The 115,343-nt window shown below is 72.4% G+C and carries 104 protein-coding genes (2 of these 104 only partly in view); 30 read left to right on the top strand and 74 right to left on the bottom strand.

The genetic code is table 11. The annotated features are described in order from the left end of the window. The 4 genes from RY076_RS07925 to RY076_RS07910 all read left to right on the top strand — a co-directional run. On the top strand, positions 1-1,049 hold the 3' portion of the coding sequence (locus RY076_RS07925) for an FG-GAP-like repeat-containing protein (protein ID WP_323097203.1). Its footprint begins 610 nt before the window's first position; 1,049 of the gene's 1,659 nt are visible here — the last part of the coding sequence; its start codon lies beyond the left edge, outside the window; the stop codon is at positions 1,047-1,049. A 65-nt stretch (positions 1,050-1,114) separates the two neighbouring features. Further along, positions 1,115-2,062 carry a polysaccharide deacetylase family protein gene (locus RY076_RS07920; protein ID WP_323097063.1) on the top strand — a complete coding sequence of 316 codons (948 nt, stop codon included), beginning with the start codon at positions 1,115-1,117 and terminating at the stop codon, positions 2,060-2,062. Next, positions 2,059-3,360 carry a YncE family protein gene (locus RY076_RS07915; protein ID WP_323097062.1) on the top strand — a complete coding sequence of 434 codons (1,302 nt, stop codon included), beginning with the start codon at positions 2,059-2,061 and terminating at the stop codon, positions 3,358-3,360. The genes RY076_RS07920 and RY076_RS07915 overlap by 4 nt, the downstream gene beginning before the upstream one ends. 37 nt (positions 3,361-3,397) lie before the next feature. After that, on the top strand, positions 3,398-4,477 hold the full coding sequence (locus RY076_RS07910; protein WP_323097061.1) for a cytochrome c oxidase assembly protein: 1,080 nt from the start codon (positions 3,398-3,400) through the stop codon (positions 4,475-4,477). A gap of 33 nt (positions 4,478-4,510) precedes the next feature. Here the strand turns inward: RY076_RS07910 and RY076_RS07905 are convergent, their stop codons facing one another. Both RY076_RS07905 and rpsO read right to left on the bottom strand, forming a co-directional pair. Further along, a complete protein-coding gene (locus RY076_RS07905; protein WP_323097060.1) occupies positions 4,511-6,760 on the bottom strand; it encodes a polyribonucleotide nucleotidyltransferase in 2,250 nt (749 codons plus the stop codon). 186 nt (positions 6,761-6,946) lie between these two features. Continuing rightward, positions 6,947-7,216: a 30S ribosomal protein S15 gene (gene rpsO, locus RY076_RS07900; protein ID WP_323097059.1), complete on the bottom strand. Its 270-nt coding sequence runs from the start codon at positions 7,214-7,216 to the stop codon at positions 6,947-6,949. Between the two features lie 252 nt (positions 7,217-7,468). Between rpsO and RY076_RS07895 the strand changes: the two genes are divergently transcribed. After that, entirely contained in the window at positions 7,469-7,627 is a 159-nt protein-coding gene (locus RY076_RS07895) for a DUF6131 family protein (protein ID WP_323097058.1), read from the top strand. Positions 7,628-7,935: 308 nt separating this feature from the next. On the opposite strand, the gene lpdA is transcribed toward RY076_RS07895, so the two are convergent. Then, positions 7,936-9,333, bottom strand: coding sequence for a dihydrolipoyl dehydrogenase (gene lpdA, locus RY076_RS07890; protein WP_323097057.1), 1,398 nt, complete (start codon positions 9,331-9,333; stop codon positions 7,936-7,938). A 185-nt stretch (positions 9,334-9,518) separates the two neighbouring features. On the opposite strand from lpdA, the gene RY076_RS07885 reads away from it, so the two are divergent. Together RY076_RS07885 and mctP are read left to right on the top strand one after the other, a co-directional pair. Continuing rightward, positions 9,519-9,845, top strand: coding sequence for a DUF3311 domain-containing protein (locus RY076_RS07885; protein ID WP_323097056.1), 327 nt, complete (start codon positions 9,519-9,521; stop codon positions 9,843-9,845). Beyond that, positions 9,842-11,491 (top strand): monocarboxylate uptake permease MctP, encoded by a 1,650-nt coding sequence (gene mctP, locus RY076_RS07880; protein ID WP_323097055.1) that lies wholly within the window; start codon positions 9,842-9,844, stop codon positions 11,489-11,491. Before RY076_RS07885 ends, mctP begins: the two co-directional genes overlap by 4 nt. A 98-nt stretch (positions 11,492-11,589) precedes the next feature. Here mctP and RY076_RS07875 read toward each other — a convergent pair whose 3' ends face one another. The 11 genes from RY076_RS07875 to ileS all read right to left on the bottom strand — a co-directional run bounded on the left by RY076_RS07875 (position 11,590) and on the right by ileS (position 23,980). Then, entirely contained in the window at positions 11,590-12,726 is a 1,137-nt protein-coding gene (locus RY076_RS07875) for an FUSC family protein (RefSeq protein WP_323097054.1), read from the bottom strand. Positions 12,727-12,748: 22 nt separating this feature from the next. Further along, the gene (gene mrdA / locus RY076_RS07870; RefSeq protein ID WP_323097053.1) at positions 12,749-14,818 is read right to left on the bottom strand and encodes a penicillin-binding protein 2; all 2,070 of its coding nucleotides are present in this window, start codon (positions 14,816-14,818) and stop codon (positions 12,749-12,751) included. After that, complete coding sequence (locus tag RY076_RS07865) at positions 14,815-15,315, bottom strand: rod shape-determining protein MreD (RefSeq protein ID WP_323097052.1); 501 nt, start codon at positions 15,313-15,315, stop codon at positions 14,815-14,817. Before RY076_RS07865 ends, mrdA begins: the two co-directional genes overlap by 4 nt. After that, the gene (mreC, locus tag RY076_RS07860; protein ID WP_323097051.1) at positions 15,312-16,160 is read right to left on the bottom strand and encodes a rod shape-determining protein MreC; all 849 of its coding nucleotides are present in this window, start codon (positions 16,158-16,160) and stop codon (positions 15,312-15,314) included. The genes RY076_RS07865 and mreC overlap by 4 nt, the downstream gene beginning before the upstream one ends. A gap of 2 nt (positions 16,161-16,162) precedes the next feature. Continuing rightward, positions 16,163-17,188 (bottom strand): rod shape-determining protein, encoded by a 1,026-nt coding sequence (gene mreB / locus RY076_RS07855; protein WP_323097050.1) that lies wholly within the window; start codon positions 17,186-17,188, stop codon positions 16,163-16,165. 134 nt (positions 17,189-17,322) lie between these two features. After that, positions 17,323-17,745, bottom strand: coding sequence for a nucleoside-diphosphate kinase (gene ndk, locus RY076_RS07850; RefSeq protein ID WP_323097049.1), 423 nt, complete (start codon positions 17,743-17,745; stop codon positions 17,323-17,325). Then, positions 17,742-18,194 carry a DUF4233 domain-containing protein gene (locus RY076_RS07845; protein ID WP_323097048.1) on the bottom strand — a complete coding sequence of 151 codons (453 nt, stop codon included), beginning with the start codon at positions 18,192-18,194 and terminating at the stop codon, positions 17,742-17,744. Before RY076_RS07845 ends, ndk begins: the two co-directional genes overlap by 4 nt. Before the next feature lie 91 nt (positions 18,195-18,285). After that, positions 18,286-18,732 (bottom strand): hypothetical protein, encoded by a 447-nt coding sequence (locus RY076_RS07840; RefSeq protein ID WP_323097047.1) that lies wholly within the window; start codon positions 18,730-18,732, stop codon positions 18,286-18,288. 33 nt (positions 18,733-18,765) lie between these two features. Then, a complete protein-coding gene (locus tag RY076_RS07835) occupies positions 18,766-20,103 on the bottom strand; it encodes a bifunctional folylpolyglutamate synthase/dihydrofolate synthase (protein WP_323097202.1) in 1,338 nt (445 codons plus the stop codon). A gap of 53 nt (positions 20,104-20,156) precedes the next feature. Next, positions 20,157-20,711 carry a GNAT family N-acetyltransferase gene (locus tag RY076_RS07830; RefSeq protein WP_323097046.1) on the bottom strand — a complete coding sequence of 185 codons (555 nt, stop codon included), beginning with the start codon at positions 20,709-20,711 and terminating at the stop codon, positions 20,157-20,159. After that, on the bottom strand, positions 20,708-23,980 hold the full coding sequence (gene ileS, locus RY076_RS07825; RefSeq protein ID WP_323097045.1) for an isoleucine--tRNA ligase: 3,273 nt from the start codon (positions 23,978-23,980) through the stop codon (positions 20,708-20,710). Before ileS ends, RY076_RS07830 begins: the two co-directional genes overlap by 4 nt. 352 nt (positions 23,981-24,332) lie before the next feature. Between ileS and RY076_RS07820 the strand changes: the two genes are divergently transcribed. Both RY076_RS07820 and RY076_RS07815 read left to right on the top strand, forming a co-directional pair. Then, positions 24,333-24,866: an NUDIX hydrolase family protein gene (locus RY076_RS07820; protein ID WP_323097044.1), complete on the top strand. Its 534-nt coding sequence runs from the start codon at positions 24,333-24,335 to the stop codon at positions 24,864-24,866. A gap of 358 nt (positions 24,867-25,224) precedes the next feature. Further along, positions 25,225-27,501 carry a hemagglutinin gene (locus RY076_RS07815; protein WP_323097043.1) on the top strand — a complete coding sequence of 759 codons (2,277 nt, stop codon included), beginning with the start codon at positions 25,225-25,227 and terminating at the stop codon, positions 27,499-27,501. Positions 27,502-27,573: 72 nt separating this feature from the next. Here the strand turns inward: RY076_RS07815 and RY076_RS07810 are convergent, their stop codons facing one another. Beyond that, complete coding sequence (locus RY076_RS07810; protein WP_323097042.1) at positions 27,574-29,565, bottom strand: TIGR03960 family B12-binding radical SAM protein; 1,992 nt, start codon at positions 29,563-29,565, stop codon at positions 27,574-27,576. A 136-nt stretch (positions 29,566-29,701) separates the two neighbouring features. Here RY076_RS07810 and RY076_RS07805 point away from each other — a divergent pair, with 136 nt between their 5' ends. After that, a complete protein-coding gene (locus RY076_RS07805) occupies positions 29,702-30,841 on the top strand; it encodes a ComEC/Rec2 family competence protein (RefSeq protein WP_323097041.1) in 1,140 nt (379 codons plus the stop codon). On the opposite strand, the gene RY076_RS07800 is transcribed toward RY076_RS07805, so the two are convergent. From RY076_RS07800 to RY076_RS07745, 12 genes are all read right to left on the bottom strand, one after another. Next, positions 30,842-32,701 (bottom strand): AMP-dependent synthetase/ligase, encoded by a 1,860-nt coding sequence (locus tag RY076_RS07800; RefSeq protein ID WP_323097040.1) that lies wholly within the window; start codon positions 32,699-32,701, stop codon positions 30,842-30,844. A gap of 162 nt (positions 32,702-32,863) precedes the next feature. Then, positions 32,864-34,111, bottom strand: coding sequence for a rod shape-determining protein RodA (rodA, locus tag RY076_RS07795; protein ID WP_323097039.1), 1,248 nt, complete (start codon positions 34,109-34,111; stop codon positions 32,864-32,866). Next, the gene (locus RY076_RS07790) at positions 34,015-35,079 is read right to left on the bottom strand and encodes a bifunctional riboflavin kinase/FAD synthetase (protein ID WP_323097038.1); all 1,065 of its coding nucleotides are present in this window, start codon (positions 35,077-35,079) and stop codon (positions 34,015-34,017) included. Before RY076_RS07790 ends, rodA begins: the two co-directional genes overlap by 97 nt. A gap of 56 nt (positions 35,080-35,135) precedes the next feature. Beyond that, positions 35,136-36,152 (bottom strand): tRNA pseudouridine(55) synthase TruB, encoded by a 1,017-nt coding sequence (gene truB / locus RY076_RS07785; protein ID WP_323097037.1) that lies wholly within the window; start codon positions 36,150-36,152, stop codon positions 35,136-35,138. Next, entirely contained in the window at positions 36,149-36,649 is a 501-nt protein-coding gene (gene rbfA, locus RY076_RS07780; protein ID WP_323097036.1) for a 30S ribosome-binding factor RbfA, read from the bottom strand. Before rbfA ends, truB begins: the two co-directional genes overlap by 4 nt. Positions 36,650-36,909: 260 nt before the next feature. Then, on the bottom strand, positions 36,910-39,804 hold the full coding sequence (infB, locus tag RY076_RS07775; protein ID WP_323097035.1) for a translation initiation factor IF-2: 2,895 nt from the start codon (positions 39,802-39,804) through the stop codon (positions 36,910-36,912). Between the two features lie 172 nt (positions 39,805-39,976). After that, a complete protein-coding gene (locus RY076_RS07770; RefSeq protein WP_323097201.1) occupies positions 39,977-40,234 on the bottom strand; it encodes a YlxR family protein in 258 nt (85 codons plus the stop codon). Positions 40,235-40,586: 352 nt separating this feature from the next. After that, on the bottom strand, positions 40,587-40,832 hold the full coding sequence (locus RY076_RS07765; RefSeq protein WP_323097034.1) for a ferredoxin: 246 nt from the start codon (positions 40,830-40,832) through the stop codon (positions 40,587-40,589). Continuing rightward, complete coding sequence (locus RY076_RS07760) at positions 40,829-42,172, bottom strand: NADH-ubiquinone oxidoreductase-F iron-sulfur binding region domain-containing protein (protein WP_323097033.1); 1,344 nt, start codon at positions 42,170-42,172, stop codon at positions 40,829-40,831. The genes RY076_RS07765 and RY076_RS07760 overlap by 4 nt, the downstream gene beginning before the upstream one ends. Beyond that, positions 42,169-42,723 carry a ferric reductase-like transmembrane domain-containing protein gene (locus RY076_RS07755; RefSeq protein WP_323097032.1) on the bottom strand — a complete coding sequence of 185 codons (555 nt, stop codon included), beginning with the start codon at positions 42,721-42,723 and terminating at the stop codon, positions 42,169-42,171. The genes RY076_RS07760 and RY076_RS07755 overlap by 4 nt, the downstream gene beginning before the upstream one ends. Further along, on the bottom strand, positions 42,720-43,718 hold the full coding sequence (locus RY076_RS07750) for an FAD:protein FMN transferase (RefSeq protein ID WP_323097031.1): 999 nt from the start codon (positions 43,716-43,718) through the stop codon (positions 42,720-42,722). The genes RY076_RS07755 and RY076_RS07750 overlap by 4 nt, the downstream gene beginning before the upstream one ends. Before the next feature lie 30 nt (positions 43,719-43,748). Beyond that, complete coding sequence (locus RY076_RS07745; protein ID WP_323097030.1) at positions 43,749-44,222, bottom strand: hypothetical protein; 474 nt, start codon at positions 44,220-44,222, stop codon at positions 43,749-43,751. 254 nt (positions 44,223-44,476) lie between these two features. Here RY076_RS07745 and RY076_RS07740 point away from each other — a divergent pair, with 254 nt between their 5' ends. Then, a complete protein-coding gene (locus tag RY076_RS07740) occupies positions 44,477-45,013 on the top strand; it encodes a hypothetical protein (RefSeq protein ID WP_323097029.1) in 537 nt (178 codons plus the stop codon). A 76-nt stretch (positions 45,014-45,089) separates the two neighbouring features. Here RY076_RS07740 and RY076_RS07735 read toward each other — a convergent pair whose 3' ends face one another. Both RY076_RS07735 and RY076_RS07730 read right to left on the bottom strand, forming a co-directional pair. Beyond that, positions 45,090-46,376, bottom strand: a complete 1,287-nt coding sequence (locus RY076_RS07735; RefSeq protein ID WP_323097028.1) for a sensor histidine kinase — start codon at positions 46,374-46,376, stop codon at positions 45,090-45,092. Further along, positions 46,376-47,167, bottom strand: a complete 792-nt coding sequence (locus RY076_RS07730; RefSeq protein WP_323097027.1) for a response regulator transcription factor — start codon at positions 47,165-47,167, stop codon at positions 46,376-46,378. The genes RY076_RS07735 and RY076_RS07730 overlap by 1 nt, the downstream gene beginning before the upstream one ends. Before the next feature lie 89 nt (positions 47,168-47,256). On the opposite strand from RY076_RS07730, the gene RY076_RS07725 reads away from it, so the two are divergent. Further along, positions 47,257-47,922 (top strand): hypothetical protein, encoded by a 666-nt coding sequence (locus tag RY076_RS07725; protein WP_323097025.1) that lies wholly within the window; start codon positions 47,257-47,259, stop codon positions 47,920-47,922. Positions 47,923-47,984: 62 nt separating this feature from the next. Here the strand turns inward: RY076_RS07725 and nusA are convergent, their stop codons facing one another. Together nusA and RY076_RS07715 are read right to left on the bottom strand one after the other, a co-directional pair. Continuing rightward, positions 47,985-49,016, bottom strand: a complete 1,032-nt coding sequence (gene nusA / locus RY076_RS07720) for a transcription termination factor NusA (RefSeq protein ID WP_323097024.1) — start codon at positions 49,014-49,016, stop codon at positions 47,985-47,987. Beyond that, a complete protein-coding gene (locus tag RY076_RS07715; RefSeq protein ID WP_323097023.1) occupies positions 49,016-49,603 on the bottom strand; it encodes a ribosome maturation factor RimP in 588 nt (195 codons plus the stop codon). The genes nusA and RY076_RS07715 overlap by 1 nt, the downstream gene beginning before the upstream one ends. A 195-nt stretch (positions 49,604-49,798) precedes the next feature. On the opposite strand from RY076_RS07715, the gene RY076_RS07710 reads away from it, so the two are divergent. From RY076_RS07710 to RY076_RS07700, 3 genes are all read left to right on the top strand, one after another. Further along, positions 49,799-50,752: a hypothetical protein gene (locus RY076_RS07710; RefSeq protein ID WP_323097021.1), complete on the top strand. Its 954-nt coding sequence runs from the start codon at positions 49,799-49,801 to the stop codon at positions 50,750-50,752. 2 nt (positions 50,753-50,754) lie between these two features. After that, positions 50,755-51,702, top strand: coding sequence for an aminoglycoside phosphotransferase family protein (locus tag RY076_RS07705; RefSeq protein WP_323097200.1), 948 nt, complete (start codon positions 50,755-50,757; stop codon positions 51,700-51,702). A gap of 199 nt (positions 51,703-51,901) precedes the next feature. Continuing rightward, entirely contained in the window at positions 51,902-53,329 is a 1,428-nt protein-coding gene (locus tag RY076_RS07700) for an MATE family efflux transporter (protein ID WP_323097020.1), read from the top strand. 17 nt (positions 53,330-53,346) lie between these two features. Here the strand turns inward: RY076_RS07700 and RY076_RS07695 are convergent, their stop codons facing one another. After that, positions 53,347-53,589 (bottom strand): BldC family transcriptional regulator, encoded by a 243-nt coding sequence (locus RY076_RS07695; protein WP_323097019.1) that lies wholly within the window; start codon positions 53,587-53,589, stop codon positions 53,347-53,349. A gap of 253 nt (positions 53,590-53,842) precedes the next feature. After that, on the bottom strand, positions 53,843-54,940 hold the full coding sequence (locus RY076_RS07690; protein ID WP_323097017.1) for an Lrp/AsnC family transcriptional regulator: 1,098 nt from the start codon (positions 54,938-54,940) through the stop codon (positions 53,843-53,845). Between the two features lie 121 nt (positions 54,941-55,061). Between RY076_RS07690 and argE the strand changes: the two genes are divergently transcribed. From argE to RY076_RS07670, 4 genes are all read left to right on the top strand, one after another. Beyond that, complete coding sequence (argE, locus tag RY076_RS07685; protein ID WP_323097016.1) at positions 55,062-56,288, top strand: acetylornithine deacetylase; 1,227 nt, start codon at positions 55,062-55,064, stop codon at positions 56,286-56,288. A gap of 26 nt (positions 56,289-56,314) precedes the next feature. Beyond that, positions 56,315-57,601 carry an MFS transporter gene (locus RY076_RS07680; RefSeq protein WP_323097015.1) on the top strand — a complete coding sequence of 429 codons (1,287 nt, stop codon included), beginning with the start codon at positions 56,315-56,317 and terminating at the stop codon, positions 57,599-57,601. A gap of 106 nt (positions 57,602-57,707) precedes the next feature. Next, positions 57,708-59,678, top strand: coding sequence for a thioredoxin domain-containing protein (locus tag RY076_RS07675; protein WP_323097014.1), 1,971 nt, complete (start codon positions 57,708-57,710; stop codon positions 59,676-59,678). Between the two features lie 349 nt (positions 59,679-60,027). Next, on the top strand, positions 60,028-60,918 hold the full coding sequence (locus RY076_RS07670; RefSeq protein ID WP_323097013.1) for a response regulator transcription factor: 891 nt from the start codon (positions 60,028-60,030) through the stop codon (positions 60,916-60,918). 73 nt (positions 60,919-60,991) lie between these two features. Here the strand turns inward: RY076_RS07670 and RY076_RS07665 are convergent, their stop codons facing one another. The 7 genes from RY076_RS07665 to RY076_RS07635 all read right to left on the bottom strand — a co-directional run bounded on the left by RY076_RS07665 (position 60,992) and on the right by RY076_RS07635 (position 69,016). Beyond that, on the bottom strand, positions 60,992-61,384 hold the full coding sequence (locus RY076_RS07665; protein WP_323097012.1) for a hypothetical protein: 393 nt from the start codon (positions 61,382-61,384) through the stop codon (positions 60,992-60,994). Positions 61,385-62,007: 623 nt separating this feature from the next. Next, entirely contained in the window at positions 62,008-62,775 is a 768-nt protein-coding gene (locus RY076_RS07660) for an FAD:protein FMN transferase (RefSeq protein WP_323097011.1), read from the bottom strand. Between the two features lie 46 nt (positions 62,776-62,821). After that, a complete protein-coding gene (locus RY076_RS07655; RefSeq protein WP_323097010.1) occupies positions 62,822-63,415 on the bottom strand; it encodes an FMN-binding protein in 594 nt (197 codons plus the stop codon). Between the two features lie 64 nt (positions 63,416-63,479). Then, positions 63,480-64,925 carry a ferredoxin reductase family protein gene (locus RY076_RS07650; RefSeq protein WP_323097009.1) on the bottom strand — a complete coding sequence of 482 codons (1,446 nt, stop codon included), beginning with the start codon at positions 64,923-64,925 and terminating at the stop codon, positions 63,480-63,482. A gap of 757 nt (positions 64,926-65,682) precedes the next feature. Further along, entirely contained in the window at positions 65,683-66,465 is a 783-nt protein-coding gene (locus RY076_RS07645; RefSeq protein WP_323097008.1) for a TSUP family transporter, read from the bottom strand. Further along, complete coding sequence (locus RY076_RS07640; RefSeq protein WP_323097007.1) at positions 66,462-67,241, bottom strand: HAD family hydrolase; 780 nt, start codon at positions 67,239-67,241, stop codon at positions 66,462-66,464. The genes RY076_RS07645 and RY076_RS07640 overlap by 4 nt, the downstream gene beginning before the upstream one ends. After that, on the bottom strand, positions 67,238-69,016 hold the full coding sequence (locus RY076_RS07635; protein ID WP_323097006.1) for a proline--tRNA ligase: 1,779 nt from the start codon (positions 69,014-69,016) through the stop codon (positions 67,238-67,240). Before RY076_RS07635 ends, RY076_RS07640 begins: the two co-directional genes overlap by 4 nt. 159 nt (positions 69,017-69,175) lie before the next feature. Between RY076_RS07635 and RY076_RS07630 the strand changes: the two genes are divergently transcribed. Further along, positions 69,176-69,988, top strand: a complete 813-nt coding sequence (locus tag RY076_RS07630; RefSeq protein WP_323097005.1) for a methyltransferase domain-containing protein — start codon at positions 69,176-69,178, stop codon at positions 69,986-69,988. 71 nt (positions 69,989-70,059) lie between these two features. Continuing rightward, positions 70,060-70,908, top strand: a complete 849-nt coding sequence (locus RY076_RS07625) for a GNAT family N-acetyltransferase (RefSeq protein WP_323097004.1) — start codon at positions 70,060-70,062, stop codon at positions 70,906-70,908. A gap of 69 nt (positions 70,909-70,977) precedes the next feature. Here RY076_RS07625 and RY076_RS07620 read toward each other — a convergent pair whose 3' ends face one another. The 8 genes from RY076_RS07620 to RY076_RS07585 form a co-directional block, all read right to left on the bottom strand. Then, positions 70,978-72,657 (bottom strand): OmpL47-type beta-barrel domain-containing protein, encoded by a 1,680-nt coding sequence (locus RY076_RS07620; RefSeq protein WP_323097003.1) that lies wholly within the window; start codon positions 72,655-72,657, stop codon positions 70,978-70,980. A 1-nt stretch (position 72,658) separates the two neighbouring features. Beyond that, positions 72,659-73,786, bottom strand: coding sequence for a hypothetical protein (locus tag RY076_RS07615; protein WP_323097002.1), 1,128 nt, complete (start codon positions 73,784-73,786; stop codon positions 72,659-72,661). Positions 73,787-73,888: 102 nt separating this feature from the next. Then, on the bottom strand, positions 73,889-74,347 hold the full coding sequence (locus tag RY076_RS07610; RefSeq protein WP_323097001.1) for a hypothetical protein: 459 nt from the start codon (positions 74,345-74,347) through the stop codon (positions 73,889-73,891). A gap of 278 nt (positions 74,348-74,625) precedes the next feature. Continuing rightward, the gene (locus tag RY076_RS07605) at positions 74,626-75,042 is read right to left on the bottom strand and encodes a DoxX family protein (RefSeq protein WP_323097000.1); all 417 of its coding nucleotides are present in this window, start codon (positions 75,040-75,042) and stop codon (positions 74,626-74,628) included. Positions 75,043-75,074: 32 nt separating this feature from the next. Further along, entirely contained in the window at positions 75,075-75,920 is an 846-nt protein-coding gene (locus RY076_RS07600; RefSeq protein ID WP_323096999.1) for a GNAT family N-acetyltransferase, read from the bottom strand. A 146-nt stretch (positions 75,921-76,066) separates the two neighbouring features. Continuing rightward, positions 76,067-76,738, bottom strand: coding sequence for a nucleoside/nucleotide kinase family protein (locus RY076_RS07595; RefSeq protein WP_323096998.1), 672 nt, complete (start codon positions 76,736-76,738; stop codon positions 76,067-76,069). Positions 76,739-76,740: 2 nt separating this feature from the next. Further along, positions 76,741-77,901, bottom strand: coding sequence for a flavodoxin-dependent (E)-4-hydroxy-3-methylbut-2-enyl-diphosphate synthase (ispG, locus tag RY076_RS07590; protein WP_323096997.1), 1,161 nt, complete (start codon positions 77,899-77,901; stop codon positions 76,741-76,743). A gap of 61 nt (positions 77,902-77,962) precedes the next feature. Continuing rightward, complete coding sequence (locus tag RY076_RS07585) at positions 77,963-79,309, bottom strand: M50 family metallopeptidase (RefSeq protein WP_323096995.1); 1,347 nt, start codon at positions 79,307-79,309, stop codon at positions 77,963-77,965. A gap of 98 nt (positions 79,310-79,407) precedes the next feature. On the opposite strand from RY076_RS07585, the gene RY076_RS07580 reads away from it, so the two are divergent. Further along, on the top strand, positions 79,408-80,115 hold the full coding sequence (locus RY076_RS07580) for a hypothetical protein (protein ID WP_323096994.1): 708 nt from the start codon (positions 79,408-79,410) through the stop codon (positions 80,113-80,115). Positions 80,116-80,143: 28 nt separating this feature from the next. Here RY076_RS07580 and dxr read toward each other — a convergent pair whose 3' ends face one another. The 11 genes from dxr to RY076_RS07525 all read right to left on the bottom strand — a co-directional run bounded on the left by dxr (position 80,144) and on the right by RY076_RS07525 (position 92,977). Then, positions 80,144-81,352, bottom strand: coding sequence for a 1-deoxy-D-xylulose-5-phosphate reductoisomerase (gene dxr, locus RY076_RS07575; protein ID WP_323096992.1), 1,209 nt, complete (start codon positions 81,350-81,352; stop codon positions 80,144-80,146). A 111-nt stretch (positions 81,353-81,463) separates the two neighbouring features. After that, positions 81,464-81,985: a pyridoxamine 5'-phosphate oxidase family protein gene (locus tag RY076_RS07570; protein ID WP_323096991.1), complete on the bottom strand. Its 522-nt coding sequence runs from the start codon at positions 81,983-81,985 to the stop codon at positions 81,464-81,466. 52 nt (positions 81,986-82,037) lie between these two features. Further along, positions 82,038-83,294, bottom strand: coding sequence for a hypothetical protein (locus tag RY076_RS07565; RefSeq protein WP_323096990.1), 1,257 nt, complete (start codon positions 83,292-83,294; stop codon positions 82,038-82,040). A gap of 46 nt (positions 83,295-83,340) precedes the next feature. Further along, positions 83,341-84,366 carry a DnaB-like helicase C-terminal domain-containing protein gene (locus tag RY076_RS07560; protein WP_323096989.1) on the bottom strand — a complete coding sequence of 342 codons (1,026 nt, stop codon included), beginning with the start codon at positions 84,364-84,366 and terminating at the stop codon, positions 83,341-83,343. Positions 84,367-84,480: 114 nt separating this feature from the next. Continuing rightward, complete coding sequence (locus tag RY076_RS07555) at positions 84,481-85,965, bottom strand: NAD-dependent succinate-semialdehyde dehydrogenase (RefSeq protein WP_323096988.1); 1,485 nt, start codon at positions 85,963-85,965, stop codon at positions 84,481-84,483. An 80-nt stretch (positions 85,966-86,045) separates the two neighbouring features. After that, positions 86,046-87,293, bottom strand: a complete 1,248-nt coding sequence (locus RY076_RS07550) for a saccharopine dehydrogenase family protein (protein ID WP_323096986.1) — start codon at positions 87,291-87,293, stop codon at positions 86,046-86,048. Between the two features lie 19 nt (positions 87,294-87,312). After that, complete coding sequence (locus tag RY076_RS07545) at positions 87,313-88,089, bottom strand: ABC transporter permease (protein ID WP_323097199.1); 777 nt, start codon at positions 88,087-88,089, stop codon at positions 87,313-87,315. Between the two features lie 35 nt (positions 88,090-88,124). After that, positions 88,125-89,045 carry an ABC transporter permease gene (locus tag RY076_RS07540; RefSeq protein WP_323096985.1) on the bottom strand — a complete coding sequence of 307 codons (921 nt, stop codon included), beginning with the start codon at positions 89,043-89,045 and terminating at the stop codon, positions 88,125-88,127. Next, positions 89,042-90,178: an ABC transporter ATP-binding protein gene (locus RY076_RS07535; protein ID WP_323096983.1), complete on the bottom strand. Its 1,137-nt coding sequence runs from the start codon at positions 90,176-90,178 to the stop codon at positions 89,042-89,044. Before RY076_RS07535 ends, RY076_RS07540 begins: the two co-directional genes overlap by 4 nt. After that, entirely contained in the window at positions 90,178-91,419 is a 1,242-nt protein-coding gene (locus RY076_RS07530) for a polyamine ABC transporter substrate-binding protein (protein WP_323096982.1), read from the bottom strand. Before RY076_RS07530 ends, RY076_RS07535 begins: the two co-directional genes overlap by 1 nt. Positions 91,420-91,528: 109 nt before the next feature. Further along, positions 91,529-92,977 carry a gamma-aminobutyraldehyde dehydrogenase gene (locus tag RY076_RS07525; RefSeq protein ID WP_323096981.1) on the bottom strand — a complete coding sequence of 483 codons (1,449 nt, stop codon included), beginning with the start codon at positions 92,975-92,977 and terminating at the stop codon, positions 91,529-91,531. Between the two features lie 114 nt (positions 92,978-93,091). On the opposite strand from RY076_RS07525, the gene RY076_RS07520 reads away from it, so the two are divergent. From RY076_RS07520 to RY076_RS07510, 3 genes are all read left to right on the top strand, one after another. Next, a complete protein-coding gene (locus RY076_RS07520; RefSeq protein WP_323096980.1) occupies positions 93,092-93,610 on the top strand; it encodes an Lrp/AsnC family transcriptional regulator in 519 nt (172 codons plus the stop codon). Beyond that, complete coding sequence (locus RY076_RS07515; protein WP_323096978.1) at positions 93,607-95,046, top strand: aspartate aminotransferase family protein; 1,440 nt, start codon at positions 93,607-93,609, stop codon at positions 95,044-95,046. The genes RY076_RS07520 and RY076_RS07515 overlap by 4 nt, the downstream gene beginning before the upstream one ends. Before the next feature lie 176 nt (positions 95,047-95,222). Then, on the top strand, positions 95,223-96,014 hold the full coding sequence (locus tag RY076_RS07510) for a hypothetical protein (protein ID WP_323096977.1): 792 nt from the start codon (positions 95,223-95,225) through the stop codon (positions 96,012-96,014). 50 nt (positions 96,015-96,064) lie between these two features. On the opposite strand, the gene RY076_RS07505 is transcribed toward RY076_RS07510, so the two are convergent. Next, positions 96,065-97,003, bottom strand: coding sequence for an AEC family transporter (locus RY076_RS07505; protein ID WP_323096976.1), 939 nt, complete (start codon positions 97,001-97,003; stop codon positions 96,065-96,067). 106 nt (positions 97,004-97,109) lie between these two features. Here RY076_RS07505 and RY076_RS07500 point away from each other — a divergent pair, with 106 nt between their 5' ends. Then, positions 97,110-98,222, top strand: a complete 1,113-nt coding sequence (locus tag RY076_RS07500; protein ID WP_323096975.1) for an LOG family protein — start codon at positions 97,110-97,112, stop codon at positions 98,220-98,222. Here RY076_RS07500 and RY076_RS07495 read toward each other — a convergent pair. Then, on the bottom strand, positions 98,206-100,143 hold the full coding sequence (locus tag RY076_RS07495; RefSeq protein ID WP_323096974.1) for a propionyl-CoA synthetase: 1,938 nt from the start codon (positions 100,141-100,143) through the stop codon (positions 98,206-98,208). The two genes, RY076_RS07500 and RY076_RS07495, sit on opposite strands and share 17 nt — an antisense overlap. Positions 100,144-100,147: 4 nt before the next feature. Beyond that, a complete protein-coding gene (locus RY076_RS07490; RefSeq protein WP_323096973.1) occupies positions 100,148-101,494 on the bottom strand; it encodes an MFS transporter in 1,347 nt (448 codons plus the stop codon). 71 nt (positions 101,495-101,565) lie between these two features. Here RY076_RS07490 and RY076_RS07485 point away from each other — a divergent pair, with 71 nt between their 5' ends. Further along, positions 101,566-102,576: a GlxA family transcriptional regulator gene (locus RY076_RS07485; RefSeq protein ID WP_323096972.1), complete on the top strand. Its 1,011-nt coding sequence runs from the start codon at positions 101,566-101,568 to the stop codon at positions 102,574-102,576. Positions 102,577-102,610: 34 nt separating this feature from the next. Here RY076_RS07485 and RY076_RS07480 read toward each other — a convergent pair whose 3' ends face one another. Continuing rightward, entirely contained in the window at positions 102,611-103,081 is a 471-nt protein-coding gene (locus RY076_RS07480) for a hypothetical protein (RefSeq protein ID WP_323096971.1), read from the bottom strand. Positions 103,082-103,230: 149 nt separating this feature from the next. Here RY076_RS07480 and RY076_RS07475 point away from each other — a divergent pair, with 149 nt between their 5' ends. From RY076_RS07475 to RY076_RS07465, 3 genes are read left to right on the top strand one after another with little or no spacing between them, the layout of a single operon-like run. After that, positions 103,231-103,461 carry a hypothetical protein gene (locus RY076_RS07475; protein ID WP_323096970.1) on the top strand — a complete coding sequence of 77 codons (231 nt, stop codon included), beginning with the start codon at positions 103,231-103,233 and terminating at the stop codon, positions 103,459-103,461. Beyond that, a complete protein-coding gene (locus RY076_RS07470) occupies positions 103,458-104,168 on the top strand; it encodes a sigma-70 family RNA polymerase sigma factor (protein ID WP_323096969.1) in 711 nt (236 codons plus the stop codon). The genes RY076_RS07475 and RY076_RS07470 overlap by 4 nt, the downstream gene beginning before the upstream one ends. Continuing rightward, complete coding sequence (locus RY076_RS07465) at positions 104,165-104,437, top strand: hypothetical protein (protein WP_323096968.1); 273 nt, start codon at positions 104,165-104,167, stop codon at positions 104,435-104,437. The genes RY076_RS07470 and RY076_RS07465 overlap by 4 nt, the downstream gene beginning before the upstream one ends. Before the next feature lie 29 nt (positions 104,438-104,466). On the opposite strand, the gene rlmN is transcribed toward RY076_RS07465, so the two are convergent. The 11 genes from rlmN to RY076_RS07410 form a co-directional block, all read right to left on the bottom strand. Continuing rightward, complete coding sequence (gene rlmN / locus RY076_RS07460) at positions 104,467-105,654, bottom strand: dual-specificity RNA methyltransferase RlmN (RefSeq protein WP_323096967.1); 1,188 nt, start codon at positions 105,652-105,654, stop codon at positions 104,467-104,469. Positions 105,655-105,712: 58 nt separating this feature from the next. Continuing rightward, entirely contained in the window at positions 105,713-106,678 is a 966-nt protein-coding gene (locus RY076_RS07455; protein ID WP_323096966.1) for a phosphatidate cytidylyltransferase, read from the bottom strand. A gap of 16 nt (positions 106,679-106,694) precedes the next feature. Continuing rightward, positions 106,695-107,252, bottom strand: coding sequence for a ribosome recycling factor (gene frr, locus RY076_RS07450; protein WP_323096965.1), 558 nt, complete (start codon positions 107,250-107,252; stop codon positions 106,695-106,697). Between the two features lie 99 nt (positions 107,253-107,351). Continuing rightward, positions 107,352-108,080 (bottom strand): UMP kinase, encoded by a 729-nt coding sequence (gene pyrH / locus RY076_RS07445; protein ID WP_076259775.1) that lies wholly within the window; start codon positions 108,078-108,080, stop codon positions 107,352-107,354. Between the two features lie 102 nt (positions 108,081-108,182). Further along, a complete protein-coding gene (locus tag RY076_RS07440) occupies positions 108,183-109,310 on the bottom strand; it encodes an aminotransferase class V-fold PLP-dependent enzyme (RefSeq protein ID WP_323096964.1) in 1,128 nt (375 codons plus the stop codon). 14 nt (positions 109,311-109,324) lie between these two features. Further along, on the bottom strand, positions 109,325-112,141 hold the full coding sequence (locus RY076_RS07435; RefSeq protein WP_323096963.1) for a DUF4153 domain-containing protein: 2,817 nt from the start codon (positions 112,139-112,141) through the stop codon (positions 109,325-109,327). Further along, positions 112,138-112,854, bottom strand: a complete 717-nt coding sequence (locus RY076_RS07430) for a response regulator transcription factor (RefSeq protein WP_323096962.1) — start codon at positions 112,852-112,854, stop codon at positions 112,138-112,140. The genes RY076_RS07435 and RY076_RS07430 overlap by 4 nt, the downstream gene beginning before the upstream one ends. Before the next feature lie 115 nt (positions 112,855-112,969). Then, complete coding sequence (locus RY076_RS07425; RefSeq protein WP_323096961.1) at positions 112,970-113,497, bottom strand: DsrE/DsrF/DrsH-like family protein; 528 nt, start codon at positions 113,495-113,497, stop codon at positions 112,970-112,972. Then, positions 113,497-113,811 (bottom strand): TusE/DsrC/DsvC family sulfur relay protein, encoded by a 315-nt coding sequence (locus RY076_RS07420; protein ID WP_323096960.1) that lies wholly within the window; start codon positions 113,809-113,811, stop codon positions 113,497-113,499. The genes RY076_RS07425 and RY076_RS07420 overlap by 1 nt, the downstream gene beginning before the upstream one ends. 13 nt (positions 113,812-113,824) lie before the next feature. Continuing rightward, positions 113,825-115,081, bottom strand: a complete 1,257-nt coding sequence (gene sqr, locus RY076_RS07415; RefSeq protein ID WP_323096959.1) for a type III sulfide quinone reductase, selenoprotein subtype — start codon at positions 115,079-115,081, stop codon at positions 113,825-113,827. A 121-nt stretch (positions 115,082-115,202) separates the two neighbouring features. Next, positions 115,203-115,343 carry the 3' portion of an antibiotic biosynthesis monooxygenase gene (locus tag RY076_RS07410; protein ID WP_323096958.1) on the bottom strand. 462 nt of this gene lie beyond the right edge of the window, so 141 of the gene's 603 nt are visible here — the last part of the coding sequence; its start codon lies beyond the right edge, outside the window — the gene reads right to left on this strand; its stop codon occupies positions 115,203-115,205.

Below are 115,343 nucleotides of genomic sequence, written 5' to 3'. Positions count from 1 at the left end.
TCATGCGTGGCCTGCGCGACCGCGGTTACGCCTACGGCCTCTACTCGAACTCGTCCGGCTGGCAAGCGATCAGCGGCTCCTGGCTGCTGCCCGGTGTGCCGGTGTGGGCCACCGCGGGCACGCTCGACTACCCGAACGAGGCACTCGACCGGTGCACGCAGCCGAGCTTCTCGGGCGGGCGCGTGTACCTGTCGCAGTGGTGGAACACGACGACCGACTTCGACCGCACATGCGAGCCGTACGCCTTCACCGCCCTGCCGGTCGCGGCCTCCAGCCTGACCGCTTCGACCTCGGACTTCGACGGCGACTGGCGCACCGACCTCCTCGCCCGGTGGACGACCGGCGTGCTGAAGCTGTACTCCGGGACCGGCACGGGCAGCCTGGCGCTCGGCCGGCAGGTCGGGACGGGCTGGAGCGCCTTCGACTCCCTCGACACCGCCGGCGACCTCGACGGCACGGGCACCCTCGACGTCCTGGCGCGCGAGCGGGCCACCGGCGACCTGTGGCTCTACCGGGGCGACGGCCGCGGGGGCTGGACCCTCCCCCGCATCCGCGTCGGCACCGGCTGGGGCGGCATGAGCGCGATCCTGGGTCCCGGTGACCTCACCGGCGACGGGCGACCCGACCTGCTGGCCCGCCGCGCCTCCGACGGCACCGCGTGGGTCTACCCGGGAACCGGGCACGCCACGTGGCAGCCGCGCGTCCAGGTCGCCTCGGGCTGGAACCGCTACGACCGGATCGTCCCTGTCGGCGACGTCACCGGCGACGGACGCCCCGACGTCATGGCCCGGGAGCCCTCGACCGGACGCCTGTGGCTGCTGGCCGGCACCGGGGCGGGCGGCTTCGCCGCACCGGTCGTCGTCGGCACCGGCTGGAACGGCATGACCGCCCTCGCCTCGGCGGGTGACCTCAACGGCGACCGCATCGGTGACGTGCTCGCCCGCGACCGCGCCGGCGTGCTCTGGCTCTACCCGCGCACGGCGTCGGGCAGCTGGTCACCTCGGCGCCAGGTGAGCACCGGATGGAACGTCGCGAACGCGATCTTCTGAGCGCGTCGACGGCCCGGTCAGGCACCTGTCAGGCAAAACCCAGCGGCGGGCGCGAGCATCCGCGCGTGACCACGGACCCCGAGGGCGACCCCAGACCCGACGCCCCTCACGCCTCGGACACCTCGGACGCCTCGGACGCCGACCGGCCCGCCACCGCGCGCGGTCCCCGGGTCGACCGACGCGTCTTCCTCGCCGGCGTCACCGTCTCGCTGGCGCTCGGAGCCGCGGCCTGCTCCTCACCGGGCGCCACCGACGCCACCTCCGACGCCACGGCCACCTCCGAGGGCCCGCCCGCCGCCCGACCGGGCTCGTCCAGCGCGAGCGCCTCAACCCCGAGCTCCTCCTCGTCGGCGACGGGCAGCTCCCCGACCACTCCGCCGTCCGGACGCGTCACGCCGGCCGTGCTGCAGACGGACGGGACCGACGTCGTCCACGGGCCGTCGTCGGCGCCGCAGGTCGCGCTGACGTTCCACGGTGCCGGCGACCCGAGCCTGACGCGTCGTGCTCTCGCGCTCCTCGCCCGCCACGACGCCCGCGTCACCGTCTTCGCCGTCGGCACCTGGCTGTCGGCCAACCCCGACCTCGGCCGCGCGGTCGTCGACGCCGGCCACGACCTCGGCAACCACACGTGGTCGCACCGCACGATGCCGCGGCTCGACGCTGCCACGGCGCGCACCGAGGTCGCCCGCGGCGCCGAGGCGGTGGCTGCTGTCGCGGGCTCCTCCCCCCTGCTGTTCCGCCCCTCCGGCACCCCGACGTCGACCGCCACGATCCGTGCGGCGGCCCGCGCGGCCGGCTACCACCGATGCGTGTCGTACTCCGTCGACCCCCGCGACTACGCCGACCCCGGCGCCGCTGCCGTCACGGCGCGGACGCTGTCCGCGGTCCGCCCCGGCAGCATCGTGTCGCTGCACCTCGGCCACCCGGGCACCGTCGCGGCGCTCCCCTCCGTGCTGTCCGGCCTCGCCTCGCGCGGCCTGCACGCCGTCACGCTGACCGAGCTGCTCGCATGAGGCGCCGCGCCTCCACCGTCCCGACGCGCGTGGCCGTGCTGACCGCGCTGGTGCTGCTCACGGCCGCCTGTTCGACCCCGTCGGCGTCGCCGGGCAGCGACCCGGCCACGACGGCCCCGGTCGACGCGGTGGCGTCGGCACCGGGAGCGGGCGCAGGCACGCCGACCACGACCACCACGCCGCCCGGCCACCAGGACGACGCGTCGGCCACGGGGATGGGACTCACGCCGCCCTACGCGCGCACCGGCGCCGGCGACCTCACGGCGACGGCGCGCGCCGCCCGCCCGCTCGTCTACGTGCCGGACCAGGTGGCCGGCCTGCTGCAGGTCATCGACCCGCGCACCTCGCGCGTCGTGTCGACCCGGCGCGTGCCGGCCTCCCCCGAGCACGTCGTGCCGTCGTGGGACCTGACGCGACTGTGGGTCAACTCCGACAAGGGCAACGCCCTGACGCCGATCGACCCGCGCACCGGCGCCGTCGGCCGGCCGGTCACGGTGAGAGACCCGTACAACCTCTACTTCACCCCGGACGGCCGCCACGCCCTCGTCATGGCCTCACGCTTCCGCGCCATCGACGTGCGCGACGCGCACACGATGAGGCTGCTGCGCTCGCTGCCCGTGCCGGCCTGCGCCGGGGTCAACCACGCCGACTTCACCGCCGACCTGCACACCTTCGTCGCGAGCTGCGAGTTCAGCGGCCGGCTGCTCGTCGTCGACGCCGCGGCGACGCGGGTCGAGAAGGTCATCGACCTCAACCACGTGCACACACCGGGAGCCACCCCGGCGATGGGCCCCGGCAGCATGGCCGGACCGCGGATCGGCCTGCAGCAGGGCGCGACCGCGATGCCGCAGGACGTGCGACTCACCCCGGACGGTCGGTGGTTCATGGTCGCCGACATGCTCCGCAACGGCGTGTGGTTCGTCGACGCCCACACCTTCCGCCTCGACCACTTCGTCCACACCGGGCTCGGCGCGCACGGCATCTACCCCTCGCGCGACGCGTCGAGGGTCTTCGTCTCCAACCGTGACGCGGGCTCGATCGCCGTCTTCGACGCAGCCACCGACAGCCTGATGGCGACGTGGAAACTGCCCGGTCACGCGACCCCGGACATGGGCGGGGTCAGCGCCGACGGGAGCCGGCTGTGGCTGAGCGGGCGGTACAGCGCCGAGGTGTACGTCATCGACACGGCGACTGGACGCCTGCTGCACCGGATCCGCGTCGGCGCCGGGCCGCACGGCCTCCTCGTGTGGCCGCAGCCCGGACGGTTCTCGCTCGGGCACACGGGGAACATGCGATGACGTCCGACGCGGGCAGGCCCCAGGACCGGCGACGCCGGTGAGCACCTTCACGCCCAGCGACCTGCTCACGGCGTGGACCGCCGACCCCGTCGGCCTCGCACTCGTCGTGCTCGCGGCCGTGCCGTACCTCCTGCTCGTGCGCCGGGCGGCGCGCGCGGGACTGCGCCCGTCGGCGTGGCGAGTGACCTTCTACGCCCTCGTCGGGGTCGGCTCGCTGGCCTACGCCGGGTGTGGCGCGCTCGAGGTGTACCGCGCCGACGTCTTCTGGGTCGGGGCGCTGCGCGTCGGCGTCCTCGCGGCGGTGACGCCCGTCGGGCTCGCGCTCGGGGACCCGGTCGGTCTGCTGCGGCACCTCCATCCCGACGGCGCGCACCCGCTGCTCCGGTTCCTGCACGGGCGCGTCTCCCGGGCCGTCACCTTCCCCGCCGTCAGCACCCTGCTCGCCACCGGCACCCTGCTCGTCGTGTTCGTGACGCCGGTCTTCACGTGGTCGGTCACCTCGCGCGTGGCCGGGGTCGGCCTCGACCTCGCGCTGCTCGGCACCGGGCTGCTCTTCGTCGTACCGCTGCTCACGGACGACCTGCTGCCCCGGTGGGCGACACCGCCGGTGCGCACCTTCCTCGCCTTCGTCGACGGCCTGCTCGACGCCGTGCCCGGCATCGTCGTCATGACGGCGACGACGATCCTGTCGCCGGGCTACCCCGGCTTCACGAGCGGTGTCAGCGGCCTGGACCCGCTGCAGGACCAGCGGCTGGGCGGCGGAGCGCTCCTCGCGGTGGCCGAGTCCGTCGGGTTGCCGATCATCGCGGCGGTCTTCCTCGACTGGATCCGCAGCGACGAGGCCGACGCCCGTGCCGCCGACGCGGAGGCGGACGCGGCACAGGCGAGCCGGGCGAGCCTGGCCACTCGGCCCACCGGGAGCGGGTCCGAGGTCGGCGCCGGCACGGGCGCGGGCGAAGCCGACGGACCGGCGACGGCCCCGCAGGCCGACGCGTCCGGCCTGTGGTGGGAGCAGGACCCGCGCTTCGCCAGCCGCTACCGGCGAACGGCACCGGACGCTGACGAGGACGCCCGCTCCCCCGAGGACGCGAGCGGCCCGCCACCCCGGAAGGGGTGACGGGCCGCTCGTGATCCGTGCGGACGGGTGAGGTCAGACCTCGGCCGTCTCGGTCGACTCGGTCGACTCGGTGTCGGCCGCAGCCTCGCCCTTGGCCTCGTCCTCGGAGAGGACAGCCGCCAGGGAGAGCTTGCCGCGCGGGTCGATCTCCTTGAGCTCGACCTGGATCTTCTGACCGATCTTGACGACGTCGTCGACGCTGTCGATCCGCTTGCCACCGACGAGCTTGCGCACCTCGGAGATGTGCAGCAGGCCGTCCTTGCCGGGCAGCAGCGAGACGAACGCCCCGAAGGTCGTCGTCTTGACCACCGTGCCGAGGAAGCGCTCGCCGACCTCGGGCATCGTCGGGTTCGCGATGGCGTTGATCGCCGCGCGAGCCGCCTCGGCCGAGGGGCCGTCGACCGCACCGATGAACACCGTGCCGTCGTCCTCGATCGAGATGTCGGCGCCCGTGTCGTCCTGGATCTGGTTGATCATCTTGCCCTTCGGGCCGATGACCTCACCGATCTTGTCGACGGGGACCTTCACCGTGATGATGCGCGGGGCGTACGGGCTCATCTCGTCGGGCACGTCGATGGCCTCGGCCATGACGTCGAGGATGTGCAGACGCGCGTCGCGGGCCTGGGTCAGCGCGCCGGCGAGGACCGAGGCGGGGATGCCGTCGAGCTTCGTGTCGAGCTGGATGGCCGTGACGAACTCCTTGGTGCCGGCGACCTTGAAGTCCATGTCGCCGAAGGCGTCCTCGGCACCGAGGATGTCGGTGAGGGCGGCGTAGCGCGTCTCACCGTCGACCTGGTCGGAGACCAGACCCATCGCGATGCCGGCGACCGGGGCGCGCAGGGGCACACCGGCGTTGAGCAGCGACAGCGTCGAGGCACAGACCGAACCCATCGACGTCGAGCCGTTGGAGCTGAGCGCCTCGGACACCTGACGGATCGCGTAGGGGAACTCCTCGCGCGTCGGCAGGACCGGCATGAGCGCACGCTCGGCCAGGGCGCCGTGACCGATCTCGCGGCGCTTCGGCGAACCGACGCGGCCGGTCTCACCGGTGCTGTAGGGCGGGAAGTTGTAGTTGTGCATGTAGCGCTTGCGCGTGACGGGGCTCAGCGTGTCGAGCATCTGCTCCATCTTGAGCATGTTGAGCGTCGTGACACCCATGATCTGGGTCTCGCCACGCTCGAAGATCGCCGAGCCGTGCACGCGCGGCAGCACCTCGACCTCGGCGCCCAGGGCGCGGATGTCCTTGAGGCCACGGCCGTCGATGCGCACCTCGTCGCGCAGGACGCGCTGGCGGACCAGCTGCTTCTGCAGCGAACGGAACGCGGCGGAGATCTCCTTCTCGCGACCCTCGAACTGCGAGGCGAGCTGCTCCTTGACGGACGCCTTGATCTCGTCGAGGCGCTCCTCGCGCTCCTGCTTGCCGGCGATGGTCAGGGCCTGCGCGGCGTCGGCCGACACGGCGGCCTCGACGGCGGCGTAGGCGTCGTCCTCGTAGTCGAGGAAGACCGGGAACTCCTCGACCGGCTTGGCGGCCTTGGAGGCGAGCTCGGCCTGGGCCTCGCACAGCTGCTTGATGAACTTCTTGGAGGCCTCGAGGCCCTCGGCCACGACCTCCTCGGTCGGAGCCTGCTTGCCCTCGTTCTTGACGAGGTCCCACGTCGACTCGGTGGCCTCGGCCTCGACCATCATGATCGCGACGTCGTCACCGACGACGCGACCGGCGACGACCATGTCGAAGGTCGAGCGCTCGATGTCGGAGAAGTTCGGGAAGGCGACCCACTGGCCGTCGATGAGCGAGACGCGCACGCCACCGATGGGGCCGGAGAACGGCAGGCCGGAGATCTGCGTCGAGGCGCTCGCGGCGTTGATGGCGAGCACGTCGTACTGGTGGTCCGGGTTCAGCGAGAACACCGAGATGATGACCTGGACCTCGTTGCGCAGACCCTTCTTGAAGGTCGGGCGCAGCGGGCGGTCGATGAGGCGGCAGGTGAGGATGGCCTCGGTGGACGGACGACCCTCGCGGCGGAAGAAGCTGCCGGGGATCTTGCCGATGGCGTACATCCGCTCCTCGACGTCGACCGTCAGGGGGAAGAAGTCGAACTGGTCCTTCGGCTGCTTGCCGGCCGACGTCGTCGACAGGAGCATCGTGTCGTCGTCGAGGTAGGCCGTGACGGCGCCGCCGGCCTGCTTGGCCAGGCGCCCGGTCTCGAACCGGACGGTGCGGGTGCCGAAGCTGCCGTTGTCGATGACGGCCTCGGCGAAGGTGATGTCTGGACCCTCCATGTGGGCCCTCGCTTTCTTTTTCTCATGTAGCCGGTGCACATCGTCGTTGTGTGCCCGGTTTGCCTTCTGTGTACTGCCACGGGCCCGGTGGCCCGCGGGTGCGCTCGGCGTCGGAGCCCGACCCGGCCGCACCTACGACGAAAGGCGGTCACCGCGCACGCGCGGTGACCGCCTTTCGTCACATCGTCATCGACGCAGGCCGAGTCGCTTGATCAGCGAACGGTAACGCTCGATGTCGGTGGTCTCGAGGTAGCGCAGCATCCGCTTGCGCTGGCCCACGAGCAGGAGCAGACCACGACGGCTGTGGTGGTCGTGCTTGTGAGCGCGGGAGTGCTCGGTGAGGTCCTTGATGCGCTGGGTGAGCAGTGCGACCTGCACCTCGGGGGAGCCGGTGTCGCCCTCCTTGGTGGCGTACTCGGCCATGATGTTCTTCTTGACGTCAGCGTCCAGGGGCATGGAAGACCGACTCCTTCTCTACTCGTTGCGCGGTGCGCCAGGGCATGTCCACCTGGGCTCTCTCTTTCCGCGGCCGGAATACGGCGTCCCCAAGCGTAACAGCGCAGGCCAGCACGTACTAATCGGCGCCGGGCCCCGGGGCCCGGTCGGGGTGCGTCACCGTTTCGTGACCCGGCCGGTGTTGATGCCGCGACGCCCCGGGGTACGACAGAGCTGTCTCGGGAACCCACTCCAAAGGAGCGAAGCGACACCATGATCATCCTCGGACTGATCCTGCTGATCATCGGGCTGCTGGTTAAGTCCCTCAGCATCCTGGTCACGATCGGCATCATCCTGCTCGTCGTCGGCGCCGTCCTGTACGTGCTCGGCGCGACCGGTCGCGCCGTCGGCGGACGCAAGCACTGGTACTGATCGACAGGTCGCATCAGACGTCGAAGGGCGCCCCACGGCTCGTGCCGTGGGGCGCCCTTCGCGCGTCCGGGTTCGGGTGTGACGCGTGGGGTTGCCTGCTCACTCGACGACAGAGGGGGCTTCTCCCCCTGGCTCATCGAGTGAGCCCTCCGTCCCACCCGTCACCCCAGCCCCAACAAACCTGTGACGCGTGAGGTTGGGTGCTCACTCGATGGCCGGAGGGGCGCGGCGGGAGGCGGGGGAACGCGAAGGGCGCCCCAACGGCTCGTGCCGTGGGGCGCCCTTCGCGCGTCCGGTGCTCCGACGCGTCAGAAGTTGATCATGTGGCCGGCGATGCCGTGCACGGCCTCCTTGACGGCCTCGCCCAGCGTCGGGTGGGCGAAGACGGTGCGCGACACCTCGTCGGCGGTGAGGTCCCACGTCTGCGCGAGGTTGAGGACCGGGAGCAGCTCGGTGACGTCGGGGCCGATGAGGGCGGCACCGAGGATCTCGTTGTGCTCGGCGTCGGCGATGACCTTGACGAAGCCGACCGGCTCGCCCAGGCCCATGGCCTTGCCGTTGGCCGAGAACGGGAAGGTCGCGGTCTTGACGTCGTGACCGGCCTCCTTGGCCTGCGCCTCGGACAGGCCCATCGAGCCGATCTGCGGCTGGCAGTAGGTCGCCCGCGGGATGAAGCGGTAGTCGATGGCCATCGTCTCGACGCCGGCGAGGGTCTCGGCGGCGACGATGCCCATGGCCTCGGCGACGTGGGCGAGCATGAGCTTGGCGGTGACGTCACCGATGGCGTACACGTTCGGCACGTTGGTGCGGCAGAACTCGTCGACGGCGATGGCGCCGCGGTCGGTGAGGGCGACGCCGGCCGCCTCGAGGCCGAAGCCCTCGGTGCGCGGCGCGAAGCCGATGGCCGACAGGAGGCGGTCGGCCTCGAGCACCTGCTGGTCGCCGCCGGCGGCAGGGCTGACGGTCACCCGGACCCCCGACCCGGTGTCCTCGACGGACTCGACCTTGGTGCCGAGCATGACCTTCACGCCGAGCTTCTTGTAGTGCTTGAGCAGCTCCTTGGACACGTCGGCGTCCTCGGTCGGCACCATGCGGTCGAGGAACTCGACGATCGTGACGTCGACGCCGAAGTTCTTCATGACGTAGGCGAACTCGACGCCGATGGCACCCGAGCCGGCGATGATGATCGAGCCCGGCAGCTCGGGGTCGAGGATCTGCTCCTCGTAGGTGACGACGTTCTTGCTCACCTGCACGCCGGGGATCATCCGGGTGACCGAGCCGGTCGCGAGGATGAGGTTGTCGAAGGTGATCGAGCGCTTCTCGCCGGAGTTGAGCGCGACGTCCATCGAGGTCGCCGAGGTCAGCGTGCCCCAGCCGTCGATCTCCTCGATCTTGTTCTTCTTCATGAGGAAGTGGACGCCCTTGACGATGCCCTCGGACACCTTGCGGCTGCGGGCGTGCGTCGGGCCGAAGCTCATCGTGGCGTCGCCCTCGATGCCGTACTTCTGCTTCTCGTGCGTCAGGGTGTGCGACAGCTCGGCGTTCTTGAGCAGCGCCTTGCTCGGGATGCAGCCGACGTTGAGGCAGACGCCGCCCCAGTACTGCTTCTCGACCACGGCGACCTTCTTGCCGAGCTGCGACGCGCGGATCGCCGCGACGTAGCCACCAGGACCGGCACCGAGCACAACGACATCGAAATCAGCCATGAGGGCACCTTATCCGTGCGGGCACGTGGTCCCGACCGCGGTTCCACCCCAGCCGACGGCGACGTCACGAATCGGGTGTCGATCCGCAACTGCCTGTGTCGCACCCCACATTCGGGGCAAAGGCGAGAGTACGTTCCGACACGCACGGCCGGACCCACCCGGCCCGACCAACGGAGGTCACCCGCGTGAGTTCCACTCCGCACCGACACTCGGCGCCACCGGCGAACAAGGGAATGCTGGCCGTCGCCGGCGTGCTCCTCGCGATCCCGATCGTCGCCCTGATGCTCGTCGGCACCTACGCCAAGGACGAGCCACGCCTCGGCGGGTTCCCGTTCTTCATCTGGTACCAGTTCCTCTGGGTCATCCTCTGCTCGGCCCTGACCTACACGGCCTACCGGCTCGTCCTCAAGGCACGGCCGCACCGGCCGATGAACCCGGAGGGTGACGAGTACGTCGACGACGACACGACCGGCGACGCGTCGAACGGCACCTGGGGTGGTGGGACCCGATGAACCAGGGAGTCAACGGCGTCGCACTCGCGGTCCTCGTCTTCTTCTTCGTCCTCGTCGCGGGCGCCGGCTTCTGGGCCGCACGCTGGCGGCGTCCGGCCAGCATGGACAGCCTCGAAGAGTGGGGCCTCGGCGGCCGGAGCTTCGGCACGTGGGTCACGTGGTTCCTGCTCGGCGGTGACCTCTACACGGCGTACACGTTCGTCGCCGTCCCGGCCGCGATGTGGGCCTTCGGCGCGGTCAACGGCTTCTTCGCCGTGCCGTACACGATCGTGCTCTACCCGATCATCTTCGTCTTCATGTCGCGGCTGTGGTCGGTGTCGCACCGGCACGGCTACGTCACGCCGGCCGACTTCGTCCAGGGCCGATCGGGCTCGCGCGGCCTGTCGCTCGCGGTCGCGGTCACCGGCTTCCTCGCCACGATGCCCTACATCGCCCTGCAGCTCGTCGGCATCCAGGCCGTCCTCGAGGTCGCCGGTGTCGGCGGCGGCGGCAACTGGGTCCAGAACGACCTGCCGCTCTTCATCGCCTTCCTCGTGCTCGCGCTCTACACCTACACCTCGGGCCTGCGCGCGCCGGCGATCATCGCGTTCGTCAAGGACATCCTCATCTACCTCGTCATCATCGTCGCGGTCATCTACCTGCCGTCCAAGGTCGGCGGCTGGGCCCACGTCTTCGACGCGGCGAAGGAGAAGATGACGACGACGACGAACGCGGCCACGGGCAACCCGAACGTGTTCATCCCGGGCCCGAAGGCGTACTGGGCCTACGCGACGCTGGCCCTCGGCTCGGCCCTGGCCCTGTTCATGTACCCGCACTCGGTCACGGCGAGCCTGTCGGCCAAGAGCCGCAACACGATCCGCAAGAACGCCTCGATCCTGCCGGCGTACTCGTTCCTGCTGGGCCTGCTCGCGCTCCTCGGTTGGGTCGCGATCGCCGCGGGCACCAAGCCCGTGGGCCTCGATGGCAAGGTCAACGGCCAGCTCGTCATCCCGCAGCTGTTCGAGGACATGTTCCCGGCGTGGTTCGCCGGCGTCGCCTTCGCCGCCATCGCCATCGGTGCGCTCGTGCCCGCCGCGATCATGTCGATCGCCGCGGCCAACACGTTCACCCGCAACATCTACAAGGCGTGGATCAAGCCCGACGCGACGCCGAAGCAGGAGGCGCAGGTCAGCAAGATCACCTCGCTCGTCGTCAAGGCGTTCGCGCTGGTCTTCGTGCTCGCGCTCGACAAGAGCAACGCGATCAACTTCCAGCTCCTCGGCGGCATCTGGATCCTCCAGACGTTCCCGGCGCTGGTGTTCTACCTCTACACCCGCTGGTTCCACCGCTGGGCCCTGCTCGCCGGTTGGGCTGTCGGCATGGTCTACGGCACGGTCGCCGCGTACAACGTGACGAACAAGTCGACCGGGGCGCACTTTGCCGGCTCGGTCGCCAACATGCCGATCATCGGCCAGCTCGGCTACATCGCCGTCACGGCGTTCGCCATCAACGTCGTCGTCGCCGCCGTGCTGACGCTGGTGCTCCGTGCCGCGAAGGCGCCGGAGGGCCACGACGAGACGATCCCGGCCGACTACTTCGCCGACGCGGGCGACCCCCGCGTCGAGAAGCTGAAGACGGGACCGCACGAGCTGACGCCGTCGGCCTGAGCGCCACACGTCACACCGGTCGGAGGGGCCGGGTCCGCACGGACCCGGCCCCTTCGCCATGTCCGCTCCCCCGCCCGACGCCGCCCGACGCGGATGCGTCAGCCGCGCTCGCGCTCCGGGGGAATGGCGTTGTGGGCCTCCTCGAGGCCCATCCCCGACACCTGCAGCAGGTCGAGGGTCAGCGACCGCAGCTGCGCCAGCACGGTCTCGGTCGCCAGGCTCGAGGTGCGCGGGAGGTCGCCGATCTCGGCGGCGACCTGGACGAGCGCGCTGCGGCCCGCGGACGCGGCTGCGTTCTCGGCGAGCGCACGGGCCATGACGTCGGTGGCGTCGGCGAGCCGTCCGAGGAGCGTCCGGTAGCTGTCCGGCAGGTCCTCGCCCCGGCCCACGGCGATGGTCACGCGACGCACGAGCACGCGCGTGCTGCGCATCGCGATGTCGAGGGGTTCGACGAGCTCGGCCATCGAGCGCACCCGGGGTGCGTGCCGGCGCCGGGAGAACGGCGAGCTGGTGATGACGGCGAGCCCCTCGTCCGCGGCCTGGCGCAGCTCACGGAGGAGCGACTCCGTGCCCCGGGCCGAGGCCAGCACCTGGGCGACCCCGTCGACGTCGCCGTCGTCCGCCAGCCGCACCACCTGGCGCAGCAGCTCGCTGATCTTGGCGACGGCCTCGGCCGCGGCGACACGCGGTCGGCGCAGCGGCGCCTGGGGCACGACGACCGCCGCGACGAGCGCGACGGCGCCGCCGATGAGCGCGTCGGTCCACCGCGACAGCGCCTGGCCAGGGCTCGCCGCGAGCGCGACGATGGTGGCGCTCTGCACGGCGGCCTGGGTCACGAGCAGCGGCCCGCCGTCGAGGAGCAGGGCGAAGGCCATCGAGAAGAACACGACGACGGTGATCTGCCACGGGCCGCTGCCGGCGAAGTGGACGAAGACGTCGGCGGTGAAGACGCCCACGGCCACCCCGACCGCGACCTCGAGCACGCGCCGGACCCGCTGGCCGTAGGACATGCCGAGGCAGACGATCGCCACGATCGGCGCGAAGAACGGGGTGGCGTGCTGGACGACGTCGTGCGCGACGAACCACGCCACCCCGGCCGCGATGGCGCTCTGGAGCAGCAGGAACGCGCGAGACCGCAAGCGGGACAAGCGGGTTCGCGCTGTCAGCCGGCTGCGGCGCCACGCCCGGTCGAGGGCCTCGACGACGGGGGCGTCGGTCCTCAGGTAGTCGTCCACGTCGGCCTCTCGGTTCGGTGGGTCACATCCTCAGGGCAAGGATGGCATCGAAGATCTCACGCACGGCGGGGGCCGCCACCTTCGACCCCGAACCGCCCTGGCTCACGACGACGGCCACGACGTACTTCGGCCGGGTCGTCGGCCCGTAGCCGACGAACCACGCGGTCGCCTTCTTGCCGAACACCTCACCGGTGCCCGTCTTGCCGGCCACCGGGTAGCGGCCCTGCGGGAAGCCGGCGAACGCGGACCCGGCTGACCCGCCCGGTCGCGTCACGTCGGCGAGCGCCGCGCGCACGTACGCGCCGACGTCGCGGCGGAGCGGCACCGAGCCGACGCGTCGGGGCGCGATGGGGGTGATGGCACCGTCGACCGACCGGTAGGCGGCTGCGACCTGCGGCTGCCACAGCGTGCCGCCGTTGGCGAGGGCGGCGTACACCGTGGCCATCTGCAGGGGCGTCACCGCCGTGTCGCCCTGTCCGATCGAGAAGTTCACGGCGTCGCCGGCGCGGTACTGGTACCCGGACGCGCAGTTCTCCTTCGCCAGCCGGGTCAGGTAGGCGGCGCGGGCGCGGTCGGTGCGGGCCACCTCCGGGTAGCCGGTGCGGGCGCGCCGGCACGTCGTGTCGCGGGTGGCCGCCCACGTGTCCTCCTTCCACTGCCGGTCGGCGACGCGTCCGGCGGCCTCCCCCGGCAGGTCGACGCCGGTGGGCCGGCCCAGGCCGAACGCCCGGGCCATGGCCACGAACGGGTCGGGGGCCGAAGCGGGCGCGGTGAGGCCGCCCTGCGCGAGCCACGCGGCGTAGGCGAGGCGGTAGAAGACGGTGTCGCAGGAGACGACGAGCGTCCGGTGGAGGTCGATGAGGCCGTAGCCACGGGACTCGTAGTTGTTGAAGATCCGGCCGCCGACGTCGACGTTCGGCGAGCAGTCGTAGCGTCCGTCGAGGCGGGCGCCCGCGTTGACCGCGGCGGGGACGGAGATGACCTTGAAGGTGGACGCCGGCGGGAAGGTCTGGGCGGTGAGCCGCGACGACAGCGGCACCCCGGCCGCCTCGCTGGTCAGCCGGGCCAGCTGCACCGAGCCGATCCCGCCGGTGAAGAGCCCCGGGTCGTAGGTCGGGTAGCTGGCTGCGGCGACGACGGCGCCGTTCGTCACGTCGAGGACGACGGCGGCGCCGGTGTCGGCGGGCAGCTTCTGCGTCCGCGCCCGGGCCACGGCGCCGGACAGGGCGGCCTCGACGCGGGCCTGGAGGCGGGCGTCGAGGTGCGTCACGACGTCGCGGCCCGGTACCGGCGCCGTCGTCGAGACCGTGCCCGTGACGATCCCGCGCGGGTCGACGGCCACGACGGTCGAGCCGTTGGCACCGCGCAGCGCGGCGTCGTACTGCTGCTCGAGGCCGCTGCGGCCGACGGTGTCCTCGGCGTCGATGCGCCCCCCGCCGGCGTTGACCTCCGACGCGTCGGCCCGGGCGACCCAGCCCAGCAGGTGGGGTGCGAGCGCGCCGTCGGGACGCGGGTAGTCGCGGGCCGGCTCGGACGTGACCCCGACGCCGGGGTACTTCTCCGGCTGCTCGAGGAGGGTCAGGGCTCGTCGCTCGTCGACGCGGGTGGCCACAGGGATCGGCACGTAGGGCGAGCCGTTGAAGCACGCGGGTGCCCTCGGTGCGCCCCGGGTGCCGCAGAGCATGGTCTTGTCCCACAGCCGCTGGAACGGCAGCCCGAGAGCGGCGGCCACCGACGTGACGAGCGCCCGACCACCGTCCGGGGCTCCCACGAGAGTGGCTCGCTCGATCGTCACGGTCGTCGTGAAGGTGTTCGTCGCGAGGGGCGTGCCGTTGCGGTCGAGGATCCGGCCGCGCAGGGCGTGGTCGGTGACGGTGCGGGTGGTGACGGTGGTCGCGGCGCGTGCCAGCTCGGGGCCCTGGACGAGCTGGAGCTCACCGAGGCGCCCGACGAGCAGGCCGAAGAGGACGACGACGAGCACGACGACGACACCGACGACGCCGGTGCGCGGGGCGCGTCGGACGCGCAGCGGGTGCGTGGTCGCCCGACGCCGCGGCGCCCGCGGGCGTCCTCGGACCGGCCGTGCCCTCATCCGAGCCGCCGTCGCACGAGGGCCCGGTCGGCCGTGACGGCGACGGGCACGGTGAGCAGGCCGACGACCACGGTCGAGGCGAGGCGGGCCAGCCCCGCGAGCACGTCGACGTTCCCCTCCGCGAGCAGCGTCGTGACGGCGCCGGCCAGGCCGACGACGGCACCCGCCGCGACGAGCGCGGCGAGCGGGCGCAGGCCCGACCGCGAGGCCGGGCTGTGGAACAGGCCCGCGACGAGGCCACCGGTCGCCGTCACGAGGGCCGTCAGCCCGAGCGGCGACCCGACCGGCGGGACGAGCTCGACGACCCAGCCGGCGAGCAGGCCGACGAGGGCGCCGTGCACCGGGCCGCGCAGGACCGCCGTCGTCACGACGCCGAGGAGCACGAGGTCGGGCAACCACGGGTCGGGTACGCCGAGGCGGGGCAGCAGCGTCGCCGTCGCCAGCGCCGCCAGCACGACGTAGGCGGCGCGCAGCAGGCCGAGCAGCGTCGGCCTCACCGCCCCGCTCCCGTCGCGGCGCCGGTGGCCGGCTGCTGCACCGGGCGTGGTGTGGCTCGGGCCCGCGGCACGAGGACGGCGACGACGTCGATGGCGTCGGCGTCGACCGCGGGGCGCACCGTGGCGGTGCGGGTCATCCGCCCGCTCTCCGCGTCGACGTCGGTGACGGTACCGACGACGACGCCTGCCACGTAAGGACGCTCGTCGACACTGCCGAGCGTGCGGACGACGTCGCCGACGACCGGCGTGCCCGGCTGGATGAACGACAGGATGAGCGACCCGCGCGGGCGCACCTCGCGGTCGGCGGTGCCGGGCGCCGCGACCGTCGCGAGCGTGCCGGCGGGACCGACGCGCACCCCGACGACCGAGCCGGTCGACCCGAGCACCTGCACGTCGCTCGTCCACGGCGACACCGACACGACGCGCCCGACGAGCCCCTCGGCCGCGACCACCGTGGAGTCGGGCTCGACCCCGTCACGCGAGCCGACGTCGATCGTCAGGTTCCGACCGCCCAGCGGCCCGAGCGCCGTGCCGACGACGCGTCCCGGTACGAAGGCGTGTGTGGCAAGCACCTCGGCCCCGAGCACCGACCGGAGGCGTGCCACGTCGTCGAGTGCGCGCTGCTGGTCGGCGACCACCGCTCGCAGGCGGACGTTCTCGGCCTCGAGGCGGGAGAGGTCTCCGGGGGACGCACCGGCGAGGACACGCTGCACCGGACCGACGACGACGCCGGACGCACGGCGCACCGCGTCGGTCACGCCGGAGCCGGCGAGGTCGGCGACGAGCAGCCCCAGGGTGGCCGCCACGAGCAGCCCGAGGAGGCGGCGGCGTGTGCGGTCGTCCACGGTCAGCCGCGCGGGTCGCCGACGAGGACGCGCTCGAGGCTGGAGAAGTCGTCGACGCAGCGGCCGGCGCCGCGCGCCACCGCTCGGAGCGGGTCGTCGGCGACGTGCACCGGCACGCCGAGCTCGTGGCGCATCCGCTCGTCGAGGCCCCGCAGCAGCGCTCCCCCGCCGGTCAGGGTGATGCCCCGCTCGAGGATGTCGCCGGCGAGCTCGGGCGGACAGACGTCGAGCGTCGCCCGGACCACCTCGATGACCTGCAGCACCGGCCCCTCGATGGCCCGGCGCACCTCCGCCGAGCCGACCTGGACGGTCTTGGGCAGCCCGGTCGTGAGGTCACGCCCGCGCAGCCGGGTGGACAGCTCCTCGCGCAGCGGGAACACCGAGCCGACGGCGACCTTGAGGTCCTCCGCGCTGCGCTCGCCGAGCAGGAGCGAGTACTCGCTCTTGACGTGGCTGACGAGCGCCTCGTCGATCTCGTCGCCGGCGACCCGCACCGACGTCGACGTGACGATGCCGCCGAGGCTGATGACGGCGACGTCGGTGGTGCCGCCGCCGATGTCGACGACCATGCTGGCCGCCGTCTCGTAGACCGGCAGCCCCGCCCCGATGGCGGCCGCCATCGGCTCCTCGACCATGTAGACGCGGCGGGCGCCGCAGCGCGTCGCGGCGTCCTCGAGGGCCCGCCGCTCGACGCCGGTGACCTCGCTCGGCACGCAGAGCACCATCCGCGGTCTCACGAGGCGCGAGGTGCGGACGCGGTCGATGAACCAGCGCAGCATCCGCTCGGTCTCGTCGGCGTCGGACACGACGCCGTCGCGCAGCGGGCGCACGGCCCGGATGGTGCCGGGCGCGCGCCCGAGCATCTCCTTGGCGCGGGTGCCGGCCGCGACGAGGCGGCCGGTGCCGGCCTCTACGGCGACGACCGACGGCTCCTCGAGCACGACGCCGCGGCCCCGGACGTGGATGAGCGTGTTCGCCGTCCCCAGGTCGACCGCGAGGTCGCGTCCGAGGGCCGGCCAGGTGCTCATGGCCGGGATTGTGTCGCGACGCGGCGGCAGGACCGAGCGCATCCGCCGAGTGTCGCCGGATGCGTGACCCCCGTGACGCCGGTGGACGCCTGTTGCCTACGAGGCCGCTGTGGCCCTGCTGGTGCCGGCGGGGCTCAGAGCGCGGGGAACCAGATGGCGATCTCGCGCGCGGCCGACTCGGGCGAGTCGGAGCCGTGGACGATGTTCTGCTGGACCTTGGTGCCCCAGTCGCGGCCGAGGTCGCCACGGATCGTGCCGGGCAGGGCCTCGGTGGGGTTGGTGGCGCCGGCGAGCGCGCGGAAGCCCTTGATGCAGTCCTGGCCCTCGATGACGACGGCGGCGACCCTACCCGAGCTCATGAAGTCGACGAGGGGCTCGTAGAACGGCTTGCCCTCGTGCTCCGCGTAGTGCTTCGCGAGCTGCTCGCGGGTGGGCGTCAGCACGTCGAGGCCGGCGAGGACGTACCCCTTGGCCTCGATGCGGCGCAGCACCTCACCGGTGAGGCCGCGGCCGAAACCGTCGGGCTTGACGAGGACGAGAGAACGTTCCGTGGTCACCCGTCCACCCTATCGGCCGGGCCGGAGGCGCCGTCCCCGGCCTCCGGCTGCTCGTGGCCCTCGTTCGCCGCGCTCTCCCGGCGGGCCATCTCTGCGTCGATCGAGGCCCCCTTGACGAGGCAGGTGATCCACAGCGCGCTGAAGAAGAGCCCGACGACGAGCATCATCGGCACGACGAGGGCACTGACCAGCGTCAGCACCTGCACGAGCCAGCCGAGCGTCAGCCCGTACGGCCGCCGCATCGAGCCGGCGGCGACGACGCACAGCGCGCCGAGGCCGATGCCGACGACGAGGTAGGCGGTGCCCCGTCCCGGTTCGTCGGCCGCCGAGGTGACGCCGCGGGCCACGAGCGCTCCCAGCAGGATGCACAGCGACTGGCCCCCGAGGACGGTGGCGAGCATGCGCCACGTGAACTTTCCGGTGGTGCCGTACAGGCGGAGGGCGTTCATGCGTGCGGTCCTGGTGTCGGTGAGGTCGGGTCGTGAGGTCGGTTCGTGCGGCGCGTGCGGGTCGCGGCTAGGGGGCTCGACGCCGGTGGCGTCAGTAGTCCTGGGCCGTGTCCCAGGTGCGGATGATGGCGCGCGCCTCGGTCTCGCTGGCGCCGGTGGCCTCGGCGTAGAGGCTCATGGCGTCCTCGCGCCGGTCGGCGAGGATGAGCTGGCTGATGCGTGACCGGGCCTCGTCGGTGAGCCGCCCCTCGGTGAACGACGCCGCGGCGTCGCGCACCCCGGGGCCCTGGCCGGGCACGAACCAGCTGTCGACGGCCCTCTTGGCGTCGGCCAGCGGTGCGCCCGTCGCCTCGCGGTAGACCTTGATGGCGTTGATCTTGTGCCCCGCACTGATCTCGCGACTCACGGCGGCCCGCACCCGGTCGGTGAGCCCTTCGGGCTTCCGGTCGGGGTCGCGGCGGCCGACGACGCGCCCCCAGAGCACGACGACGGCGACGACGACCGCGACGACGATGACGAGCTTGACGAAGGGGTGCATGGGGGTCAGCCTAGGCGGGTCGCGCCCGGGCTCTCACACCTCGGTGTGGCCGAGGAGCATCCGCACCTCGCCCGCCGTGATGACCGAGCCGGTCGCCACGACGCCGCCGCCCATGCCGTCCTGCTCCGCCAGGGTCACGGCCTGCTCGAGCGCGTCGGGCAGCGCGTCGACCACGGTGACACGCGACTCGCCGAACACCTCGCGGGCCAGCTCGCCGAGCTTCTCCGGGTCGAGCGCCCGCGGCGAGGTGCTGCGCGACACGACGACGTGGTCGAGGGCCGGCTCGAGCACCTCGAGCATGCCGACGGCGTCCTTGTCGGCGACGATCCCGACCAGCCCGACGAGACGGGTGAAGGTGAAGGACTCCCCCAGCGCGGCGACGAGCGAGCGCGCGCCGTGCGGGTTGTGGGCGGCATCGACGAGGACGGTCGGCGAGCGGCGGACCACCTCGAGGCGTCCGGGAGAGGTCATCGCCGCGCACGCGGCCCGCAGCACGTCGGTGTCGAGGGCCTGCTCTCCCCCGCCGAGGAACGCCTCGACGGCGGCCACGGCGGTGGCGAGGTTGCTCGCCTGGTGCGCACCGTGCAGCGGCAGGAAGAGGTCCGGGTGGTCACCCGCGAGGCCGCGGAGCGAGAGCTGCTGGCCGCCGACGGCCACCTCGCGCTCGAGGACGCCGAAGTCGTTGCCCTCGAACACGATCCGCGAGCCACCGACCTCCTCGACACGGTCGAGCAGGACCCGGGCGACGTCCTCGTCCTGGACGCCCGACACCGTGAACGAGTCGGCCTTGATGATGCCGCTCTTCTCCTCGGCGATCGCCACGACGTCGTCGCCGAGCAGGTGCGTGTGGTCGAGGTCGACCGGGGTGACGACGGCCACCTGGGCGTCGATGACGTTCGTGGCGTCCCAGGACCCGCCGAGGCCGACCTCGATGATCGCGACGTCGACGGGAGCGTCGGCGAACGCGGCGTAGGCGACGGCCACGAGCACCTCGAAGAAGTTCATCCGGCGCCCACCCTCGTCGAGGGAGCGCGCGTCGACGATCTCGATGAGCGGCGCGACGTCGTCGTAGGCAGCGATGAACTTCTCGCGCGGGATCGGCTTGCCCGACAGCGTGATCCGCTCGCGGATGTCGTGCAGGTGGGGCGAGGTGAACCGCCCCGTCGCCAGCCCGCTCTCGCGCAGGATCTCGTCGATCATCCGACTCGTCGACGTCTTGCCGTTCGTGCCGGTCAGGTGGATCGAGGGGTAGGCCCGCTGCGGGTCGCCGGCGAGCTCCATGACGGCCCGGATGCGCTCGAGCGAGGGACCGATGTCGTTCTCGGGGGCGCGCGCGAGGATCTCCTCCTCGATCTCGCGGACGCGCTTCATCTCCTCGAGGTTGCGGGCCGCCTCCTGGGCTGCGGCGTCCGGCCGCCCGCCGCTCACGACGCGTCCTCCGTACGGGTGCCGTCGGCCGTCGGCAGCGGACGCTCCATCCAGACGCTCACCGGCATGTCCGAGCCACCCGACTCGCGGTGGGTCTCGGTGAAACCGTGCCGCGCGTAGAAGCGCGCCGCGCCGCTGTTGCCCTCGATGTGCGACAGCACGATCCGCGGGTGCCCACCCTCGACGGCCCGCTCGACGACGGCATCGAGCAGCCGCGAGCCGACGCCGTTGCCGTGGTTGTCGGGAAGCACATAGAGCTTCCACAGCACGAAGTCGTCGTCCTGCGGGCCGAACGTGGCCACACCGACGACGTCGTCGCCGTCGACGGCGACGATGGTGCGGCCCTTGCGGATCGAGGCGGCGACGACGTCGCTCGTCCACCACTTGGCCAGGCCCATGGCGACGTACTCCGGGCCGACGAGCGGCTCGTACGTCGCGAGCCACGTGCGGTGTCCGACGGACAGGACGCCGGACAGGTCGTCGCCGACCGCGGGGCGCACCTCGACGCCCTCGACGCCCGGACCCTGGGTGCCGGTGCTGGCCAGGCTCATCGCTTCTCCACCACGATCGTCGCGGCGTGGTCGTCGCCGACGACCACCTGGGTCCCCACGCCGTCGGGCAGGGCGTGCTCGGGCCCGGCCGACGCGAACTGTGCGGCGAGCGTCTCGCCGACGATGAGGTCTCGGTGGTCGACCGTCGCCTCGAACACCTCCGGCGAGCCCTGGATCGTCAGGCTGATCCGGTCGCTGACGTGCAGGCCCGCGTCGCGGCGGGCCTGCTGGACCGCGCGCACGAGGTCGCGGGCCACGCCCTCGGTGGCGAGCGCCGGCGTCACGGCGGTGTCGAGGACCACGAAGCCGCCGCCGGGCAGCATCGCGGTGGCCGCGGTGTCGGCGCCGTCGCCGGACACGACGGTCTCGAGGGAGTACTCGCCCTCGGCGAGCTCCAGGCCGCCTGAGGTCACGACGCCGTCGGGCGAGACCGACCAGTCGCCGGACTTGCTGCCCCGGATGGCCAGCTGGACGTCCTTGCCGAGTCGCGGGCCGGCCGCGCGGGCGTTGACGGAGAGGCGCTGCGTGACACCGAAGTCGGCCTCGCTCGCCGTGGCGAGGTCGACGAGGGCGAGGTCCTTGACGTTGAGCTCGTCCTGGACGATCGAGCGGAACGGCTCGAGGGCGTCCGGCTCGGGCACGACGACGGTCAGGGCGGCCAGCGGCAGGCGGGCGCGCAGCTGGCGGGCCTTGCGCAGGCTGGAGCCGACCGAGCAGACGTCGCGCGCCCGGTCCATCGCCACGACGAGGGCGTGGTCGGCCGGCAGGTCGTCGACGAGGGGGTAGTCGGTCAGGTGCACCGACCGGCCGCCCGTCAGGCCGCGCCAGATCTCCTCGGTGACGAGCGGCAGCAGCGGCGCGATGGCGCGCGTCACCGTCTCGAGGGCGGTGTACAGCGTGTCGAAGGCTGCGAGCGACTCGTCGGTCTCCCCGCCCCAGAAGCGGTCGCGGGAACGGCGGATGTACCAGTTGGACAGGACGTCGAGGAACCCACGCATGGTGTCGCAGGCCGCCGCGACCTCGTACGCGTCGAGCTGCTCGGTCATGTCGCCGACGAACTCGCGCAGCTTGGCGAGCAGGTAGCGGTCGAGCACGTCGGTCGACGCGGTCGACCACTTCGCCTCGTAGCCCTCCCCGCCCTGAGCCGTGTTGGCGTAGAGCGCGAAGAACGACCAGGCGTTCCAGAGCGGCAGCATGACCTGCCGGACGCCGTCGCGGATGCCCTGCTCGGTGACGACGAGGTTGCCACCGCGCAGGATCGGCGATGACATGAGGAACCAGCGCATCGCGTCGGCGCCGTCGCGGTCGAAGACCTCGGAGACGTCCGGGTAGTTGCGCAGCGACTTGCTCATCTTCTGGCCGTCGGAGCCCAGCACGATGCCGTGGCTGACGCAGGACTTGAAGGCCGGTCGGTCGAAGAGCGCGGTGGCGAGGATGTGCAGCGTGTAGAACCAGCCGCGCGTCTGCCCGATGTACTCGACGATGAAGTCACCCGGGAAGTGGTGCTCGAACCACTCGGCGTTCTCGAACGGGTAGTGCACCTGGGCGAAGCTCATCGAGCCGGAGTCGAACCACACGTCGAGCACGTCCTCGACGCGGCGCATCGTCGACTGGCCCGTCGGGTCGTCGGGGTTCGGACGCGTCAGGGTGTCGATGAAGGGCCGGTGCAGGTCGGTGACGGGCACGCCGAAGTCGCGCTCGAGCTCCTCGAAGGAGCCGTAGACGTCGAGGCGCGAGTACTCCGGGTTGTCGGACTTCCACACCGGGATCGGGCTGCCCCAGAAGCGGTTCCGCGAGATCGACCAGTCACGGGCGTTGGCCAGCCACTTGCCGAACTGGCCGTCCCTGATGTGCGAGGGCGTCCACTCGATCTCCTGGTTGAGCTCGAGCATCCGGTCCTTGATCTTGGTGACCTCGACGAACCACGAGGACACCGCCATGTAGATGAGCGGCTGCCGGCAGCGCCAGCAGTGCGGGTAGCTGTGGTCGTAGGTCTCCCGGCGCAGCAGCACGGTGCCCGGCGTGACCGAGCCGGTCTCGCCCTCGCCCCGCGTGGCGGCCTTGAGGTGGTCGATGATGTGGAGGTTGGCGTCGAAGACGTGCATGCCCTCGTAGTCGACGACGGGGTAGGTGAACCGGGCCTCGGCACTGACCGGCACGACGGGGGCGATGCCCTCGCGGTCGGTGACGAGCTTGTCCTCCTCACCGAAGGCGCCGGCGCTGTGCACCAGGCCCGTGCCGTCGGTGGTCGTGACGAAGTCGGCCTCGACGACGCGGTGGGCCCGCTCGTGGCCCTCGTAGTACGTGAAGGGGGCCGTGTAGCGACGACCGAACAGCTCGGAACCCTTGAGCCGCTGGACGATCCGCTCCTCGGCGTCCTCCCCCAGCTCGCGTTTGTAGGCACCGAGCCGAGCCTCGGCGATGACGTAGCGCTCGGTGGTGCCCGTGAAGTCCGACTCGACGACGACGTAGTCGATGTCGGGGTGCACCATGATCGCGAGGTTGGCCGGGAGGGTCCAGGGCGTCGTCGTCCACACGAGCGCGAGCTCGCCGGTCTCGAGGCGCAGGCCGACCGTTACGGCGGGGTCCTGACGCATCTTGTAGACGTCGTCGTCCATGCGCAGCTCGTGGTTGGACAGCGGGGTCTGGTCGTTCCAGCAGTAGGGAAGCACGCGGAAGCCCTCGTAGACCAGGCCCTTGTCGTGCAGCTGCTTGAAGGCCCAGATCACCGACTCCATGTAGCCGGGCTCGAGCGTCTTGTAGTCGTGGTCGAAGTCGACCCAGCGCGCCTGGCGGGTGACGTAGTCGCGCCACTCCCCGGTGTACTTGAGCACCGACGCGCGGCAGGCGTCGTTGAAGGTGTCGATGCCGAGCTCGACGATGTCCTGCTTCGTCTTGAGGCCGAGCTGGCGCTGGGCCTCGAGCTCGGCGGGCAGGCCGTGGGTGTCCCAGCCGAAGCGACGCTCGACGCGCTTGCCGCGCATCGTCTGGTAGCGGGGAACGATGTCCTTGACGTAGCCGGTGAGCAGGTGGCCGTAGTGCGGCAGTCCGTTGGCGAAGGGCGGACCGTCGTAGAAGACGAACTCGTTGTCGCCATCGGTGCCCGCGTCGCGGTTCTCGACCGACGCGATGAAGGTGCCGTCCTCGTCCCAGTACCTCAGCACGCGCTCCTCGATCTCGGGGAAGCGCGGGTTCGACGGGACGCCGGTGCTGCGGGCGGGCGTCGGCTCGGAGGTCGGCTCGGACGTGGTGACCTTGGGGTAGGTCATGCTGCGGGCTCCTGGTCTCGGCGGTCTCGGCTGCTGCGCCGGGGACGACGTCTCCGCCGCGGTACCACCCCGCTTGCCGCTCGGGCCCGGGGGCGCGTGCGACCGCTCGTTCGTGGCTGTGACGGGCCCACCCGTCCGGTTCTACTGGGAGCACCGCCGGCTCGCGGTGTCGGTTCTTCCGGAGGCTCGCCGCTGATGACGGCTCGAACGCCTGTGCGCGCCAGTCTAGCCTGTGCGGCGCGCCGCCTGCGTCGAGCGGCGGGGCCGACCGGGCCACCACCGGCCACGACCCGCGACAGGCTGGGGGCGGACCGTCCCGGGCGGGCCGGCCGGCGTTTGGCACTATGTGGCCATGACGGAAGTGGAGACGACCGGTGCCTGGCTCAGCCGCGAGGACCTCGACAACGCCCGCGAGCGCCTGCCGATGCTCTACGTCCACGCCGTGCCCGTCCGGGTCGACGACAAGGGGCAGGTGACGCACATCGGCCTGCTCCTGCGGGCCGACAGCGACGGCGGCATCGGCCAGGAGGTGGTCGGCGGCCGCGTGCTCTACCACGAGAAGATCCGCGACGCGCTCGTGCGGCACATCGAGAACGACCTCGGTCCGATGGCCCTGCCGCGCATCCCGCTCTCGCCCCAGCCCTTCACCGTCGCCGAGTTCTTCCCGACGCCCGGAGTGACCCCGTTCCACGACCCGCGCCAGCACGCCGTGTCGCTCGCCTTCGTCGTCGCCGTCATGGGCGACTGCCGGCCCCAGAAGGACGCCCTCGACCTGTCGTGGGTGACGCCCGAGGAGGCCATGACGATCTCGGTGTCCACCGACATGAGCGGCTCGCACGGGGTCCTCGTGCGCCAGGCACTGGCCCACGTCGGCCACCCCGTGTGAGGCTGCCACCGCGAGTCACGAATTAGCCTGCCATCCAAGGATTTTCCGGACCTCGTCCACGACTTTCCACCCATAGGGGACCACTTCCCCGATTGCTGTGCGTCGTCACGAGATCGCCCCTAGCGTCGATGTCTGGGTAGCCGCACACGCGCCGGTCGGCTGCCCTGGGAAGACGGGGGCCTCTTGGGGGCCGAGGGCGGATGCGGCGCGACCGTACGGGTAGCCACCCGCGTCGACAGGCGTGGGATTCCTCCGCACCCTGGAGAGGCAGCTCATGGCCGGATCACCCTTCGCTCGGACAGTACTCGGGACGAGGCGGCGGGACGGGGGTGGGCGTCGCCGGAGACTACTCGGCACCGTGGCGGCCATCGCCCTCGCGGCCGGCGCGGCAGCACTGAGCGCCCCCACCGCTCTCGCCGGAAGCACGCCTCCGTTCACCATCGGGCCCAACGGCTCGGCCGTCGTCCCCGGGGCTGACGGGGCGAACAACCTGCCCGACCTCTTCGGCTCCGTCAAGGAGCTCGGGCCGCTCAACTCGAACACCACGAAGATCGGCGTCATCCACAGCGACGCCGTGCCGACCCTGGGCCTCACCAACCCCAACGCGCAGGTCGACCTGCGCCAGGGCTGGACGAACTCGGCCAAGGACAGCGACGGTGACGACTGGCTGTACTTCGCGTGGGAGCGCGACAGCAACAGCGGCAGCGGCTTCATCGCCTACGAGTTCATGCAGGACCCGCCGCCCGCCGCGTGCGCGTACACCACGGCCACCGACCAGCAGCTCATCGACACCTGCAACCCGTGGGCCAACCGCAAGGCCGGCGACTTCATGATCCTGTGGGACCAGCAGGGTGGCAGCCGTGACCTCTACCTCCGTACCTGGTCCGGCACCGCGCCGAACCTCGTGCTCAGCCCGCCCGGGGCACCGCTCAACTCGTCCGTGAGCGCCGCTGCGTACAGCGCCGACGGCTTCCGGGGCGAGGCCGCGCTCAACCTGACCGACGCCGTCTTCGGCGGCGTCCAGGCATGCCGGTCGTTCGCGAACGTCATCCCGAGCACCGTCACCGGCAACTCCGACACCGCGGACTACAAGGACACGATCCTGCAGCCCACTGTGCCCGTCGGCGGCTGCACGTCGACGACCGTGACCACGCCCAAGATCGTCAGCGGCGGGACGACGTCGGACTACGGCAGCGCCGCCAGGTCGATCACGACCGACGGTGTGCTGCAAGTCAAGGACTCGGCCCTCATCTCCCTCGCCGGCGGCTCGAGCACCCCGGGTGGCACGGTGCAGTTCAGCCTGTGCAAGGCGAGCAACACCACCAACGCGACCTGCGACTCCACCGCCACGACCATCGGCTCCCCGGTCACGGTGACCGGCTCCGCCTTCCCGGCGACCGTGGTGTCCCCGAGCGCGTGGGTCACCTCCGCTGGGCGGTTCTGCTGGAAGGCCGTGTACAGCGGCGTCCCGGCCTCGGGCATCGCGGGGTCGAGCGACGTCAGCACCGGTGAGTGCTTCACCATCGACCCGGTGACCCCGACGCTGTCGACGACGGCCGGTTCGGACGTCACGCTCGGCTCCGCGGTCACCGACACGGCGACTCTGACCGGCACGGCTCCCAAGCCGACCGCGAACGTCATCGAGACGTCCGCACCGGGCGCGCGCACCCCGGCCGGCGGCACCATCGCATTCACGCTGTGGGGCCCGAGCACCGGTAGCTGCGGCACCCAGGTCACGGCTGCGAACCAGTCGGCCACGGTCAGCGGCGACAGCTCCGCCTCGAACGTCTACAGCGCGAGCTTCACGCCGACGGCCGCGGGTGACTACCACTGGAAGGCGGTGTACAGCGGTGACTCGCCGAACACCAACACCCAGTCGCACAACGCCACGTGCAACGACACCAACGAGGACGTGACTGTCGGACCGGCCTCCACCGGCACGGTCACCACCCCGCGCGTCGGCTCCACGCCGATCACGGCCCCCGTGGCGGTCGGCACCAGCGTCACCGACCACGCGGTCGTGACGGGCACGGCAGCGGGTGGCAGCCCGACCGGGACGGTCGCCTTCTTCGTGTGCAACCCGACCCAGGTCACGGCCAACGGCGGCACGTGCAGCACCGGCGGTACGACGGCTGGTTCGGTCACGCCCCTGACGCCCGGTGCCGGCAACACCGCCACGGCTGACTCGAACGCCGTCGTGGCGAACGCCGTCGGCACGTGGTGCTTCCGGGCCGTCTACACCTCGAACACCGCGAACTACACGGGTTCGAGCGACGCCAGCACCGGCGAGTGCTTCCAGGTGAAGGACACGACCGCTGCCACGTCGGCCCAGAACTGGCTGCCGAACGACTCGGCGACCATCACCTCCACCGGTGGGACGAACCTCAACGGCACGCTGTCGTTCACGCTGTACTCCGGCGACAACTGCGGCGCGACCAGCGGTTCGATCCTGCGCGACGCCGAGACGTTCACGCTCACGGACGCCGCCTCGCCGGCGACCCGGGTGACGACGAACTCGCTCACCAAGGTGTCGACGACGAGCACCGTGTCGTGGCTCGTGAGCTTCACGAGCACCGACGCGCTCGTGGGCAGCAGCACGCACTGTGAGAAGACGAGCCTGACGATCACCAACTGACCGGCACGCTCCGGCCCCACCGGGGCCACGGCTGGACCCGACCGACACCGCCGTCGGCCGGGTCCACGCCCGTCAGTGCTGGTGCTCGAGCAGCTCGTCGCGCTTGCTGCCCAGGACGGTGAGCGGCAGGAGGGTCTTGCCGGTGGGGCCGATCTCGATCTCGGTGCCCATCTGCGGGCAGACGCCGCAGTCGAAGCACGGGGTCCACCGGCAGTCGTCGACCTCGGTCTCGTCGAGCGAGTCCTGCCAGTCCTCCCAGAGCCAGTCCTTGTCGAGGCCGGAGTCGAGGTGGTCCCACGGGAGCACCTCGGACTCGCCCCGCTCGCGCGTCGTGTACCAGGCGACGTCGACGGGCTCGCCCGCGAGGGCGGTCTCGGCGGCGCTCATCCAGCGCTCGTAGGAGAAGTGCTCGCTCCAGCCGTCGAAGCGGCCGCCGTCGCGCCAGACCTGCTCGATGACCCGGCCGACGCGGCGGTCGCCGCGGGACAGCAGGCCTTCGACGATGCCGGGCTGGCCGTCGTGGTAGCGGAACCCGATCGAGGAGCCGTAGCGGCGGTCGGAGCGGATCGCCTCGCGCAGCTTGAGCAGCCGGGCGTCGGTGTCCTCGGCGCCGAGCTGGGCGGCCCACTGGAACGGGGTGTGCGGCTTGGGAACGAACCCGCCGATCGAGACCGTGCAGCGGATGTCGCGGCGACCGGACACCTGCCGGCCCGTCTCGATGACCTTCTTGGCGAGCTCGGCGATCTGGAGCACGTCGTCGTCGGTCTCGGTGGGCAGGCCGCACATGAAGTAGAGCTTCACCTGCCGCCACCCGGCGCCGTACGCCGCGGCGACCGTGTTGATGAGGTCCTCCTCGGACACCATCTTGTTGATGACCTTGCGGATGCGCTCCGAGCCACCCTCGGGGGCGAAGGTGAGCCCCGAGCGTCGGCCGTTGCGGGTCAGCTCGTTGGCGAGGTCGATGTTGAAGGCGTCGACGCGGGTCGACGGCAGCGACAGGCCGGTCTGGGTGCCCTCGTAGCGGTCGGCCAGGCCCTTGGTCATCTCGGCGATCTCGGAGTGGTCGGCCGAGCTGAGCGAGAGCAGGCCGACCTCCTCGAATCCCGTTGCGGCCAGGCCGCGCTCGACCATCTCGCCGACGCCGGTGATGGAGCGCTCACGCACGGGTCGGGTGATCATGCCGGCCTGGCAGAAACGGCAGCCGCGGGTGCAGCCGCGGAAGATCTCGACGGACATGCGCTCGTGGACCGACTCGGCGAGCGGCACGAGCGGCTGCTTCGGGTAGGGCCACGCGTCGAGGTCCATGACGGTGTGCTTGGAGACGCGCCACGGCACGCCCGGCGCGTCGGTCGAGGGGGCGACGCGCTGGATGCGCCCGTCGGGCAGGTAGCTGACGTCGTAGAAGGCGGGCACGTAGACGCCACCGGTGCGGGCCAGGCGCAGCAGCACCTCGCGGCGACCGCCCGGGCGTCCCTGCGCCTTCCACGACCCGACGATGTCGGTGATGGCGAGCACGGCCTCCTCGCCGTCGCCGATGACGGCGGCGTCGATGAAGGCGGCGATGGGCTCGGGGTTGAAGGCCGCGTGGCCTCCGGCGACGACGATCGGGTCGTCGTCGGTGCGGTCGGCCGCGTGCAGCGGGATGCCGGCGAGGTCGAGCGCCGTGAGCATGTTGGTGTAGCCGAGCTCGGTGGAGAAGCTGAGCCCGAAGAGGTCGAAGTCGCGCACCGAGCGGTGGCCATCGACCGTGAACTGGGGCAGGCCCGCCTCGCGCAGCTGCGCCTCCATGTCGGGCCACACCGCGTACGTGCGCTCCGCGAGGGCGTCGGAACGCTCGTTGAGGACCTCGTAGAGGATCATGACGCCCTGGTTGGGCACGCCGACCTCGTACGCGTCGGGGTACATGAGCGCCCATCGCGTGGTCAGCTCCTCGCCGGCCGGGCCGTGGCCGCCGACGTTCCAGTCCTTGACCGTGGAGTTGAGCTCGCCACCGACGTACTGGATGGGCTTGTTGACCCGCTCCAGCAGTGGCTCGAGGGCGTTGAACAGGGACTCTCCGGGCATTGGACCATGGTAAGCGGCACAGCCGCACCGTCCCGAATCGCGCCGGACCGACGAGCCGTCCGGCTCGGCCAAGATCCGGACGCGCGCGTCCGCCCGTCCTACGCTGGGGTTGGCGGGGTGGGAAAGGGTGGCGACCGTGTCGACGGCGATCCACGTGGAGGTACTGCCCGCACGGCTCGGCGACTGCCTGCTCGTCGAGTGCCCGCGGGATCAGGGCCCCACGTGGCGGATGCTCGTCGACGGCGGCCCTCCGGACACCTGGCCGCTGCTCGAGGCGCGGCTGCGCCGGCTGGACCCGGCCTACGGCCACCTCGACGTCGCCGTCATCACCCACGTCGACAACGACCACATCGGCGGCATGCTGCCGTTCCTCGCGAGCGACCTCGCCGCAGGCGTCGGGGACTTCTGGTTCAACGGGCGCACCCACCTTCCTGCACCGAAGGGCAGCTCCCGGAGCATCGACCAGGGCGAGGACGTCGTCGCCGCCCTGCTCGGCCTGACGCCCGCGGCTCCCGGCAGGCCGGCCGACGGGGGCGGCGTCGGGCACGCCCACGACGGGGCCAGGCCGTGGAACGTGGCCTTCGGTCGAGGCCCCGTCGACGCGGGCGCGACGGGTGGTCACGTCGTCGTCACCGTCCCCGACGGTCCCACGATCACCGTGCTCTCCCCGACGACCGAGCGCCTCGCGCGCCTGGCCGACTCGTGGTCGGCCGCCGTCCGGGACGCGCTGCACGGCACCGAGCGAGAGGTGGGGCTGGACACGGTCGCACCGCTGGGCGACCTGGAGCAGCTCGCGGACCAGCGGACGGTCCGCGACGCGTCCGTGCCGAACGGCAGCAGCATCGCCCTGCTCGTCGAGCACCGCGGTGCCAGCGTCCTGCTCGGGGCGGACGCGTACGGCACGGTCCTCGCATCCGCCCTGCACGCGCTGGCGCGGGCCCGCGGCACCCAGACCCTCGCCGTGGACGCGGTCAAGCTGCCCCACCACGGCAGCCAGGCCAACGTCATCGCGGCGCTGCTCGCAGCCGCACCGGCCAGCCACTACCTCGTCTCCACGAACGGTGACGTGTTCCACCACCCCGACGACGCCGCGATCGCCCGCGTAGTGCTCGATGCGCCGTCCGGGCCCACCCTGTGGTTCAACTACCGGACGCCGCGCACCGAACGCTGGGCCGACCCGCGACTCATCGAGCGGCACGGGCACCACGTCGTCTTCCCCGACCCGGCGCAGCCCGACGCCGGCGTCGTCATCGACCTCCCCGCGCGCCAGGACTGATCACTCCGCGTACATCTGCTCCAGCTCGGCGCGGTGCTTCTCGGTGACGATCTTGCGTCGCAGCTTCATGCTCGGGGTGAGGTCGCCCTCCTCGACGGTGAGGTCGTGGTCGAGGATCGTGAACTTCTTGATCGTCTCCCAGCGGTTGAGGCCGGCGTTGAGGCGGTCGACGTAGCCCTGGACGAGCGCGCGGGCCTCGTCGGAGGCCGCGATCTCTGCGTAGGAGCGACCGGCGAGGCCGTTCGTGGCGGCCCATGCCGTGATGGCGTCGGGGTCGAGGGTGACGAGGGCCGTGGCGTAGTTGTGGCCGGCGCCGTGCACGAGGAACTGGCTGACGAACGGGCACTCGCCCTTGAACTTCGCCTCGATCTCGGCGGGGGCGATGTACTTGCCGCCGGAGGTCTTGAAGACGTCCTTCTTCCGGTCGGTGACGTAGACGAAGCCGCGCTCGTCGATGCGGCCGATGTCGCCGGTGCGGAACCAGCCGTCCTCGCTCAGCACCTCGGCCGTCGCCTCGGGATTGTTGTGGTAGCCGCGCATGACGCCGGGGCCCTTGACGAGGATCTCGCCGTCCTCCTCGGCGATGCGCACCTCGGTGCCCGGCAGCGGCCAGCCCACCGAGCCGTAGCGGTACTGGCCCGGGTCGGGCGGGTTGACGGCGGTGCCGGACGAGGTCTCGGTCAGGCCGTAGCCCTCCCCCACGAGCAGGCCGACGGCGCCGAACCAGCGTGCGACGTCCGGGTCGAGGGGTGCGGAGCCGCTGATCATGAAGCGCACCCGGCCGCCGAAGCGCTCCTGCACCTTGGACAGCACGAGCCTGGTGGCGAGGCGGTGCTGGAACCCGAGGACGGCCGAAGGCTGCTCCCCCTGCTCGTGCAGGTCGCGGACCTTGGCCCCGACGCCGAGCGCCCAGTCGATGAGGGCCTTCTTGACGCCGGTCTCGGCGCCGAGCATGAGCATGACGCGGCCGCGGGCCTTCTCGAAGATGCGGGGCGGCCCGGCCATGAAGGTCGGCCGGATGATCGCCATGTGGTCGACGATCTTGTCGACGCGGCCGTCGACGGCGGTCGGGAAGCCGATCTGCAGGCCGGTGGCCACGAGCATCTTGCCGAACACGTGCGACAGCGGCAGCCAGAGGAACTGGAGGTCGGTCTTCGTCAGGGTGCCGATGGCGTCGATGACCGCGCCCTCGTAGACGACGCTGTCCTGGACGAGCCGTACGCCCTTGGGGCGGCCGGTCGTGCCGGAGGTGTAGATGACGACGGCGAGGCTGTCCGGGCCGAGCTGGTCGATGCGCGAGTCGACGAGGTCGGGCGTGGCCTCGAGCCACTCGGCGCCCCGCTTGGCGAGGTCGTCGGTCGTCATGACCCAGCCGTCGTCGCTGCCCGGGCCGGTCAGGGCGATGACCTGGCGCACGCCCGGGATCTCGCTGCGCACCTGCTGGAGCTTGGCGACCTGCGCCTCGTCCTCGGCGAAGACGATCTCGCTGCCGGAGTCGGACAGGATGTAGGCGACGTCCTCGGCGATCGTCGTCGGGTACACGGTGGTGGTCGCGCCGCCGGCGCAGATGACCGCGAGGTCGGCCAGCACCCACTCGACGCGGGTCGTCGACGCGATGGCGACGCGGTCCTCGAGCTGCACACCCAAGCTGATGAGCCCGGCGGCCCAGCGGCGCACGATCTCGTCGGTCTCGCGCCAGGTGAGGGTGGTCAGCGTGCTGCTGCCCTCGGGGAAGTAGAGGTAGGCCGGCGCGTCCGGGGAGTCGGCGACCCGGCGGCGGAAGAGCTCACCGACGCTCGTCGCCCGGTCGTCGAGCACCTGCTGGCGCACGGGCTGGTCGGCTCGGGACATGAGCGGCATGTGGACTCCTTCGTCGCCACGACGGCCCGTCATCGGCGTCAGCGGGCCGTCGTCCTTGCCGGGATGATGTCAACAATCCGCGGTCCAGTCACGCATCGGTGGCGAACGACATCGCACCGTGACCCGTGGGTAACCACGCCCGACGCGTCCGTGCCAGACGCGTCAGCGGCGCGCGCTCGTCGACGCGACGTTGCCGACGATGCCGACCGCGACCCAGCCGGCGATCATCGAGGACCCGCCGTATGACACGAACGGCAGCGGCAGGCCGGTCACCGGCGTCAGCCCGAGGCTCATGCCGATGTTCTCGAAGGACTGCACCCCGAACCACACCGCGATGCCGAGCACGACGAGGCGTCCGAAGGTGTCGGCGCGGCGGGCGACGAGGCAGGCCCGCACGACGATGAAGCCGATGAGCAGCACGAGCCCGGCCGCGCCGAGGAAGCCGAGCTCCTCCCCCGCCACCGAGAAGACGAAGTCGGTCTCCTGGAAGGGGATGAACCCGCCCTGGGTCTGACGGCCCTCGAAGAGCCCCTGTCCGGTCAGCCCGCCTGAGCCGATGGCGATGCGCACCTGACGCGTCTGGTACCCGATGCCCTGCGGGTCGAGCGAGGGGTCGAGGAAGGCCGTGAGGCGGTTGCGCTGGTACCCGCTGAGCAGCGGCGTCGTGAACGCCGCCACGACGGCGGCCGCGCCCGCCAGCACGACGCCGAGGGTCCAGACGAGCGGCGCCCCCGAGGCGGCGACGACGACGACGGTCATGGCGACGAGCACGAGCGCCGACCCCAGGTCAGGCTGGGCGAGGACGAGCGCGACCGACACCCCGGCCACACCCCAGGCGAGGGCGACGTCGCGGTGCCGTTGGCGCAGCCCCCGGTCGGCCCGGTCGGCCAGCAGCATCGCGAGGGCGACGGCGAGGGCCACCTTGGCCAGCTCGGAGGGCTGCAGCGTGAAGCCGCCGGGCAGGCGGATCCACGAGCGCGACCCGTTGACCGTCGACCCGAGCGGCGACAGGACCGCGGCGAGGCCGAGGACCCCGGCGGCGTAGACGAGCGGCGCGAGCGCGCGCAGCACCCGCACGTCGAGCCGCGTCACCCCGACGGCGGCGGCCGCCCCGACGGCCACGGCCACGAGCTGCTTCAGGGCGAGCGCCGGGCCGTGGTCGGCCCTCGTGGCCGACCAGACGAGCACGACGCCGACGAGCGAGAGCCCGGCGGCGCCGATGAACAGCCCCAGGTCGACCCGCAGCCAGCCCGCCCTGCCTCGGCTACCGGGCCGTGACGGACCGGCGGCGACGGGGAGGCGGACCGGCGAGGTCAGGCGCGTCCCTGGCTGGGCTGCGTCGTCGTCTGCGTCGTCGTCTGCGGCGTCGGCAGCTGCGGCGGCACGATGGCCGACAGGATGGTGCGGCACCGCTCGACGTCGTCGCTCATCTGCGCGACCAGGGCGTCGATCGAGTCGAACTTCAGGGTGGGTCGCAGGTGCGACACGAGCTCGACGGCCACGCGCTCACCGTAGAGGTCGAGGTCGGTGCGGTCGAGGACGTAGGCCTCGACGCGGCGCTGGTGCCCGTCGAAGGTCGGGTTGGTGCCGATCGACACCGCCGCGGGCAGCGTCCGGTCGGGGTCGCCCGCCTCGAGGTCGAGGCGCAGCAGCCAGCCGGCGTAGACGCCGTCGGCCGGCACGAGGCCCTCGTGGTCCTGGGACAGGTTGGCGGTCGGGAAGCCGAGCTCGCGGCCCCGGTGGTCGCCGTGGACGACCGAGCCGGTGACCCGGTGCGGGCGGCCGAGGATCTGCGCGGCGTGCTCGACGTTGCCGGCGAGCAGCTCGGCCCGCAGCTGGGTCGAGCTCCACCGGGCCCCGGGGGACGACGCGTCGGCCTGGCTCGTCTGGTGCGCGGCGGCAGTGTCGCCGATGTCCTCGAGGGCGATGACCTCGAACCCGTGCTCGGCCCCGAGAGTGCGCAGCGTGTCGACGTCACCGGAGTTGCGCACCCCGAAGCGGGTGTCCTTGCCGACGACGACCGCGACCGTGCCGAGGGCGTCGACGAACGTGCCGCGGACGAACTCCTCCGGCGTCTGCTGGGCGAACTCGGCGGTGAACTCGAGCACGAGGGTGGCGCCGACGCCGACCGACTCGAGTGCGTCGAGGCGCTGGCCGAGCGACATGACCGCGGCCGGCGCGCGGTCCGGGTAGAGCACGGCGATCGGGTGCGGGTCGAACGTCACGGCCACGGGCGTGGCGCCGCGGTCGGCTGCCTCGCGCACGACACGCGTCAGCACCTCGCGGTGCCCGCGGTGCACCCCGTCGAAGTTGCCGAGCGTGACGACCGTGGGCCCGAGGTCGGCCGGGATGTCGTCGAGTCCGAACCAGCGATGCACGGCGACCACTGTAGTGGCCGGTGTCGGCGGCGCTGCGTCGTGGTCGGGCACGCGGGTCAGCTCGCGGTGTGTGCGGGGCCTGCGACGGCGCCCGCGGCGGCGCGGCCCGCGCGGCCCGGGGCCTGCTGCCGGTCGTCCGCCGTGACGAAGACCACGCGTGAGCGCGCGATGGGGCGGCTCTCGTCGAGGACGGCCACGAGGGTGCCGTCGGGGTCGATCGCCGCCACGGCGTCGGTCCGCCTGGCACCGCTCGGGATGCGCTGGCCGTAGCCGATGCTCGTGGCCTCGCGCTCGCTGATCTCGTGCACCGGCAGCGCAGCACGGGCGGCGTCGGCCACGGGCAGCAGCGGGAGCGCCTCGCGCCCGCCCGCCTCGGAGAGCGTGGTGAGCTCGTCGAGCGTGGGGGCGTCGGCCAGGTCGAAGCCGCCGACGCGGGTGCGGCGCAGCGCGGTCAGGTGCCCGCCGACGCCGAGGACGGCACCGAGGTCACGGGCCAGGGCGCGCACGTAGGTGCCCGAGGACACGTCGACCTCGACCTCGACGTCGACGACGTCGATGGCCGGCCCGACCTCGAGCGCCGCCTGGCGCGGCCGCACCGACTCGACGTGGAACCGGCTGACGGTCACGGGCCGTGCCGGCAGCTCGACGGCATCGCCCTGGCGCACCCGGGCGTAGCTGCGCACGCCGTCGACCTTGATCGCGCTGACGGCGCTCGGCACCTGCTCGATGTCGCCGGTCAGGGCGGCGACGGCGCCCGGCAGGGCGTGCTCGAGGGCCGCGACGTCGTCGACACCCAACGCCGCCGTGGTCTCACCCTCGGCGTCGTCGGTGAGCGTCGCCATGCCAAGGCGGATCGTGGCCGTGTACGTCTTGTCGCAGCCGACGAGGAACGTCAGCAGCTTGGTGCCACGGTCGATGCCGAGGACGAGCACGCCGGTGGCCATCGGGTCGAGCGTGCCGGCGTGGCCGACGCGTCGCGTGCCCGCCAGGCGGCGCACCCGCGCGACGACGTCGTGGCTGGTCCAGCCGGCCGGCTTGTCGACGACGAGCAGGCCACCGGGACGCTCGCTCATCGTGCGTCGACGTCCGCGTCCGCCCCGGCGTCGGCATCGGCGTCGAGGTCGTCCTCGAAGGCATCCTCGGCGTCGCGGTCGACCGGCTTGCGGTACGGGTCGGCCTCGCCGGCGTAGCTGGCGCCGGCCGCCGCGCGGGCCAGCTCGGCGTCGCGGGCGCGGGTCTGGGCCAGGACGTCCTCGAGGTGCGCGGCGCCTTCGGGGATGGCGTCGGCGATGAACTCGAGCGAGGGCGTCAGGCGGATGCCGATGCCCTTGCCGACGGCCGAGCGGATGCGACCGGTGTTGGCGGTCAGGACGTCGGCGGTGGCCTTGCGCTCCTCGTCGGAGCCGAAGACGGTGTAGAAGACGCTGGCGTGCTGGAGGTCGCCGGTGACGCGGCAGTCGGTGATCGTGACGAACCCGAGCCGCTCGTCCTTGAGGCGGAACTCGAGGTACTCCGCGACGATGACCTTGATCCGGTCGGCGATCTTCCGAGCGCGGGCGGGGTCGGCCATGGTGGTCTCCTTGTCCTCGAGGTGCTGCTGAGGGGGTGCTGAGGTGGTTCTGGTGTGCTCTGGTGGTGCGGGTCGTGCTGGGGTGCCGGGTGGTGGTGCCGTACCCGCCGGGGGTGGCCCCGCTCACGGCGACGATCCACCCTAACGGGCGGGCGCCGAGGCGCCACGACGGGCAGGACGGGCGTGACGCGCCGACGCCGGCCCCCGGGGCGGGGGCCGGCGTCGGCTGCGCGGGCCGGACGGCCGACGCGGTGTGACGCTCAGGCGCGCGGCTTCTCGCGCATCTCGTACGTCGCGATGAGATCGCCGATCTGCAGGTCGTTGAACGAGCCGAGGTTGATACCGCACTCGTACCCGTCGCGGACCTCGGTGACGTCGTCCTTGAAGCGCCGCAGACCGGAGATCTCGACGTTCTCGGAGATGACGACACCGTTGCGGGTGATGCGCGACTTGGAGCCACGCTTGATCTCGCCGCTGCGCACGATCGAACCGGCGATGTTGCCGAACTTGCTCGAACGGAAGATCTCGCGGATCTCCGCCGTGCCGAGCTCGACCTCCTCGTACTCCGGCTTGAGCATGCCCTTGAGGGCCGCCTCGACCTCTTCGATGGCCTGGTAGATCACCGAGTAGTAGCGGATCTCGACACCCTCGCGCTCGGCGTAGTCGGCGTTCTGCCCCTCGGCGCGAACGTTGTAGCCGATGATGATCGCGTTCGAGGCCATCGCGAGGTTGATGTTGTTCATCGTGATGGCACCGACGCCGCGGTCGATGATGCGCAGGTCGACCTCGTCGCCGACGTCGATCTTGAGCAGCGCGTCCTCGAGCGCCTCGACCGAGCCCGACACGTCACCCTTGAGGATGAGGTTGAGGGTCTCGACCTTGCCCGCCGCGAGCGCCTCGTTGAGGTCCTCGAGCGAGATGCGCTTGCGGGCCTTGGCCAGCACGGCCTGACGGTCGGCGGCCTCACGACGCTCGGCGATCTGGCGGGCCGTGCGGTCGTCCGGAGCCACGACGAACGTGTCACCGGCGCGCGGCACCGAGCTGAGACCGAGCACCTGGACCGGACGCGACGGGCCGGCCTCGTCGACGTTGTTGCCGTGCTCGTCGAGCATGGCGCGGACGCGGCCGTACGCCGAGCCGGTGACGATGGAGTCACCGACGTGCAGCGTTCCGGTCTGGACGAGCACCGTCGCCGTGGCACCACGACCACGGTCGAGGTTGGCCTCGATCGCGACGCCGCGAGCCTCCTTGTCCGGGTTGGCCCGGAGGTCGAGGGCTGCGTCGGCCGTCAGGAGGACCGCCTCGAGCAGGCCGTCGATGTTCTGGCCCTGGCGGGCCGAGACGTCGACGAACATCGTGTCGCCGCCGTACTCCTCGGCGATGAGGTTGTACTCGGTCAGCTGCTGACGCACCTTGGCCGGGTTCGCACCCTCGACGTCGATCTTGTTGACGGCCACGACGATCGGCACGTCGGCGGCCTGCATGTGGTTGAGCGCCTCGATGGTCTGCGGCATCACGCCGTCGTCGGCAGCGACGACGAGGATCGCGATGTCGGTGACCTTCGCACCACGGGCACGCATGGCGGTGAACGCCTCGTGACCCGGGGTGTCGATGAAGGTGATCGCGCGCTCGACACCCTCGTGCTCACGGTGCACCTGGTAGGCACCGATGTGCTGGGTGATGCCGCCGGCCTCGCCCGCCACGACGTCCTCGTTGCGGATGGCGTCGAGGAGGCGGGTCTTGCCGTGGTCGACGTGACCGACGACGGTGACGACGGGCGGACGGGCCTCGAGGTCCTCGTCCTCCTCGCCCTCGATACCGGTCTCGAGGTCGATGTTGAAGGAGTCGAAGAGCTCCTTCTCCTCCTCCTCCGGCGAGACGACCTGGATGTCGTAGCCGAGCTCGGCGCCGAGCACCTTGAAGGTGTCCTCGTCGAGCGACTGCGTCGCCGTGGCCATCTCACCGAGGTGGAAGAGCACGGTGACGAGCGAGGCCGGGTTGGCGTTGATCTTGTCGGCGAAGTCGGTCAGCGACGAGCCACGACGCACCCGCACGACGGTCGAGCCGTCGCCACGGGGAACGGTGACGCCACCGATCGACGGCGCCTGCATCTGCTCGAACTCCTGGCGCTTGGCGCGCTTGGACTTGCGGCCACGGACCGGACGACCGCCACCGCGGCCGAAGGCACCGGCCGTCGAGCCGCGACCACCGCCGCCGCCACGCGGGCCGCCGCCGAAGCCACCGCGACCGCCGCCACCGGGGCCGCCGCCGAAACCACCGCGACCGCCACCGGCGCCACCGGGGCCACCGCGGCCGGGGCCACCGGCCGGGCGCTGGCCGGGACGGCCGACGGTGCTGCGCTCGGGCATCATGCCCGGCGTCGGGCGGGCACCACCGGGACGCGGCGCGCCGCCGGCTGCACCCGGGCCGCCGGGGCGCGGAGCACCACCGGGACGCGGTGCGCCGCCGGGGCCACCGGCACCGCCCGGACGCGGACCGCCGGGGCGGGACTGCGGCCGGGGCATGCCCTGGCTCGGGCTGAACGGGTTGTTGCCCGGACGCGGACCGGCGTCGCCACCGGGTCGCGGGGCGCGGGTCTGGCCCATGCCCTGGCTCGGGGCGAACGGGTTGTTGCCCGGACGGGGCTGTCCCGGACGCGGCGCGGGCCGCGGCGACGCGGGGACACCGCTCGTCTGCTTGCCGCCGTCGCGCGAGGACTGGACCGGCGCCGGGGCCTTGGCGGCGGGAGCCGCCGGGGCCGCGGGGGCCGGAGCCTTGGGCGTGGGGGCAGCCGGAGCTGCAGCGGCCGGACGGGCCGGGGCAGCGGGAGCCGCCTCGCGCGCGGCCGGGGCGGCCGGGGCGGGGGCGGCGGGAGCCGGAGCGGCCGGCGTCGGGGACGACGGCATCGCGGCAGGCTTCTGGGACGGCGCGGGCGCCGCCTGCTTCGCGGCGGGCTTGGCCGCCGGCTTCGTGTCGCCCTTGCTGTCAGCGACACCCTCCCGAGGGAAGGTGTCCTTGATCTTGCGGACGACGGGGGGCTCGATGGTCGACGATGCCGACCGGACGAACTCTCCCTGGCTCTTCAAGTGTGCGAGCAGTGTCTTGCTCTCGACTCCGAGCTCCTTCGCGAGCTCGTAGACCCGGACCTTAGCCACATCTCTCCTGTCTCGGTCCGGCCTGAACAGGAAGTGGCCGAACCGTGGTTATTGCTGGGGCTTGCTCATCGCTGAGTACTCATCGGGTGCTCATAGCGTTTTCAACCCGCCTTGGTTCGTTTCTGGTGGTTCTGACGCGCGGGCGGCGGGAGCCGCCTGCGCCTGGTTGCTGCTACGCGTCCGGGACACCGAGGTGCCGTGCGACCGCGCTCACGTCGACCGCGGCCTGCAGTCGCAGGGCACGTCCGAACGCCTTGCGGCGCACTGCCATCCCGAAGCACTCGGGCGTCGGGTGCAGCCATGCACCACGACCCGGCATCCGATGCCGCGGGTCAGGGCACAGCACCCGGGCGTTCGCCCCGGTCTCTGCATCCGTCGCCGCGACCACTCGCAGCAGTGCCGACCAGCTATCCGTACCTCGACATCCCACACACGTGCGGGACGGCTCGGCGCGGAGTCCAGTCCGGTCGGCCACACGCCAGTCTACCGCGTCGCGGGCCCGGCTCGCGCGACGGGGTCGGTCGGGAGGCCTGGCGCCCGGCCGACACCGGGAGCCGGACAGGGGTTGAACGCTGCGGCGCCGCCGTCCATGCCCGCGCCGGCCCTCGGATGCGGGGTCGAGCGGCCGGATCGAACCGGGAGAACTGCCCCACACGGCCGATATCACCCCGCGATCCGGCCACTCGACCCACGGACGACGGATGTGATGCGTCAGGCAGGGTGACGCGTCAGGCGGGGTGACGCGTCAGGCGGGGTGACGCGCGGGGAGGGTGGTGCGTCGGTCAGGTGGGCCGGGGTGCCACGACGCGCAGGGCCCGGTGCGGGCACGCGCGGACGGCGCCGACGGCGTGCTCGCGCAGCGAGACCGGCACCGGGCCGTGCACCACCGGGTAGCCCCACTCGTCGAGGGAGATCTGCTCCGGGAGCAGCTCGGCGCACAGGCCGCGGGCCCGGCAGGCGGGCCAGTCGACGGCGAGCGCGATGGCGTCGTGCCCGCCGACCGGGGCGGCGGGGCTCCCCCGGCTCATCGCACTCCCCCGACGCCGGACGCGCACGGGCAGGTGCCGCCGAGGTGGGCGTGGACGTGCCGGCCGAGGTGCTCGAGCAGGGTGCGCACCAGGCGCGTCGTGCCGTCGGGGTGGGCGCACGCGCCACGCCTGGGGAGCAGCCCGCACAGCTCGCGCAGGCGGGGTCGGGTGTCCTCGCCCTCGGCGAGGCGCCGGACGGCGTCGGCGAGCGCCGGCAGCCCGTTGATGCACGGCCCGCACCGCCCGGCCGACTCGCCCGCGAGGAAGGTGGCGAGGGCGGCAGTGGCGCGCACGGGGCACGAGTCGGGGCCGAGCGGAAGCACGACGCCGGCCCCGATGGCGAGCCCGCGCCGCCGCAGCTCGGCCGCCGACACCGGCAGGTGCGCGAGCACGTGACCCTCGACCCACGTGCCGTGGTACCCGCCGAGCAGCACCGGGCCCATGAGCTCGGCGGGGTGCAGGACGTGCGCGAACGGCGTGCCGTGCGCCACCTCGACGACACGGGCCTCGGGGCCGTCACCCAGACCGCCGTCGAAAGCGAAGCCGCCGCCGGTCGGGAATCCCGCGGCGGGCAGCCGGCGGGACACCGTCAGCAGGGTCGTGCCCGGCTCGTCGACGGTGCCGAACGACGCGTAGGTGTCGGCCCCGTCACGCACGAGCACGGCGACGTGGGCGAAGGTCTCGGTGTTCGACAGCAGGGTGGGGCGTCCGCGCAGGCCGCGCACGGCCTCCGGCTGCCACGCCGTGACGGGCAGCCCGTCGCGGCCCTCCAGGAGCTCGACGACGGCACGCGCCTGGCCGGACACGAAGCGGGGCGCCGCCGCGTGGTGCGACCAGCGGACCGACGGGTCGTCGCGCTCGGCGCAGGCCGCACGCGCGGCGCGGGTCGTGCCGGTGCGGTCGGCGCCGGTGACGACGTGGATCTCGCGTGCGCCGAGCGCCCGCGCGATGACGGCAGCGCCGTCGAGGACGAGGTGCGGCGCGGTGCGGAGCAGGGCCGAGTCCTTGCCGCTGTCCGGCTCACCCTCGGCCGCGTTGACCACCACGACGGGCCGACGCCGGGCCCCGGCTGCGGTGGTCAGCTTCCGCGCCAGCGGGAAGCCCGCTCCCCCACGTCCGCGCACCGCCGCATCGGTCACGAGCGTGACGAGCGCGGGCAGGTCGGGCGTCGGGAGGGGCCCGCAGCGGGCCCGGTGGTGGGCGAGGTCGACCGGATCACCGAGCCTGCGCAGCAGCAGCGGCCCCTCGTGGACGAAAAGGTCGGTGACCGGCGTCGGGGCCCAGCCCGCGGATCCGGCGACGGACGCGACGACGGCCGGCCCGCCGATCGTGGCCGTCACCGCGCCACCACCGTGTGGCGTCGCTCGACGACGGCGGCGACGACCCGCGTGAGCGTCGCCACGGTGACGAGCGCGACACACGCCACCGTGAGCCAGACGAACCACGACGACACGACGTCGGTGCCCATACCGACCCCGTGCACGACCGACACCGCCCACGACGCGTAGGCCGCGCGGTGCACGACCCGCCACGTGCGCTCGGTCAGGCGGCCGCGCACGAGCGAGGTGAGCACGACGAGGGCGAGCAGGTCGAGCGCGAGGGTGCCGAGCGAGAGGTAGAGCGGCTTGTACGTGGCCCCGAACGGCAGGAACGCCTGCCACCAGCGGATGTCGACGTACTCGTCGACGACGGCCGCGGCCACGTGGCCCACGAGGACGACGACCGAGACGCCCGACAGGGCCCGGTGCAGCTCCTGGGTGACGAACCGCGGCCACAGCGGGTGGAAGCCGCGCCGCGTCGACAGGATGCCGAGCACCGTCGTGGCGGTGAACAGGGCGAGCAGCACGACCCCTGTGCCGCGGTTCAGGAACCAGAGGACCGGGTCGGTCACGGGGCACCCCCGTCGTGGTCGTGCTCGGGGCGCGCGTCCGGCCAGGGGCCGGTGGCGCGCGTCCCGCCGTCGTGGGCCAGCAGCAGCGCACCGACGCCGCGGGCCTCGAGCCAGGCCGGAGCGTCGGCGCCGAGGACGATCGCGGCCGTCGCGGCCACGTTGGCCGCCACGCACGTGGGGCCGGTGGCGCAGACGGTGCGCCACGGCCCGTCGACGGGGCCGAGGGTGCGGGGGTCGACGAGGTGCGTCCAGCGGCGGCCGGCCCGCGTCCAGCGCCGGGCCGAGACCGACGACGTGGCGAGACCGCCGTCGGTGACGGTCACGTGGGTCACGGGCCTGGCGCCCGGGCCGTCCGGGGTGTGTGCGAGGCCGACCGTCCACGCGGAGCCGGGAACACCCGGAGGGGCGGCCACCCGGACGTCGCCGCCGACGCTGACGACGACGGCAGTGCCGAGACGGTCGGTGACCGACAGGGCGACGAGGTCCGACGCGTACGCCTTGCCCGTGGCCCCGAGGTCGAGGACGACACCGGGGGGCACGTCGAGGCTGTCGTCGGTGACGACGACGTCGCGCCACCCGGGCCGACGCGTCGGCAGGGCCACCGGCGAGGGGTCGCTCGCCGGAACCTCCTCGAACGTGCGCGAGTAGCCGGCCGCGACGAGGACGTCGCCGAGGGTCGGGTCGACGACGCCGCTGGTGTGCTCGGCGGCCTCGAGCGCGACCCGGACCGCGCCGACGAGCACGGGCGATGCCGGCACCGGTCCGGTGGCCCGGTTCGCTCGCGTCAGCTCGCTGTCGGCGCGGAACCGGCTGCATGCGGCATCGACCTCGTCGAGGACGGCGGATGCGAGGTGGGCAGCGTCGGCGAGGGCGTCGGGATCGGTGACGCCGAGGTGCACGTACGTGCCGAGCGCGCGCCACCGGGCCGTGCCGGTCACGAGGTCGAGGTCGACGCCGGGCCGGGCGGCGAGCATCACGGACGAGCCCCCGGTCACGGGCGGCCCTCCGGCTCAGCGGGCCTCACGTCACGACCCAGTGCTCGGGACGACGGGCGCCACGACGACGGGGGCGGGCGCGGGGCGGGCCGCCGAGGAGCCTGACGAACCCGAGGTCGGCGCCCGGCCGGAGGCGGACGACCGCCCCGACCCCGAGGACGCCGACGCCGGGCCCGGTCTGGCGCTGCCCGGCGCCGACGCCCGCACGACGACCCCGGGGTCGACGACGGTGCGCGTGGGTCGCGGCTGGAGCACGACCTGCGGGTGGCTCGCGGCGTCCGCGACGAGCGCGCCGTACCGAGCCTGTGCCGCGGCGTCGAGCACGGCCGCCGTGCGCTCGTGGGCCCGGGCCTCGCGTGCCTCGCGGTCCTGACGCGTCTGCTCGGCGGCCACCGCGGAGACCGCGCCGACGGCGGCGACCGAGCCGGCCGCGACGACGCCGGTCAGCACGGTCGTCAGGGTGCGGGCGCGGTCGCGTTCGCCTGGGGTGAGCAGTCCGGACATGGCGCTCCTGCTGGTGGGCTCGTCAGGCCCCGACGTGGGTTCGTCGAGGTCGAGCCCACGCTGCGCGTCGCGTCGCAAAGTGCGCGTCAGGTGACTGTTAAGGAACCGTCATCCTCTCGTTCGCGAGCGGCGGCCGACGGATCCTTAACGCGCTCTTGAGCCGGCGGCGATGCGCCGTTGATCCCGTTCGCGGCATCGTCGGATCGTCCGGTCGCCCACCGATCCGGATCCAGCACCGTGCGAAGGAGAGCGCCATGGCCATCGGCAGGACCGTCGCGGTCGGCACCGGCATCGGATCGGTGGCCGCCGTCGCGATCTACGTGGCGATGACCGCCTCGGCCGGTGCCGGGACGACGGGAGCGACGGGACCCGGATCGGTCTCCCCCGCCGTCGCCCGGGTGGCCCCGAGCGTCCCTTCCTTCACGACCACGGTGCCGGCACCGTGCAGCGCTCCGGCCGTGCTCGTCGCCGGCGCCTGCGTCACGCACGTGCCCGGCCGGGCGACCACCCTGCCAGCCCCCGCGGGGCCCGACCTCGATCCGGAGGCGCCGGGGTCGTCCCTCCCCCTCGACAACCCGGCCTCCGGGTCGGGCCCCGCGGTCTCAGTGCGCCAGCACGCCTCCGGCGACGACGGCGACGACGGCGACGAACCCGGCGAGGACAGCGCCGGCGAGCCCGACGACGACGCGAGCGAGCACCGCACGCCGGCGACGACGCCCTCCACCGCGCCCCCGACCGCAGCCACGTCCCCCGCCACGACGCCGACGGTCCCGACGACGCCTGCCGGCTGAGCCGGTGACCGCGCAGCCCCGTACTGCGCCGTCCCGGGTCCACCACCCGGGGGCGGCGCGCGTCGGGCTCGACGCGTCAGGTGCCCGCGGCGGGCAGCCGGACCGTCACCTCGAGGCCACCGAGCACGGAGGACCCGAGCTGCACCGAGCCCCCTGCGGCCTCGGCCACCCGGTGCACGATGTCGAGGCCGAGGCCCGTCGACCCGCTGCCGCTCGCCCCGCGTCGGACGGCGTCGGCGGCGACGGCCCCCGGCCCGCCGTCGGAGACGGTGAGCACCCGCTCGCGCCGGCCGTCGGTGAGCGACACGAGGACGGAGGCCCCCTCGGGGGTGTGCGCGAAGACGTTGTCGAGGAGCACGTCGACGACGTCGCCGAGGTCCTCCGGGGCCAGTGGGACGAGGCAGGCGTGACCGGGCACGACGACGTCGAAGGCACGCTCCTGGTCCTGGGCGAGCGGCTCCCAGAAGTCGCTGCGTGCGCGGACCACCTCGGTGGCGTCGCAGGCCATCGGCAGGGCGGTGCGCAGCGGACGACGCGCCTCGCGCACGACGGCGTCGACGCTGCGCTGCAGCTCGTCGACGTGGCCGCGCAGCCGCCCGGCCAGCTCGGCGTCGCTGACGAGGTCGGTGTCGATGCGCAGCGCTGTGACGGGGGTGCGGAGCCGGTGGCCGAGGTCGGCGACCGACTCGCGCTCGGCGGCGACGAGGCTGTCGATGCGATCGGCGAGCTGGTTGAGGGCGTGGGCGAGCTCGACGGTCTCCGGCGGGCCCTCGACCGGCGCGCGGGCGTCGTGGTCGCCGAGCCGGATGCGGTGGGCCACCTCCGCGAGGTGCACGACCGGCACGCTGGTGCGCCGTCCGAGCCGCCAGGCGATGAGGATCGCGGCGAGCACGAGCAGGAGCCCGAGTCCGCCGATGGTCAGCCAGGCCCTCGTCACCCCCTCGTGCAGCTCGGCGTCGGTGACGCTCGACTCGACGACGGTGATGCCGGCCTCCGTCTGGACCGGCACGACGACGTCGACGCCCGACTCGGTGCGCTGGGTGAACGACGTCCGCTGGGTGCGGGCGCGCTGGACCTCCTCCTGCTCGTCACCCGAGGAGATCTCGGTGCCGATCGTGCCGCCCGACGGGGTGTGCACGACGACGCGCATGCCCTGGGCCGTGAAGAGCGCGACGGCCTGGCGCACCTCGGCCTCGGTGTCGACGCTCGCGACGACGGTGGCCACGCTCTGGGCCTGCTCGCGCGCCCGGTTCGTCGCGCGGTCCTCGGCGACGCCGGCCACGAGGATGCACAGCGGCACGATGAAGGCGACGACGACCGCCGAGGTCGTCGCCGCGACGAGCCACGTGATCTGGCGCCGCATCAGGCGTCCGTCGGGTCCGTCGCCCCGGCGGGGCCGGGCGCGTCGGACACCTCGGGCACGTCAGGCACCTCGGGCCCCTCGGGCACCTCGGGCACCTCGGTGGTGTCCGACGCGTCGGGGGCGCTGAGCCGGACCCCGACGCCGCGCACGCTGTGGAGGTACCGCGGGTGAGCCGCCGACTCGCCGAGCTTGCGCCGCAGCCACGAGAGGTGGACGTCGACGGTTCGCTCGCCCCCGCCGTAGACCTGCTGCCACACCTGGGCGAGGATCTCGCGCTTGGTCACGACCTCCCCGACGCGGCTCGCGAGCAGGAGCAGCAGGTCGAACTCCCTGCGGGACAGCTCGACCGGGACGCCGTCGAGCGTCACCTCTCTCGCGGTCGGGTGCACGACGAGCCCGCCGACGACGAACCGGTCCTCGCCCTGTGGCGCCGACGTGCGGCGCAGCACGGCCCGCATCCGGGCCTCGAGCTGGTCGACCGTGAAGGGCTTGAACACGTAGTCGTCGGCTCCGGAGTCGAGGGCGCGCACGACCGACGCGTCGTCGTCGCGGGCCGTCACGACGATGACCGGGGTGTCGCGCACCGCGCGCAGCATCGACAGGACGGTGTGACCGTCGAGGTCGGGCAGGCCGAGGTCGAGCAGCACGAGCTCGGGCCGGTCGTCGACCGCGTGCTGGAGCCCGTCGAGGCCGCGGTGGGCGCTCGACACCGTGTGGCCCCGGTCGCCGAGGGCCCGGACGAGGGAGGTGCGGATGGCCGCGTCGTCCTCGATGACGAGCACGTGTGTCACAGTGAGAACGGTACGCCCGGGGGTGTCCGCGCGGACGGTCCTCGAGCGGAACCGCGCGCGGTCCCGCGCACGCGAGGAGGTGCGCACCGGTGAGCCAGCCGATGGTGGTCAGGCTGCGCCACGTGCTGGGGTGGATCGCGGTCGTCGTCGTCACGGCGGTGGTCACCACCGTCATCGTCACGAGCGTCGGGCGCGACGTGACCGACTCCGTCGCGGGCGGCTCGGTCGCGCTGCCGCCGGGACTCGTCGGCGCCTCGACGCCGACCCTGACGGTGACCGTCGAGCCCGAGTCGGGCGAGGACCTCTCCGCGCCCGGGTCAGGCTCCGGCGCGACGCCGCCTCCCGGTGCGACCACCGCCCCCGCGACCGGCCGGGACGCGCCCGGGGCAGATGCCGAGGGCAGCGGCGACGCGGCCGCCGACGCGTCGGGCGACGCTGCGCAACGGAGCCGACCGGGCAGCGGCGCCGCCGGAGGCGCCCGGTCCGGGCCGACTGCGGCGGGCCCGGCACCGTCGGACGGCACCGCCACCCGCACGTTCTCGACGCCGGGCGGCGCGACCGTCGCCGGCTGCCGCGGGGGCCTGCCCTACGCGCGATCGGTGACGCCCCGCTACGGATGGTCCTTCGAGACCGAGACCGAGACGGGTGAGCTCGACGTCACCTTCAAGCAGCCCGGTCAGGAGTACCCGCAGCACGTCGTGTGCCAGAACGGCCAGCCGGTCCTGGCCGAGGGGTACGGGTCGGAGCACCGCTGACGCGCGAGCGCCCGGTGGCAGGTGCCACCGGGCGCCCTGACGTCACGTCGGCGCGGGACCCGTCACTCGGGCGCGACCTCGACGCCGCCGGCGTCCTCGGTGTCGGCGCGGATGTCGATGCGCCAGCCGGTCAGCTTCGCGGCGAGGCGGGCGTTCTGGCCCTCCTTGCCGATGGCGAGGCTCAGCTGGTAGTCGGGCACGACGACGCGGGCCTTGCGGGCCGCCGCGTCGACGATCTCGACCGACTGGACGCGCGCAGGCGAGAGTGCCGCCGCGACGAAGACGGCCGGGTCCTCGGCGAAGTCGACGATGTCGATCTTCTCCCCGCGCAGCTCGGTCATGACGGCGCGGACGCGCGAGCCCATCGGACCGATGCACGCGCCCTTGGCGTTGACCCCGGCGACCTTGCTGTGCACGGCGATCTTCGTGCGATGGCCGGCCTCGCGGGCCAGCGCCGCGATCTCGACGGTGCCGTCGGCGATCTCGGGCACCTCGAACCGGAAGAGGGTGCGCACCAGGTTGGGGTGGGTGCGCGACAGGCTGACCTGCGGGCCCTTCGGACCGCGCTTGACGCTGACGACGAAGCAGCGCAGCCGCTCGCCGTGGAGGTAGCGCTCGCCGGGCACCTGCTCGGCGAGGGGCAGGATGCCCTCGACCGTGCCGAAGTCGACGAGGACGTTGCGGGGGTCCTGGCTCTGCTGGATGACACCGGAGATGACATCACCCTCGCGACCCTTGAAGTCGCCGAGGATCGCCTCGTCCTCGAGGTCGCGCAGCCGCTGGACGATCACCTGACGCGCGGTGGACGCGGCGATGCGGCCGAATCCCTCGGGGGTGTCGTCGAACTCGGGGCCGGGCTCGCCACGCTGCGGGCGCTCGCCCTCCTCCTCGGGCGGCAGCAGCTCACCCTCCTCGCGGGCCCAGACGATGACGTGACCGGTCTTGCGGTCGAGCTCGACGCGCGCGATGCGGTAGCTGCCGTCGGTGCGGTGGTAGGCGACCAGGAGGGCCTGCTCGATGGCGGGGATGAGCACGTCGAGGCTGATGTCGCGCTCCCGCTCGAGCGCGCGCAGCGCGGCCAGGTCGATGTCCATCAGGAGTCCCCTTCCGTGGCGGGCGCGTCGTCGGCCCGCTCGTCGTTCGTGTCGTCGTTCGGGTCGGTGTGGTCGTCGGCGCCGGGCCGGGTGAACTCCACCTGCACGACGCCGCGCTGCACGGCGTCGAGGTCGAGGGTGACGCGTCGGGCGGGCGTCTTCTTCGTGGCCGGGACGTCGAGCACGAGGCGGTCGGTGCCGACCTCGACGAGGCGGCCGGTGTCGGTGCCGTCGCGGTGGGTGATCTCGACGAGGCGCCCCACCTGCCGGCGCAGCTGGTCGCGGGAGGACAGCGCACGCCCGACGCCCGGCGAGGACACCTCGAGGACGTAGGGCGACTGGCCGAGGAGGTCACCGGCGTCGAGCTCGTCGCTCACCGCGCGGGTCGCGTCGGCGACGGTGTCGAGCGAGAGCGGGGGAACGACGCCCGTGGTGTCGGCGTCGTCGAGGCCGGTGATGTCGGAGTCGACGAGGACCCGCACGACACGGCGCTTGCCCGCCGGGGACACGGAGACGTCCTCGACCACGAGCCCGAGAGGCGCGAGCACCGGTTCGAGCGCCGCTCGGATGTCCTGGGCCGTGCTCATGCGTCGACGCCTCCTGCTCTTCTCGAATGTCGGTCCCGTACCCCGTCGGGGCTCACGGACCGCTGTCACACCCGGCCCGGGCACCGGGCCGGCCGCGCGAACCGGTCGGTTCCGGCGCGCCGCGTGGCCCACTCTATCGGCGCCGCGGGGTGGGCGCAGACCACCACCGACCGACGACGTGGGAGGATCCGGGGCATGGACGGCGACATCGGGGGACGTGGACCCCGCCTGTCCGAACGGCTCGGCCGTCCCCCGCGCCGCCTCCTGCTCCTCGGTGGCGGCGCCGCCGTCCTCGCCGTCCTCGTCGACCGCGGGCTGCGCCTCGACCTGCCCCAGCCCCCTCCGCCGGTCCCGACCCGACGCAAGGCTCCCGACGAGGAGCTGCTGCTGTCCGTCGTCGGAGACCTCGGTGTCCTGGGCGCCGATGCGGACGCCCTCGTGTCGGCCGGTGCGGGCGGCAGCGTCAAGCGCGTGCGCAACATCCTGCTCGAGCAGCGCCGCGTGCTGACCGGGCGGCTCACGAACGCCGGGGTGCCCTCGTCCGTCATCGACGCGTCGGTGCGCAAGGCCGCGACGGCGGCCGCGACCGCCCCGGTGCGCAGCCGCGCCGACCTCGCGGCGCGTCTCGGCGACGTGCCGCGGAGCCTGTGGGCGGGCGTGGCGGAGGCGGACGCCCCCACCCGCGCGGTGCTCCTCTCCGCGCTCTCGGCGCGGTTCGCGAGCGCCACCCTGCTCGGCGGCGACGTGGCGGTGCCCGACGCCGCCAGCCCGGCCCGGGCGGCGATCGTGGCGAGCACCCAGCCCCTCGTGTACGCGTTCGAGGTCGTCGCCGCGCAGGCCGGGGCCGAGGACCGGCGCCGCGCCGCGGACACCCTGGCAGGCCTGACCCGCCTCGAGCTCGCGACGTCGGGCAGGTCCTCGACGATGCCGAGCGGCTGGGCCCTGCCCTTCCCCGTCACCACCCCGGCCGACGCGTCACGCCTGGCCCACCAGGTGCTCGCCGACACCGTGGACGCCACCGCGGAGGTCGCGGGGACGACGCCGAGCCCCGCGTCGGTCGAGGACGTCGCGCGCTGGAGCGGGCGCGTCCAGGCCCTCGCCACCGACTGGGGTGTGCCCCTGACCGCCTTCCCCGGAGCCGCCTCGTGAGCATGGACCTCATCCCGGCCAGGTTCGCCCACCAGATCAGCGGCTACCCGGCCGACGGCTACGCCTCCGGCGAGGACTGGCTGGCCGGGCTGCCGACCCTGCTCGGCGACCTGCTGCGCGAGTGGGAGCTGGAACCGGCCGGCCCGACGATGACGGGCGCCTGCTCGGTCGCCCTGCCGGTGCGCCTGCTCGGTGCCGGTCGCGAGGCTGCGGGCGTCAGCGGCGAGGGCGTGCTCAAGGTCAGCTGGCCGCACCCCGAGGCCGCCACGGAGTCGCTGGCGCTGCAGACGTGGAACGGACACGGCGCGGTGCGCCTGCTGCGGGCCGACCCGTCCCGCTTCGCGATGCTCCTCGAACGGCTGCACACCCGCGACCTCATGGGCGTCGACATCGACGAGGCGTGTGGCGTCATCGGCGACCTGCTGCGGGTGCTGCGTCGTCCGCCGCACCCTCGCGTGCCCCGGCTCGTCGACTACGCCGAGCGGCAGGCCCGCGAGCTGCGCGAGGCGCCGGCGGTGCTGCCGCGTCGCTACCTCGACCAGGCCTCGGCGCTGGCCCGCGAGCTGGTGGCCCGTCCGCCGGCCGAGGACCGGCTCCTGCACACCGACCTGCACTACATGAACGTCCTCGGTGCCTACCGCTCGCCGTGGCTGGCCATCGACCCCAAGCCGATGGCCGGCGACCCCGCGTTCGAGGTCGCCCCGGCCCTGTGGAACCGCGCCGACGAGCTCGGCACCGGCTCGCAGGTGCGGTGGTCGCTGCGCCGCCGCCTCGAGATCATCTGCGAGCACGCCGGGCTCGACGAGGGCCGGGCGCGCGCCTGGACGATCGTCCGCGAGGCCGACAACGCGATCGACGCGGCGGAGGCGGCCGACGACGACGCGTCACGGGAGTGGGCCCACGACCGCGTCAGCCTGGCCGTGACGATCATCAAGGCCATGAACGACTGAGGCGTTCTCCCCCGCTCGCGCCGACGTCGCGCGGCCGGCCCGAGATCTCGGGACACCCCGGATGCCCCTCGGGACACCCCTCGCGACCATCCGTCGGGACGGTCTATCAAATCGTTTCGACTCCGGTTGTTGAAGGTCGTACGATCGACCCCGCGCAGCGTCGCGCGCCTCCCCCTCTTCGATGTCGAAAGGCATTCGCATGCCCCGCCCCGCCCTGCTCACCCGTCGCGCGACGCGGACGGCCCGGACGACCCGGACGGCCGCCGTCCCGGGAACGCCGTCGCCTGCACGCGAGATCGCGCGCATCGCGGTGCCGGTGAGCATGGAGTTCGTGCTGATGCTCGTGCTCAACTTCGTCAACCAGATCGTCGTCGGCGGGCTCGGGGCGACGGCCATCGCCGCGGTGGGCTTCTCCAACAGCCTCACCTTCATCCTCGCCGTGACCCTCGGGTGCCTCGGCACGTCGGTGAGCATCCTCGTGGCCCGGGCGCACGGCGCAGGCCGCACCGGCGACCTCGACCACACCGTCACCGCAGCGCTGCTCGTCGCGCTCGGCCTCGGCACCGTCGTGTCCCTGGTGCCCTGGTTCTTCTCCGACCACCTCATGGCGCTCGTCGGGGCCTCGCCGTCGGTCGCGGCCGCGGGCACCGACTACTTCCGCCTCACGGTCCTCGCCACCCTGCCGGTCATGCTCAGCGCGATCCTGTCCGGCGTGCTGCGCTCGGTCGGCCGCCCGACGAGCCCGATGATCGCCACGATGGTCACCGTCGTCGCCAACTCGGCGATCGCCCTCGCGCTCGTCACCGGCTTCGGCCCGTTCCCGGCGCTCGGGGTCGCGGGCGCCGGCTGGGCCACGCTCGTCACGGCCGTCGTCAAGGCGCTCATCCTGCTCTGGATGGCCTTCCGTCGTGGGGCCGTGCGCTGGAGCCTGCCCGACAGCCTGGTGCAGTGGCGGGCCGTGGTCGTGCCCCTCTTCGTGCTCGCGCTGCCGCTCGGCGTCACCGAGCTGTTCTGGACGGTCGGCACGTTCCTCTACAACGTCGTCTTCGGCCGTCTCGGCGACGAGGCCCTCGCGGCGGCGCAGATCGTCACGACGCTCGAGGGCGTGTTCATCGTCGGCAGCATCGGCCTCATGAGCGCGACGACGACGCTCGTCGGGCGATCGGTCGGTCGCGGCGACGTCGGTGACGCCATGGCCTGGGTCCGGCGCCTCACCCGCGCCGGCGTCGGCACGGCGGCCGTCTTCGGAGTCCTGTTCGCCACGTCGGTGCTCCTGCTCGACGTGCTGTTCGGCGAGGCCGGGCGAGACGTCCGGGTCATGGCCGGCGTCGGCATCCTCATGAACGCCGCCTTCCAGGTGGTCAAGGTGCGCAACATGATCGTCGGCGCGGGCGTGCTGCCGAGCGCCAACGACGTGCGCGGCGTCATCATCGGCGACGTCGTCGGGGCCTTCGCCGTCGGGCTGCCGCTCGCCATCCTGCTCGGGCTGCACACGCCGCTCGGCTTCGTCGGCATCTTCGCGGCACGCATCGTCGAGGAGCTCGCCAAGCTCGCTGTGTTCACCTGGCGCGCGCGGCGCATCCGCTGGGAGCGCCTCGTCGTCGCGCAGGCGCCGCTGCCCGCCTGAGCACGCACTGACGCGCGTCAGGTCGCCTCGGGCTCGTCGCCTGCCGCCCCGTTGGTGCGCTCGAGGTGGTCGAGCACGTCACGCCGGTCGAAGCGTCGGTGCCCCCCGAGGGTGCGGACGCTCGGCAGCAGGCCCGACCGGGCCCACTTGGTCACGGTCGTCACCGACACGCGGAACAGGCGCGCGACCTCGGCGGGCGTCATGAGGTCGACGTGCTCGTCGTGCGCTCGCCCTTCGTCATGCTCGTGACTGCTCGACATGGCTCCCCCAAGTGTCCCCTCACCGAAACCGGTGCCCCGGTGGACGTACCCGCCCGGGCGGTTCCGGTGTCGGCGCCCCCGCCGAGACCGGCCCCCGGCGTCCGGACCCCCCGTCCGCCGCCGGACCGACGGACGCCGCCCCCTCGACGACGTCCGGCACCGACGATAGGGCCCAGCGGACCCGCATGGTGGGGAATCCCCGGGTGTAGGAGAGTGGGCGCCGGCCCAACCACCGTGCGGGCGACGCATCGCGTCACCCTGTCGGCGCCGGACCTGCCGGTTCCGCCCAGATGTCCATGGGCACGGCGCGAACGCTTCGGCCGTCCGCACCGAGGGCTCGTCCCATGCGTTTGATCGACCTGAGCACCATGGACCGGTCGAGGATGGACATGCGGGGCACCTCTTGCGCCAGGCCCGCCTCGACGAGGGACAGCTCGTGCAGCGAGTGCGTGGTGAGGGCCAGCATGAGGTTGGACCGGCCGCCGGAGATGCGCCAGCAGACACGGATGCCGGGCAGGCGCCGCAGGGCCATGGCGACGCTGTCGACGTCGCCGGCGTCCGCGTAGGCCCAGAGCCAGCTGATCACCGGCCAGCCCGAGTCCGGCAGGGCCATGTCGCAGCGAAGGATCACCCGCCCGTTGTTGACCAGGCCAGCGAGGCGTCGACGAATCGTGCTCTCGCTCAACCCGGTCCGGGCCGCGATCGTCGCGACCGGCATGCGGCCGTCCTCACCCAGCAGCAGCGTCACCTGTCGGTCGACCGCGTCGTAGGGGCGGGCGAGGTCGGCCTGCTCCGACGTGAGCCCGTCCACACGCGGGTGCGGAGCCCGCATCATCACCGCGCGCTGCCGGGCATCGAGGACATGCAGCTGCCAGTGGTCGCCCATGGAGTACACCTTCGTCACGGCGTGGCTGCTCGTGGCCACGACGCCGGGGATCGAGCCGAGCGACTCGAGCAGGAACCGGGACAGGAAGGCGAGGTCCCGCACCTCGACGAGAACCGTCAGCGAGCGAGGGCCGCTGGTGTGTTCGACGCTGAGCACCTGGGGCAGCTCGGTGACGCGCGCGGCGATGGCCAGGGTCTCGGAGGCGGCACAGCTGAGCTCGACCACGGCGAGGCACGACTCGGGCTGCCCCTGCCCGGCTGCCCGACCGGACACCCAGGCGATGCCGGCGGAGGAGAGACGCTGCCATCGTCGGGCGACCGTGACCGGGTCGAGGTCCAGCGCCTCCCCGACGAGGGTCCAGGAGGCACGCGGGCTCAGCTGCAGGCAGTTGACGATGGCCAGGTCCGTCTCGTCGACGGCGGTGGCGGTGGCGATAGCGGTGGCGGTGGCGGAATGCTGCGTCATCTCAGCACGTGTCGCGTGATCCTGCGCCTGAGCGCCTCTCCTCGGCATGACTGCCATCCTCGCGTCACTGCAGGACAGCACCAAACGCCGCACTGGACCTCTCGACCGACGGAGCCGACACATGCCCCCTGAGACCGCAGCCGGCCTCGCCGCATCCTCGAGTGAGGCCGCCCTCACCCGGACGCCCAGCCTCGAGTGGATCACCAGGCTGCTGCGGATCGACACCACGAGTCGCGACAGCAACCTCGAGCTCATCGAGCTGCTCGCTGCGGAGATCCGGGCGCACGGGGTGGAGCCCGTCCTCATCCCGAACGAGGACGGCACCAAGGCCAACCTGCTCGCGACCTTCCCGGCGGCCGACGGGTCGACGACCGGCGGGATCGTCCTGTCGGGCCACACCGATGTCGTGCCGGTGGACGGGCAGGACTGGGCCAGCGAGCCGTTCGTGCCCGAGGTGCGGGACGGCCGTCTCTACGGGCGCGGCACGTGCGACATGAAGGGCTTCGTCGGGTCGGTGGCGGCGCAGGTGCCGCAGCTGGCCGGCACTCCCCTGCGCGAGCCGGTGCACCTGGCCTTCTCCTACGACGAGGAGGTCGGCTGCGTCGGCGCCGTCTCCCTCGTCGACGAGATCGTCCGCCGTGGGCTCCGGCCACGCGCGTGCATCGTCGGCGAGCCGACCAGCATGCGCGTGATCCGCGGCCACAAGGCGTTGACGATGCTCCGGGTCACCTTCCACGGCGTCGCCGCGCACTCCTCCCGCACGCCGCACGGCGTCAATGCGATCGAGTACGCAGCGCACCTCGTCCGTTACGTCCGTGAGGTGGCGGACGAGTTCCGGGTTGCCGGACCGTTCGACGACCACTACGACGTCCCGTTCACCACCGCCACGGTCAACCAGATCGAGGGCGGCATCGCCGTCAACACGGTCCCTGCCGAGTGCGCTCTCGCGTTCGAGTTCCGCGCGCTCGCGACCGTGGACGTCGACGCGACGGTCGCCAGGTTCCGCGCTGAGGCCGCTCGCGTCGAAGCGCTGATGCGGGAGGAGAACCCGGAGGCGCGCGTGGAGGTGTCCATCGGCGCCCAGGCGCCCGGCCTGGAAACCGCCGAGGACGCGGACGTGATCGAGCTGGTCGGGCAGCTGGGTGGCCTCCCGTCGCGGGAGAAGGTGGCCTACGGCACGGAGGCCGGCCTCTTCCACCGGGCCGGGATCCCGACGGTCGTGTGCGGACCCGGCGACATCGCCCAGGCCCACGCCCCGGACGAGTTCGTCGAGCTCGACGAGATCGACCGTTGCGACTCCTTCCTCGACAACCTCCTCCGCCACCTGCGCGCCGACCAGCGCCCGTGACAGCCCGTCCTCATCCAAGGAGCACCATGACCGTCCTCACCCACGCCGCCACGGACGTGACCCCCGAACGCCTCGCCCAAGCACGCAAGGCCGTCATCAGCAGCTCGATCGGCGCTGCCCTCGAGTGGTTCGACATCATCGTCTACGCCTCGTTCGCCATCGTCATCGCGGAGAACTTCTTCCCGGAGGGCGACCAGACGCTCGGGCTGATCCTCACCTTCGCCACGTTCGCCATCTCCTACCTGGTCCGACCTCTCGGCGGCATGGTGATCGGCGGCTTCGGCGATCGGCACGGGCGCAAGAAGGCGCTCACGCTCACGCTGCTGCTCATGATGGTCGGCACGCTCCTGATGGCGGCAGCGCCGACCTACTCGGCGGTCGGCGCCTGGGCGGGCGTCATCATCCTCGTCTCACGCCTCGTCCAGGGCTTCTCGGCCGGTGGCGAGTTCGGCACGGCGACGACCTTCCTGGTCGAGACCGCACCGCACCGGAAGGCGTACTACGCGTCGTGGCAGGTGGCGGCCCAGGGCATCTCGATGTTCCTCGCCTCGGCGTTCGGCTACGTCCTGTTCAACCAGCTCTCGAAGCAGGACCTCTACTCCTGGGGCTGGCGCATCCCGTTCGTCCTCGGATGCCTGATCGGTCCGGTGGGCCTGTACATCCGGGCGCGGCTGTCCGAGACGAAGGAGTTCACCGAGGGCACGGCTCACGAGACGCCGATCCGGGCGACCCTGACGGACCACCTCGGACGGGTTCTCACGGGCGCGGCGTGCGTCGGCGTCGCCACGATCTCCGTCTACCTCATCCTGTTCATGCCCACCTACGCGGTGAAGAACCTCGGCGTGCCGGCGAGCGCTGCCTACCTCGGAGGTGTGGTGGCGGGAGTCGTCACCATGGTGGGGGTCCCGCTGGTGGGTCGCCTGGCGGACCGCGTCGGGCCCGTCACGGTGATGCTCTGGGCAGCGGTGGGTGCGCTCGTGTTCGCCTGGCCGTTGTTCGCGGTGGTCATCGCCTCGCCCACCGTGCCGGTTCTCGTCGCCGCCATCGGCGTTCTCGGCGTCATCATGGCGTTCTACTTCGGCCCGCTCCCTGCGCTGCTGACCGTCCTGTTCCCCAGGGACGTGCGGGCCACCGGCGTCTCGGTCGCCTACAACGTGGGCGTCACCGTGATGGGCGGCATCGCTCCGCTCGTGCTGACGTGGCTCATCAGCCTGACCGACTCCCTGAGCGCGCCGAGCTTCTACTACATGGCGGTCGCCGTGATCTCCCTGGTCGGCCTGGGCGTCGCGCGGCGCCGGTACGCCGTCCGCTGAGCCGCCGACTACGCTCGACACAGCCCCCAGCGGGCGCTGGGGGCTGTGTCACCGGCAAGCCTCCGGACCTCCCGGGGCGGTTCGGTCCTGAGCGGAAGGTTGGTCCGTGAACCGTTTGGCTCACTCGACGAGTCCGTATCTCCTGCAGCACCAGGACAACCCGGTGGACTGGCAGGAGTGGGGCGCGGACGCGTTCGCCGAGGCCCGGGAGCGCAACGTGCCGGTGCTCCTGTCGGTCGGGTACGCGGCCTGCCACTGGTGCCACGTCATGGCCCACGAGTCCTTCGAGGACGACACCGTCGCGGCCGCCGTCAACGCGCGGTTCGTGGCGGTCAAGGTCGACCGTGAGGAACGGCCCGACATCGACGCGGTGTACATGTCGGCCGTGACGGCGACGACGGGCCAGGGCGGGTGGCCGATGACGGTGTTCCTCACCCCGGAGGGCGAGCCGTTCTTCGCCGGCACCTACTTCCCGCGCGACCACTTCCTGCGCATGCTCGCCGCCCTCGACGAGGCGTGGCGCACCCGCGAGGACGAGGTGCGCGCGTCGGGCACGCACATCGCCGGCGCCCTCCGAGAGGGCCTGCGCTCCCCCGACCCGCTCGAGCCCGCACCGGACCTGCTCGAGAACGCAGTCGCGCTCCTGGCTCGCCAGTTCGACTCGCGCTCAGCAGGATTCGGCGGGGCGCCGAAGTTCCCGCCGTCCATGGTGCTCGAGTTCCTGCTGCGCCACCACGCCCGCACGGGCGACCCGACGGCGCTCGAGCTCGCGTCGCGGACCCTCGACCGGATGGCCCGCAGCGGCCTCTACGACCAGCTCGGCGGCGGCTTCGCCCGGTACGCCGTCGACGCCGACTGGGTGGTGCCGCACTTCGAGAAGATGCTCTACGACAACGCGCTGCTGCTGCGCGCCTACGCGTCGTGGTGGCGCCTCGGCGGCGGCGACCTCGCCGAGCGCGCCGTCCGCGAGACCGCGACGTTCCTCCTGCGCGACCTGCTCACGCCCGAGGGCGGGTTCGCCTCCTCGCTCGACGCGGACGCCGACGGCGTCGAGGGCCTGACGTACGCGTGGACGCCCGCGCAGCTGCGTGAGGTGCTCGACGAAGAGGGCGGCGTCGTGGCGGGGCTGTTCGGCGTCACGGACGCGGGCACCTTCGAGCACGGCAGCTCGACCCTCCAGCTGGTTCGCGACCCCGACGACCGGGGGTGGTTCGACGGAGTCCGGGCGCGTCTGCTCGATGCTCGTGGCCGGCGCCCGCAGCCGGCGCGCGACGACAAGCTCGTCACGTCGTGGAACGGTCTCGCCGTCGCCGCCCTCGCCGACGCCGGCGCGCTCCTCGGCGAGCCGGCCTGGGTCGAGGCCGCGGCACGCTGTGCCCGGCACGTCCTCGAGGTCCACGTGCGCGACGGCGTCCTGCTGCGGGCCTCGCGCGGCGGCCGAGGCGGCGACGCGCGCGCGGTCGCCGACGACCACGGCAACCTCGCGGAGGGGCTGCTCGCCCTGCACCGGGCCACCGGCGACGCGTCGTGGCTGGCGCACGCCCGCACCGTCCTCGACGGTGCCCGCGCCTTCGCCGCTGAGGACGGCGGCTTCCACGACACCGCCGCCGACGCCGAGCCGCTCTACCTGCGCCCCCGCAGCGCCGCCGACAACGCCGAGCCGTCGGGCCAGTCCGCCCTCGCGGGCGCCTTCGTGGCCCTCGGGGCGCTGACCGGCGACGCCGAGGCCCTGGCCGTGGGTCGGGCCGCCGTCGCTGCGGGGCTCGGGCTCGCCGCGCGCGAGCCGCGCTTCGGCGGGTGGACCCTCGCGGTGGCCGAGGCACTGCTCGACGGGCCGGTGCAGGTGGCCGTCGTCGGCACCGGCCCGGACGCGTCGGCACTGCTCGACATCGCGCGGCGCAGCCCGCGGCCGGGCGCCGTCGTCGTGGCCGGGTCGCCCGAGGCCCCCGGCGTGCCGCTGCTCGCGGGCCGGCCGCTGTCGGGCGGCCGGCCGACAGCCTACGTGTGCCGCGGCATGGTGTGCGACCTGCCGGTCACGGACCCGGACGCCCTCGCGGGGCGGCTCGCCGCGCTCTGACGGACCACGGACCTGCGGCGCGGTCGGGCGTGCGCTCGACCGTGGGGCCGGGCGTTGGCTCGGGGGTTGGCTCGGGCTCGGGCTCGGTCGTGGCGGCGGACGCCGGAGCCCCGGTTGCGCGCTCCGGTGTCCGCCCCTCCCGGGCAGCCCGAGGGCCACGGATCCGACGGACCGTCCGAGGCCCACGGGAGTCAGGGGTTTCCCGGGGCATCTCGGACGGCCCGGGTCCAGTCTCGGCGACGGACCGCAACGCAGCCGGGGCCCCAGATGCAAGAAATCCGCAAGATCGCGGCGTCCACTTGTTCCGGTTCGTGGGTGCGTCATCCGCCCCATCTGTCACAATCCACGCATGACGGGCACCGAGCGCAGAGCAGTCGTCGTCGAGGACGACGACGACATCCGTCAGCTCATCACGCACAGCCTCGGCATGCAGGGCTTCGCCGTCGCCGTCGCGCGCAGCGGCCGCGAGGCCATCGACCTCGTCACCTCGACCGACCCCGACCTCGTCACCCTCGACCTCGGCCTGCCCGACCTCGACGGCATCGAAGTGTGCCGCCGGGTCCGCGAGACGAGCCAGGCGTACATCATCATGATCAGCGCCCGCACCGAGGAGATCGACCGCCTCATGGGCCTCGAGACCGGTGCCGACGACTACCTGACCAAGCCGTTCAGCCCGCGCGAGCTGCAGGTGCGGGTCAATGCCCTGCTGCGCCGGCCCCGAACGTCCTGGGACCCGTCCGCCGGCGCCACCGGCCCGATTCCCGTCGTCGGCACCAACGGCACCAACGGCGCCAACGGCGTCCACGGGGCCGGAGCCCCGGACCCGACCGCGCACCCGATCACCAACGGACACGACGCCGGGCTCGCCGGGCCTGCAGGGCACACCGCACGGGGGCACCGTTCCGACGCCGGCGACGCGGATCCCGTGGTCCGCCACGGACTGCTTGCCGTCGACACCGAGAGCCGCACCGTGACCGTCGACGAGACCGAGGTCGAGCTGACGCGCACGGAGTTCGACCTGCTGACGACGATGCTCGCAGCCCCGCGCCGCGTCTGGTCGCGGGCCGTCCTGCTCGACACGCTCTGGGGCGCCGGATGGTCGTCGGAGGAGCACCTCGTCGAGGTGCACGTCGGCAACCTGCGCCGCAAGCTGACCCGGGCTGCACCCGAGGGCTCCCGCCCGCTCATCCGCACCGTGCGCGGCGTCGGCTACCGCATGGAGGAGCCGGACGCCCTGTAGACGTCCGGCTCCTACCCCACGGCGCTCACCCGACCGGTCCGGCCCACCCAGCCGACCACCGGTCCGCCGCGGTCTAGCCGCGCTCCGACCCGGACAGGTGCAGCCAGAGGGCCGCCTCCGTCTCCGCGGTGTCGCGCGCGAGATCTCCGAGGCACTCCCACGTGTGCTCGGTGTCGCCCCGCTCGAGGGCGTCGATGACGAGGGTCGTGCGGGCGGCGAGGCGCCGGGCGCCCACCGTTCCCGACGTGACCCGCAGGCTGAGCAGGACCTCGAGGGCCCCGTCGAGGTCGCCGGTCGTCAGCGCCGCCTCGACGCGTCCGACGCGCTCGGCGAGCAGGCGCAGGTAGGTCCGGGCGACCGATGTGGCCACCTGCTGGCTCTCGAGCTCCTCGCCGAGGGTGAACAGGGTGCCGGGCTCGAAGACCGGCTCGAGGTCGGCTGCCACGTGCAGCGGCGTCTCACACATCGGTGCGCTCCTTCGCGGTGGTGTCCTCGGTCCAGCTCCGGGGCGGGGCGGCCAGGACTGCGACACCGAGCACGCCCCAGGCCACCCAGCTCTGTCGCGCCCCCCTGGCTGCCGCCTGGAGGGAGGCGGTGGCGTCGGAGGCTCGACGCGAGCCGTCCCGGCACAACGGCCACGAATCGAGGGCCCTGCTGGTCGTCGCGCTCACTTCGGTCTCCCCTCCCAGTCCTGCTCGGTGCCTGCTCCCGGGCCCCCCGGGCGGGGTGACCGGGCCGGGTCCCTACCCGACCCGGCCACCCTGGTGGTGGCTCCGTCGTCTCTCCCCCACGACGGGCCGCGGCGCACCGGGCGAGGTCCCCACCCGGCCTGGTGCGCCGAGGTCAGTGGTCCGTGGTCGGCCCGCCGACGTCGTCTCGTTGCTGTCTGGCAGTGACCACTGTGTCGGGGCAACCACAAGACGGCGTGCTATTGAATGCAGGCTTTGCGCAAGAAAGCCGCAAGGCCGTCCATCCGACAATTCGGATGAGCGGCCTTGCGGCACAGGGTGATTCAGTAACGAAGCAGGGCGAATGCGGCGAATCGGACAAGCGGTGGAAAGGCCCCTGGGTCGCGGGCATTCGGCCCGGTCACAGCTCGGTCGACAGGTAGTCGCGCGCCGTCGACGCGAAGCGCTCGCGGGCCGCCGCTCCCCCGACGAACAGAGCGGTGGCCCAGATGTCGGCCCAGACGAGGCGCGGGCCGACGACGGTCACCGACCCCTGGCGCCCGACCTGCTCACCGGTCGCCGGGTCGTAGAGGTGCGCGCCGCGGGCCGCCGTGCCCGAGGTCGCGACGGCACCGTGCGTCAGGCTGACGGTGCTCGCGATCTGGCTGCGGTCGAGCGGGTCCTCGATGCCGACCCGCCAGGTGATCGCGTCCGGGCCCTCGAGGGGCAGGTCGGGGTGGGCGCCGATGAGCAGGTCCCCACCGGCGTTGACGCAGTACGACGTCCCCGGCAGTCCGACGAGGTGCTCGGCCGCGAGGTCGACCGCCCAGCCCTTCACGAGTCCGGTGGGGTCGAACGCGAGGTCGCCGTCGGGGGTGGGCAACAGCGTCGTGAAGGCGCCTCCGGTGACGCGCTCGGCCTCCTCGCCGATCGCGAGCGCCTCCGCGACGCGCGGGCTCGCCTCGGACAGCTCGATCTCCTCGCGGCGCAGGCGCATGAGGTCGGAGTCGTCGCGGTAGGTCGAGAACGTCGCGTCCATCTCGCGCAGCAGCGCGTAGGCGGCGGCCACGGCGGCCTCGGCCGCGGGAGCCTCCGCGCCGGGGCCGCGCAGGTGGATGCTCACCGGCATCCCCATGACCTGCTCGACCCAGGCACGGCGAGCCGGCGTCGCCCGGGGCTTGGCATCCACGTTCACATCGTCCTCCTTGCGTCGGTGTCCGGCCGCCGTACGGCGGTCAGATGTTCGCCTTGTCGATGGCCGACTGGAGCGACTGCGTGTAGCCCTCCCAGGTCACGGTCGCGCCGGAGACGACGTCGATGTTCGCCGACTGGGCCTGCACGGCCTCGCTGTTGTAGATCGGCACGGCCTGCGAGTTGATCATCTGGTCGTGGCGGTCGTTGTACGGCACCTGGAGCACGTTGACGTCGGTGATCTTGCCGCTCTGCACGGTGATCTGGACCTGCACGTCGCCGTAGCGCGTCCCGAAGGCGTCGCCGTCGTAGGTCTTCGCCGCGCTCGAGCCGCTCGAGCCGCTCGAGCCGGACGACGAGCCCGAACCTGACGCGTCCGTCGACCCCGACGAGTCGGTGGAGCCGGACGAGCTCGACCCGCCGGAGCTCGACCCGCCGGAGCTCGACCCGCCGGAGCTCGACCCGTCCGCGCCGCCCGACGCGCCCCCCGAGGTCGTCGTCTGCTGCTTGGTGCTCGCGGTGACCTGACGCATCTCGGCCGTCGCCACCGCTGCGGTCGAGGACCGGGAGGTGCTGTAGCTGAAGAGCAGGACGAGCACGGTCAGCGTGCTCATGGCCCAGATGACGATGCGTCGCATGGTGTGGGTCTCGTTTCGTGGGTTCGTACGGTCGTGGGGGCTCGTGACGCGGCAGGGCCGCTGGTCAGTAGCTGAAGCGCTCGTGGTGGACGGCGTCCGGGGCGACCCCGGCGGCGTGGGCGGCGTCGATGACGAGGTCCATCCACGCGGGGGTGCCGCAGACGTAGACGTCGCGGTAGGCGACGTCGGGGACGATGCGCAGGAGGGCCTCGGCGTCGGAGAGGTGGGCGGCGTCCTGCGGGAGCCAGCTGTCGCGGCCACTGGCCCGCGGCCCGATGACTGCGACGACGCGGGCGCCCTTCGCGCGGGCGAGGTCGAGCAGCTCGTCGGCCAGTACGATGTCGGACTCGCGGCTCACCCGGTAGATGACGACGGTGGCGTCGGGGCCGGCCGGCAGGTCCTCGAGGAGCGCACGCAGCGGGGTGATGCCGATGCCCGCACCGATGAGCACCGCCTTGTCGCGGGTGGCGACGCCGGCGTGCAGGCGGCCGTACGGACCCTCGAGGAGCACCTTCGTGCCGGGCCGCAGGGCCGCCAGGCGGCTGCTGCCGTCACCGACCGCGGCGGCCGTGATCCGGAGGGTGCGCCCGTCGGGCGCCGCCGAGAGGCTGTAGGGGTTGGCGCGCGTCCAGCCCGGACCGTCCAGGAAGCGCCACTGGAAGAACTGGCCGGCACGGACGGGGAGCCGGTGCAGGTGGCGCCCGGCGACGGTGACCGACGTGACGGTCGGTGACTCGGTGACGACGTCGGTGACGACGAGCCGGTGCCGCTGCGAGCGGAACACCGGCAGCCCGACGCGGTAGACGAGGACCGCGGCGAGCGAGGCCCCGTAGAGGCCCCACCAGAAGACCGCGGCCACGGTGTTGGAGCGGAAGTCCTGGCCGGTCCACAGCTGGTGCGGCAGGGCGAGGCCGGCGCCGAGGTAGGCGTAGAGGTGCAGCAGGTGCCACGACTCGTACCGCAGCCGGCGGCGGGCGGCACGGACCGAGGTGACGACGACCATGACGAGCGCGATCGCCCCGGCCAGGGCGAGGAGCATGCCCGGCGAGTGGAGCACCTCGTCGAGGAACGTGCCGACGACCCCGAGGTTGGTGCCCTGGTCGTAGCCGAGGATCGTCAGCACGATGTGGGCCAGCATGAGGTTGAACGAGGTGAACCCGACGAGGCGGTGCACCCGCGCGAGCTCGTCCTGGCCCCAGGCCTGCTCGACGATCGGGATGCGCGCCATGAGGAGCACCTGCAGCAGGATGAGCACCGACGCCACCAGCCCGAAGAGGCGCCCGACGTTCGTCAGCGCGTCGCCGACGGTGCCGAAGGCGGTGAGCCCGCCGCCGGCGACCCACAGGGCCACGACGAAGAGGACCAGTGCCCACGCCACGGCGGCCGAGGCGTCACGCCACCACAGCGGCATCCGCCCTCGGGCGATGCCGAAGGGGCGGTGCCCGGCGGTTCCGGCGTCCGGGGCGGCATGACTCAAGGGAGTGCCCTCGGAGGTGACGACTGCGCTCATGGTTGAACATTCACGATCCGCGCTGTGATTCTCCTGTGGGACACACAGGACGCGAGTATGAGCACGAATCGGTCACCCGCCGGTGCGACCCGCGCCAGCTCGGCGCACCCGCTCACATCGTGTGGTGCGGCCTCCACCAGTCCTGCGTCGAGTGAGCACCCAGCCACACGCGTCACAGTCGCCGCACGTCCTCGGGTGACCAGTGGGACGGATGGGGCGCAGCGCTCACTCGATCGAGAAGGGCAACGCCACCCCATGGTCGAGTGAGCACCCAGCCACACGCGTCACAGTCGCCGCACGTCCTCGGGTGACCAGTGGGACGGATGGGGCGCAGCGCTCACTCGATCGAGAAGGGCAACGCCACCCCATGGTCGAGTGAGCACCCAGCCACACGCGTCACAGTCGCCGCACGTCCTCGGGTGACCAGTGGGACGGATGGGGCGCAGCGCTCACTCGATCGAGAAGGGCAACGCCACCCCATGGTCGAGTGAGCACCCAGCCACACGCGTCACAGTCGCCGCACGTCCTCGGGTGACCAGTGGGACGGATGGGGCGCAGCGCTGACTCGATCGAGAAGGGCAACGCCACCCCCATGGTCGAGTGAGCACCCAGCCTCGCGCGTCACAGCCTCGGTGGGGTCCACGACGTGGGCCGTGTGACGGGTGGGACGAAGCGCTCACTCGATGAAGGAAAGGGGGGACGGGGCAGTCCCGGGACGAGTGGGTGCGCACCGGCGACGCGGGACGTGTCGAGGCCGTCAGGGCCAGATGCCGAGGAGGCTCCCGCCGATCTTGACGATGAACGCCGTGACGATGACGACGAAGACGGCACGCACGAAACCGCTGCCGCGGGCCACGGCGGTGCGCGCCCCGACGTACCCGCCGAGCAGGTTGGCCCCGGCGATCACGACGCCGACCTTGAGGATGACCAGGCCCATCGGAGCGAACACGGCGAGTGCGCCGAGGTTCGTCGCGCAGTTCGTGATCTTCGCCTTGGCGCTCGCCTCGAGGAACGCGTACCCGAGCAGCCCGACGAGGGCGAAGACGAGGAAGGACCCCGTGCCGGGCCCGAGCGCGCCGTCGTAGACACCGATGACGAAGCCGGTGAGCATGGCGAGCACGACGTGCCGGGCCCCGTGGAACCGCCGCATCGACTCCCGGCCGAGGTCGGGCTTCAGGAGCGTGTACGCGCCGACGGCGACGAGCAGCACGAGGATGATCGGGTTGAACGCCGACTTCGGGATGTGCAGGCCGATGACGGCGCCGAGGATCGAGCCGACGAACGCGACGCCCGCCATCGGCAGGGCGGTGCGCAGGTCGGGCTTGACGCGTCGGTAGTAGGTCACCGAGCTCGTCGCCGTACCGAAGATCGAGCCGAACTTGTTCGTCGCGAGCAGCTGGGCAGGGCTCGCCCCGGGGAGCAGGACGAGCAGCGCCGGCAGCTGGACGAGCCCGCCGCCGCCGACGACGGCATCGATCCAGCCCGCGGCGAAGGCGGCGACGCCGAGCAGTGCCAGCGTCGTCAGGGTCGGGTCGCTCACGGCGCGGTCACGCCGTCCGCACCCTCGTTCCAGGCGGCCACGATGGTGGCGATCTCGAGCAGCTCGTGCGCCACCGCGTCGGGCGTCGCCTCGTGGGAGACCTGCTGGTCGACGGGGATCTGCGAGTGCGGGATCCAGATCGCCCGCATGCCGGCCTGCTGCGGGCCGTGGACGTCCTCGTAGGAGCGGTCCCCGACGTAGGCGCACTCCCCCGGGTCGACGCCGAGGACCTCGGCCGCGTGCACGAAGATCTCCGTCTGCGGCTTCACCCACGGCGTCTCGCTCGAGTAGACGTCGCCGTCGATGAGGTGCAGGACCTCGTCACGCTCGAAGATGCCACGGTGGTAGTCGCGGTCCCAGATCGTGTTGGACAGCACACCGACCCGGATGTCGTTGGCGCGCAAGGCTTCCCACAGCGGGGTGATGTCCGGGTGGGTCAGCGTGTGCGGCTCCCAGAAGTCGCGGTAGGCGGTGAGGCCGGCCTCGGTCGTGGCATGGCCCGGCTCGAGCCCGCACTCGGCGAGGATCTCGTGCAGCCGCGCGCTCGCGCCCTCGGCGCGGCCGCGCTGCCACGCGCGGTCCTCTGCGGCGTACAGGGCGGAGGCGAGGTCGTCGCGGGAGCAGGCGAGCAGGCCGACGGCGTCCACGAACGTCGTCCACTGGGCGCGCATGTCCACCGTGTGCCACGGCGTGATGGTGCCGCCCCAGTCGAAGATGACGGCGCGCACGGGGCGGGCACCCCCGGCGGGGCGGCCCGGAAGGTCGCCCGTCGTCACGAGCGCTCGACCTCGGCGGTGACCTCGGCGGTGACGACCGGCACGACCTCGTCGACGGCCACCTCGCGACGCTCGCCCGAGCGTCGGTCCTTGACCTCCACGACGCCGTCGGCCAGGCCACGCCCGACGACGACGATCGTCGGCACGCCGACGAGCTCGGAGTCCTTGAACTTCACGCCGGGGCTGACGCCCTTGCGGTCGTCGACGAGCACCGACAGGCCCTGGGTCTCGAGCTCGCGCGCGATCTCCTCGGCCTTGACGAACATCGCCTCGTCCTTGCCGGCCACGACGATGTGCACGTCGACCGGCGACAGCTCGCGCGGCCAGATGATCCCGGCGTCGTCGTGGTTGCCCTCGACGACGCACGCGACGGCGCGCGACACACCGACGCCGTAGGAGCCCATGACGACGGTGACGAGCTTGCCGTTCTGGTCGAGGACCTTGAGGTCGAGCGCCTCGGCGTACTTCGTGCCGAGCTGGAAGACGTGACCCATCTCGATGCCGCGCGCGCTCGAGAGCGTGTGGTCGCACGTCGGGCACGGGTCACCGGGGCGCACCTCGGCGGCCTCGATGGTGCCGTCGGCGGTGAAGTCGCGGCCCGCGACGAGGTCGATGACGTGCTGCCCGGCGACGTTGGCGCCGGTGACCCAGCGGGTGCCCTCGCCGATCCGCGGGTCGAGCAGGTAGCGGATGCCGGTGCTGCCCTCGGTGCCGAGCGCGCCGGGGCCGATGTAGCCCTTGACGAGCGCCGGGTTGGCGGCGAAGTCGGCCTCGGTGAACGCCTCGACCTCGGCCGGCTCGACTTGGGCGCCGAGGCGCTTCTCGTCGACCTCGCGGTCGCCGGGCACGCCGATGGCGAGCGGCTCGCGGGTGCCGTCGGGGTGCACGAGCACGACGACGACGTTCTTGAGCGTGTCGCCGGCCGTCCACGAGCGGTCCTCGCGGGGGAAGCGCTCGTTGAGGTGGGCGACGAGCGTCTCGATGGTCGGGGTGTCGGGGGTGTCCTCGGCGTGCGCGGCCGGGACGCCGTCCCAGCCGACGGCGTCGGGTGCGGGAACCCGGACGGCCTCGACGTTGGCGGCGTAGCCGCAGCTGGTGCAGTGGACGTAGGTGTCCTCGCCGACCTCGGCGGTGGCGAGGAACTCCTCGCTCTTGCTGCCGCCCATCGCTCCGGCCATCGCCTCGACGATGACGTAGTGGAAGCCGAGCCGGTCGAAGATCCGGACGTAGGCCTCGCGGTGCAGCTGGTAGCTCTTGTCGAGCCCGGCCGTGTCGACGTCGAAGGAGTAGGAGTCCTTCATGACGAACTCGCGGCCGCGGAGCACACCGGCGCGCGGACGGGCCTCGTCGCGGTACTTCGTCTGGATCTGGTAGATCGAGAGCGGCAGGTCCTTGTAGGAGCTGAAGAGGTCCTTGACCGTGAGGGTGAACATCTCCTCGTGCGTCGGGCCGAGGAGGTGTTCGGCGCCCTTGCGGTCCTGGAGCCGGAAGATGTTGTCGCCGTACTCGGTCCAGCGGCCGGTGGCCTCGAAGGGCTCGCGGGGCAGCAGCGCCGGGAACAGCAGCTCCTGCGCGCCGATGGCGTCCATCTCCTCGCGGACGATGCGCTCGACGTTGCGCAGCACGCGCAGGCCGAGGGGCAGCCACGTGTACACCCCGGGGCTGACGCGGCGCACGTAGCCGGCGCGGACGAGCAGCTTGTGGCTCGGGACCTCTGCGTCCGCCGGGTCCTCGCGAAGAGTTCGCAGGAACAGGGACGACATGTGCAGGGCCACCGGGACTCCTTCGGGTGCGTCGCTCGGGTGAGCGCGGATGAACCCCGGAAGGATATCGGGCGGGCGTCCGGCACTCCGACCCCGTTTCGCCGGGAGGTGGAGATGCCGGACCGCTGAGACGTCACGGCGCCTTCCCGACGCCCGGCGTAGCGTCCGGACATGGCCGACGTCTACCTGCACGGGCACCACTCGAGCGTCCTCGCCTCGCACGGCGCGCGGACCGCGGCCGACTCGGCCGCCTACCTGCTGCCGCACCTGCGTCCGGGCCTCTCGGTGCTCGACGTCGGGTGCGGTCCGGGCACCGTCACCCTCGACCTCGCCGAGGCCGTCGCACCGGGGGTGGTCGTCGGCGTCGAGAACGTCGAAGGACCGCTGGTCGAGGCCCGCCGGCACGCCGCGGCCCGCGGCGACGAGCGTACGCGTTTCGAGATCGCCGACGTGGCCGCGCTCCCCCACGCCGACGGGACGTTCGACGTGACCCACGCCCACCAGGTGCTCCAGCACCTCACCGACCCGGTGGGTGCCCTGCGCGAGATGGCCCGCGTGACGCGTCCGGGCGGTGTCGTCGCCGTCCGCGACGTCGACTACGCGTCGATGGTGTGGCACCCCGCGTCGGAGGGCATGACCCGCTGGCTCGACACCTACCGGAGGCTCGCCCGCCTCAACCACGCCGAGCCCGACGCCGGGCGGCACCTGCTCGCGTGGGCGCACGCCGCGGGCCTGACGCGGCTGACGCCGACGGCGTCGCTGTGGACCTACGCGACGCCGGCGCAGTGCGCCTGGTGGGGCGGGGTGTGGGCCCGACGCGTCGTCGACTCGACGTTCGCGACGCAGGCGCTCGACCGCGGGCTCGCGACGCAGGAGGACCTCGAGGCGATGCGGGAGGCGTGGCTCGCGTGGTCGAGCCACCCCGACGCGTGGTTCGCGATGACCCACGCCGAGCTCGTGGTCCGGGTGGCCCCGGCCGCCTGACCGCGACGCCGGCGCGCCGACGCCTCGAAAACGGCGCGCGGCCGTCCTTGTGCGTCTGCGAGATTGGACGCATGCCTGCACCGCTGACGCTGCACGTGACCTCCGACCCCACCGAGGCCGTGTCGTGGTTCGCCGGCCTCGTCGAGCGTGAGCCGCAGGCCCTCAGCGTCGTGGCGAGCGTGACCGCGGGCATCCTGCACGACCCGACGCGTTACCCGGGCGCCCGCTGGTGGGCGGGGCACGACGGCACCGACGTCGTCGCGGCCTTCATGCACACGCCGCCGTTTCCCCTCCACGTCGCGTTCGCCACCTCGGACGACGCCCGGGCGCTGGCGGTCGCGCTCGCCGGCCAGGGTGACGACCTGCCGGGTGTGGGCGGGCTGCGTGAGCCGGCCGAGGCGTTCGCCGACGAGTGGGTGCGACACACGCGGTGCTCGGCCCGGACCTCGATGGAGGTCGGCCGTTTCGAACTGCCCCGGCGGGCCGTCGTGCCGTTCGACGTGCCGGGCACGTTCCGCCGCGCCACGGCGGAGGACCTTCCCGTCGTCGACGCGTGGCACCAGGAGTTCGTCGACGCCATCGAGGGTCCCGGGCAGCGAGCCGCTCCGGGGCTCGACGCTCAGGTCGCTGATGGCCGGGTCGGCCTGTGGGTCGACGACGGCACAGTCGTGTCGATGGCGTACGCCTCGCCCGCAAGCGGCGGCCTGACCCGCGTCTCCGGGGTGTGGACCCCGCCCGCCCTGCGCGGGCACGGCTACGCCAGCGGCGTCGTCGCGGCCCTGTCGAACGAGCGGCTCGACGCCGGCGAGGCGTGCATGCTCTTCACCGACCTCGCCAACCCGACGTCGAACGCGATCTACCTGGCCATGGGCTACCGCCGCGTCGGCGACGCCGTGACGATCGCGTTCGACCCCGCCTGACGCGTCGGCGGACCGGTGGCCGTCCGGCCGAGGGCGAGCACCCTCCGCGGCGCCCGCCTCGGCCGTCGGCTACTTGGACAACGAGGCCGTCGCGGACGCCAGGCTCCCCGACGTCGCGGTGATTCGGTCCGTCCACCCCTGGCCCGTTCCACCCTTGTATGTCGAACCGCTTGTCGTCTGGGCGGGGCCGGAGCTCGGGAGAGTGAGCGACAACGGAGTCAGGGAGCCGCCGGTCGTGTCCTTGACGAAAGAGAGCGTGACGGTTGCGTTGCCCGTGTAGTTGTTCACGGTGTTGCCCCAGTTGTCGGTGACGCTGACCTTGACCAACAGGGTGTTGTTGTTGCCGAAACCGGTCACCGTGCAGGCGAACAGGCAGCCCGGGGCGCCGACTCCCGTGCTGGCGTTCGTGGACCAGGCGAGATGCGTTGCCGGACCAGCCGACACGGTGATCGAGCTGCTGCCCACAACCTGCGGGCCACTTCCCTCCGTAGCGGTGAGAGCCGCGGTTTCAGCCCTCTTCAGCGTGATCGACGCCGTGCCAACTCCGTTGGCGAACGTCACCGATGCCGGGTAGAGCGGAGTCAGCGTGTCGCTGGTCGTCGGCTTGTCGAGGGAGGTGCTCGGACCTGTGAACGCGACGGTCTTCGTGCCGGAGTAGCCCGTGGCGGTGCTGCCGTCGGAGGAGGTGGCCGTGAGCGTGGCGGTGAACGCGGTACCGGCCACCGCCGACGAGGGCATCGTGAGGACGAAGCGGATCGTCGACTTCGTCGTGCTCCTCGAGGCCGGTGCACTGTTGCCGGCGGCATCGGTCGCCGTTGCCGTGTAGGTGATGCTCCCGTCGCGCAGGGCGGTCACGGCGATGCCCGACGCCGACCAGCTCGTACCGGTGACGGCGGCCGTCACCGGCGCGGTCGACCGGGTGCCGTCGGTGGCCACGACGGTCACGCTCGCACCGGCCTCGACGGTCCCCGACGCGGACGTGCTCGCCATGTTCGCAGCGTTGATCGCGCTCGGCACCGAGACCACACTCACGCTGGGAGCGACGGTGTCGATCCTGACGGTGGTCGTCTTCGTCGTGCTCGCGTTGCCGGCCCGGTCTGTCGCGAAGTACGAGACGACGTTCGTTTCCTGGCTGCTCAGGCTGACGCTGGCCGAGGACCCCGTCACGGTCGTGGGCGTGCCGGCGCCGACCCACCACGTCACGGAGGCGACACCGCTGCCGCCAGCAGAGTCCGTGGCCGTCAGGGTGACCGTCACCGGCGTCGTCGTGTTGTAGCCGGCGCCGTTCGGCGTGGGGGACACGACGGCGGAGACGGACGGCGCGGCGGTGTCGACGAGCACGCTGTTGCTGCTCGTGCTCGTCGCGGTCCACGTGCGGTGCACGGCCGTGACCGTGTACGAGTACGTGCCGTCCGAGACCCCGCTGTCGGTGCAGGTCGTCGTCGTGACGGGCGCGGAGGGCGTGCCGCACGTCGTGGCCCTGCCGTCCGAGCGCGTCGCGTAGTAGCCGGAGGCCGGGGCACCCGTCGAGAGCGACGCGGCGGTCCACGTCAGGGAGACGGAGCCTGCGTTCGCGGTCGCGGCGACGTTCGTCGGTGCGCTCATCGTCGCGACCTTCGCCTGGCCACTGCCGGCACCGACCGCGTTCCAGTAGGCCCAGGCGGACGAGCCGACGGCCGTCAGGCCGAGCGCCAGTGCTCCGGCCAGCACGAGGCGGCGGGCCGTCGAGATCGCTCGCAAGCGGGTCATGTCAGGTCCCCTGTCCGCTGCCGGCGTAGGCGAGCGTCACGGTGGCGCCCTTGCAGCCGTCCTGGTTGACCGGGCGGTCGAGGAGCGTCAGAGCGGGCCAGTCGCTCTGGGCGACGCCGAGCTGTGCCAGCGTCATCGTCGAGCTGCCGGCGACGGTGAGCGGGTAAGGCCCGCCGTACTGCCGCACCTGGTAGTCGGCGGTCGAGCAGGCGAGACTCGCAGCGACGGCCGACGGCGTCCGCGTGACAGAGGTGACCGTCACGGTGAGGTTGGTGACGGCGACCGGCTTCTTGTTCGGGTTGGTCAGCGCCAGGGCCAGGGGCGCGGTGACCCCGGGCGCCAGCGGCGTCTGCGCCGTCCCGGCGATCGTGAAGGCCTTGCCGCTCGTCGTGACCGTGAGCTGCACGCTCGCGTAGGCGTAGCGGGTCGTCCCCGCGTCGTCACTGCCGGACGCGACGAGGTAGAGCGTGTAGGTGCCGTCGGAGGCGGTGGCGGGCACGTCGACCTGGAGCGTGGCCGTCGACCCGGTGGTCGAGTTCGGCGTGTAGCCCCAGGTGGCGCCGGACGGCAGTCCCCCGGAGACGCTGAATGAGACGGGGCCCCGCATCCCCGTCCGCGACAGCTGCATCGAGTACACGGCGCTCGAGCCGGCAGCGAGGGTCGTGGCGGCCGGCGTCGCGCTCATCGTCAGAGACCCGGAGAGCTGGTAGTTGACGGTGAGGCCCGCCGTGACGTCACCACTCGTCTTGCCGCTCGTCGCGGTGAAGGTCGGGCTCGAGGAGCCGACCGGGGTCGTCGACGTCGTCGTGACGGTGACGCTGGCGGTGGCCGTCGATCCGGTGCCGGACGCGGCGAGCGTCACCGTGGCCGGCGTGAACGAAGCCGTCGCACCGGACGGAAGGCCGGACGCCGTGAGCGTCGCGGTGCCGGCGAAGCCGTTGGTGCTGCCCAGGGTCAGGGTGTAGGTGGTCGCGCCGCCCCTCGTGACTGACTGGCTCGCCGGCGATACCTGCACCGTGATGCCGGGCTTGGCCGCCACCGCGTAGACGACGCCTGCGACGAGCACCATCACCGCGACGACGAGCGCGGCTGTCAGCCCGCTGCGTCGTACCGCCCGGTTCGCCTTCATCTGACCTGTCCCCTGAGTGAGTCTGCTTGTGCTGCTTGGTGATCCGACCCCGTCGGGGATGGACCGGGCGCCATCGGGCCGCCCGGTCCACCCCGGACCGGATCAGTTGCTCGTGAGCGTGAGCGTGATCTTCGCACCCTTGCAGGCGTCCTGGTTGGCGTCGGTGTCGGCGAAGGCCAGCGTCCCCGATCCGACCGCGAAGCCGTTCGCCTTCGCGGGGACCGTGGTGTTGGAGACGACATTTCCGATGGTGAAGTCGGACGCCAGGCAGCCCGACTTGTCGGTGGAGACGACCGCCGAGATCGTGCCGACACGGAGGCTCGAGGTACCCGCGTTGTCAGCGGTGTAGCTCACCGTCTCGGAGGCGCCGGGTGTGAGGCCGTCGGCGAAGCTGGCGTGCAGGACGATGGTCCCGTTCGCGGTGGCGTTGGTGGCCGTACCGGTGCCATCACCGGTCGTGCTCCAGTAGGCGACGGCGCCGCCGGCGGCCGCGACGGTCAGGACACCCGAGGTCAGGATGACGGCGGTCTTCTTCTTCATCTGGAACTTGGACGTGCGCATGACGAATTCCCCCCAGTGAGGTCAGTGGATTTCAGACGAAGACGCCTTCCAGCCCATGTCGGACGGGGCGTCTGAGAGAGAAAGGAACCACAGCGGTTCCATTCTTCGTCGCGAATTCGACTGAAGTGCAAGAAAACTGGGCGATCAGTCCCTTATGTCCCTTTCCATGGAATGGGACAAAAGTGGACGATCAGGGATATGTCCAATCGGGCGATTCGGACCATTCGACGGGCACGAAAACCATACGGGTCCGACGGGCGGCCGCGCGAGATCCAGGCTCAGCGCACGACGCCGGCAGCGCGCAGCCCGGCCCGGATCATCGGCCACTGGAGCGGCAGGCGCGCGACCGTCGCCGCGAGGAAGCCCTGCCGCGCGCGGTCCTCCGGCGCCCGGTCGAGGCGACGCTTGGCCTGGGCCGTCATCGTGACGTTCGCCGGGAAAACGCCGACGAGCAGCGCGGCCGATGCCAGCCCGGCCACCCGACGCGTCGAGGGCACGAGAAGCCCTACAGCACAAGCGATCTCGGCGGCGCCCGACACGAGAACCAGAGCACGACGGTTCGGCAGCGCCTTGGGCACGATCCGCTCGAACGGCTCCGGACGCACGAAGTGCATGACCCCCGACGTGAGGAAGAGGCCGGCCAGGGCGATGCCGTCGCCGGCGAGCCGGGCAGGAGGGTTGAGGCGCTTCGTCATGGACGCAGCCTAGGCGTCGGTGCCGGTGCCGGTCAGAGCAGGACGGTGGTGAACGCGCCGACCTCGTGGAACCCGCACCGGTCGTAGGTGGCCCGGGCCGCGACGTTGAAGTCGTTGACGTAGAGCGACACCTCGTCGGCGGGCCCGGCGAGCGCCTGCTCGACCACCGCCGCCATCGCCGGTACCGCCAGGCCCTGTCCCCGCAGCCTCGGGTGCAGCCACACGCCCTGCACCTGCGCGCACCCGAGCGCCAGCGAGCCGATGTCCGCCTTGAAGACGACCTCGCCGTCCTGGATCCGCACGTAGGTGTGGCCCTGCCGGATCAGCGCCGCGATGCTGGCGCGGTAACCGCGGTCGGAGCCGTGGTACGGCGGGTAGCCGATCTCCTCGGTGAACATGTGCGCCGCGGCCGGCAGCACGAGGTCGACCTCGTCGAGGGTCGCCGGGCGGACCCGGTCGTCGAGGTCGACGCCGAGGCTCGACGGCGGGGTCGACGTGGCCAGGAGGGGCTGGTGGGTGCGGACGGCGCGGACGGGTCCCCAGGAGGGACCGAGCCGGTCCCAGAGCCCGACGACCTGCTCGCTGGGCCCGAAGATCGACGCGCACTGGCGCCGCATCCGAAGGATCCGCGTCGCGACCGCCGTGACGCCGGCGTCGTCGAGCTCGACCGGCACGACGTTGGCGCTGACCCACGCCAGACCGGTGAGGTCACCGGCCTCGACGTGACCGATGAGCGAGCCCGGGGACGCGGAGATGCTGCCCTCGAGGATGCGCGCGGCGACGAACACGTTGGCCACCCGGTCGCGAGCGCACAGCGCGAGGGCCGTGTCGCGGTCGGCGGTCGACAGCGACCGCACGGGGAGGCGTTGGCGGAGCACCTCCCAAGAGTGACGGTCGGAGGCCCGCTTGTCACCTGCGGCTCGCAGCGGCGACCCCATCGTGACCTCGGCGTTGTCGTCCCGCGTTGGCCGCCCGGCGCCTCGCGATGTCGGACCGCACCACGCGGGCGCCCTCCCGACGCGGCTCAGTCGTGGTTGCGGTGCAGCACCGGCGCGTCGAGGTCGGTGTTGTCGAGCACCCACGTCGCGTGGGCGCGCGGGTCGGCCTCGGCGAGGTAGAGCCGCTGACCGCCGACGTAGCGGCTGTTCGGCTCGGCCTCCGGGTCCGGGTCGTGGCCCTGGCCGAACCGGGCGTTGCCACGAGGCACCGACACCGCGAACGGCACGTCGACGAACACGACGGCGTCCCACGCGTCGGCGAGGTCGGCGCGCTGCAGGAAGATGCCGTCGACGAGCAGCAGGGTGTCGACGCCCACCGGCACCGGCAGCGGCGTGACGGGCTCGTCGCGCTCGACGTCGTTGACGGCGGGCGTGACTGGAAGCCCGGCCCGGAACGGCTCGAGCACGGCGCGACGGAACGAGGCGTAGTCGTAGGAGTCCTCGTAGAAGGACTCCGGCCCACGCCCGCGTGCGATGCGTTCGGCGCGCGGGCGGTGGAATCCGTCGACCGAGACCCGCAGCACCTCCCGGCGGGCTCCGACGACCTCGGCCAGCTGGTCGGCCAGGACCGTCTTGCCGGCACCGTCGACGCCGTCGACCCCGACCGCGACGCGTCGCCCGGGGTGCAGCGCGACGAGGTCGTCCGCGAGCTCGCGGACGACCTCGAAGCGGCCCGTCGCCGGGACGGGCGGGCGCACGGTCAGCCGACGGTGACGCTGGGGCTGCCCGCGGCGTCGTCGTCGATCGGCTCGCCCATCTCCTCGGCGATCCGCATGGCCTCCTCGATGAGCGTCTCGACGATCTGGGTCTCGGGGACGGTCTTGACGACCTCGCCCTTGACGAAGATCTGGCCCTTGCCGTTGCCGCTCGCGACACCGAGGTCGGCCTCGCGGGCCTCCCCCGGGCCGTTGACGACGCATCCCATGACAGCGACGCGCAGCGGGACCGTCATGCCCTCGAGGCCGGCGGTGACCTGGTCGGCGAGCGTGTAGACGTCGACCTGCGCCCGGCCGCACGACGGGCACGAGACGATCTCGAGCTTGCGGGGCTTGAGGTTGAGGCTCTGCAGGATCTGGTTGCCGACCTTGACCTCCTCGACCGGCGGGGCCGACAAGGACACACGGATGGTGTCGCCGATGCCGCGCGAGAGGAGGGCGCCGAAGGCCGTGGCCGACTTGATGGTGCCCTGGAAGGCCGGGCCCGCCTCGGTGACGCCCAGGTGCAGGGGCCAGTCGCCGCGCTCGGCGAGCAGCTCGTACGCGCGGACCATGACGACGGGGTCGTTGTGCTTGACCGAGATCTTGAAGTCGTGGAAGTCGTGCTCCTCGAAGAGGCCCGCCTCCCAGACCGCCGACTCGACGAGCGCCTCGGGCGTCGCCTTGCCGTACTTGTCCATGATCCGCTTGTCGAGGCTGCCGGCGTTGACACCGATGCGGATGGAGACGCCGGCGTCCTTGGCCGCCTTGGCGATCTCCTTGACCTTGTCGTCGAACTGGCGGATGTTGCCCGGGTTGACGCGCACGGCCGCGCAACCGGCGTCGATCGCCGCGTAGACGTACTTCGGCTGGAAGTGGATGTCGGCGATGACCGGGATCTGGCTCTTCCTCGCGATCGCGGGCAGGGCGTCGGCGTCGTCCTGGCTCGGGCACGCGACACGCACGATGTCGCAGCCGGCGGCGGTCAGCTCGGCGATCTGCTGGAGGGTCGCGTTGATGTCGGTCGTCGGCGTCGTGGTCATCGACTGCACGGAGATCGGGAAGTCGGAGCCGACCCCGACCTTGCCGACCTGGATCTGGCGGGTCTTGCGACGGGGCGCGAGGACCGGCGGGGGCGCGGACGGCATGCCGAGGGAGACGCTCATGCGGCCCATTATGTCGCGGCGCGCCGCGGTTCCCGAGGGGCGCTCCCCCGAAGGCCCGCGCTCAGCCGAAGAAGCTGATCGGCTTGACGATGTCGGCGTAGATGAGCAGCACCGACATCGTGATGAGCACGAGGCTCATGCCGTACGCGATCGGCAGGCCCTTGGCGACGTCGACGTAACCGGGGTCGGGTCGGTTGCGCACGCGGGCGACGCCCTTCTTGATCGCCTCCCAGATCGCGCCCGCCACGTGGCCACCGTCGAGCGGGAGCAACGGGATGAGGTTGAAGACGAAGAGGGCGAGGTTGAGGGAGGCGATGAGCAGCACGAGCTGGGCGAGCTTGACCCAGTTGCCGCCCTCGGAGTCGGGGATGTCGATGGCCGCGACCTCACCGCCGAGGCGACCGACGCCGACGACCGAGATGGGACCGTTCGGGTCGCGCTCGCCGGAGCCGAAGGCCGCCTGCACGACGCCGGCCATCTTCTGCGGGATCTGCACGATGATGCCGGCGGTGTCGAGGACACGGGCCCAGACGTAGCCGGGCGCCTCGAGCACGGGCGTCTTGACGAGGTCCTGGCCCGGCACGATGCCGGCGTAGCCGACCGGCGCGAGCACGAGCTTGCCGTCGCGCACCACGGGCTTGTTGTCTGCGCCGTACGTGGCTCGCTCGAGCTTCGCCGGCGTGACGGTGACGTCGACCTTCTGGTCGCCGCGCTGCACGACCCACGCCATCGGCGTGCCGGCGTGGTCGCGGATCGTGGCCGACACCTGGTCCCACGAGCTGACGGCCTTGCCGTCGATGGACAGGACGCGGTCGCCCTGGCGCAGGCCTGCCGCGGCCGACGGCGCCTGGGGGTCGCCCGGGGCGCACGTCGGCTGGGGGTTCTGGACCGTCGGGGCCGCGGTGGGGACGCACTGGGCCACCATGCCGACCTTGGCCGCCACCTGCGGCAGGCCGTAGAGCGTGATGACGCCGGTGATGAGGACGAAGGCGATGAGGAGGTTCATCATCGGCCCGCCGAGCATGATGACGATCTTCTTGCCGGGGCTCAGCTTGTAGAAGACCCGGTCCTCGTCGCCGGGCTGGACCTCCTCCATGGAGTCCGCGCGCGCCTGGTCGACCATCTGGCTGAACCTGCCGGTCGAGAGGGTGCGCAGCTCGCCGGGCTTGTCACCCGGGCGCGGCGGCAGCATGCCGATCATCCGGACGTAGCCGCCGAGCGGGATGGCCTTGATGCCGTACTCGGTCTCGCCACGCTTGCGCGACCACACCGTCGGGCCGAACCCGACCATGTACTGGGTCACCTTGACGCCGAACTTCTTGGCGGGGACGAGGTGGCCGATCTCGTGGAGGGCGATGGACAGGGCCACGCCCACCACGACGACGAGGACCCCGAGCACGAAGAGCATGACCCATTGTCACATCCGGCGGCGGCCGTTCCGCCCCCTCCCGCGAGTCCGCGGAAATGCCGGGGACGTGGACAGTGGCCACCCGCGACACTCGGTGGATGCAGGCACCGACGGAGGACGCGTTCCGGGCCCTGGCGCGCTCGTCGCCATGGCTCTTCACGACCCTGCACCTCACCGTGCGCCGACCGGGCCGCTCGCCCGTCGAGGCATGGCTCTCCCGGCCCGGCCGGCTGGCCGTCGAGGTCGACGGCGCCCGGCACGTCGTCACGGGCGTGCCGTACGGCAAGGCGGTCCTGCGCGCCGACGGGGCCGACCCGTCGCCGTGGGTCGCGTCGCCGCCGCAGGACCACACCCCGCGGTGGCGCGGGGACGGGCTCGTCGACCAGCGGCCCGGACGGCTCGACGTCGACTACGACGACCCGCTGTGGGGCTCCTACGACTGGGTGGCCATGCTCGACCCCGTCGAGCTGTCGGTCGGGACCCGGCTGCGCGACCTTCAGGCCACCACACGGGCCGGGCGCGAGACGTGGTGGGCCCTCGCCGTCGGCGTCGACGGCTACGACCCGCGGTGCTCGTGCTGCCCGCTGCTCTGGGGCGCCGAGTCGGAGCGGCTGTACGCCGGCCCCGGCGACGGACCCCTGCGCGCCGTCGACGAGTACCCCGAGTGGCTGGTCGGACTCGACCGCGCGACCGGCGTCGTCGTGTCGTGCGAGCCGGTGGGGCCAGTCGGGGTGCGCGACGGGTTCTTCGTCGACCTGCACGAGGTCGACGCCGTGCTACAAGAGGCCCTCTTCGTTCCGCGCTGAACCAGCCCGACTCGAGGTGGGTCTCGAGTCAGGGGGTTGCGACGAGGCGGCCTGCGGCGTCCCGGGCCCAGGCGTCCGCGGCGAGCACGTCCTCCAGCGTCAGCTCACCGACGCGTGAGGCCGGCTCGGCGGCGTACGCGTCGACGACGCGCGCCACCGTGTCGACGATGTCGACGAAGCCGATGCGCCCGTCGTGGAAGGCGTCGACGGCCACCTCGTTGGCGGCGTTGTAGACGGCCGGCCACGTGCCACCGGCCTCCCCGACGCGTCGGGCGAGGGCCACCGCCGGGAACGCGTCGTCGTCGAGCGGCTCGAACTCCCAGCTCTGCGCCTTCGTCCAGTCGCACGGCACGTCGACGTCGGGCACCCGCTCGGGCCAGCTCATCCCGAGCGCGATGGGCACGAGCATCCGCGGCGGCCCGGCCTGCGCGATCGTCGAGCCGTCGACGAACTCGACCATCGAGTGGATCATCTGCTGCGGGTGCACGACGACCTCGATGCGCTCGAACGGGATGTCGAAGAGCAGGTGCGCCTCGATGACCTCGAGGCCCTTGTTGACGAGCGTCGCCGAGTTGGTCGTGATGACCCGGCCCATCGCGAAGTTCGGGTGCGCGAGCGCCTGCTCGGGGGTGACAGCGGCGAGCTCGGCCCGGCTGCGGCCGCGGAACGGGCCGCCGCTCGCGGTGACGACGAGCCGCCGCACCTCCTCGGCGCGGCCACCGCGCAGCGACTGGGCGATGGCCGAGTGCTCGCTGTCGACCGGCACGATCTGGCCCGGGGCGGCTAGCGCCTTGACGAGGGGGCCGCCGATGATGAGCGACTCCTTGTTCGCGAGGGCCAGGGTGGTGCCGGCACGGAGGGCGGCGAGGGTCGGCTCGAGCCCGATGGCACCGGTGATGCCGTTGACGACGACGTCGGCCTCACGCCCCGCGAGGGTCGTGCTCGCGTCGGAGCCGACGAGCAGCTCGGGCGCGTAGCCGGTGACGCCCGACGCGTCGGCGGCCGAGGCGAGTGCCGCAGCGAGGTCGTCGGTGCTCCCCGCCGCGACCGCGACGACCGGGACGCGCAGGGCCACGGCCTGCTCGGCCACGAGGGCGAGGTTGGACCCGGCGGACAGGCCGACGACCTCGAACCGGTCGGGGTTGCGGCGCACGATGTCGATGGCCTGGGTGCCGATCGAACCGGTCGATCCGAGCAGGACGATCCGGCGGGGGCGGGCGGAGGCGGCGTCGGTCACCCCCGCATTGTTCCGCACCACCGGGCGGTCGCCGCGACGGGCATCGGGTGGGCATCGGGTGGGCGTCGGGTGGGCGTCGGGGCCGGCGTTCGAGCGGGTGGCCGACAGGTGTCAGGCCGTGACACCGCGCGAGCGGAGCAGCTCGTCGCGCTTGAACGCGTACGCCACCGCCCACGTCATCCGCATCCGGTAGAGCCGGATGTCGTCGCCCCACGAGAACGGGCTGCTGCCGTAGTGCGCGGTCCAGTGCGCGTCGACGGCGTCGAGCTCGGGACCTGCGGGGATGCGGTCGGCGTAGCCGTGGGTGAAGAGGGCGAGCTCCTCGCCGTCGACGTGCGCCACGCTGACGGCCGGACGCCGCTCGAGGTGGCGCGCCTTGGCCGACGTGCCGCTCGTGCCGAAGGTCCAGGTGCCGTGCAGGAAGTGCCCGTCGAGGGCGCTGATGCGCGGCTCGCCGACGGCGGTGACGGTGGCGACGCTCAGCACCTTCATCCCGGTGAGCAGTTGCGCGAGCTGCCGGGCCGTCAGCGTGCGCTCGTCGGTGATGATCCCGCGCAGGTGGCCGGTGGCCTTCGCGTGGGAGCGGTCGAGGAGCTCCTGCAGGGCGTCGAGCTCGGCGTCGGTGTCGTCCATCCCTCGACGGTAGGCGCAGGGTCCGACAGCCCACCCGACCGTCCTTGCGGTCTCACCACCAGCCGAGGTCGAACGACGCGACCCCGAGGTCGCCCCAGCCCCACCAGGCGTGGCTCGGCAGGTAGGGCCGCGCGGGCACGACGACGTGGGGCGGCGGCAGCAGGACGCTCGACGGGACGCTGGGAGGCGCGCCCGGCACCGTGCCGGCATCGTCCGTGGCCTGGGCCGGCGACGACGCGGCCGGCTCCTCGGCTGGGGCACCCGACGACGGCGGCAGTCCCTGTGCTCCAAGCGATCCCGGCGCGATCGGTGACCCCGGCGGCAGGAAACCGGTGCGCGGGTCGCGAGGCGCCGCGACGCCGGCCTCCGCGAGCGTGCGCACCGTCTCCAGGCGGGACCGGAGGAACACGGTCAGTCCCGACGTGTCCGGCGTCGTACCGGGCGTGGTCGGCAGCCAGGCGGTCACGGTCTCGCCGAGCCGGGACCCCCCTGGCACCGGCTCCACGACCGTCTCGACGTCGCTCTCGCGCGGAGCGCTGAGGTCGCGCTCGACGATGCGCATCAGGCCGGCCGACTCCACGAGCACCGACACGCTGGCGCCACGACGGCCGTCCGGGCCCCGGTGCACGGCCAGAACGTGCTCGGTGCCGGGTGCGTCGGCGAGCTCGAGGCGCACGACGCGCTCGACGTCCGGTCGCAGCACCGACTCGGACGCCGGGTCGGTGAGGAAGCTCCAGAGCTGGTCGGGGGCCAGTGCGACCTCGACCGACGCGGACACCGTCACCGGCACCACGGCCGGAGAGAGCCCTCGGTGCAGCGACGCGTTCGGGCCGTCGGGCGCGGCCGAGGCCTCGGGCACGTCGCGCGGACGTCGCTCGACGTCGGCCTTGAGCCCGAGCAGCCCGCGCGCGATCCAGGTGCGGGCGAAGCCGGCGAGCGGGTCGTCCGGCGCCAGGCCCCCGAGCACCTGCGTCACGACGGTGCCGTGGTCGAGCGGCTCGAGGGTCGTGGTCAGGTCGAACGGTGCGGCGCCGTCGGCCGACCGCGCCACGACGCGTCGGCCCGGCTCGAGGTCGACGACGGTCGACAGGCCGGCCCACAGACGACCGTCACCGCGACGCCACACCCCGGCGAACTCCGGCAGCCCGGCCGGTTCGGCCCGCGGGAGCGCGAGGACACCGACGCAGTCGACCCCGTGCTCCGCGCCGGGCGCCGGGGCCACGAGGGCCTCCCAGACCGCGTCGGGGCCCGCCTCCACGAAGACGCGGTGGCTGACGTCCCGCGGCACGACGCTGACGGGCTCCTGCACGCCGCCGCCTCCGAGAAGACCGCGCAGGAAGCCCATCGCCCCGACCTCAGGAGACGAAGACGCGCTCGTCGATGAGGCGCTCGGTGACCGCCTTGCCGTCCGGCTCGAACCGCCCGTGCTCGAAGTCCTTGGCGAACTCGAGCTCGACGCCGGCCCGGCCGTGACGGTTCTTCTCGATGGTGACGACCGTCCAGCCGCGGAACCGCTGGATGTTGCCGAGGTCGTAGACGAGGTGCTCGCGCGAGACGACGTCGACCTTGTCGTTGACGATGAGGACGACGTCGGCCTCGTAGGCGAGCGCCGACGACCCGCGCAGGTCGTGGGTCCGCATCCGGTGCCCGCTGGCGAGAGCCTCCTTGTCGGCCGCCGAGATCGTGACGATCGGCACCCGCGCCGCGAGCGCGAGGTCCTTGAGGCCCTCGGCCACGGCGGTGACGCGCGCGTTCTCGTCCTCGCCGTCGACGGGCACCTTCTGGATGTAGTCGATGAGGACGAACGGCGCCTGACCGGTGGTCTGCGTGACCCGGCCGATGACCGCGGCGATCTCCTCGAGCGACGTTGTCGCACCGGAGGACTCGTGGATCTGGAGGCGGTCGCCGTATCCGCTCAGGGTCTCGTGGGCGGCCGTGCCGCCGGGGAGGTCGGCCAGCACCGACGCGAGCGACGCACCGCCCGAACCGACCTCGAGGGCGCGCCGCACCTCGACGACCCCGGCGACGTCGCCGGCGTAGGCGCCGCTCATCTCCATGGCCTCCATCGAGATGAGGCGCTCGAGGAGCGTGTACGACTCGTGCTCGTAGGAGAACACGACCGCGGACCCGCCGGCGGCGACCGCGTTCCGGGCCATCTGCAGGCCGAGGGTCGTCTTGCCGTGGCCGGCCGGGCCCCCGAGGAGCACGAGCTCGCCGGCGCGGAAGCCGCCCGTCAGGGTCGCGTCGAGGACGGGGAACGCCGTCGGCCACACCTGGGCACCGGCCGCGCCGCCACGGCGCAGCACGTCGTCGGTCTCGGTGAGCAGCGCGTCGAGCGGGCGCAGCGAACCGGCATCACGGTGTCCAGCAGGGGTGACCATGCGCACGATTGCACCACGGGATCCCCTCCCGTGACCGCGTTTTCACGCAGGACGCCGGGGCACCCTCCAGGTGTCCCGGCGTCCTGCTCGCGTTGCCGCAGCTGCTGACGCGCGTCAGAGCGCGATGCCGACGTACTTCGTCTCGAGGTACTCCTCGATGCCCTCGAAGCCGCCTTCGCGGCCGACACCCGACTGCTTGACGCCACCGAACGGCGCGGCCGGGTTGGACACGATGCCCTGGTTGACGCCGACCATGCCGTACTCGAGCTCCTCGCTGACGCGGATGGCCCGGGACAGGTCGCGCGTGAACAGGTAGGCCACGAGGCCGTACTCGGTGTCGTTGGCGAGCCGGACGGCCTCGTCGTCGTCGGAGAACGACGTGACCGGCGCGACCGGACCGAAGATCTCCTCACGGGCGAGGTCGGCGTTCGTGGGGACGTCGGCGAGGACGGTCGGCTCGTAGAACCAGCCGGCCCCCTCGCGCGCCTTGCCGCCGGTGAGGACCCGGGCGCCCTTGTCGACGGCGTCCTGCACGAGGGCTCCGACCTTGGTGCGTGCGTTCTCGTCGACGAGCGGGCCGACGTCGACGCCGTCCTCGGTGCCGTGCCCGAGGGTCAGCGCACCCATCCGCTCGGCCAGCCGCGACGAGAACTCGGTGGCGAGCGACTCGTGGACGTAGAAGCGGTTGGCGGCCGTGCACGCCTCACCGATGTTGCGCATCTTGGCCAGCATCGCGCCCTCGACGGCCTTGTCGAGGTCGGCGTCGGGGAAGACGAGGAACGGGGCGTTGCCACCGAGCTCCATCGACACGCGCAGGATCCCCTCCGCGGCCTGCTCGATGAGCTTGCGGCCCACCGGGGTCGAGCCGGTGAAGGTCAGCTTGCGCAGGCGCGGGTCGCGGATGAGCGGCTCCATGACGTCGCCGGTGTGGCTCGTCGTGACGACGTTGAGGACGCCGTCGGGCACGCCGCACTCCTTGAGGAGGTCTGCGAGCGCCAGCATCGTCAGCGGCGTCTGGCTGGCCGGCTTGACGACCATCGTGCAGCCCGCCGCGATGGCCGGGCCGATCTTGCGGGTGCCCATCGCCAGCGGGAAGTTCCACGGCGTGATCATGAGGGTTGGGCCCACGGGCTGCTTCATCGTCATGAGTCGCGTCGCACCGTTCGGGGCGGTCGACCACCGGCCGGAGACGCGCACGGCCTCCTCGGAGAACCAGCGGAAGAACTCGGCGCCGTACGCGACCTCGCCCCGCGACTCGGCGAGCGTCTTGCCCATCTCGAGGGTCATGAGCGCCGCGAACTCGTCGGTGCGGGCGACGATGCGCTCGTAGGCGTCGCGGAGGATCTCACCGCGGTCGCGCGGGGCGGTGCGCGCCCACTCGGCCTGGGCGGCCACGGCGGCATCGAGCGCGGCCCGGCCGTCCTCGACGGTCGCGTCGGCCACGTGGGCGATGACCTCGCCCGTGGCCGGGTCCTCGACGGCGATGGTGGCGCCGCTGCCGCTGTCGCGCCACGACCCGCCGATGAACAACCCCTTGGGGACCGCCTCGACCACCGACTCGAAGGTCGCCTTCACTGACTCCTGTGTCACGCCTGCCATGCTCCTCAGCCTAGGTCCCGTGGGGACCGGTTCTCTCTCGGGTGGTTCGGGGGTGGTTCGGGGGCGCGTCAGCGGCCGCGTCAGCGGTCCTCGAGGCCCCACGGCGAGCCGTAGCCGTCGGGCTTCGGGGCCGCGAGCAGCTCGAGGAAGGGGACGGCGTCGAACGCCTCGGGGCCGAGCACGCCGGCACCCTTCCACGTGCCGCGCGCGAGCAGCTCGAGCGCGACGACCGGGTTGACGGCGGTCTGCCACACGACGCACTGGGCGCCGTAGTCGCGCATCGTCTGCTCGTTGTCGACGACGTGGAACAGGTACGTGCGCCGCGGCTGCCCGTCGGTGCCGGTGCCGGTGACGAAGAGGCCGGCGCAGGTCTTGCCCGTCATCCGCGGACCGATCGTCGCCGGGTCGGGCAGCACGGCGGCGACGACGTCGCGCGGCGACACCTCGACTCCCTTGACACGCACCGGCTCGGTGCGGTCCAGGCCGAGCGTGTGGAGCACCTTGAGGATGGTGATGAACTCGTCGCCGAGGCCGTACTTGAAGGTGGCCCGCTTCGCCTCGACCCACCGCGGCATGAGGAGCACCTCCTCGTGCTCGACGTTGACGCACTCGACCGGCCCGATGCCCTCCGGGAAGTCGAAGACCTCCGGCTCGCTGAAGGGCTCGGTCGTGAACCAGCCGCGGTCCTTCTCCCAGACCACCGGCGGGTTGAGGCACTCCTCGATCGTCGTCCACATCGAGAAGCTCGGCGCGAAGATCTCGTTGCCTTCGTCGTCGCGCACGACGAGGTTGGCGCCGTCGCGGGTGCCGAGCTCGTCGATGTCGGAGAAGAGGTGGTCGGCGGCGTAGCGGGCGAAGACGTCGGACAGCCCCGGCTCGACGCCGATGCCGACGAGGGCGAGACGGCCGTCGGCCTCCCACTCCCCCGCCACCTCGAACTGCTCGTCGCCGAGCTTGACGCCGGTCTCGGCGTAGGGCCGTTCGGGGTGCGGCCGCGACAGGCTCATCGCCATGTCGAGGTAGTCGGCCCCGGCGGCCTTGGCGCCGTGGAAGATCGAGAGGTTGAACTTCGGGTCGACCGCGTTGAACACGTGGGTCGTGCCGTGCTCGCGGGCGAGCGCGGTGACGGCACCGGCGTCCGACGCGTCGACGCGGGCCGCGACGAACCGCGTCTCCCCCGGGTGGCGCTCCACCACGGCCGCGGCGGTGCGTTCGGCACGCGTCGCGTCGAAGTCGGAGACGACCCACTGCTCGAAGAAGCTGCGCTCGGCGGCGATGCGCGCGGCGGCGTCACCGACTCCGCCGGAGCCGATCATGAGGACACGCAAGAAGACTCACTCCAGAGGGTCAGGCCGTCGCGCCGCGGCGGCGTCGGCTGCCGATGACCTGGGCAGCGATGACGCAGAGGACGGCGATGACGAACATCGAGAACCCGATGACGTTGGCCTGGGCCGGGATGCCGCGGGTGTAGGACACGTAGACGAACTTCGGGAACGTCGTCTCGTTGCCGGAGACGAAGTTGGTGATGATGAAGTCGTCGAAGGACAGCGAGAACGACAGCAGGGCGGCGGCGACGATGCCCGGCAGCGCCAGCGGGAAGGTGATCCGCAGGAAGGTCGTCCTCGGGTTGGCGTAGAGGTCGGACGCGGCCTCCTCGAGGCGCGGGTCGAGGCTCTGCAACCGCGCCTTGACGGTGACGACGACGAAGCTGATGCAGAACATGATGTGCGCGATGACGACGGTCCAGAAGCCGAGGTCCATGCGGAAGGCCTGGATGAAGATCGTCAGCAGGCTGGCGCCGAGCACGACCTCGGGGGTCGCCATGGGCAGGAACACCAGGACGTTCGTCGAGCTGCGCCCCCGGAACGTGTAGCGCACGAGCGCGAACGCGATGAGGGTGCCGAGGATCGTCGCCACGAGGGTGGCCAGCGCCCCGATCTTGATGCTCTCGACGAGGGCGGGACAGACGCCCGGCGCCCCGCACGGGTTGGCCCAGTGCTTGAGCGTCGGGCTGCCCTCCGGGTTCCACGTGATGTTGGACCGGCGGTAGTTGTTGAAGGAGAAGACGAACGTGTAGAAGACCGGCAGGAAGAGGTAGACGAGGACCCCGACCGCGATGATCATCGCGATGTGGTCGCTGACCCAGGAGCGTGCGCGCCTCACAGGACCTCCTCCGTACCGAACCGTCGCACGTACCCGAGGACGAGCACGAGGATGAGGATCATCAGGCTGATCGACAGCGCGGCGGCCGTCGGGTAGCCGCCGAGCACCGAGAAGAACTGGCTGTTGATGACGTTGCCGACCATCTTGGTGCTGGTGTCCGAGCCGAGCAGCTCCGCGTTGACGTAGTCACCGGCGGCGGGGATGAACGTCAGCAGGGTGCCGGCCAGGATGCCCGGGGCCGCGAGCGGGATCGTGACCGTGCGCAGGTTCGTGAACCGGTCGGCGTAGAGGTCACGCCCGGCCTCGAGCAGGCGCGGGTCGGCACGCTCGAGGCTGGTGTAGATCGGCAGCACCATGAAGGGCAGGAAGTTGTACGTCAGGCCCGCGACGACGGCGACCCAGGTCTCGGTGATGTGCCCGCCCGGGAGCAGGTGCAGCGTGCGCAGCGTCGAGGCGACGAAGCCGTCGTCGGCGAGGATCTGGCGCCAGGCGATGGTACGCAGGATGAACGAGGTGAAGAACGGTGCGACGACGAGGATGAGCATGACGTTGCGCCACCGGCCGGCCTTGAACGCCATCGCGTACGCCAGCGGGAAGGCGACGACGAAACACAGGACCGTGGCCGTGCCGGCGTAGAGCAGCGAGCGCAGGAAGTGCTCGCCGTACGTCTTCAGGGCCTCGACGTAGTTGCCCACGTTGACGTCGCGGTAGTAGTAGCCGGGCGCCCCGGGCCACTGCGACTGCAGGCTCGCCGAGCCCAGCTGGATGAGCGGGACGATGAAGAAGAGCGTCAGCCAGAGCAGGCCGGGGATCAGCAGGAGGTACGGCGTCAACCTGCGCCGCTTGCCGCCGGCGCGGGGTGGCGTCAGCTGCGGGTCGCCCGCCTCCCGGGCACTCGCCGCGACGGCGGTGGTCATGCCCCGTCCTCCACGAGCGCCGCCTTGTGGCCGCCACCGTCGACCGGCACGGCGAAGGCGTGGGTGGGGTCCCAGGACAGCCACACGTCGTCCCCCGGGCGGACGCTGATCGGCTCGACGTCGAGGTTCTGCTCGTAGACGCTCCAGTTGGCACCGCTCGGGACGGTGACGAGGTACTGGGTGGCGACGCCACTGAAGGAGACGTCGGTGACCGTGGCCCGCACGTCGTTGCCCGTGCCGTCGGGCTGGGACTCGTGGATCCGGACCTTCTCGGGACGGACGCCGAACATCAGCTCGCCGTCGTGGATCTCCGTGCGCTGCTTCGGGATCCGGACCTTCGTGTTGCTGACCTCGGCCATGACGAACTCGCCGTCGGTGCCCAGGATCCGGCCGACGCCGAGGTTGGACTGACCGACGAAGTTGGCCACGAAGGCGGTCCGCGGCAGGTCGTAGAGACGCTCGGGCGGCCCCATCTGCTCGATCCGGCCACCGTTCATGACGGCGACGGTGTCGGCCATGGTCATGGCCTCCTCCTGGTCGTGCGTCACGTGGATGAAGGTCAGCCCGACCTCGCTCTGGATCCGCTTGAGCTCCACCTGCATCTGGCGTCGCAGCTTGAGGTCGAGGGCGCCCAGCGGCTCGTCGAGCAGCAGCACCTCCGGGTGGTTGACGACGGCTCGCGCGAGCGCGACACGCTGCTGCTGACCACCGGAGAGCTGCATGGGCTTGCGGCCGGCCAGGTGCGAGAGCTGGACGAGCTCGAGCGCGTCGTCGGCCTGACGCATCGCGTCGGGAGCCTTGCGACGCTTGGGCCCGAACGCGACGTTCTCCCGGATGGTCAGGTGCGGGAAGAGCGCGTAGCTCTGGAAGACCGTGTTGACCGGCCGCTCGTGCGGCCGCGTGCCGGTCAGGTCGGTCTCGCCGATGAGCACCCTTCCGGCCGTGGGCTGCTCGAGCCCGGCGACCATGCGCAGCGTCGTCGTCTTGCCGCAGCCCGACGGGCCGAGCAGTGCGAAGAACGAGCCGCGCGGCACGACGAGCGAGAGGTCGTCGACGGCCGTGAAGTCGGCGAACTCCTTGGTGACGTTCTCGAGGACGAGGTCGCCGTGCGCCTCGCGCGTGTTCGTGGCCATCAGTTGCCCACCGCCGTGCTCCAGATCTGGGAGAACTTCTGGTCCTCCGCCGGTGACAGGGCCCGGAAGCTCCGGGTGTTGGCCCTGAGGTACTCCTCCGTGGGGAAGATCATCGGGTCGTCCACGAGGGTCGGGTCGACCTTCTTCATCTGCTCCTGGGCACCCTGGACGGGGCAGATGTACGCGACGTACGCGGCGACCTTGGCGGCCACGAGCGGGTCGTAGTAGTAGTCCATCAGCCGCTGCGCGTTGCGTCGGTGGCGCGAGGTGATGGGGACCATCATGTTGTCGCTCCAGAGGGTGCCCTTGGACTCGGGCAGCACGAACGTCCAGTTGTCGTCCTTGGTGTTCGTCTGCAGCTGGGCGATGTCGCCGCTCCAGACGATGCCCGCGATGGCGTTGCCGCTCGTGAGGTCCTGAAGGTAGGAGTTGCCCTTGATCCGGCGGATCTGGCCGTTGGCCAGCTGCTTGGACACCTCGTCGACGCCCTTCTGGAACTGCTCCTCGGTGAAGGGCTGGGAGATGTCGACACCCTGCCGCAGCATGATGAGCCCGACGGTGTCGCGGAACTCCAGCAGCGCCGTGACCTTGCCCTTGAGGTCGGGGGCCCAGAGGTCGTCGAGCGTCTTGAGCTCCCGACCGACCTTGCCCTTGTGGTAGCCGATGCCGGCGAAGCCGCTCTGCCACGTCAGCGAGTGGTTGCGGCCCGGGTCGAAGGAGACGTCCTGCAGGATGGGTCGCAGGTTCGAGGCGTTGTGCATGCGGATCAGCTCGAGCGGCTGCACGAACCCCTGCTGGATCATGCGGTTGGCCATCCAGTCGGTGAAGACGAAGATGTCGCGGTCGATGTCCTGGTTGGCCTGCAGCTGCGGCGCGATCTTCGTCGCGTACGTCTCGTTGTCCTCGATGTCCTCCGAGTAGGTGGCCGTGATGCCGGTCAGCTTCTGGAACGCCTCGAGCGTGGGGTAGGTCTTCGTCTTGTCGTCGTAGTCGAGGTAGGCCGTCCAGTTCGCGAACTTGACGATCTTCTCGGTGTCGGAGACGTCCTTGGGGAGCGTCAGCGTCGGTGCGGCGCCGGCACTCGCGCTCGGGGGCGGCGGCGGCGCGCACGCGGACAGGCCGAGGGCGGCGAGACCGGCCGCGCCGCCCCCGAGCAGGCCGCGCCGTGAGAGGCCGGACGATGCGGCCATGGAGGCCAGGGCTCGGATGCCGGGATCCGAGGGGGGTCGACGCCTGTTCACGCCTTCTCCTTCACATGCTGGTGAACGCGCCCGGCCCGAGTGGGCCGGGCCGTCGGACGGCCCTGTCCGTCCGTGCTTGCCTGGTACTGCTCCCCTGTGGTCGTCCCGGTCAGGACTCGATGTTGGCCATGACGTGCTTGATGCGGGTGTAGTCCTCGAACCCGTACATCGACAGGTCCTTGCCGTAGCCGGAGTGCTTGAACCCCCCGTGGGGCATCTCGGCAACGATCGGGATGTGGGTGTTGATCCAGACGCACCCGAAGTCGAGCTTCTTGCTCATGCGCATGGCGCGTCCGAAGTCCTTGGTCCACACGCTCGACGCCAGGCCGTACTGGACGCCGTTGGCCCAGGCGAGCGCCTCGGCCTCGTCGGTGAACTGCTGGACGGTGATGACCGGGCCGAAGATCTCGGTCTGGATCTGCTCGTCGTCCTGGCGCAGGCCGGCGAGCACGGTCGGCTCGAAGTAGAAGCCGTCGCCGAGCCCCTCGGCGCGGCGGCCGCCGGCGGCCACGCGGGCGTGGTCGGGCAGGCGGTCGATCATGCCGCTGACGTGGGCGACCTGGTTCGGGTTGTTGACCGGGCCGAAGAGGGCGTCGGGGTCGTCGGGCAGGCCGACCTTGGCCTCGTTCCTCGCGTACTCGGCGAGCGCGGCGACGAAGTCGTCGTGGATGCGCGGGCCGGCGAGGACGCGGGTGGCGGCGGTGCAGTCCTGGCCGGCGTTGAAGTAGCCGCCCACCGCGATCCCCTCGACGGCGGCCTCGATGTCGGCGTCGTCGAAGACGACGACCGGCGCCTTGCCACCGAGCTCGAGGTGGACGCGCTTGAGGTCCTTCGCGGCGCTCTGGGCCACCTGCATGCCGGCCCGGACCGAGCCGGTGATGGCCACGAGCGCCGGCGTCCGGTGCTCGACGACCATCCGGCCGGTCTCGCGGTCGCCGGTGACGACGTTGAAGGTGCCCTCGGGCAGGAACTCCGAGGCGAGCTCGGCGAGGAGCAGGGTGGTCTCCGGCGTCGTGTCGGAGGGCTTGAGGACGATCGTGTTGCCCGCGGCGAGCGCCGGGGCGATCTTCCACATCGCCATCATCATCGGGTAGTTCCACGGCGTCACCTGGCCGACGACGCCGATCGGCTCGCGGCGCACGAACGAGGTGTGGCCCTTCATGTACTCGCCGGCCGCCTTGCCCTCGAGGACGCGCGCGGCCCCGGCGAAGAACCGCAGCTGGTCGACCATCGGCGGGATCTCCTCGCTCGCCGTCAGGGCGTGCGGCTTGCCGGTGTTCTCGCCCTCGAGGCGGACGAAGTCGTCGGCCCGGGCCTCGATGGCGTCGGCGAACTTCAGCAGCGCGGCCTGGCGCTCGCCCGGCGTCGTGTCACCCCACGTCTCGAAGGCCTTCGACGCGGCGTCGTAGGCCCGGTCGACGTCGCCCTGGGTGCTGACGGGGGCCTTCGCGACGACGCCGGCGGTGGCCGGGTTGACGATGTCGGTGGTCGCGTCGGTCTCGGGGTCGAGGTACTGGCCACCGATGAAGTTGCGGAGCTGGCGCGGCTGCGAAGTCATGGCGAAACTCTAAACAGAGTCCTGCGCAATGGTGAAGGGTTGCGGCGATAAAACTTCGGAATCAGTTGAACAGGGGCTTGCCAACGCCGTGTTCCACAGGTCAAGATCGGGCCCATGACGACCATCCGAGGCGTGGCCAACGGGGCCAGCGGCACCAACGGGGCCAAGCGGCACCGTCGTGGCGGCGTCAACCTCGACGACGTCTCCAAGACGATCATCGAGCTGCTCCAGCAGGACGGCCGCAAGTCCTACGCCTCGATCGCGACCGAGGTCGGCCTGTCCGAGGCGGCGGTGCGCCAGCGCGTGCAGCGCCTGCTCGACGCCGACGTCATGCAGATCGTCGCCGTGACCGACCCGCTCCAGGTCGGTTTCCAGCGTCAAGCGATGATCGGCCTGCGGGTCACCGGCGACATGTCGGCCGTGGCCGACGCGCTGTCGGACATGGACGAGGTGTCCTACGTCGTGACGACGGCGGGCAGCTTCGACATTCTCGCCGAGGTCGTCTGCGAGGACGACGACCACCTCCTCGAGCTGCTGACCAAACGGATCCGCACCCTCGAGGGCGTGCTCGCCACCGAGACGTTCGTCTACCTCAAACTCAACAAACAGCTCTACAACTGGGGAACACGATGAGCATCAACCCGAACGAGGTCTGGGAACCGGCGTCGGACCAGCGCACCCCCGCGGGCACGCTGTTGTCGGATGCCGCACGCGATCACCTGTGGATGCACTTCACGCGCCACTCGGTGTTCGAGGACCCCGGGGACGGCGGCCTGGGCCACTCCGTCCCGATCATCACCCGCGGGCAGGGCTGGAAGATCTGGGACGACCGGGGCAACGAGTACATCGACGGACTCGCCGGCCTCTTCGTCGTCCAGGTCGGCCACGGCCGTGAGGAGCTCGCCGAGGCGGCGGCCAAGCAGGCCAAGGAGCTCGCGTTCTTCCCGCTGTGGAGCTACGCGCACCCCAAGGCCATCGAGCTGGCCGAGCGTCTGGCGGGGCACGCGCCCGGCGACCTCAACCGCGTCTTCTTCACGACCGGTGGCGGCGAGGCCGTCGAGACCGCGTGGAAGCTGGCCAAGCAGTACTTCAAGCTGACCGGCAAGCCGACCAAGCACAAGGTCATCTCCCGCGCCGTGGCCTACCACGGCACGCCGCAGGGCGCCCTGTCGATCACCGGCATCCCGGCCGCCAAGGAGATGTTCGAGCCTCTGGTGCCCGGGGCGCACAAGGTGCCGAACACCAACATGTACCGCGCCCCCGAGCACCTCCAGGGCGACGAGAAGGCGTTCGGCCGCTGGGCCGCCGACCGCATCGCCGAGGCGATCGAGTTCGAGGGCCCCGACACCGTCGCGGCCGTCTTCCTCGAGCCGGTGCAGAACTCCGGCGGCTGCTTCCCGCCGCCGGCCGGCTACTTCGAGCGGGTCCGCGAGATCTGCGACGAGTACGACGTGCTGCTCGTGTCCGACGAGGTCATCTGCGCGTTCGGCCGCATCGGCTCGATGTTCGCCTGTGACGACTTCGGTTACGTCCCGGACATCATCACGTGCGCCAAGGGCATGACGAGCGGCTACTCCCCCATCGGCGCGATGATCGCGAGCGACCGCCTCTTCGAGCCGTTCAGGAAGGGCACCGACTACTTCCCGCACGGTTACACCTTCGGCGGCCACCCGGTGTCGTCGGCCGTGGCCCTGGCCAACCTCGACATCTTCGAGCGCGAGGGTCTCACCGACCACGTCAAGCAGAACGCCCCCGCGTTCAAGGCCACGCTCGAGAAGCTGCTCGACCTGCCGCTCGTCGGCGACGTCCGCGGCGCCGGCTACTTCTACGGCATCGAGCTCGTCAAGGACAAGAAGACCCGCGAGACGTTCAACGACGCCGAGTCCGAGCGGCTCCTGCGCGGGTTCCTGTCCAAGGCGCTCTTCGACGCCGGCATCTACTGCCGCGCCGACGACCGTGGCGACCCCGTCGTCCAGCTCGCCCCGCCGCTCATCATGGGCCAGGAGCAGTTCGACGACATCGAGTCGCGGCTGCGTTCGGTGCTCACCGAGGCGGAGAACCACCTCTGACGCGTCGAGCCACTCGGGCTCAGCGTCAGGACGCCGGGTTGTCTCAGGGAGGGGACGCCCGAAGGGGCCGGTCACCGAGGAACGGTGACCGGCCCCCGGTCGTTCCCGGGGTACGTGACCGGCGACCGTCGCCGGCACACCCGTCGCCACATGTGACGCCGACGCAAGGAGACGACATGGGATTCCTCGACCGACTGCTGGGCCGTGAGCCGCAGTCCCGACCAGCCGCAGGCCAACCCGGCTGGGGTGGGACCTCGGGCGCACCTGCACCGACCGGTGCGCCGTACGCCGTCCCGGGGGCCGACCCCTACGCGGTGCCCGCGCCGCGCGGCGGTGCCTCCACCGAGGACGAGCGCGCCATCGCCCGGTACCGCTACCTGCTGCGCACGGCGCCGCCCGAGGACCTCGAACGCGTCCACGCCGACGCGTTCGCGCAGCTGTCCCCCGAGCAGCGCCAGATGGTGCTCCAGCGGCTGACCGAGGACCTCCCGGAGTCCGAGCGCCCGCGCAGCGACGCGCCCGCCGACCTCGCCCGGAGCGCCACGCGTGCCGAGCTGCGCCGACCCGGCTACCTGCAGGGTGCCTTCGCCGGTGGCGGTCGCGGGATGGGCGGCGGCATGGGCGGCGGGATGGGCATGGGCGGCATGATCGCCGGCTCGATGCTCGGCACCATCGCCGGCGTCGTCGTCGGCTCGATGGTGGCCGACGCCCTCTTCGACGGCTACGACCAGTCGCCCGAGGCCGCGCAGGCCGGCGAGGGCGACGGCTCGTCCGACGCGTCCGACGCCGGTGGCGCCGATGCCGGTGGCGCGGGCGAGACGGGAGGCGACGCTGGTGCTGGTGACGCCGGTGGCGACGTCAGCGCGGCCGGCGAGGGCTTCGGCGGCGGTGACCTCGGCGACTGGGGCGGTGGCGGCGACCTCGGTGGCGACTTCGGTGGCGACTTCGGCGGCTTCGGCGACTTCTGAGTCGGCTCCCGCATCGAGACCCCTGACGGGGCCGCCACCCGGTGGCCCCGTCAGACGCCGGCGAAGGCGTGGAACAGGGCCGCGATGGCGAGGATGACGGGGATCGAGGCGAACGTGCTGACGAAGATGACGTCACGGGCGAGGTTGACCTCGCGGCGGTACCGCACCGCGTAGGTGAAGATGTTCTGCGCCGTCGGCAGCGCGGCTGTGACGACGACCGCGAACAGGGCCTCCCCGCGGAGCCCGAGGGCCAGGCCGACGCCGAGCGCGACGGCCGGCATGAGCAGCACCTTGAGACCGACGATGGCCCAGACGTGCTCGGCCGATCGGCCCGTCGCCGGTCGCGGGCCGCGCCGAAGCGAGATGCCGAACGCGACGAGCATCGAGGGCACCGCCATGCGCCCGAGCAGCTCGATGGGGTCGGCGACGACCCGGGGCAGCTGCACGTCGAACACTGCGATGAGCAGGCCGGCGATGGCGCCGAGGGTGATCGGGTTGCTGAACATCCGGCGCACCGAGCGGAGCAGGCGCGGCCGCTCGCCCTGGGCGTCGCTGTCGAACAGGGCCATGTACACGGGCGTGATGACGAGCAGCTGCATGAGCAGCGTCGGGGCGACCCACGCGACGTCGCCGAGCACGTAGAGCGCGATGGGGATGCCGAGGTTGCCCGCGTTGACGTACGCGGCGGACAGGCTGCCGATGAGCCGGGAGCCGAGCGTCCCTCCGGCCCAACGGAACCGGGCGATCGCCAGGTAGAGGCCGACGATGATCGCGAAGCTGATGAGCGACGTGACGAGGTTGGCGGACAGGACGGCGTCGAGGGGCGTGCGCTGCATGACGGTGAGCAGCAGCGCCGGCGAGGCGACGTGGAAGGCCAGCCGCGAGAGGGTCACCTGCGCGCTGTCGTCGAGGACGCGTCGGTCGGCGAGCAGCCAACCGACCGCGACGATGATGGCGATCGTGGCGAAACCCTCGAGGACACCGAGCACGCCGTGATCCTCGCAAAACCGGCACAGGGCCGTGACACCGGTCCATCCACCGGCGCGCCGCGGCCCGGGGCGGTCGCCGGCGCCGCCGCCGCGGCAGGATGACGCCATGGAGATCGAGAGCCTCGACGCGCTGGAGGACCACCTCGACGACGGCACGCCGCTCGGGGGCCTTCGCCTGCAGGGCCTCGACCTGTCGGGGTACGCCCGGCGGTTCGCCGAGCACACCGACCTCACCGGACTCGTCGTGCTCGGCGGCAGGGTGCCCACCGACGTCGCCGAGGTGCTCCTGCGCCGCGGCGCCATCGTCTTCCCGGGCGTCGCCGACGCGCCGGTCGACCCGTGGCGGGGCCTCTACCGGCCCGAGGACCTCTACGCCGGGCTCGACGCCGGCTACGACGCGACGCCCGACGCCCGCGCCTACCGGTGGTTCGTCGACGCCCACCTGCGCACCGACGCCTACTGCACCCTCGTGCGGGCCATCCACGACGACACGGTCACCGACGACCTCGACGAGCTGGTGGGCGGACGGTCGGTCGTCGGCGTCATGGGAGGGCACCGCGTCGAGCGGGGTACCGACGCCTACGCGGCAGCCGCGCGCCTCGGGCACCGGCTCGCCTCGGACGGGCACCTCGTGGCCACGGGAGGCGGCCCGGGGGCGATGGAGGCGGTCAACCTCGGGGCGCTCTGCCACGACGCCACGCGCCTCGAGGACGCGCTGGCCCGCCTGGCCGCCGTGCCGACCTTCCGCCCGTCGGTCACCGACTGGGCGCGGCTGGCCCTCGACGTTCGGGCCGACGTCGTCGGCGAGGAGCCGCGCGTCCCCTTCGACCTGTTGGGCCCCACGGCACGCTCGCTCGGCATCCCCACGTGGTTCTACGGGCACGAGCCGCCGAACGTCTTCTGCGACGCGGTCGCCAAGTACTTCTCGAACGCGATCCGCGAGGACGGGCTGCTCTCGCGCAGCACCGCCGGGATCGTCGTCCTCGGGGGCGCGGCGGGCACCGTGCAGGAGATCTTCCAGGCGGTGACGCCGCTCTACTACGCCCTCGACGACGCGCCGCTCCCCCCGCTCGTGCTCGTGGGCCGGCGCCAGTGGACGGTCGACGTGCCCGTCTGGCCGACGCTGAGCGTCCTCGCCGCCGACCGCCGGATGGCCGGCTCGGTGCACCTCGTGGACGACATCGAGGAGGTGCCCGCCCTGCTCACTCCGGTGCCGTGAGCACCGGGGCCAGCGCGTCGAGCACCGACGCGTCCTCGATGGTCGCCGGCACCGCGGCGTCCTTGCCGTCGGCCATCTCGCGCATCGTCTTGCGCAGGATCTTGCCCGAGCGCGTCTTGGGCAGCGCCGCCACGATGTCGACGCGGTGGAGGGAGGCGACCGGCCCGACCTCCGCGCGGACGCGGGCCACGAGCTCGCGCCGGATGCGCTCTCCCTCGGCCTCGGCGTCGATGCCCGACTTGAGCACGACGAGGGCGCGCGGCACCTGGCCCTTGAGGTCGTCGTGGACGCCGATGACGGCGCACTCGGCGACGGCCTCGTGGCCGGCGAGCGCGGCCTCGAGCGAGCCGGTGGACAGGCGGTGCCCGGCGACGTTGAGCACGTCGTCGGTGCGGCCCATGACGAAGAGGTAGCCGTCCTCGTCGAGGTAGCCGCCGTCGCCGGTGAGGTAGTGCCCCGGGTAGGCCGCGAGGTAGGAGGACACGTAGCGGTCGTCGTCCTGCCAGAGCGTCGGCAGGGTGCCCGGCGGCATCGGCAGCCGGAGGCAGATGGCGCCCTCGGTTCCGGCGGGCACCTCGTGGCCCTCGCCGTCGAGCACGCGCACGTCGTAGCCGGGCACCGCGACGGTCGGCGAGCCGGGCTTGATCGGCAGCAGCCCGATCCCCTTGGGGTTGGCGGCGATCGGCCACCCGGTCTCGGTCTGCCACCAGTTGTCGACGACCGGCACGCCGAGCGCGGCCGAGGCCCACTCGTAGGTGTCGGGGTCGAGCCGCTCCCCCGCGAGGAAGAGCGCCCGGAAGCGCGACAGGTCGTGCTCGGCGACCTTCGACGCGGTCGAGTCGTCCTTCTTGATGGCGCGGAAGGCGGTGGGCGCCGTGAAGAGGCACACCGCGTCGTAGTCGGCGATGACGCGCCAGAACGCCCCCGCGTCGGGCGTGCCCACCGGCTTGCCCTCGTAGAGCACGGTCGTGGCACCGGTCAGCAGCGGTGCGTAGACGATGTACGAGTGGCCGACGACCCAGCCGACGTCGCTCGCCGTGAACATCGTCTCGCCGGGGCGGACGTCGTAGACGTTCTCCATCGACCAGCGCAGCGCCACCGCGTAGCCGCCGCTGTCGCGGTAGATGCCCTTGGGCTTGCCGGTCGTGCCGGAGGTGTAGAGCACGTAGAGCGGGTCGGTGGCCGCCACCGTGGTGCAGCCGGCCGGCTCGGCGTCGTCGTACACCTCGTCCCAGGTCATCTCCTCCCAGTCGGTGTCGCGCTGGCCGACGGCGGCCGGCGACTGCTCGCGCTGGAGCACGATGACCGACTCGGGCTTGTGGCTGCTGCGGTCGAGCGCGGCGTCGAGCATCGGCTTGTACTCGACGATGCGCGAGGGCTCGACGCCGCAGCTGGCCGACACGACGACCTTGGGCTCGGCGTCCTCGATGCGCGCGGCGAGCTCCTGCGGGGCGAAGCCGCCGAAGACGACGGAGTGCACCGCCCCCAGCCGTGCGCAGGCCAGCATGGCGACGACGGCCTCGGGCACCATCGGCATGTAGACGACGACCCGGTCGCCCTTCTCGACGCCGAGCCCGGCGAGAGCACCGGCGAAGCGGGCGACGCGGTCGAGCAGCTCGCCGTACGTCAGCGTCGCCTTCGTGCCGGTGACCGGCGAGTCGTAGTGCAGGGCGGGCTGGGCCCCCCGCCCCGCGGCCACGTGCCGGTCGAGGGCGTTGAAGCAGACGTTGAGCTCGGCGTCGGGGTACCAGCGGTAGAACGGCGGTGCGGTGTCGTCGAGGATGCGCGTCGGTGGCGTGACCCAGTCGATCGCCCCGGCGGCTCGCGCCCAGAACCCCTCCGGGTCACGCAGGCTCGACTCGTGGAGGTCTCGGTAGGCCGCGAACGCGGCCGTGGTGCCGTCGGTGCCGTCGCTGGTCATGGCCTCACTGTGCCGCCGGGGCCGCCTCCGCGCCAGAGTCCGTGCGACGAGGTGACCCATCTGACAGCCGAGCGGTCGTGATCGCCACGCACATGAGGGCCGCCCCGAGGCAGAGCGCGCCGGCCGCGTACCAGGCGAGGTCGTAGGTGCCGAGCTGGTCGCGGACCAGGCCCGCGCCGACCGCCGCGACGGCCGCACCGAGCTGGTGGGAGGCGAAGACCCAGCCGAAGACGATGGGCGCCCGGTCACCGTAGGCGAGGCGGCACAGGGCGATCGTCGGGGGCACCGTGGCGACCCAGTCGAGGCCGTAGAACAGCACGAACGCCAGCATGTTCGGGTGCATGTGGTCGCTGAAGAGCGACGGCAGCAGGAACAGCGAGGCGCCGCGGAGGGTGTAGTACGCGGCGAGGAGCACCCGCGGGTCGACGCGGTCGGTGAGCCAGCCGGAGAAGACGGTCCCGACGATGTCGAAGACGCCGACGAGGGCCAGCAGGCCGGCGGCAGTCGTCGTCGGCATGCCGTGGTCGTGCGCGGCCGGGATGAAGTGGGTGCCGACGAGGCCGTTGGTCGACGCGCCGCAGACGGCGAAGCTGCCGGCGAGCAGCCAGAAGACGCGGGTGCGCGACGCGTCGCGCAGGGTGCCGAGGGCCAGGCGGGCCGGGTGGCCGGTGGGCCGGGGCGGACGGCCGACGGGGGTTCCGGCCGGAGCGCCGTAGGCGGTGACGCCGAGGACGCTCGGGTGGTCGTGCAGCTTCCACAGCACGAGGGGCACGACGGCGAGGGCGGCCGCGGACGTCGTGACGGCGGCCGTGCGCCAGCCGTGGTGCTCTGCGAGCCAGGCGAGGAGCGGCAGGAAGACGAGCTGTCCGGTGGCCCCGGCTGCCGTGAGGATGCCGGTGACGAGACCGCGCCGCGCCACGAACCAGCGACCGGTGACCGTCGCGACGAGGCCCATCGACATGGCGCCGGTACCCATCCCGACGACGATCCCCCAGCACAGGACGAGCTGCCACGACTGCGTCATCCAGATCGGCAGGAGCGAGCCGACGCTGACGAGGACGAGCGCGACGGCGATGACCCGCTGGATGCCGAGCCGCTCCATGAGGGCGGCCGAGAAGGGCGCCGCCAGCCCGAAGAGGACGAGGTTGACGGAGACGGCGGCGCCGATGACGCCCATCGGCCAGCCGAACTCCTCGTGCAGCGGCGTCATGAGCACGCCCGGCGTCGAGCGGAAGCCGGCGGCGCCGATGATCGTCAGGAACGTGACGAAGGCGACCCACCAGGCGGGGTGGACGCGTCGGGTGGCGGAGGCGCCCGGGGCCGGGGCTGCGGAGCGGTCGGTGAGGGTCACCGGGCCACTCTGCCCGTTCCGTCCTTCCCGCGACGAGTGACCAGATGGACAACATGTGCAAGGATCTGGCCATGACTCGTCGCGCCGGCCGTGATCCGCACCGCGTCGCCGTCCTCGCCCTCGAGAACGTCGTGGCCTTCGAGCTCGGCCTGCCCCACCGGTTCCTGCGCGCCGCGGCCCTCGACCCGGGCTGGCCCGGATCACCCACCGGCGCTCCCCTGCCGTACGAGGTGTCGATGTGCACCCTGGACGACGGGCCCGTCACCACCTCTGCCGGCTACCAGGCCGTGCCCACGCACCCGAGCTCCGTTCTGGCAGAGGCCGACACGGTCATCGTGCCCGGCATCTACGGCGGCGTCGTCGACACCGGCCGGGTGCCCGACGCGCTGCGCACCCTCGCCGCGACGGTTCGTCCCGACGCGCGCTGGATCTCCATCTGCACCGGCGCCTTCGCCCTCGCCGCCCTCGGCCTGCTCGACGGCCGCACCGCGACGACGCACTGGTGTCACGTCGACGCGTTCCGCCGGCACTTCCCGCAGGTGATCCTCGACCCCGACGTCCTCTACGTCGACGAGGGCGACGTGCTCACCTCCGCGGGCAACGCGGCCGGCATCGACCTGCTCCTGCATCTGGTGCGCTCCGACCTCGGCACCGAGGCGGCCAACCGGGTCGCTCGCAGCGCCGTGGTCGCCCCGTGGCGGGCCGGCGGCCAGGCCCAGTTCATCGACCGGCCCGTGCCCGAGGAGGACGACGCCGGCACCGGACCGACGCGCGTCTGGGCGCTCGAGCACCTCGGCGAGCCGCTCGGCCTCGCCGACCTCGCGCGGCACGCCGGCATGAGCGTGCGCACCTTCACGCGTCGGTTCCGCGAGGAGGCCGGCGAGACGGCGGTGACGTGGCTGACCCGCGCCCGCGTCGACCGTGCCCGGCACCTGCTCGAGACGACCGACCTCCCGGTCGACCGTGTCGCGGCCGAGGCCGGGTTCGGCACGACGGCCTCGCTGCGCCAGCACCTCTCGGCGGCCGTCGGCGTCTCTCCCCTGGCCTACCGACGCACCTACCGCGCCGCCGAGACCGCCTGAGCCACAACGTCGCCCGACACGGTGACCCCTGGTGTCACGACGCCTGGCGGTGCACCCACGGCAGCGCTCGCCGGTCGTACACGACGGCGAGCCGACCCAGCGCCACGGCCGCCAGCATGAGGCCGAAGTCACGCAGGGCGATGTCGCCGTACCCGCCGAGGAGCAGCAGGTTCACGATGATGCCCGCCAGCCACGCGGCGACGACTGGCGCCCCGAGACGCGGCCACACGGCGACGACCACGCCCGCCACGACCTCGACGACGCCCACGACGTACATCGTCTGGTGCACGGTCAACGGCGACAGGTGGGCGATCTGCGGTGCGAGGTACCGGTCCCAGTCGACGAGCAGGTGGGCGAACTTGTCGGCGCCGAAGACGATCGGCGCCACCGTGAAGGCGGTGCGCAGCACGAGGTAGGCCTGGCGGGCCGGATCGGGGCGCCCCGCAGCGTGCGTCGCGTCGGTGAGGTCGCCGGGTCGGGACGGGGCGGGATGCGTGTGGGACATGGGAGCTCCTCTTCGTGGTGGATGTGGCGGACGGCCCGCGACCCGTGCCGCGAAGCGCCTGCGGGTTGCGACACCTCCTTGGTGTCCGGGGGTGGGACGGCTCTTACCGCGACGGGTAAGGGCGCCGACGCCCGCGACACCAAGGAGGTATGACCATCCACTCGACCCGCGTCGCCGGGTGCGGGGCCTCGGGACCGCCCGTCGACGTGACGGCGTGGCGCCGGTGCCGACTGCTCGAGGCCGGCTTCGATGCCGACCTCGCCGCCCGGCTCGCCGCGGACCGGCGCGTAGACGTGCACGCCCTCCTCCAGCTCGTCGATCGTGGCTGCCCGCCGGTCCTTGCCGCGCGCATCCTCTCCCCGCAAGGATCGACCTCGTGACCATCGCCGACGCCGACGGTGCCGCGAGCCCGGCCCTCGAGGCCGCCGAGCGGCCTCCCGGCCCCGTCCGCGCGGACGAGGAGCGCGACTGGGTGGCCGACCTCGCCGGGACCGGCGCACGTCACGAGGAGGCACTGCGCGAGCTGCGCGGCCTGCTCGTCAGGGCGTGCCGTCACCAGGTGTGGCACCTGCGGGGCCAGCTGACCGGGGTGGGCGCGGTGGTGCTCGAGGAGCTCGTCGAGGGGTCGGCCGACGACGCGCTCGTCGCGGTGCTGGCCAGGCTCGACACCTTCGAGGGCCGCAGCCGGTTCACCACGTGGGCCTACAAGTTCGGCGTGCTCCACGCCGCCAACGAGGTGCGGCGCCGGGCGTGGGCCACTCGTGAGGTGTGCCTGCCCGACGACGCCGCCTGGACCGACCCCGCCCCCGGCCCGGACCACCTCGCCGAGGCCGCCGACCTCGCCGCGGAAGTGGCGTCGGCCCTCACGGACGCGCTGACGCCCTACCAGCGTCGGATCGCCGTGGCGCTGCTGCTCGACCACGTACCCATCGACGTCCTCGCCGACCGCCTCGGCACGACGCGCGGGGCGCTCTACAAGACCCTCAGCGTGGCGCGCACGCGGATCCGCCACCACCTGACGGCCACCGGACACCTGCCACCGGCCGGCTCACCGGCCACCTCAGCGGCCAGCGGGGAGACACCATGACATCCACACCACGGCCGCTGACGCCCGAGAACGTCCGGGCGCTGACCCTGCCGACGGAGCCCTGGCTGTCGTGCGAGGACTGCTTCACCCTCGCCGACCGGTACGCCGAGGCCCTCGTCGAGGACCCCGACACCGGGCAGCTGCCCGAGATGCTCGTGCACCTGCACGCCTGCGCCGCCTGCGCCGAGGAGGCCGAGTCGCTGATCCGGCTCGTCGCCTCCGACGTGGGAGTCGACCCTTCGCCCGCGCTGGCGCGGCTGCGCGGCTGACCGGCTGCGCCGGCCTCGGGCCTCGGGCCTCAGGCGGTGGAGGCGGCCAGCTGGCCGCAGGCGCCGTCGATGTCCTGGCCGCGCGTGTCGCGGATCGTCGTCGGGACGCCGTGGGCGCGCAGCCGCTCGACGAAGTTCTGCTCGACACCGGGGCGCGACGCCGTCCACTTCGAGCCCGGCGTCGGGTTGAGCGGGATCGGGTTGACGTGCACCCAGCCCTTTCCCCGCGCGGCGAGCTTCTCGCCGAGCAGGTCGGCGCGCCAGCCCTGGTCGTTGATGTCGCGGATGAGGGCGTACTCGATGGAGACGCGTCGGCCCGTGACCTCGTAGTACCGGTACGCGGCATCGAGGGCCTCGTCGACCTTCCACCGGGTGTTGATGGGCACGAGCTCGTCGCGCAGCTCGTCGTCCGGGGCGTGCAGCGACAGCGCCAGCGTGACCGGGACGCCCTCGGCGGCGAGCTTGTCGATCCCGGGCACGAGACCGACGGTCGACATCGTGATGCCGCGCGCCGACATGCCGAGACCGTCGGGCGCCGGGTCGGTCAGGCGCCGGATGGCCCCGATCGCGGCCTTGTAGTTGGCCAGGGCCTCGCCCATGCCCATGAAGACGACGTTGCTGACCCGCAGCGGGTGCTCGCGGTCCTCGTCGTCGCCGCCCGCGAGCTCGCCGCGGCGCAGCGCCCGGGCCGCCCACACGACCTGCTCGACGATCTCACCGGCCGACATGTTGCGGGTCAGGCCCGCCTGCCCGGTGGCGCAGAACGGGCAGTTCATGCCGCACCCGGCCTGGCTCGAGATGCAGATGGTGACGCGCTTCGGGTAGCGCATGAGGACCGACTCGACGATGGCGCCGTCGTGCAGGCGCCACGCGTACTTCATCGTCTGGCCGTCGTCGGCCACGCGCTGCACGATCGGCGTCAGCAGCGTCGGGAGCAGGTCGGTGACGAGGTCCGAGCGCACCGCCTTGGGCAGGTCGGTCATCTCCTCGGGGTCGTCGACGAGCCGCTCGAAGTAGTGGGTCGAGAGCTGCTTGGCCCGGAACCCCTTGTGGCCCAGTGACTCGACCGCCTCCTTGCGCTCGGCCGGCGACAGGTCGGCGAGGTGGCGCGGCGGCTTGCCGCGCCGTGGCGCGCGGAAGGTCAGCTGGCCGGGCTCGGGCCGGTCGGTCGTCGGCTCGGGCAGGGGTACGGAGGTCGGCGCGGGGATCTCGGTCATGGCGCGCCCATTCTCGCAGGCCCGGCCGCTCCGGCCCAACGCCGCACGCGGTGACGCATCAGGAGGGCTGGGCGGCGAGCAGAGTGAGCACGGCCCACACGATCGGCGCGACGACGACGAGCGAGTCGAGGCGGTCCATGATGCCGCCGTGGCCCGGGAGGATGTTCGACATGTCCTTGATCCCGAGGTCGCGCTTGATGAGCGACTCCATCAGGTCGCCGACCGTGGCCGCGACGGCCACCCCGACGCCGAGCAGGACGCCGATGACCCACGCGTGCCCGAGGAAGAAGTGCACGGTCAGCGCACCGCCGACCATGCACAGCAGGACCGAGCCGGCGAAGCCCTCCCACGACTTCTTCGGGCTGATCGTCGGCGCCATCGGGTGCTTGCCGAAGAGGACGCCGGCCGCGTAGCCGCCGACGTCGCTGCACACCGTCGTGATGAGGAAGACGAACATCCGCCCGACGCCGTCCTCGGCCGACAGCAGCAGCACGGCGAACCCGACGAGGAACGTCGGGTACGTCGCGACGAACATGCCGCCGAGCACGTCGCGCCCGGCGCCGTCGAGGCGTCCGGTGCCGCGCCAGAGCACGACGGCCAGGCAGGTCAGGGCCCACGCCACCGTCAGCGCGCCGGGACCGTGCTCGTAGGCCGCCCACGCCATGCCGACCGAGCCGGCGAGCGCGGGGACGATCGGGGCGTTCACCCCGGCGTGCCGCAGCGCGCCGCGCATCTCCCAGATGGCGACCCCGACGGCGATCACGACGACGACGAGGAAGGACACCTTGGCCAGCAGCAGCGTCGCGACGATGACGACGCCGAGGCCGACCCCGACGCCGATCGCGGCGGGCAGGTTGCGCCCGGCACGGCTCGGGCGCTTCTCGATGACCTTCTCCGGAGGCAGGCCGGCGACGTCGTCGAGCGCGGGGTCGTAGGGCACGGGTTCGAGCAGCCCGTCGCCGTCGTCGGTGTGCGCCGCGGACGCGTGGTCCTCGGGCTGCGACGGCGAGTCGGTCGTCATCATGGGTGGAGCCGCGAGGTCAGACCTCGAGCAGCTCGGCCTCCTTGGCCTTGACGAGACCGTCGACGAGGTCGGTGTGCTTCTTCGTGAGGCCGTCGAGCTCCTTCTCGGCGCGCGAGCCGTCGTCCTCGCCGACCTCGCCGTCCTTGACGAGCTTGTCGATGTCGGTCTTGGCCTTGCGGCGGATGTTGCGCACGGAGACGCGAGCGTCCTCGGCCTTGCCGTGGGCGAGCTTGATGTACTCGCGGCGGCGCTCCTCGGTCAGCTCGGGCATGACGCAACGGATCTGGTGGCCGTCGCTGCTCGGGTTGACGCCGAGGTCGGAGTCGCGGATCGCCTTCTCGATCTCGTGCATCGCCGACTTGTCGAACGGGATGACGAGGATGGTGCGCGCCTCGGGGTTCTGGAACGAGGCGAGCTGCTGCAGCGGCGTCGGGGCGCCGTAGTACTCGACCGTCAGCTTGTTGAACAGGCCCGGGTTGGCACGGCCGGTGCGGATGCCCGCGAAGTCCTCCTTGAGGACCTCGACGGCCTTGTCCATCTTCTCCTCGGCCTCGAACATCGTCTCTTCGATCATGGCGGTGTGGCTTCCTCGTCCCTCGGGTCGGGTGGGCTTGCGGTGTCTGGGGTGCTGCGGGTGGGCCCGCGAGCGCGTGGTGCTCGGGTGTCGGGGCGGTCAGGCGTTGGTGACCAGCGTGCCGATCCTCTCACCGAGCAGGGCGCGGGTGATGTTTCCCGGGCCCTCCATGCCGAAGACGATCATCGGCAGCTTGTTCTCCATGCACAGGCTGAACGCGGCGGCGTCCACGATGCGCAGGCCGCTCGCGAGGCCCTCCTCGAAGGTCAGCGTGTCGTACTTCGTCGCCGTCGGGTCGGTCTTCGGGTCGGCCGTGTAGACGCCGTCGACGCCGCTCTTGGCGATGAGCAGGGCGTCGCACTTGGTCTCGAGGGCGCGCTGGGCGCTCACGGTGTCGGTGGAGAAGTACGGCATGCCGGCACCGGCGCCGAAGATGACGACGCGCATCTTCTCGAGGTGGCGGATGGCGCGGCGCGGGATGTAGGGCTCGGCCACCTGTTGCATCGCGATCGCGGACTGGACGCGCGTCTCGATGCCCTCCTTCTCGAGGAAGTCCTGCAGGGCGAGGCAGTTCATGACCGTGCCGAGCATGCCCATGTAGTCGGCGCGGGTGCGGTCCATGCCGCGCTGCTGGAGCTCGGCGCCGCGGAAGAAGTTGCCGCCGCCGATGACGACGGACACCTGGACGCCGCCGCGGACGGCCTCGGCGATCTGCTTGGCGATCCCGGCCACGACGGCGGGGTCGAGGCCGATGGCTCCGCCGCCGAACACCTCACCGGAGAGCTTGAGCAGAACCCGGTGGAACGGGGTGGTCTGGGCGTCGGTCATGGGCGCGGGGCCTCCTCGTGGGATCCGTTCGCAGGGTCGATCGATCTTTCCACATCCCGTGCCGATCGACTGCATCGAGCCCCGGAGGCGCGGGCCCGGTCCTCAGACGCCGAGCACGCCCGGGAGCGCCTGCGCGAGCCGGACGTAGTCGTCCTCGTCGTTGTACGGCGCGGCCGCGAGTCGCAGGTAGCCGCGCCCCTCGAACGCGACTGGCGGCACGACGAAACCGGCGGCGTGGAGCCGCTGCCACAGGGCCTCGGCGTCCTCGGTCGTCGACGCGATGCCGTCGGGCAGGGCGACCAGGTGCAGGCACGGCGCCGCCGGCAGGCCGCCGTGCGGCGCGGCGGAGCCGAGGACGCCTCGGACGTGGGCGGCACCGCGCAGCAGCAGCTCCGCGTTGCAGGCGACCTGGTCCCAGCCGCCGAGGTCGCGCCACGCGGCGAGGCCGTCGGGCACCGCGACCCACGCGGAGTGGTCGACCGTGCCCTGCAGGTCGAAGCGCTCCGGGTAGGGCAGGCCGTGGCTCCACGAGGTCACGAGCGGGCGCAGCCGCTCGCGGTGCTCCGGAGCGGCCCAGAGCGTCGCCGCCGCCCGCGGGGTGTAGGCCCACTTGTGGAGGTTTCCCGCCCAGAAGGCGACGCCGAGGGCCTCGACGTCGAGGCCGGGCAGGGCGCCGGGCACGTGCGCGGCGTCGACGAGGACGGGTACCGGTGCCACGGCTGCGGCGACCTCGGCGACAGGGAGCACGAGCGCGGTGGGCGAGGTGATCTGGTCGATGACGACGAGCCGGGTGCGCTCGGTGACCGCCGCCGAGAAGGCGGCGACGACGTCGGCCGGGCCGGCCTCCACGGGGAACGACGCCGTGCGCAGGGTCGCACCGCGCGCCTCGGCCGACCAGCCGGCCGTGAGGTAGCCGTGGTTGCTGACGACGACGTCGTCGCCGGGCCCGACGCCGAGGCCCTGGAGCACGACGCCGACGGCCTCGGTGACGTTGCGGACGAGTGCCGTCGAGTCGTGCGAGACCCCGATGAAGGCGGCCGCCTCGCGTCGGGCGGCGGACAGCGCGTCCGGCAGGTCGTCGCGGAACGCGCGCATCGGCGCGCCCTCGATGCGGGTGCGGGCCCGGTCCTGCGCCTCGCGCACCGACCGGGGCACCGCGCCGAACGCGCCGTGGTTGAGGTGGGTCAGGGCGGGGTCGAGCTCGAAGCGCCCGGCGATGTCACGACGCACCCGGCCATCCTGCCTCAGCGGGTCAGGCCCGTCGTCCGCAGGGTGGCGCACCGGTCCGCTTCGGCGGCGCTGGGCGGTACGACGCCGAGCGCGGCGGCCCGCGCCCGTCCGAGGTTCCACGCCAGGGCGTCGTCGCCCGAGGTGGGGTCGGGCGCCACGGCGCAGATCGCGACGGCACGCGGCAGCCCGGCGACGATCGTCGGGGCGGCGTCGGCGCCCAGCGTCGACAGGTAGGCGACGTCGAGCTCGCCGGACGCGGCGTAGCGGTCGATGTTGCGCTGGGCCACCCACGCCTCCGGGTTGAGGAGCCCGCCGACGAGGACGAACCCGGCCACCGCCATGAGGGCGGCCCGCGGTAGCCACCAGCCCTCGAGCCGGACGCCGGCGACCATGACGAGCACGACCAGCAGCCCGAGGAGCAGCTCGAACCCGACGACGAGCAGCCGCAGCACGGTGAAGCCGTAGGCCTGCTGGTAGAGGTCCATCCGGTGCAGGGCCGACCCGACGACGACGAGCGTCAGGGCGCACAGGGCACCGAGCACGACGCGCAGCACGAGGCGGTCGCGGGCGCCGTCGCGGGGGGCCTTGCGCAGGGTCAGGGCGATGGTGGCGAGCGTCAGCAGCGTTGCGGCTGTGAGCTGCCCGAAGCCCTGGTGCACGTAGTCGGCGTAGGTCAGGCCGGTGGTGCGCTGCACGTAGTCGTGGCCGCCGAAGAGCGCCGCCGCCTGCGCCACGACGAAGGCGACGAACACGACGACGACCATCCCGACCGGTACGACCCACTCCCAGGCGCGGGTGACGGGGCGCGCCTCCGGCAGGACGACGCGCTCGACACGCGGCGGGTTCAGGGCGACGTAGGTGGCGGCGAGCAGGGCCCCGCCCATGACGAAGCCGACGAAGAACCGGAAGATGAGGCTGTCCCACGCCAGCTGCGGCACGAGGTGGCTGGCCCACGAGCCGAAGATCGCGTCGCCCGAGGCGAAGAGCCCACCGAACACGACGAGGGCGACGAGCGACACGGCGGCCGTGCGCACGACCGGCCACACGATGGTGACGCGGCTCGTGGCCGCGACGGTCCGCCCGAGCAGGGGCAGGCCGCGCAGGGCCGCGAGCGGTCCCGACAGGACCCCGGCGACGATCGAGGGCAGACCCCGGGCCCCGGTCAGCGCCGTGGCGGTGACCACGAGCCCGACGAGCACGGCGAGCACCGTGAGCCAGGGGGCGGCCCGCAGCACGGCGATCGAGGCGAGCGCGATGCACACGGCCGCGGACGCGAGCGTCCACCGGCTGCGGCGTCGCTCGGTCGTGCGCCACAGCACGACGCCACCGACCGCGAGGACCACGAAGAGCGCGACCCCCAGGTTCCGGTACGGCAGGAGCACGGCCGACAGGATCCCGACACCGAGCGCGGTGAGCAGCAGACGCGTTTGCGGGCGCAGTCCGGACTCCGGCCAGAGGTCACCGAAGATCGTGTCGACGAGCGGCCCGGGCAGCGTCACCGGCCGCGTCGACGGGTGGGGTGACGAAGGGTGGGGTGACGACGGGTGGGGTGACGACGGCGGGGTCGGCAGCGGTGACGCACCCGTGGCTCCGGCCGGGGTCGGGCTGGACGCGGTCGACATGACGGTCTCCTTCGGCGGGGTCGTACGTGCGGCTGACGGTGGATCCGACGGTGCGGCCGGGAACCCGACCGAGGACGCGGCTGGGGCTGGCGCCGGTGACGGGACGAGTTCTCCGGCCCCGGGCCGGCACGGCAGGACGGCGCGCACGCGGGCACCCGGGCGGCCGGGCTCGGCGGGCAGGGCCTGGATCGACCCGCCGTGCAGCTCGCACACCCAGCTGGCGATGGCCAGGCCGATGCCGGTGCCGCCGCCGGCGTCGTCGCCCGAGCCGAAACGGTCGAAGACGCGTTCCGCGCGCTCGGGCGGGATGCCGGGGCCCTCGTCGGCGACCTCGAGCCACCAGCGGTCCGCTCCCTCCCGGCCCGCGCTGACCGTCACGGTCCCGTCGACGGGACTGTGCCGGGCGGCGTTGTCGAGGAGGTTGGCGAGCACCTGGGCGAGGCGGGCCGGGTCGGCGGTGACGGCGAGGTCGGCCGGCTCGACCGACACGACGTGCCGCACGCCGCGGGAGCTGCGGACGGCGCCGGACGCGCCGGACGCACCGGACGCGCCGACCCGCGCCTCCCCCACGGCTCGCTCGACGAGGTCGGCGACGCCCACGGGGGCGAGGGTGAGGCGGTCGGCTCCCCCGTCGACGCGGCTGAGGTCGAGCAGGTCACCGACGAGCGAACCGAGCCGCTCGGCCTGCGCGAGCGCCGTGCGCAGGACCGCGTCGTCGGGGCGGACGACGCCGTCGACGAGGTTCTCGAGCAGGGCCTGCTGGGCCGCGAGCGGCGTGCGCAGCTCGTGCGACACCGTGGCGACGAGCTGGCGCCGCTGCTGGTCGGCCGAGGCGAGGTCGCTCGCCATGGTGTTGAACGCCTGCGCCAGGGTGCCCACCTCGTCCGACGACGTGGCGGTGACGCGTCGGGAGTAGTCGCCGGTGGCCATCCGGGCCGCCGCGTCGGTCATCTCGCGCAGCGGCGAGGTCATGCCGCGGGCCAGCCACTGGGTGACGCCGAGGGCCGCGGCCACGGTGACCGGCACGGTGAGCCAGCCCGGCACGCCCGCCCGGTCGCCGATCTCGGCCACGACGATGGCCGCGACGATGCTGGCGCCGACGAGCAGGCCCAGCTTGGCCTTGACCGAACGGACGCCGTCGAGCGGGCGCTCGGTGTTGAGGTGCGACCTGGGCTGCGCGTCGGGGGTCGGTGTCGCGGGAACGCTCACGACGCGTCCGTCCCGAGCGCGTACCCGACGCCGTGGACGGTGCGGACGCGGTCGCCGCCGATCTTGGCCCGCAGCGCCTTGACGTGGCTGTCGAGCGTGCGGGTGCGGCCGGCGTCGGCCCAGCCCCACACCTCGCGCATCAGCTCGTCGCGGGTGCGGACCACGCCCGGTTCAGCCCACAGCGCGAGGAGCAGGTCGAACTCGAGCGGCGTCAGGTGCACGTCGGCGCCCTCGACGGTGACGCGTCGGGCCCCGCGGTCCACGGCGAGCGCGCCGAGCACGAGCAGCTCCGGCTGCGCGCTCGCCAGCTCGCGGGCCCGCTCCACGCGGCGCAGCAGGGTGCGGATGCGGGCGACGACCTCACGCATCCGGAAGGGCTTGGTGACGTAGTCGTCGGCGCCGACGCCGAGCCCGACGAGCATGTCGGTCTCGTCGGCGCGGGCCGTGAGCATGATGACGGGCACGGGCCGCTCGGCCTGGATGCGGCGGCACACCTCGAGGCCGTCGAAGCCGGGCAGCATGAGGTCGAGGAGCACGAGGTCGGGCCGGTGCTCGTCGTGCTGGGCCACGGCGCTCGGCCCGTCGTAGGACTGGATCACCCGGAAGCCCTCTGCCACAAGACGGTCCGTGAGGGCCTGGTTGATCGTGACGTCGTCCTCGACGACGAGCAGCGTCGCCTGTCCGGCCGGCGGTGCCGCACTCCCCTGGTTCATGTCCCCGAGCCTAGGAGTGGGCGCGCGGGCGGCGAGGGTGCGACGTGTGGAGATCCTGTGAAACCCGGCCGGGCCCACACCGGCCCGGCCGGGCACTCCCACCCACCACGGTGGCTCAGATGAAGAGCAGCTGCGCGCCCTCCGTCAGCTCGATGAAGTCCGAGGCCGAGATGATGCCCTCGACGTCGTCACGCAGGTCCTTCTCGCCCAGGTGCTGCATGTCGGCCGACATCCGGCAGGCCCACATGTGGCCCCCCGAGGCGACGATCTGGTCGAGGAACTCCGGGACCTCGGGGACGTCGAGGTCGGCGATGGCCTTCTTCATCTGCGAGGTGGCCAGGTGCGTCATGCCCGGGATGCCGCCGAGGCCCTGGGGCATGTGCGTGGCGGTGTTGCCGAGCATCGTGAACTTCAGGTCGCCGGACGTCTTCTTGTTGATCATGTCGAAGCCCCAGAAGGTGAAGAACAGGTGCGTCTCGACGCCTTCACCGAGCGCGGCGTTCGCGAGGATCAGGCCCGGGTAGGCCATGTCGAGGTTGCCCTTGCTGCAGATGATCGCGAGCTTGCGGCCCTGCGACTCCGGCGCGTCGAACGACGGCACGAGCGGTGCGGTCTCGGTGGTCTGGGTGGTCTGGGTGGTCATCACACACATCCCTTCGGCTTCGGCAGGCCCGCGACGTAGGCCATCTTCTTGGCGGGCTTGCCGGGGAAGAGCTCGAAGAGGGACTTGACGGGGGTTCCGGTCTGCGTACTGACCCGGCGCAGGGTCGCCGTCTCGCCCTGGCGGGCGAAGTCGTCACGCAGGAAGTGCACGAGTTTCCAGTGTTCGTCGGTCAGCTCGATCCCGATGAGGCGGCCGAGCTCGACACCGAGGTCGTCCGACCACTGGTCCGGGTGGGTGAGGAAGCCCTCGTCGTTGACCTCGACGGCATGGCCGGCGATCGTCGTGGTGGGCATGGTGACGCTCCTTTCAAGCGCTCGCGGGAGCGGGGACCTTCCCCGCCATCGACATCTGCGCGGGCAGGCCGAGAGGTCGTCCGGGGAGCAGGAGGTTCCAGTAGATGTGGCGGAACGCGAGCTTGCCGATGTGGTTGGCGCGCGACTCCTTGAGCAGGGTCATCGGGCCGAGGCGCGGCAGCGGGAACGTACCGGTCAGGGGCTCGGTGTCGTAGTTGAAGTCGAGGAGCATGGCCTTGCCGCCACCGGACTCGACGAAGCAGTTGGCGTGCCCGTCGAAGCTGTGGCTCATGGGGCGGCCCGTGACGTGCTCGAGGAAGTTCTCGACGAAGACCTCGACCGAGAAGTGCGCGACCGAGCCGGCCTTCGACGTCGGGATGTTGCTCGCGTCCCCGAGCACGAAGATCGACGGGTGCTCGGTGGACTGGCTCGTGTGCTTGTCGACGGGGACGTAGTTCAGCTCGTCCCCCAGGCCCGACCGCGCGACGAAGTCGGCGCCCATGTTGAGCGGGATCGTCACGAGCTGGTCGTAGGAGACCTCGCGCTCGTCGTAGGAGACGAGGACCCGGCGCTCCTGGTCGACGTGCTCGACCATGAAGTCCGTCTCGACCGTGATGCCCTTGTCGGCGAGCAGGTGACCGAGCTCGCGGCTCGCGACCGGCTTGGTGAAGGCCCCGTCGAGCGGCGTGACGAAGACGATCTCGGTGCGGTCACGCAGACCGCGGCGGCGCAGGAAGTCATCGGCGAGGAACGTGAACTCGAGCGGGGCCACGGGGCACTTGATCGGCATCTCCGTCACGTGCACGACCAGGCGTCCGCCCCCGAAGGAGGCGAGCGACTCACGCAGCGCCGTGGCGCCCTCGTACGTGTAGAACTCGCCGACGCTGCGGTGCCACTCGGGGCCGAGCATCCCCGGCGTCTGGTCCGGACGCGGCGTCGTGCCCGAGGCGATGACGAGCTCGTCGTAGCCGAGCGTGCGCCCGTCGACGAGGGAGACCTCGCGGATCTGCGGGTCGATGCGGTCGACGTCACCGAAGACGAGCTCGACGCCGTCCGTGATCAGGGCGTGCCGGCTGCGCCTGACCTGGTCGGGCTCGATGAGCCCGAAGGGCAGGAAGAGGTAGCCCGGCTGGTAGTCGTGGAGGTCGTCCTTGTCGACGACGGTGATACGCCACTCGCTGGTGGGGAGGCGGTGCCTCAGCTTGTTCACGACCATGGTGCCGGCCGTGCCCGCTCCCAGAACCACGAGTGACCTCATGGTGGTGGTCATGCCTCGACGGTACCCCGGAGGGTATGCCGTCGGCTGTGAGCCAGCAGACAGCGCGGCTGTGACCTCGGAGACAGAAGGCTTGCCTCACAAGCGGATCCGGACGCGCCCGGACCCGGGGCTCTCAGGCGTCCTTGAGCCACCGCCCGAAGAGCCGGGTCACGAACGGCAGCAGGACGTAGGTCATCCACGGCGTCGCGACGAGGGTTGTCACGAGGACGCGGACGGCGGCCGGCCAGCCCCCGCTGAAGGGCGAGAGCAGGTA

The organism is Intrasporangium zincisolvens (assembly GCF_034724055.1).
In the GTDB taxonomy this organism is placed as follows: domain Bacteria; phylum Actinomycetota; class Actinomycetes; order Actinomycetales; family Dermatophilaceae; genus Monashia; species Monashia zincisolvens.
This window is presented reverse-complemented; position numbering and strand designations above follow the sequence as displayed.

Coding starts and splice junctions, on each gene's coding strand:
- RY076_RS07620 (WP_323097003.1), bottom strand. CDS start 72,657: ATGACCCGCTTGCGAGCGATCTCGACGGCCCGCCGCCTCGTGCTGGCC.
- mreB (WP_323097050.1), bottom strand. CDS start 17,188: ATGAGCACCTGGCCGGCCCTCGGACGCGACCTCGCGGTCGACCTGGGG.
- argE (WP_323097016.1), top strand. CDS start 55,062: ATGCCCCCTGAGACCGCAGCCGGCCTCGCCGCATCCTCGAGTGAGGCC.
- sqr (WP_323096959.1), bottom strand. CDS start 115,081: ATGACCACCACCATGAGGTCACTCGTGGTTCTGGGAGCGGGCACGGCC.
- pyrH (WP_076259775.1), bottom strand. CDS start 108,080: ATGACCGACGCCCAGACCACCCCGTTCCACCGGGTTCTGCTCAAGCTC.
- RY076_RS07810 (WP_323097042.1), bottom strand. CDS start 29,565: ATGCCCGGAGAGTCCCTGTTCAACGCCCTCGAGCCACTGCTGGAGCGG.
- RY076_RS07905 (WP_323097060.1), bottom strand. CDS start 6,760: ATGGAGGGTCCAGACATCACCTTCGCCGAGGCCGTCATCGACAACGGC.
- RY076_RS07765 (WP_323097034.1), bottom strand. CDS start 40,832: ATGAGCCGGGGGAGCCCCGCCGCCCCGGTCGGCGGGCACGACGCCATC.
- RY076_RS07535 (WP_323096983.1), bottom strand. CDS start 90,178: ATGGCCACGAACACGCGCGAGGCGCACGGCGACCTCGTCCTCGAGAAC.
- RY076_RS07655 (WP_323097010.1), bottom strand. CDS start 63,415: ATGCGACGCATCGTCATCTGGGCCATGAGCACGCTGACCGTGCTCGTC.
- RY076_RS07465 (WP_323096968.1), top strand. CDS start 104,165: ATGACATCCACACCACGGCCGCTGACGCCCGAGAACGTCCGGGCGCTG.
- RY076_RS07820 (WP_323097044.1), top strand. CDS start 24,333: ATGACGGAAGTGGAGACGACCGGTGCCTGGCTCAGCCGCGAGGACCTC.
- RY076_RS07555 (WP_323096988.1), bottom strand. CDS start 85,965: ATGGCAGGCGTGACACAGGAGTCAGTGAAGGCGACCTTCGAGTCGGTG.
- ileS (WP_323097045.1), bottom strand. CDS start 23,980: ATGACCTACCCCAAGGTCACCACGTCCGAGCCGACCTCCGAGCCGACG.
- RY076_RS07610 (WP_323097001.1), bottom strand. CDS start 74,347: ATGCGCACGTCCAAGTTCCAGATGAAGAAGAAGACCGCCGTCATCCTG.
- RY076_RS07710 (WP_323097021.1), top strand. CDS start 49,799: ATGGACGGCGACATCGGGGGACGTGGACCCCGCCTGTCCGAACGGCTC.
- RY076_RS07625 (WP_323097004.1), top strand. CDS start 70,060: ATGCCTGCACCGCTGACGCTGCACGTGACCTCCGACCCCACCGAGGCC.
- nusA (WP_323097024.1), bottom strand. CDS start 49,016: ATGGACATCGACCTGGCCGCGCTGCGCGCGCTCGAGCGGGAGCGCGAC.
- RY076_RS07845 (WP_323097048.1), bottom strand. CDS start 18,194: ATGAACGCCCTCCGCCTGTACGGCACCACCGGAAAGTTCACGTGGCGC.
- truB (WP_323097037.1), bottom strand. CDS start 36,152: ATGAGCGAGCGTCCCGGTGGCCTGCTCGTCGTCGACAAGCCGGCCGGC.
- rpsO (WP_323097059.1), bottom strand. CDS start 7,216: ATGCCCCTGGACGCTGACGTCAAGAAGAACATCATGGCCGAGTACGCC.
- RY076_RS07500 (WP_323096975.1), top strand. CDS start 97,110: ATGGAGATCGAGAGCCTCGACGCGCTGGAGGACCACCTCGACGACGGC.
- RY076_RS07480 (WP_323096971.1), bottom strand. CDS start 103,081: ATGTCCCACACGCATCCCGCCCCGTCCCGACCCGGCGACCTCACCGAC.
- RY076_RS07545 (WP_323097199.1), bottom strand. CDS start 88,089: ATGATCATCGCGGTCGGGGTCCTCGTCTACCTCTTCCTGCCGGTCTTC.
- RY076_RS07680 (WP_323097015.1), top strand. CDS start 56,315: ATGACCGTCCTCACCCACGCCGCCACGGACGTGACCCCCGAACGCCTC.
- RY076_RS07520 (WP_323096980.1), top strand. CDS start 93,092: ATGACGACCATCCGAGGCGTGGCCAACGGGGCCAGCGGCACCAACGGG.
- mctP (WP_323097055.1), top strand. CDS start 9,842: ATGAACCAGGGAGTCAACGGCGTCGCACTCGCGGTCCTCGTCTTCTTC.
- ispG (WP_323096997.1), bottom strand. CDS start 77,901: ATGAGCGTCTCCCTCGGCATGCCGTCCGCGCCCCCGCCGGTCCTCGCG.
- RY076_RS07495 (WP_323096974.1), bottom strand. CDS start 100,143: ATGACCAGCGACGGCACCGACGGCACCACGGCCGCGTTCGCGGCCTAC.
- RY076_RS07650 (WP_323097009.1), bottom strand. CDS start 64,925: ATGAGCGCAGTCGTCACCTCCGAGGGCACTCCCTTGAGTCATGCCGCC.
- RY076_RS07560 (WP_323096989.1), bottom strand. CDS start 84,366: ATGGTCACCCCTGCTGGACACCGTGATGCCGGTTCGCTGCGCCCGCTC.
- RY076_RS07485 (WP_323096972.1), top strand. CDS start 101,566: ATGACTCGTCGCGCCGGCCGTGATCCGCACCGCGTCGCCGTCCTCGCC.
- RY076_RS07580 (WP_323096994.1), top strand. CDS start 79,408: ATGCAGGCACCGACGGAGGACGCGTTCCGGGCCCTGGCGCGCTCGTCG.
- RY076_RS07745 (WP_323097030.1), bottom strand. CDS start 44,222: ATGTCCGGACTGCTCACCCCAGGCGAACGCGACCGCGCCCGCACCCTG.
- RY076_RS07540 (WP_323096985.1), bottom strand. CDS start 89,045: ATGACCACCGCCGTCGCGGCGAGTGCCCGGGAGGCGGGCGACCCGCAG.
- RY076_RS07585 (WP_323096995.1), bottom strand. CDS start 79,309: ATGCTCTTCGTGCTCGGGGTCCTCGTCGTCGTGGTGGGCGTGGCCCTG.
- RY076_RS07630 (WP_323097005.1), top strand. CDS start 69,176: ATGGCCGACGTCTACCTGCACGGGCACCACTCGAGCGTCCTCGCCTCG.
- RY076_RS07915 (WP_323097062.1), top strand. CDS start 2,059: ATGAGGCGCCGCGCCTCCACCGTCCCGACGCGCGTGGCCGTGCTGACC.
- frr (WP_323096965.1), bottom strand. CDS start 107,252: ATGATCGAAGAGACGATGTTCGAGGCCGAGGAGAAGATGGACAAGGCC.
- RY076_RS07700 (WP_323097020.1), top strand. CDS start 51,902: ATGCCCCGCCCCGCCCTGCTCACCCGTCGCGCGACGCGGACGGCCCGG.
- rlmN (WP_323096967.1), bottom strand. CDS start 105,654: ATGACCGAGATCCCCGCGCCGACCTCCGTACCCCTGCCCGAGCCGACG.
- RY076_RS07475 (WP_323096970.1), top strand. CDS start 103,231: ATGACCATCCACTCGACCCGCGTCGCCGGGTGCGGGGCCTCGGGACCG.
- RY076_RS07525 (WP_323096981.1), bottom strand. CDS start 92,977: ATGACTTCGCAGCCGCGCCAGCTCCGCAACTTCATCGGTGGCCAGTAC.
- RY076_RS07840 (WP_323097047.1), bottom strand. CDS start 18,732: ATGCACCCCTTCGTCAAGCTCGTCATCGTCGTCGCGGTCGTCGTCGCC.
- RY076_RS07830 (WP_323097046.1), bottom strand. CDS start 20,711: ATGAGCCTGGCCAGCACCGGCACCCAGGGTCCGGGCGTCGAGGGCGTC.
- RY076_RS07455 (WP_323096966.1), bottom strand. CDS start 106,678: ATGATGACGACCGACTCGCCGTCGCAGCCCGAGGACCACGCGTCCGCG.
- RY076_RS07425 (WP_323096961.1), bottom strand. CDS start 113,497: ATGACCACCCAGACCACCCAGACCACCGAGACCGCACCGCTCGTGCCG.
- RY076_RS07670 (WP_323097013.1), top strand. CDS start 60,028: ATGACGGGCACCGAGCGCAGAGCAGTCGTCGTCGAGGACGACGACGAC.
- RY076_RS07735 (WP_323097028.1), bottom strand. CDS start 46,376: ATGCGGCGCCAGATCACGTGGCTCGTCGCGGCGACGACCTCGGCGGTC.
- RY076_RS07835 (WP_323097202.1), bottom strand. CDS start 20,103: ATGAAGCGCGTCCGCGAGATCGAGGAGGAGATCCTCGCGCGCGCCCCC.
- RY076_RS07665 (WP_323097012.1), bottom strand. CDS start 61,384: ATGTGTGAGACGCCGCTGCACGTGGCAGCCGACCTCGAGCCGGTCTTC.
- RY076_RS07695 (WP_323097019.1), bottom strand. CDS start 53,589: ATGTCGAGCAGTCACGAGCATGACGAAGGGCGAGCGCACGACGAGCAC.
- RY076_RS07510 (WP_323096977.1), top strand. CDS start 95,223: ATGGGATTCCTCGACCGACTGCTGGGCCGTGAGCCGCAGTCCCGACCA.
- rbfA (WP_323097036.1), bottom strand. CDS start 36,649: ATGGCCGACCCCGCCCGCGCTCGGAAGATCGCCGACCGGATCAAGGTC.
- RY076_RS07430 (WP_323096962.1), bottom strand. CDS start 112,854: ATGAACCAGGGGAGTGCGGCACCGCCGGCCGGACAGGCGACGCTGCTC.
- RY076_RS07615 (WP_323097002.1), bottom strand. CDS start 73,786: ATGAAGGCGAACCGGGCGGTACGACGCAGCGGGCTGACAGCCGCGCTC.
- RY076_RS07715 (WP_323097023.1), bottom strand. CDS start 49,603: ATGAGCACGGCCCAGGACATCCGAGCGGCGCTCGAACCGGTGCTCGCG.
- RY076_RS07705 (WP_323097200.1), top strand. CDS start 50,755: ATGGACCTCATCCCGGCCAGGTTCGCCCACCAGATCAGCGGCTACCCG.
- RY076_RS07800 (WP_323097040.1), bottom strand. CDS start 32,701: ATGCCGCTCATGTCCCGAGCCGACCAGCCCGTGCGCCAGCAGGTGCTC.
- RY076_RS07570 (WP_323096991.1), bottom strand. CDS start 81,985: ATGGACGACACCGACGCCGAGCTCGACGCCCTGCAGGAGCTCCTCGAC.
- RY076_RS07895 (WP_323097058.1), top strand. CDS start 7,469: ATGATCATCCTCGGACTGATCCTGCTGATCATCGGGCTGCTGGTTAAG.
- RY076_RS07420 (WP_323096960.1), bottom strand. CDS start 113,811: ATGCCCACCACGACGATCGCCGGCCATGCCGTCGAGGTCAACGACGAG.
- RY076_RS07740 (WP_323097029.1), top strand. CDS start 44,477: ATGGCCATCGGCAGGACCGTCGCGGTCGGCACCGGCATCGGATCGGTG.
- mrdA (WP_323097053.1), bottom strand. CDS start 14,818: ATGAGGGCACGGCCGGTCCGAGGACGCCCGCGGGCGCCGCGGCGTCGG.
- RY076_RS07515 (WP_323096978.1), top strand. CDS start 93,607: ATGAGCATCAACCCGAACGAGGTCTGGGAACCGGCGTCGGACCAGCGC.
- RY076_RS07605 (WP_323097000.1), bottom strand. CDS start 75,042: ATGACGAAGCGCCTCAACCCTCCTGCCCGGCTCGCCGGCGACGGCATC.
- RY076_RS07690 (WP_323097017.1), bottom strand. CDS start 54,940: ATGACGCAGCATTCCGCCACCGCCACCGCTATCGCCACCGCCACCGCC.
- lpdA (WP_323097057.1), bottom strand. CDS start 9,333: ATGGCTGATTTCGATGTCGTTGTGCTCGGTGCCGGTCCTGGTGGCTAC.